General features: G+C 57.5%; 93 protein-coding genes and 3 pseudogenes (2 of these 96 only partly in view). 54 read left to right on the top strand and 42 right to left on the bottom strand.

Features of this window, described 5'->3' with window-relative positions:
- Together dxs and AB4N43_RS20405 are read left to right on the top strand one after the other, a co-directional pair.
- Positions 1 to 1,016: the 3' portion of a 1-deoxy-D-xylulose-5-phosphate synthase gene (gene dxs, locus AB4N43_RS20410; RefSeq protein ID WP_027924331.1), read on the top strand. Its footprint begins 883 nt before the window's first position; the window shows 1,016 of its 1,899 coding nt (coding positions 884-1,899); its start codon lies off the left edge, out of view; it ends in the stop codon at positions 1,014 to 1,016.
- 169 nt (positions 1,017 to 1,185) lie between these two features.
- Complete coding sequence (locus AB4N43_RS20405) at positions 1,186 to 3,069, top strand: TonB-dependent receptor domain-containing protein (RefSeq protein WP_460151892.1); 1,884 nt, start codon at positions 1,186 to 1,188, stop codon at positions 3,067 to 3,069.
- 49 nt (positions 3,070 to 3,118) lie between these two features.
- Here AB4N43_RS20405 and AB4N43_RS20400 read toward each other — a convergent pair whose 3' ends face one another.
- The 12 genes from AB4N43_RS20400 to nrdR all read right to left on the bottom strand — a co-directional run bounded on the left by AB4N43_RS20400 (position 3,119) and on the right by nrdR (position 11,822).
- On the bottom strand, positions 3,119 to 3,919 hold the full coding sequence (locus AB4N43_RS20400) for a cobalamin-binding protein (RefSeq protein WP_027924333.1): 801 nt from the start codon (positions 3,917 to 3,919) through the stop codon (positions 3,119 to 3,121).
- Positions 3,919 to 4,338 carry a hypothetical protein gene (locus AB4N43_RS20395; protein WP_027924334.1) on the bottom strand — a complete coding sequence of 140 codons (420 nt, stop codon included), beginning with the start codon at positions 4,336 to 4,338 and terminating at the stop codon, positions 3,919 to 3,921. The genes AB4N43_RS20400 and AB4N43_RS20395 overlap by 1 nt, the downstream gene beginning before the upstream one ends.
- A complete protein-coding gene (gene ribA, locus AB4N43_RS20390; RefSeq protein ID WP_027924335.1) occupies positions 4,335 to 4,952 on the bottom strand; it encodes a GTP cyclohydrolase II in 618 nt (205 codons plus the stop codon). Before ribA ends, AB4N43_RS20395 begins: the two co-directional genes overlap by 4 nt.
- Before the next feature lie 149 nt (positions 4,953 to 5,101).
- Entirely contained in the window at positions 5,102 to 5,836 is a 735-nt protein-coding gene (locus tag AB4N43_RS20385) for a substrate-binding periplasmic protein (protein ID WP_027924336.1), read from the bottom strand.
- 21 nt (positions 5,837 to 5,857) lie between these two features.
- Positions 5,858 to 6,361: a phosphatidylglycerophosphatase A family protein gene (locus tag AB4N43_RS20380; RefSeq protein WP_027924337.1), complete on the bottom strand. Its 504-nt coding sequence runs from the start codon at positions 6,359 to 6,361 to the stop codon at positions 5,858 to 5,860.
- Positions 6,358 to 7,323 (bottom strand): thiamine-phosphate kinase, encoded by a 966-nt coding sequence (gene thiL, locus AB4N43_RS20375; RefSeq protein ID WP_027924338.1) that lies wholly within the window; start codon positions 7,321 to 7,323, stop codon positions 6,358 to 6,360. The genes AB4N43_RS20380 and thiL overlap by 4 nt, the downstream gene beginning before the upstream one ends.
- Before the next feature lie 18 nt (positions 7,324 to 7,341).
- The gene (gene nusB, locus AB4N43_RS20370; RefSeq protein ID WP_027924339.1) at positions 7,342 to 7,842 is read right to left on the bottom strand and encodes a transcription antitermination factor NusB; all 501 of its coding nucleotides are present in this window, start codon (positions 7,840 to 7,842) and stop codon (positions 7,342 to 7,344) included.
- Positions 7,839 to 8,315 carry a 6,7-dimethyl-8-ribityllumazine synthase gene (gene ribH / locus AB4N43_RS20365; RefSeq protein ID WP_003185938.1) on the bottom strand — a complete coding sequence of 159 codons (477 nt, stop codon included), beginning with the start codon at positions 8,313 to 8,315 and terminating at the stop codon, positions 7,839 to 7,841. Before ribH ends, nusB begins: the two co-directional genes overlap by 4 nt.
- Before the next feature lie 91 nt (positions 8,316 to 8,406).
- Positions 8,407 to 9,498 carry a bifunctional 3,4-dihydroxy-2-butanone-4-phosphate synthase/GTP cyclohydrolase II gene (gene ribBA / locus AB4N43_RS20360; RefSeq protein ID WP_027924340.1) on the bottom strand — a complete coding sequence of 364 codons (1,092 nt, stop codon included), beginning with the start codon at positions 9,496 to 9,498 and terminating at the stop codon, positions 8,407 to 8,409.
- 16 nt (positions 9,499 to 9,514) lie between these two features.
- Positions 9,515 to 10,180 carry a riboflavin synthase gene (locus AB4N43_RS20355; protein WP_027924341.1) on the bottom strand — a complete coding sequence of 222 codons (666 nt, stop codon included), beginning with the start codon at positions 10,178 to 10,180 and terminating at the stop codon, positions 9,515 to 9,517.
- 47 nt (positions 10,181 to 10,227) lie between these two features.
- Positions 10,228 to 11,361, bottom strand: coding sequence for a bifunctional diaminohydroxyphosphoribosylaminopyrimidine deaminase/5-amino-6-(5-phosphoribosylamino)uracil reductase RibD (ribD, locus tag AB4N43_RS20350; RefSeq protein WP_027924342.1), 1,134 nt, complete (start codon positions 11,359 to 11,361; stop codon positions 10,228 to 10,230).
- A complete protein-coding gene (nrdR, locus tag AB4N43_RS20345) occupies positions 11,358 to 11,822 on the bottom strand; it encodes a transcriptional regulator NrdR (RefSeq protein ID WP_003228656.1) in 465 nt (154 codons plus the stop codon). The genes ribD and nrdR overlap by 4 nt, the downstream gene beginning before the upstream one ends.
- 127 nt (positions 11,823 to 11,949) lie before the next feature.
- Here nrdR and AB4N43_RS20340 point away from each other — a divergent pair, with 127 nt between their 5' ends.
- From AB4N43_RS20340 to trxA, 3 genes are all read left to right on the top strand, one after another.
- Positions 11,950 to 12,414 (top strand): YbaY family lipoprotein, encoded by a 465-nt coding sequence (locus tag AB4N43_RS20340; RefSeq protein WP_027924343.1) that lies wholly within the window; start codon positions 11,950 to 11,952, stop codon positions 12,412 to 12,414.
- A complete protein-coding gene (locus tag AB4N43_RS20335) occupies positions 12,411 to 13,067 on the top strand; it encodes a class I SAM-dependent methyltransferase (RefSeq protein WP_027924344.1) in 657 nt (218 codons plus the stop codon). Before AB4N43_RS20340 ends, AB4N43_RS20335 begins: the two co-directional genes overlap by 4 nt.
- A 100-nt stretch (positions 13,068 to 13,167) precedes the next feature.
- Positions 13,168 to 14,040 carry a thioredoxin gene (gene trxA / locus AB4N43_RS20330; RefSeq protein WP_460151891.1) on the top strand — a complete coding sequence of 291 codons (873 nt, stop codon included), beginning with the start codon at positions 13,168 to 13,170 and terminating at the stop codon, positions 14,038 to 14,040.
- Here trxA and AB4N43_RS20325 read toward each other — a convergent pair.
- Complete coding sequence (locus tag AB4N43_RS20325) at positions 14,037 to 14,384, bottom strand: hypothetical protein (protein ID WP_027924346.1); 348 nt, start codon at positions 14,382 to 14,384, stop codon at positions 14,037 to 14,039. The two genes, trxA and AB4N43_RS20325, sit on opposite strands and share 4 nt — an antisense overlap.
- A gap of 135 nt (positions 14,385 to 14,519) precedes the next feature.
- Between AB4N43_RS20325 and AB4N43_RS20320 the strand changes: the two genes are divergently transcribed.
- The 5 genes from AB4N43_RS20320 (at position 14,520) to AB4N43_RS20300 (ending at position 18,665) form a co-directional block, all read left to right on the top strand.
- On the top strand, positions 14,520 to 15,098 hold the full coding sequence (locus tag AB4N43_RS20320) for a DUF2796 domain-containing protein (RefSeq protein WP_027924347.1): 579 nt from the start codon (positions 14,520 to 14,522) through the stop codon (positions 15,096 to 15,098).
- A gap of 135 nt (positions 15,099 to 15,233) precedes the next feature.
- On the top strand, positions 15,234 to 15,944 hold the full coding sequence (locus AB4N43_RS20315) for an ABC transporter ATP-binding protein (protein ID WP_460151890.1): 711 nt from the start codon (positions 15,234 to 15,236) through the stop codon (positions 15,942 to 15,944).
- A 1-nt stretch (position 15,945) separates the two neighbouring features.
- Positions 15,946 to 17,211 (top strand): ABC transporter permease, encoded by a 1,266-nt coding sequence (locus AB4N43_RS20310; protein WP_027924349.1) that lies wholly within the window; start codon positions 15,946 to 15,948, stop codon positions 17,209 to 17,211.
- An 11-nt stretch (positions 17,212 to 17,222) separates the two neighbouring features.
- Positions 17,223 to 17,741 carry a DUF3299 domain-containing protein gene (locus tag AB4N43_RS20305; RefSeq protein ID WP_027924350.1) on the top strand — a complete coding sequence of 173 codons (519 nt, stop codon included), beginning with the start codon at positions 17,223 to 17,225 and terminating at the stop codon, positions 17,739 to 17,741.
- A 222-nt stretch (positions 17,742 to 17,963) separates the two neighbouring features.
- Positions 17,964 to 18,665 (top strand): OmpW/AlkL family protein, encoded by a 702-nt coding sequence (locus AB4N43_RS20300; RefSeq protein WP_059182092.1) that lies wholly within the window; start codon positions 17,964 to 17,966, stop codon positions 18,663 to 18,665.
- Positions 18,666 to 18,719: 54 nt separating this feature from the next.
- Here the strand turns inward: AB4N43_RS20300 and AB4N43_RS20295 are convergent, their stop codons facing one another.
- Both AB4N43_RS20295 and AB4N43_RS20290 read right to left on the bottom strand, forming a co-directional pair.
- Entirely contained in the window at positions 18,720 to 19,649 is a 930-nt protein-coding gene (locus AB4N43_RS20295) for an NAD-dependent epimerase/dehydratase family protein (RefSeq protein WP_027924352.1), read from the bottom strand.
- Positions 19,642 to 20,526 carry a sugar nucleotide-binding protein gene (locus AB4N43_RS20290; RefSeq protein WP_027924353.1) on the bottom strand — a complete coding sequence of 295 codons (885 nt, stop codon included), beginning with the start codon at positions 20,524 to 20,526 and terminating at the stop codon, positions 19,642 to 19,644. Before AB4N43_RS20290 ends, AB4N43_RS20295 begins: the two co-directional genes overlap by 8 nt.
- A 324-nt stretch (positions 20,527 to 20,850) precedes the next feature.
- Here AB4N43_RS20290 and AB4N43_RS20285 point away from each other — a divergent pair, with 324 nt between their 5' ends.
- Complete coding sequence (locus tag AB4N43_RS20285; RefSeq protein WP_460151889.1) at positions 20,851 to 25,167, top strand: Lhr family helicase; 4,317 nt, start codon at positions 20,851 to 20,853, stop codon at positions 25,165 to 25,167.
- Positions 25,168 to 25,282: 115 nt separating this feature from the next.
- On the opposite strand, the gene AB4N43_RS20280 is transcribed toward AB4N43_RS20285, so the two are convergent.
- A complete protein-coding gene (locus AB4N43_RS20280; RefSeq protein ID WP_460151888.1) occupies positions 25,283 to 27,406 on the bottom strand; it encodes a mechanosensitive ion channel family protein in 2,124 nt (707 codons plus the stop codon).
- 247 nt (positions 27,407 to 27,653) lie between these two features.
- On the opposite strand from AB4N43_RS20280, the gene AB4N43_RS20275 reads away from it, so the two are divergent.
- The 5 genes from AB4N43_RS20275 to AB4N43_RS20255 all read left to right on the top strand — a co-directional run bounded on the left by AB4N43_RS20275 (position 27,654) and on the right by AB4N43_RS20255 (position 33,043).
- Entirely contained in the window at positions 27,654 to 28,853 is a 1,200-nt protein-coding gene (locus AB4N43_RS20275) for an MFS transporter (protein WP_460151887.1), read from the top strand.
- Between the two features lie 204 nt (positions 28,854 to 29,057).
- Positions 29,058 to 29,984 (top strand): DUF72 domain-containing protein, encoded by a 927-nt coding sequence (locus tag AB4N43_RS20270; RefSeq protein ID WP_460151886.1) that lies wholly within the window; start codon positions 29,058 to 29,060, stop codon positions 29,982 to 29,984.
- The gene (locus AB4N43_RS20265) at positions 29,981 to 30,778 is read left to right on the top strand and encodes an endonuclease/exonuclease/phosphatase family protein (protein WP_027924358.1); all 798 of its coding nucleotides are present in this window, start codon (positions 29,981 to 29,983) and stop codon (positions 30,776 to 30,778) included. The genes AB4N43_RS20270 and AB4N43_RS20265 overlap by 4 nt, the downstream gene beginning before the upstream one ends.
- Positions 30,775 to 32,070 carry a cardiolipin synthase ClsB gene (clsB, locus tag AB4N43_RS20260; protein ID WP_460151885.1) on the top strand — a complete coding sequence of 432 codons (1,296 nt, stop codon included), beginning with the start codon at positions 30,775 to 30,777 and terminating at the stop codon, positions 32,068 to 32,070. The genes AB4N43_RS20265 and clsB overlap by 4 nt, the downstream gene beginning before the upstream one ends.
- Positions 32,057 to 33,043: a lysylphosphatidylglycerol synthase domain-containing protein gene (locus AB4N43_RS20255; protein WP_027924360.1), complete on the top strand. Its 987-nt coding sequence runs from the start codon at positions 32,057 to 32,059 to the stop codon at positions 33,041 to 33,043. The genes clsB and AB4N43_RS20255 overlap by 14 nt, the downstream gene beginning before the upstream one ends.
- Before the next feature lie 117 nt (positions 33,044 to 33,160).
- On the opposite strand, the gene AB4N43_RS20250 is transcribed toward AB4N43_RS20255, so the two are convergent.
- From AB4N43_RS20250 to AB4N43_RS20240, 3 genes are all read right to left on the bottom strand, one after another.
- Positions 33,161 to 33,919 carry an alpha/beta hydrolase family protein gene (locus tag AB4N43_RS20250; RefSeq protein ID WP_027924361.1) on the bottom strand — a complete coding sequence of 253 codons (759 nt, stop codon included), beginning with the start codon at positions 33,917 to 33,919 and terminating at the stop codon, positions 33,161 to 33,163.
- Positions 33,909 to 35,018 (bottom strand): DUF3182 family protein, encoded by a 1,110-nt coding sequence (locus AB4N43_RS20245; RefSeq protein WP_027924362.1) that lies wholly within the window; start codon positions 35,016 to 35,018, stop codon positions 33,909 to 33,911. The genes AB4N43_RS20250 and AB4N43_RS20245 overlap by 11 nt, the downstream gene beginning before the upstream one ends.
- A 285-nt stretch (positions 35,019 to 35,303) precedes the next feature.
- Positions 35,304 to 36,299, bottom strand: coding sequence for a GlxA family transcriptional regulator (locus AB4N43_RS20240; protein WP_027924363.1), 996 nt, complete (start codon positions 36,297 to 36,299; stop codon positions 35,304 to 35,306).
- 102 nt (positions 36,300 to 36,401) lie between these two features.
- Here AB4N43_RS20240 and AB4N43_RS20235 point away from each other — a divergent pair, with 102 nt between their 5' ends.
- The 11 genes and pseudogenes from AB4N43_RS20235 (at position 36,402) to AB4N43_RS20185 (ending at position 47,117) form a co-directional block, all read left to right on the top strand.
- Positions 36,402 to 36,950, top strand: coding sequence for a cysteine hydrolase family protein (locus AB4N43_RS20235; protein WP_027924364.1), 549 nt, complete (start codon positions 36,402 to 36,404; stop codon positions 36,948 to 36,950).
- A 234-nt stretch (positions 36,951 to 37,184) separates the two neighbouring features.
- The gene (locus tag AB4N43_RS20230; protein WP_027924365.1) at positions 37,185 to 37,766 is read left to right on the top strand and encodes a YjfI family protein; all 582 of its coding nucleotides are present in this window, start codon (positions 37,185 to 37,187) and stop codon (positions 37,764 to 37,766) included.
- Between the two features lie 21 nt (positions 37,767 to 37,787).
- The gene (locus AB4N43_RS20225) at positions 37,788 to 38,486 is read left to right on the top strand and encodes a PspA/IM30 family protein (protein ID WP_027924366.1); all 699 of its coding nucleotides are present in this window, start codon (positions 37,788 to 37,790) and stop codon (positions 38,484 to 38,486) included.
- Positions 38,487 to 38,663: 177 nt separating this feature from the next.
- Positions 38,664 to 39,227 (top strand): rhomboid family intramembrane serine protease, encoded by a 564-nt coding sequence (locus AB4N43_RS20220; protein ID WP_027924367.1) that lies wholly within the window; start codon positions 38,664 to 38,666, stop codon positions 39,225 to 39,227.
- Positions 39,228 to 39,301: 74 nt separating this feature from the next.
- On the top strand, positions 39,302 to 40,336 hold the full coding sequence (locus AB4N43_RS20215) for an ion channel (RefSeq protein WP_460151884.1): 1,035 nt from the start codon (positions 39,302 to 39,304) through the stop codon (positions 40,334 to 40,336).
- Positions 40,323 to 41,006: a DUF2491 family protein gene (locus tag AB4N43_RS20210; protein WP_460151883.1), complete on the top strand. Its 684-nt coding sequence runs from the start codon at positions 40,323 to 40,325 to the stop codon at positions 41,004 to 41,006. The genes AB4N43_RS20215 and AB4N43_RS20210 overlap by 14 nt, the downstream gene beginning before the upstream one ends.
- A gap of 14 nt (positions 41,007 to 41,020) precedes the next feature.
- Positions 41,021 to 41,449 carry a DUF350 domain-containing protein gene (locus AB4N43_RS20205; RefSeq protein ID WP_027924370.1) on the top strand — a complete coding sequence of 143 codons (429 nt, stop codon included), beginning with the start codon at positions 41,021 to 41,023 and terminating at the stop codon, positions 41,447 to 41,449.
- Between the two features lie 19 nt (positions 41,450 to 41,468).
- Positions 41,469 to 42,182 carry a DUF1190 domain-containing protein gene (locus AB4N43_RS20200; RefSeq protein WP_027924371.1) on the top strand — a complete coding sequence of 238 codons (714 nt, stop codon included), beginning with the start codon at positions 41,469 to 41,471 and terminating at the stop codon, positions 42,180 to 42,182.
- A gap of 12 nt (positions 42,183 to 42,194) precedes the next feature.
- A complete protein-coding gene (locus tag AB4N43_RS20195) occupies positions 42,195 to 43,352 on the top strand; it encodes a glutathionylspermidine synthase family protein (RefSeq protein ID WP_460151882.1) in 1,158 nt (385 codons plus the stop codon).
- Between the two features lie 156 nt (positions 43,353 to 43,508).
- Positions 43,509 to 45,713 (top strand): OsmC domain/YcaO domain-containing protein, encoded by a 2,205-nt coding sequence (locus tag AB4N43_RS20190; protein ID WP_059182083.1) that lies wholly within the window; start codon positions 43,509 to 43,511, stop codon positions 45,711 to 45,713.
- 280 nt (positions 45,714 to 45,993) lie between these two features.
- Positions 45,994 to 47,117 (top strand): annotated as a pseudogene (locus tag AB4N43_RS20185) (IS3 family transposase).
- Positions 47,118 to 47,161: 44 nt separating this feature from the next.
- On the opposite strand, the gene AB4N43_RS20180 reads toward AB4N43_RS20185, so the two are convergent.
- Positions 47,162 to 47,788 (bottom strand): response regulator, encoded by a 627-nt coding sequence (locus AB4N43_RS20180; protein ID WP_460151881.1) that lies wholly within the window; start codon positions 47,786 to 47,788, stop codon positions 47,162 to 47,164.
- A gap of 928 nt (positions 47,789 to 48,716) precedes the next feature.
- On the opposite strand from AB4N43_RS20180, the gene tnpB reads away from it, so the two are divergent.
- The 4 genes from tnpB to AB4N43_RS20160 all read left to right on the top strand — a co-directional run bounded on the left by tnpB (position 48,717) and on the right by AB4N43_RS20160 (position 54,220).
- Complete coding sequence (gene tnpB, locus AB4N43_RS20175; RefSeq protein ID WP_460154222.1) at positions 48,717 to 48,917, top strand: IS66 family insertion sequence element accessory protein TnpB; 201 nt, start codon at positions 48,717 to 48,719, stop codon at positions 48,915 to 48,917.
- Between the two features lie 217 nt (positions 48,918 to 49,134).
- Positions 49,135 to 49,761, top strand: a complete 627-nt coding sequence (locus AB4N43_RS20170; protein WP_150673779.1) for a response regulator transcription factor — start codon at positions 49,135 to 49,137, stop codon at positions 49,759 to 49,761.
- A gap of 23 nt (positions 49,762 to 49,784) precedes the next feature.
- Positions 49,785 to 53,360 (top strand): transporter substrate-binding domain-containing protein, encoded by a 3,576-nt coding sequence (locus AB4N43_RS20165; RefSeq protein WP_460154221.1) that lies wholly within the window; start codon positions 49,785 to 49,787, stop codon positions 53,358 to 53,360.
- Between the two features lie 272 nt (positions 53,361 to 53,632).
- On the top strand, positions 53,633 to 54,220 hold the full coding sequence (locus tag AB4N43_RS20160; protein ID WP_460151880.1) for a DUF6088 family protein: 588 nt from the start codon (positions 53,633 to 53,635) through the stop codon (positions 54,218 to 54,220).
- Between the two features lie 417 nt (positions 54,221 to 54,637).
- Here AB4N43_RS20160 and AB4N43_RS20155 read toward each other — a convergent pair whose 3' ends face one another.
- The 6 genes and pseudogenes from AB4N43_RS20155 to AB4N43_RS20130 all read right to left on the bottom strand — a co-directional run bounded on the left by AB4N43_RS20155 (position 54,638) and on the right by AB4N43_RS20130 (position 63,588).
- Entirely contained in the window at positions 54,638 to 55,690 is a 1,053-nt protein-coding gene (locus tag AB4N43_RS20155; RefSeq protein WP_460151879.1) for a hypothetical protein, read from the bottom strand.
- Between the two features lie 87 nt (positions 55,691 to 55,777).
- Positions 55,778 to 58,528: an AAA family ATPase gene (locus AB4N43_RS20150; RefSeq protein WP_460151878.1), complete on the bottom strand. Its 2,751-nt coding sequence runs from the start codon at positions 58,526 to 58,528 to the stop codon at positions 55,778 to 55,780.
- Between the two features lie 1,065 nt (positions 58,529 to 59,593).
- Positions 59,594 to 61,031 (bottom strand): annotated as a pseudogene (locus AB4N43_RS20145) (IS1182 family transposase).
- Positions 61,032 to 61,290: 259 nt separating this feature from the next.
- A complete protein-coding gene (locus tag AB4N43_RS20140) occupies positions 61,291 to 61,767 on the bottom strand; it encodes a nucleotide-binding domain-containing protein (protein WP_460151877.1) in 477 nt (158 codons plus the stop codon).
- 115 nt (positions 61,768 to 61,882) lie between these two features.
- Positions 61,883 to 62,722, bottom strand: a complete 840-nt coding sequence (locus AB4N43_RS20135; protein WP_460151876.1) for an SMODS domain-containing nucleotidyltransferase — start codon at positions 62,720 to 62,722, stop codon at positions 61,883 to 61,885.
- Positions 62,719 to 63,588 carry an S-4TM family putative pore-forming effector gene (locus tag AB4N43_RS20130; protein WP_460151875.1) on the bottom strand — a complete coding sequence of 290 codons (870 nt, stop codon included), beginning with the start codon at positions 63,586 to 63,588 and terminating at the stop codon, positions 62,719 to 62,721. Before AB4N43_RS20130 ends, AB4N43_RS20135 begins: the two co-directional genes overlap by 4 nt.
- A 328-nt stretch (positions 63,589 to 63,916) precedes the next feature.
- Here AB4N43_RS20130 and AB4N43_RS20125 point away from each other — a divergent pair, with 328 nt between their 5' ends.
- The 5 genes from AB4N43_RS20125 to AB4N43_RS20105 all read left to right on the top strand — a co-directional run bounded on the left by AB4N43_RS20125 (position 63,917) and on the right by AB4N43_RS20105 (position 66,886).
- Positions 63,917 to 64,657: a TIGR04255 family protein gene (locus AB4N43_RS20125; protein WP_460151874.1), complete on the top strand. Its 741-nt coding sequence runs from the start codon at positions 63,917 to 63,919 to the stop codon at positions 64,655 to 64,657.
- On the top strand, positions 64,654 to 65,112 hold the full coding sequence (locus AB4N43_RS20120) for a hypothetical protein (RefSeq protein WP_460151873.1): 459 nt from the start codon (positions 64,654 to 64,656) through the stop codon (positions 65,110 to 65,112). Before AB4N43_RS20125 ends, AB4N43_RS20120 begins: the two co-directional genes overlap by 4 nt.
- Positions 65,113 to 65,684: 572 nt before the next feature.
- Entirely contained in the window at positions 65,685 to 65,903 is a 219-nt protein-coding gene (locus AB4N43_RS20115; protein ID WP_460151872.1) for a hypothetical protein, read from the top strand.
- A gap of 253 nt (positions 65,904 to 66,156) precedes the next feature.
- Positions 66,157 to 66,438: a BPSL0761 family protein gene (locus AB4N43_RS20110; protein WP_460151871.1), complete on the top strand. Its 282-nt coding sequence runs from the start codon at positions 66,157 to 66,159 to the stop codon at positions 66,436 to 66,438.
- Between the two features lie 151 nt (positions 66,439 to 66,589).
- The gene (locus AB4N43_RS20105) at positions 66,590 to 66,886 is read left to right on the top strand and encodes a hypothetical protein (RefSeq protein ID WP_460151870.1); all 297 of its coding nucleotides are present in this window, start codon (positions 66,590 to 66,592) and stop codon (positions 66,884 to 66,886) included.
- 321 nt (positions 66,887 to 67,207) lie between these two features.
- On the opposite strand, the gene AB4N43_RS20100 is transcribed toward AB4N43_RS20105, so the two are convergent.
- Positions 67,208 to 67,684 carry an antitoxin Xre/MbcA/ParS toxin-binding domain-containing protein gene (locus AB4N43_RS20100; RefSeq protein WP_460151869.1) on the bottom strand — a complete coding sequence of 159 codons (477 nt, stop codon included), beginning with the start codon at positions 67,682 to 67,684 and terminating at the stop codon, positions 67,208 to 67,210.
- 279 nt (positions 67,685 to 67,963) lie between these two features.
- Positions 67,964 to 68,674 carry a hypothetical protein gene (locus tag AB4N43_RS20095; RefSeq protein WP_460151868.1) on the bottom strand — a complete coding sequence of 237 codons (711 nt, stop codon included), beginning with the start codon at positions 68,672 to 68,674 and terminating at the stop codon, positions 67,964 to 67,966.
- Between the two features lie 454 nt (positions 68,675 to 69,128).
- Here AB4N43_RS20095 and AB4N43_RS20090 point away from each other — a divergent pair, with 454 nt between their 5' ends.
- Positions 69,129 to 69,410, top strand: coding sequence for a helix-turn-helix domain-containing protein (locus tag AB4N43_RS20090; protein WP_460151867.1), 282 nt, complete (start codon positions 69,129 to 69,131; stop codon positions 69,408 to 69,410).
- Positions 69,411 to 70,015: 605 nt separating this feature from the next.
- On the opposite strand, the gene AB4N43_RS20085 is transcribed toward AB4N43_RS20090, so the two are convergent.
- From AB4N43_RS20085 to AB4N43_RS20075, 3 genes are all read right to left on the bottom strand, one after another.
- Positions 70,016 to 70,822: an OmpA family protein gene (locus tag AB4N43_RS20085; RefSeq protein ID WP_460151866.1), complete on the bottom strand. Its 807-nt coding sequence runs from the start codon at positions 70,820 to 70,822 to the stop codon at positions 70,016 to 70,018.
- A 70-nt stretch (positions 70,823 to 70,892) separates the two neighbouring features.
- Positions 70,893 to 76,205, bottom strand: coding sequence for a YadA-like family protein (locus tag AB4N43_RS20080; protein WP_460151865.1), 5,313 nt, complete (start codon positions 76,203 to 76,205; stop codon positions 70,893 to 70,895).
- Between the two features lie 47 nt (positions 76,206 to 76,252).
- The gene (locus tag AB4N43_RS20075) at positions 76,253 to 77,008 is read right to left on the bottom strand and encodes a hypothetical protein (RefSeq protein ID WP_150673773.1); all 756 of its coding nucleotides are present in this window, start codon (positions 77,006 to 77,008) and stop codon (positions 76,253 to 76,255) included.
- Between the two features lie 425 nt (positions 77,009 to 77,433).
- Between AB4N43_RS20075 and AB4N43_RS20070 the strand changes: the two genes are divergently transcribed.
- Together AB4N43_RS20070 and tnpC are read left to right on the top strand one after the other, a co-directional pair.
- Positions 77,434 to 77,556 carry a transposase gene (locus AB4N43_RS20070; protein WP_460151864.1) on the top strand — a complete coding sequence of 41 codons (123 nt, stop codon included), beginning with the start codon at positions 77,434 to 77,436 and terminating at the stop codon, positions 77,554 to 77,556.
- 266 nt (positions 77,557 to 77,822) lie between these two features.
- A pseudogene (gene tnpC / locus AB4N43_RS20065) lies at positions 77,823 to 79,463 on the top strand (IS66 family transposase).
- Between the two features lie 1,001 nt (positions 79,464 to 80,464).
- Here the strand turns inward: tnpC and AB4N43_RS20060 are convergent.
- From AB4N43_RS20060 to AB4N43_RS20050, 3 genes are all read right to left on the bottom strand, one after another.
- A complete protein-coding gene (locus AB4N43_RS20060) occupies positions 80,465 to 81,427 on the bottom strand; it encodes a hypothetical protein (RefSeq protein ID WP_460151863.1) in 963 nt (320 codons plus the stop codon).
- A 150-nt stretch (positions 81,428 to 81,577) separates the two neighbouring features.
- Positions 81,578 to 82,465, bottom strand: a complete 888-nt coding sequence (locus AB4N43_RS20055) for a hypothetical protein (protein WP_460151862.1) — start codon at positions 82,463 to 82,465, stop codon at positions 81,578 to 81,580.
- A gap of 945 nt (positions 82,466 to 83,410) precedes the next feature.
- Positions 83,411 to 84,586, bottom strand: coding sequence for an EAL domain-containing protein (locus AB4N43_RS20050; protein WP_460151861.1), 1,176 nt, complete (start codon positions 84,584 to 84,586; stop codon positions 83,411 to 83,413).
- 666 nt (positions 84,587 to 85,252) lie between these two features.
- On the opposite strand from AB4N43_RS20050, the gene AB4N43_RS20045 reads away from it, so the two are divergent.
- The 11 genes from AB4N43_RS20045 (at position 85,253) to AB4N43_RS19995 (ending at position 97,642) form a co-directional block, all read left to right on the top strand.
- The gene (locus tag AB4N43_RS20045) at positions 85,253 to 86,281 is read left to right on the top strand and encodes an AraC family transcriptional regulator (protein WP_460151860.1); all 1,029 of its coding nucleotides are present in this window, start codon (positions 85,253 to 85,255) and stop codon (positions 86,279 to 86,281) included.
- A 288-nt stretch (positions 86,282 to 86,569) separates the two neighbouring features.
- Positions 86,570 to 87,847 carry an OmpP1/FadL family transporter gene (locus AB4N43_RS20040; RefSeq protein WP_460151859.1) on the top strand — a complete coding sequence of 426 codons (1,278 nt, stop codon included), beginning with the start codon at positions 86,570 to 86,572 and terminating at the stop codon, positions 87,845 to 87,847.
- Between the two features lie 95 nt (positions 87,848 to 87,942).
- Complete coding sequence (locus AB4N43_RS20035) at positions 87,943 to 89,421, top strand: DUF1254 domain-containing protein (protein WP_460151858.1); 1,479 nt, start codon at positions 87,943 to 87,945, stop codon at positions 89,419 to 89,421.
- A gap of 150 nt (positions 89,422 to 89,571) precedes the next feature.
- Positions 89,572 to 90,249 carry a DUF3313 domain-containing protein gene (locus AB4N43_RS20030; protein ID WP_460151857.1) on the top strand — a complete coding sequence of 226 codons (678 nt, stop codon included), beginning with the start codon at positions 89,572 to 89,574 and terminating at the stop codon, positions 90,247 to 90,249.
- A 62-nt stretch (positions 90,250 to 90,311) separates the two neighbouring features.
- Positions 90,312 to 90,770 (top strand): glycine zipper 2TM domain-containing protein, encoded by a 459-nt coding sequence (locus tag AB4N43_RS20025; protein ID WP_460151856.1) that lies wholly within the window; start codon positions 90,312 to 90,314, stop codon positions 90,768 to 90,770.
- Between the two features lie 24 nt (positions 90,771 to 90,794).
- Positions 90,795 to 91,607 carry a transporter gene (locus tag AB4N43_RS20020; protein WP_460151855.1) on the top strand — a complete coding sequence of 271 codons (813 nt, stop codon included), beginning with the start codon at positions 90,795 to 90,797 and terminating at the stop codon, positions 91,605 to 91,607.
- 110 nt (positions 91,608 to 91,717) lie between these two features.
- On the top strand, positions 91,718 to 93,106 hold the full coding sequence (locus tag AB4N43_RS20015) for a DUF1254 domain-containing protein (protein ID WP_460154220.1): 1,389 nt from the start codon (positions 91,718 to 91,720) through the stop codon (positions 93,104 to 93,106).
- 290 nt (positions 93,107 to 93,396) lie between these two features.
- The gene (locus AB4N43_RS20010) at positions 93,397 to 93,873 is read left to right on the top strand and encodes a 2,4'-dihydroxyacetophenone dioxygenase family protein (RefSeq protein WP_339544504.1); all 477 of its coding nucleotides are present in this window, start codon (positions 93,397 to 93,399) and stop codon (positions 93,871 to 93,873) included.
- A 79-nt stretch (positions 93,874 to 93,952) separates the two neighbouring features.
- A complete protein-coding gene (locus AB4N43_RS20005) occupies positions 93,953 to 94,594 on the top strand; it encodes a sulfatase-like hydrolase/transferase (RefSeq protein WP_460151854.1) in 642 nt (213 codons plus the stop codon).
- Positions 94,546 to 96,315, top strand: coding sequence for a sulfatase-like hydrolase/transferase (locus AB4N43_RS20000; RefSeq protein WP_460154219.1), 1,770 nt, complete (start codon positions 94,546 to 94,548; stop codon positions 96,313 to 96,315). Before AB4N43_RS20005 ends, AB4N43_RS20000 begins: the two co-directional genes overlap by 49 nt.
- Positions 96,316 to 96,373: 58 nt before the next feature.
- Complete coding sequence (locus AB4N43_RS19995) at positions 96,374 to 97,642, top strand: anaerobic sulfatase maturase (protein WP_460151853.1); 1,269 nt, start codon at positions 96,374 to 96,376, stop codon at positions 97,640 to 97,642.
- A 4-nt stretch (positions 97,643 to 97,646) separates the two neighbouring features.
- On the opposite strand, the gene AB4N43_RS19990 is transcribed toward AB4N43_RS19995, so the two are convergent.
- The 8 genes from AB4N43_RS19990 to AB4N43_RS19955 form a co-directional block, all read right to left on the bottom strand.
- Entirely contained in the window at positions 97,647 to 99,281 is a 1,635-nt protein-coding gene (locus tag AB4N43_RS19990) for a 3-(methylthio)propionyl-CoA ligase (RefSeq protein WP_460151852.1), read from the bottom strand.
- A gap of 71 nt (positions 99,282 to 99,352) precedes the next feature.
- Positions 99,353 to 101,788, bottom strand: coding sequence for an efflux RND transporter permease subunit (locus tag AB4N43_RS19985; protein WP_104449471.1), 2,436 nt, complete (start codon positions 101,786 to 101,788; stop codon positions 99,353 to 99,355).
- Positions 101,789 to 101,826: 38 nt separating this feature from the next.
- Positions 101,827 to 102,888 carry a YCF48-related protein gene (locus AB4N43_RS19980; RefSeq protein ID WP_460151851.1) on the bottom strand — a complete coding sequence of 354 codons (1,062 nt, stop codon included), beginning with the start codon at positions 102,886 to 102,888 and terminating at the stop codon, positions 101,827 to 101,829.
- A gap of 76 nt (positions 102,889 to 102,964) precedes the next feature.
- A complete protein-coding gene (locus tag AB4N43_RS19975) occupies positions 102,965 to 104,326 on the bottom strand; it encodes a DUF1329 domain-containing protein (protein ID WP_460151850.1) in 1,362 nt (453 codons plus the stop codon).
- Positions 104,327 to 104,359: 33 nt separating this feature from the next.
- Positions 104,360 to 106,189, bottom strand: coding sequence for a DUF1302 domain-containing protein (locus AB4N43_RS19970; protein WP_460151849.1), 1,830 nt, complete (start codon positions 106,187 to 106,189; stop codon positions 104,360 to 104,362).
- Positions 106,190 to 106,257: 68 nt separating this feature from the next.
- A complete protein-coding gene (locus tag AB4N43_RS19965) occupies positions 106,258 to 107,421 on the bottom strand; it encodes a thiolase C-terminal domain-containing protein (RefSeq protein WP_460151848.1) in 1,164 nt (387 codons plus the stop codon).
- 162 nt (positions 107,422 to 107,583) lie between these two features.
- On the bottom strand, positions 107,584 to 110,250 hold the full coding sequence (locus tag AB4N43_RS19960; protein WP_460151847.1) for a LuxR C-terminal-related transcriptional regulator: 2,667 nt from the start codon (positions 110,248 to 110,250) through the stop codon (positions 107,584 to 107,586).
- Between the two features lie 181 nt (positions 110,251 to 110,431).
- Positions 110,432 to 111,286: a helix-turn-helix domain-containing protein gene (locus AB4N43_RS19955; RefSeq protein WP_460151846.1), complete on the bottom strand. Its 855-nt coding sequence runs from the start codon at positions 111,284 to 111,286 to the stop codon at positions 110,432 to 110,434.
- Between the two features lie 161 nt (positions 111,287 to 111,447).
- Between AB4N43_RS19955 and AB4N43_RS19950 the strand changes: the two genes are divergently transcribed.
- The 4 genes in view from AB4N43_RS19950 to AB4N43_RS19935 are tightly spaced (at most 60 nt apart) and all read left to right on the top strand, a layout consistent with a single transcriptional unit that may run on beyond the window.
- Positions 111,448 to 112,422 carry an NmrA family NAD(P)-binding protein gene (locus tag AB4N43_RS19950; protein WP_460151845.1) on the top strand — a complete coding sequence of 325 codons (975 nt, stop codon included), beginning with the start codon at positions 111,448 to 111,450 and terminating at the stop codon, positions 112,420 to 112,422.
- Between the two features lie 60 nt (positions 112,423 to 112,482).
- Positions 112,483 to 113,763 carry an acyl-CoA dehydrogenase family protein gene (locus AB4N43_RS19945; protein WP_460151844.1) on the top strand — a complete coding sequence of 427 codons (1,281 nt, stop codon included), beginning with the start codon at positions 112,483 to 112,485 and terminating at the stop codon, positions 113,761 to 113,763.
- A 40-nt stretch (positions 113,764 to 113,803) separates the two neighbouring features.
- Positions 113,804 to 114,934, top strand: coding sequence for a saccharopine dehydrogenase family protein (locus tag AB4N43_RS19940; protein WP_460151843.1), 1,131 nt, complete (start codon positions 113,804 to 113,806; stop codon positions 114,932 to 114,934).
- Positions 114,935 to 114,955: 21 nt separating this feature from the next.
- A protein-coding gene (locus tag AB4N43_RS19935) for a class I adenylate-forming enzyme family protein (RefSeq protein WP_460151842.1) crosses the window boundary here: on the top strand, positions 114,956 to 115,343 show its start. Its footprint extends 1,169 nt past the window's final position; the window shows 388 of its 1,557 coding nt (coding positions 1-388); its start codon is at positions 114,956 to 114,958; the stop codon falls past the right edge of the window.

Here is a 115,343-nt window from a genome sequence, read left to right as displayed (position 1 = left end):
TCGCTCCGGCGGAAGTCGATCCGATCGGCTACCACGCTATCACCAAGCTCGAACCGCTGGACGCTCCGGCCGCCGCCCCGAAAAAGGCCAGCGGACCGAAGTATTCCGGTGTGTTCGGTGAATGGCTGTGCGACATGGCCGCGTCTGATCCGCGTCTGGTAGGCATCACCCCGGCGATGAAAGAAGGCTCCGACCTGGTGGCGTTCAGCGAGCGTTTCCCGCTGCGCTATTTCGACGTGGCGATTGCCGAGCAACACGCGGTGACCTTCGCCGCCGGCATGGCCTGCGAAGGCGCGAAACCGGTGGTGGCGATTTATTCGACGTTCCTGCAACGCGGTTACGACCAACTGATTCATGACGTCGCGGTGCAGAACCTCGACGTGCTGTTCGCCATCGACCGCGCCGGCCTGGTGGGCGAAGACGGCCCGACTCACGCGGGTAGCTTCGACCTGTCGTTCCTGCGCTGCATCCCCGGCATGCTGGTGATGACCCCGAGCGATGAAAACGAACTGCGCAAAATGCTCACCACCGGTCACCTCTACAACGGCCCGGCGGCGGTGCGTTATCCGCGCGGCGCGGGTCCGAATGCGACCATCGAGAAAGACCTGCAACCGATCGAAATCGGCAAAGGCATTGTTCGTCGTCAGGGCAGCAAAGTCGCCTTCCTGGTGTTCGGCGTGCAATTGGCCGAGGCGCTGAAAGTCGCCGAGACGCTGGACGCGACGGTGGTCGACATGCGTTTTGTCAAACCGCTGGATGAAGCGCTGGTTCGCGACATCGCTGGCAGCCACGAGCTGCTGGTGACCGTCGAAGAAAACGCAATCATGGGCGGTGCTGGCGGCGCGGTCAGCGAATTCCTTGCCCGCGAGAACATCCTCAAGTCGATCCTGCACCTGGGCCTGCCGGACCTCTATGTCGAACACGCCAAGCCTGCACAGATGCTGGCCGAGTGCGGGCTGGACGAGGCAGGGATCGAAGCGGCGGTGCGCGAGCGCCTGCAACTGCTCAAGATTTAACCTGCTGGATACACGCAATCCCCTGTGGGAGCGAGCCTGCTCGCGATAACGGACTGACAGTCAACAATTCCCTGACTGACACACCGTCATCGCGAGCAGGCTCGCTCCCACATTGGTTTTTTGTGATCTTCACATTTTGTTCGCTACAACGCGCCACAACGGACTGCCGATGAAACTCTCCCCCCTCGCCCTGACGCTGACCCTGCTGCCGGCCGGCCAACTGCTGGCCGACTCCTTCGAACGCGATCAAGCGTTGAAACTGCCCGACGTACTGATCACCGCCAACCGTCAGGTCGAAGCGCGCAACGACAGCAGCGCCGCCAACACGGTGTTCACCCGAGAAGACATCGACCGCCTGCAACCGAACAGCATCACTGACCTGCTCAGCCGGGTGCCGGGCGTGCAAGTCGCGCAAACCGGTGGGCGCGGCAGTCTGCCAGGGGTTTACATCCGCGGCACCCAGTCAGCGCAAAGCCTGGTGCTGGTGGACGGTCAGCGCATCGGCAACTCGACCTCAGGCGACAGCAACCTGCAGCACATCAACATCGAACAGGTCGAGCGCGTGGAAGTGCTGCGCGGCTCCCGTTCGGTGATTTATGGCAGCGATGCGATTGGCGGGGTGATTCAGATTTTCACCCGCCGTGGCGACGAGCAAGGTCTGCAACCGCGGTTGCACGTGGGATTTGGCAGCAACCAGACCTGGGAGCGCAGCCTTGGGCTGTCCGGCGGCGATGACAAAACCCGCTTCAACCTCGGCGCCAGCCTCAATGAAACCGCCGGGATCAATCGCACGCACCAGTCGTACCCCAGCGACAGCGATCACGATGAATACCGCAACCAATCGGTCAGTTTCAGCATCAGTCACGCGCTCACCGATGACCTGGAAATCGGCGCCAACGTGCTGGATAACCGGGGTAAAAGCGAGTTCGACAACCCGTTTGGCCGCTTCGACTCCACCACCTTCGAGTCCGTGCAGCAACAGCCTTACAGCGATTTCGAGGTGAGCAGCGTCAGCAGTTACGTCGATGCGCGGGTTAACGACATCTGGAAAACTCGCGTCGAGTTCGGCCACAGCGAAAACCGCGAGAAGACCCTCGATAAGCTCAGCGATGAACGCAGCGTCTTCAACACCTACCGCGACTCAGTGAACTGGCAGAACGACCTGACGCTCAACGACCGCAATAGCCTGCTTCTGGGCGGCGACTGGTACGAAGACCGGATCAACAGCACTACAGCGTTCGATGAAGACAGTCGCTGGAACCGTGCGGCGTTTGTCCAGCATCACTATCGGGCGGACAGTTTTTCCACTGAGCTGGGCTTGCGCCACGACGAGAACCAACAGTTTGGCGGCCAGAACAGTTGGAGTGGCACCCTCACTGTGCCGGTGAATCCGGACAACGACGTGCTGCTGACCTACAGCGAAGGCTTTCGAGCGCCGACGTTCAACGACTTGTACTACCCGGACTTCAGCAACCCGGATTTGAAACCCGAAACGTCGAAAAGCTATGAACTGCAATGGCGCAGCCAGCTAACCGAAAACAGTCGCCTGGAAGCGTCGCTGTACCGCACTGACCTTGAAGACGCGATTATTTTTGGCAGCAACTCGCGGCCAGAGAACGTGGCGTCGGCGCGGATCAACGGTTTCGAAGCCGCACTGAAACAGGAACTGTTCGGCTGGCAAAGCAACCTTGGCGTGGCGATCATCGACCCGCGCGACCGCGATACCGGCCATACCCTGGCGCGTCGTGCACGGCGGACATTGAGCCTGGACCTGGATCGACAATTTGATCGCCTGGGCCTTGGTGCGAGCTGGCAAGCAGTCAGCAGCAGCTATGACGACCTGAACAATCAACAGCCGTTGGGTGGATACGCCTTGTTAGGGTTGCGCAGTAGCTGGGAGCTCGACCGTGAAATCAAGCTTGAGCTGAAGCTCGATAACCTGCTGGATAAAGGCTATAGCCGGGCGCTGTATAGCCATGACGGCAGTGAATATGGGTATCGCGAGGAAGGTCGGGCGTTGATGTTCGGGGTGACCTGGACACCGGAAATCTGATCTGAAGTCAGTGGTGTCAAGGCTTGCCCATGATGGCCGCGCCTCGGTCTCAGCGGTCCGGTGCGATAAGCTGGCAAAGCTTCGCAGTGGCCTCGACCATCTGCCCACTCGGCCGCTCCAGCCCCTTGTCCGACACCAGCAGCAATTGCCCCCGCGTCACCGCCGCCACCTGCGGCCACGCCTTCCACGCGTCGAGCTGGGCCTGATCACTGGCCAGAATCACCTCGGGATTGCGCTGCAACACCGCCTCGACACTGACCTGCGGCGCCGGCAATGTCTGGTCGGCAAACACATTGCGCGCCCCACACACTTCCAGCGCATCACTGATGATCTGCCCACCCCCCACGGTGTACAGCGGCCGATCCCAGACCTGATAAAACACCCGCAGAGGCTCGTCCCGCCGATAACGCTGGCGCAGGTTATCCAGTTTTTGCCGCAGGTCAGTCGCCAACGTCACGCCCCGTTCGGGCCGGCCGAGTTGCGTGGCGATGGCTTCGATTTGTGCAGCGAGTTGGTCGAGCGTGTGGGGTTCGGCGACGTAGGTGGGAATGTTCAAGTGCTTGAGCTGCTCACGCTGCGCGGGGCCAACACTGCCCGGCCAGAGCAGCAGCAAATCGGGTTTGAGACTGAGCAAACGCTCCATGTCCAACTGACCATAGCGGCCAACGGAAGGAAGGTCTTGCAGTTCGGCCGGGCGTTCACCAGCATCCAGCACCCCGACCAGCAGGTCGGCTGAGCCCAGTTCAACCACGATTTCAGAGAGGGACGGCGCCAGACTGACGACCCGTTCGACGGCAACCGCCGAGCCGCTGGCGGCCAATAGCAATACCGCCAGCCAGGCCCGGCGCATCAGCCGAGTTGACGCGGAATACGGTAGAGGTAGAACAGCACCGTGGTCGACAGCGCCAGCAACACCAACGGCACGGCTTCGAGGCCGACGAACACCGCCAGCGCGCCAATCCAGGCCGGCAATGCAGCCGCCAGGAACGCGGTACGTCGCTTGGCGGCCAGGACGATCCAGGCGGCGGGTTCTTCGGGCGTATCGAGGGCTTTTTGCGTCGCGATCAGGGCGTGCTTGTAGCCACCGAAAAACTTCAGGCTGACAAACATCGACGCCACACCTGCGATGAACAACGGCATCGCCAGCACCGGCAGGATCGCCTCGCCTTGGCCGAACACGCCATTGATCACGAACAACGGCAACAAGGCCAGCGCCAGGTATTGCCACCAACTGAACGACAACCGCCGCCGAACCTGACCGCGGGTCACGCCCGATCCGCCTCGCCCTGATGCTCGTTGCCCATCATGTGGTCGAGCTTGCTGGCCTTGGTCGCCAGGTAGAGTTTGTTGTGCGGGTTGTGACCGGTGTGCAGCGGCACGCGCTCGGCGACCACTATCCCCATGTCGGTCAAGGCTTTGACCTTACGCGGGTTGTTGGTCATCAGACGCAGGGATTTCACGCCCAGGTGCTCAAGCATCGGCAGGCACATGGCGTAATCACGCTGGTCGGCAGCAAAGCCCAGGCGCTCGTTGGCTTCAACGGTGTCGGCACCGCCGTCCTGTAACTCATAGGCGCGGATCTTGTTCAGCAGGCCAATGCCACGGCCCTCCTGACGCAAGTACAGCAACACGCCACGGCCTTCACGGGCGATGGCCTGCAACGCGGCTTCAAGTTGCGAGCCGCAGTCGCAACGCTGGCTGAACAAGGCATCACCCGTCAGGCATTCGGAGTGCAACCGGCCGAGTACCGGGGCACCGTCGGCGAACTCACCCAGACTCAGCACGACGTGCTCGCGCCCGTTTTCTTCATCGAGAAAGCCGTGCATGGTGAATTGCGCAAAAGGCGTTGGCAGCTTGGAAGCGGCGACGAAAACGACAGGCACCGGTGTGCTCCTGATCAATAAGTACTGGAGATTCGCAGACGCGGCATTGTAACAGCAGGTTCCTACAGACGCTTAGGCTGAATTATGGGGCATAACGATCAAAATGTTAGATCTCAGGCCACTGACGCCAGCGGCTACAGGGTCCGTGTTCAGTTCGCGTCGAACGGGTAAGGCTGCTTCCAGCGTTCGAAGATGGGTTTCAGTGAACCGTTTTTAACCAACAGGTCCATGCGCTGGTCGAACAAGGCCATCAACGTTCGGGCCTTGGGCGTATTGGCGAAGCACAAGTACAGCGGCAATTCAGCGATATGGGTGCGACGGAACTGGGCAGGATCCTTGGCCCGTTTGACGATGTAATCAATCTCGGTCAGCGCGTCGATGTAAAAGTCGGCGCGGTTGTGCATCAGCATCGACAAAATGCCAGTGCGTCGTACGACCTCGTTGTAACGCCGCACATTAGGCAGGTATTTCTGGTATTCGTAACCGCGAACCCAGGCCAGACGATAGTTGCCGAGGGTCTGCGGGTTCGGTGCCGGATTACTCGCCAGGCCCAAGGCATAGATGTGATCGGTGTCGTAATTCCAGCGTGGATAAAGCACATCGCTGGCCTCGTCACGGTAAGCACCGACACAGGCATCCACTTCACCGCGCTGGGCCAGGCCCACGGCGCGGGTGTACGGCTCGGTACGGAAGTCGAGTTTGACCCCGGCCGGTTCGAAGATGGCCCGCATCACGTCCCAGCCCAGGCCATGCCCGTCAGCGGCGGTGTAGTCTTCCCATTCTTCGCTGGCCAGATGGATCACGGACGGCGTCGGCGCGGCGTCCCCCGCCTGGGCGAGTGAGCAAAGCATTGCGAAAATCACCGCCAACCAGCGCCGAACCATCCAAGTCCCCTGCTTCGCCCGTCAGGCGAGAATCCTTACCAACCCTTGCATCGCCAACCACGCAAATACACCGGCCAGCACGTCGTCGAGCATGATCCCGACGCCGCCATGGACATGCCGGTCGATCCAGCGAATCGGCCACGGCTTGAGAATGTCAAAGAAGCGGAACATCAGGAAACCCGCCAGCAACCAGTACCAACCTTCCGGCACCAGCCACAGGGTGATCCACATCCCGACCATTTCATCCCAGACGATGCCCTCGTGGTCATGCACGCGCAAATCGTCGGCCACCTTGCCGCACAGCCAGAAGCCGAACAGCATGGTGATGCCCAGCATCAGCCAGTAGGCCCAATCGGGCATCATTTGCCACAACGGGATAAAGGGTAGCGCAACTAACGAACCCCAGGTGCCCGGTGCCTTCGGAAGGGTTCCCGAGCCGAAGCCGAACGCCAGGAAATGCCAGGGATTGCGCCAGACCGAAGGCGGTACGAACTCCGCCGGGACCTGTTTGGGATGATCTGTCACGGTGTCTCCCGAAAATGTTGATAGCCCCGGGTTTGCGGGGTGATGTCTTGTCCATCGGCATCCAGCAGCGCCACGCCCTGCCCCGTCACGACACACCCGACCACATGGATTGGCCAGCCTTCTGCCAGCAATGCCGGCAACTCGACGGACGGTAGGGTGAAGGCGAGCACATAATCATCGCCGCCGCTGAGGGCTGCGGTTTCGGCAGCGGATTGACCGAGAAAGGCCACTAACGCAGCCGACACGGGCAGCTTACTCCGCTCAAGCTGAATGCCGACCTTCGACGCCAGCGCGATGTGACCGCAGTCGGCGAGCAGGCCGTCGGAGATGTCCAGCGCCGAGGTGGCCTTACCACGCAGAGCCTGACCCAGCGCCAGTTGCGGCTGCGGTGACCAGTAATGCGCCAGCAGCGGCTCGGCAACGGCGGCGTCAGCCATTCGCTGCCCCAACACCAGTGGCAAAGCCCCGGCCGCATTGCCCAACTCGCCACCCACGCACAACAAATCGCCGGGCTGCGCGCCGCTACGGGTCAGCGCCTGAGCGGCCGGCACACGACCGAACACGGTCATGGTCAGGCTCAGCGGCCCTCGGGTGGTATCGCCGCCCACCAGCGCCACGCCGCAGCGTCGCGCCATCAGGTTCAAACCACGGGAGTACGCCTCCAGCCAATCGGCGGTCACCGTCGGCAAGGTCAGGGCAAGGGTAAAGGCAATGGGGGTGGCGCCCATGGCAGCCAGGTCACTGACGGCCACAGCCAGCGAGCGCTGACCGAGCAAAAACGGGTCGCAGGGGTCTGCGAAATGCACACCGGCCACCAGGGTGTCGGTGGAAATGGCCAACTGCTCCCCGGGGGGAACAGCCAGCAAGGCGCAGTCATCGCCGATCCCGAGGGCAACGCCTTCGCCGCCTTGCGCACAGGGCGCGGCGGCGAAAAAATTGCGGATCAGCTCAAACTCGCCCATCGCGATATCAAGCGCAAATCAGCGCTTGAACGCCTTCACTTCAGCTTCACGCAGACGTGGGGCCAGCTTGTCGAGTACACCGTTGACGAACTTGTGGCCGTCGGTGGAACCGAAGACTTTCGCCAGTTCGATACCTTCGTTGATCACAACGCGGTAAGGAACGTCGACACGCTCGAGCAGTTCCCAGGTGGACAGGCGCAGAACGGCCAGTTCAACCGGATCCAGCTCTTCGATGGTGATGTCCAGGCAAGGCGTCAGGGCTGCATCGATCTTGTCCTTCTTCGCCGGAACCCCGTGAAGGATTTCGCGGAAGTAGGCACCGTCGACATCACTGAAATCGTTATCGACCCGGAACTGCGCTTCGATCTCGCTCAAAGACTGCTTGGCCATGTGCCATTGGTACAGCGCCTGGGTCGCGAGCTGACGGGCTTCGCGACGCTTGACGCTTTTCGATGGCTTGCCGGCATCCGCAGGCTTTGGATCGCGCGGGTTGAAACGATCGCTATCGTCGCTAATCACTTGGCCTCCAACTGCGCCAGCAGGCTGACCATTTCCAGAGCGGACAGGGCTGCTTCGGCACCTTTGTTACCGGCCTTGGTGCCGGAACGTTCGATGGCTTGCTCGATGGAATCAACGGTCAGCACGCCGAAAGCGACCGGAACGCCGAACTCCATGGACACCTGGGCCAGGCCCTTGGTGCATTCGCCTGCCACGTATTCGAAGTGCGGAGTGCCGCCACGAATGACCGCGCCCAGGGCGATGATTGCCGCGTACTCGCCTTTTTGAGCGACTTTCTGCGCAACCAGCGGAATTTCGAAGGCGCCAGGTGCGCGGATGATGGTGATGTCGCTTTCGCTTACGCCGTGGCGAACCAGGGCATCCACTGCACCGCTGACCAGACTTTCAACGACGAAGCTGTTGAAACGGCCCACTACCAAAGCGTAGCGGCCTTTAGGGGCGATGAAGGTACCTTCGATGGTCTTCAGGGTCATTCGTTAGATCTCTTAAAGAGCCGGGACGCGCTTTCTACGCGTCCCTCAGTGATTTGTTAGCCGCGAATCAAAGACTGGAAACAACCGGTCATTATTCGGAGGGCACGTATTCTACAACTTCCAGATCGAAACCGGATATCGCATTAAATTTCATTGGCGCACTCATCAGGCGCATTTTGCGTACGCCCAGGTCCCGAAGGATCTGCGAACCGGCACCGACGATGCTGTAGGTGGTCGGTTTTTTCACGGCCGCCTGGTCGGCGGTTTCGCGAATGTGCGCCAGCAACACGTCGCCATCGAGCGGGTGACCGAGCAACAGCACCACACCGCTGCCAGCCTCGGCAACCGCAGCCATGGCGGCGCGCAGGCTCCAGCGGCCTGGTTGCTTGACCATCAGCAGGTCGCGCAGCGGGTCCATGTTGTGCACGCGAACCAGGGTCGGTTCTTCGGCACACACATTGCCCAGCGTCAGGGCCATGTGCACGTCGCCTTCCACGGAATCACGATAGGTCACCAGGTTGAATTGGCCCAGTTCGCTGTCCAGTGGCTGCTCGGCAATCCGCTGAACGGTACGTTCGTGGATCATCCGGTAGTGAATCAGGTCGGCGATGGTGCCGATCTTGATGCCGTGTTCAGCGGCGAAAGCTTCCAGTTCAGCGCGACGGGACATGGTGCCGTCGTCGTTCATCACTTCGCAGATCACACCGCTCGGCTCGAAACCGGCCATGCGTGCCAGGTCGCAAGCGGCTTCAGTATGGCCTGCGCGAGCCAGGGTGCCGCCGGCCTGGGCCATCAGCGGGAAGATGTGGCCGGGGCTGACGATGTCTTCAGCCTTGGCGTCTTTGGCTGCGGCCGCTTGCACGGTGCGTGCGCGGTCGGCGGCGGAGATGCCGGTGGTCACGCCTTCAGCCGCTTCGATCGACACGGTGAACTTGGTGCCGAAGCCGGAACCGTTGCGTGGCGCCATCAATGGCAGCTTCAGCAGTTCGCAGCGCTCGCGGCTCATCGGCATGCAGATCAGGCCACGGGCGTGCTTGGCCATGAAGTTGATGTGCTCGGGCTTGCAGCACTCGGCGGCCATGATCAGGTCGCCTTCGTTCTCGCGGTCTTCGTCATCCATGAGGATGACCATCTTGCCTTGGCGGATGTCTTCAACCAGTTCTTCGATGCTATTGAGCGCCACAAGGCACCCCCTTGAGTCAGGATTTGAGGTAGCCGTTGGCGGCCAGAAAGCTTTCGGTAATGGTGCTGCCGGCAGTCGACTCTGCGGCCTTGTCACCCAGCAACAGACGCTCCAGATAACGCGCCAGCAAGTCGACTTCCAGGTTTACCCGGCGACCTGGCTGGTACGACGCCATGATGGTTTCGCTCAGGGTGTGCGGAATGATCGTCAGCATGAACTCGGCGCCATCGACCGCGTTCACGGTCAGGCTGGTGCCGTCGACAGTAATCGAGCCTTTATGGGCGATGTACTTGGCCAGTTCTTTCGGCGCGCGGATGCGGAATTCCACGGCACGCGCGTTTTCGGTACGGGCAACCACTTCGCCCACGCCATCGACATGACCGCTGACCAGATGCCCGCCGAGGCGAGTGGTCGGGGTCAGGGCTTTTTCCAGGTTCACCGGACTGCCGCTCTTGAGGTCGTTCATGGCGGTGCAGTCGAGGGTTTCGCGGCTGACGTCGGCGGCAAAGCCGTTGCCCGGCAGTTCTACCGCGGTCAGGCACACGCCGTTGACCGCGATGCTGTCGCCCAGTTTGACGTCGCTCAGGTCGAGCTTGCCGGTTTCTACGTGGACCCGCACATCACCGCCCTTTGGGGTCAATGCACGAATACTGCCGATGGATTCGATGATGCCGGTAAACATGAGGTTCTCCTCGAGAACAAAGCCAGCGCTGTAGCGATGGCCGGGAATTATACGCTCGCTACTGGCGAAGGAATGGCAGTGACCCGCCAGTCATCGCCAACCGCGCGAATTTCGGTGATTTTAAGTTCGGGAGCATCCTTCATTTGCGCGAGCGGCCAGTCGAGCAGCGGCCGCGCCGAAGAACCGAGGAACTTGCCGGCGATGAAAATCTGGAATTCATCCACCAGGCCTTGCTGCGCGAAAGCACCGGCCAGACGCGGCCCGGCTTCGACCAGCACCTCGTTGACGTCACGGGCGGCGAGCACGACCAGCAGTTGGCGCAGATCAACCTGACCGTCAACGCCAGGCACGATCAGGCATTCAGGGCCATTGGCGTACTGCTCCTCTACCGCAACGCAAGTGGCGACCAACGCCGGGCCAGCCTTGAAAAACGGCGCATTCAGCGGCACCCGCAGGCGACCGTCGACCAACACGCGCAGCGGCGGACGGCTCATGGCCAAAGCGGTTTGCTCCGCATCCAGGCCTAATTCGTCAGCGCGCACGGTCAACCGGGCGTTGTCCGCCAGCACCGTGTCGGCGCCGGTCAGCACGACGCTGGCCTGGGCGCGCAGGCGTTGCACCGCCGAACGCGCGGCCGGACCGGTGATCCATTGGCTTTCGCCACTTTCCATCGCGGTGCGGCCGTCCAGGCTCATGGCCAACTTGACGCGCACGAACGGCAAGCCGTGTTCCATGCGTTTGAGGAAGCCCTGATTGAGCTTGCGCGCCTCGCCTTCCAGCACGCCGCTTTCGGTGGCAATTCCGGCCTGGGCCAGGCGTTGCAGACCGCGACCCGCGACTTCCGGGTTCGGGTCCTGCATCGCCGCGACCACCCGGGCGACCCCGGCATTCACCAGCGCATCGGCGCAGGGCGGCGTGCGGCCGTGGTGGCTGCAGGGCTCAAGGGTTACGTAGGCCGTAGCGCCACGGGCCTTGTCGCCAGCGGCGCGCAGGGCATGGACTTCGGCATGCGGCTCGCCGGCGCGCACGTGCCAGCCTTCGCCGACAATCTGCCCGTCCCGCACAATCACGCAGCCCACCCGAGGGTTGGGGTGCGTCGTGTAATGACCCTTGCGCGCCAGTTCCAGCGCGCGGGCCATGTAATGAGCGTCGAGGATGGCGTGTTCGGCGGGCGTATTCATTCTTTCACCGGCTCACGGGCCAGGCGATCGATCTCTTCGCGGAACTCGTTGAGGTCCTGGAAGCGGCGATACACCGAAGCGAAGCGGATATAGGCGACTTCGTCGAGCTTCTGCAGCTCGGCCATCACCAGTTCACCGACCACGAGGGATTTGACCTCGCGCTCGCCGGTGGCGCGCAGTTTGTGTTTGATGTGTACCAGCGACGATTCGAGGCGCTCGACACTCACCGGGCGCTTCTCCAGCGCTCGCTGCATGCCGGCACGCAGTTTTTCTTCGTCGAAGGGCTGACGGCTGCCGTCGGTTTTGATCAGGCGCGGCAACACCAGTTCGGCGGTCTCGAACGTCGTGAAACGCTCGCCGCAGGCCAGGCATTCACGCCGGCGGCGCACCTGTTCGCCCTCGGCGACCAGACGCGAGTCGATGACCTTGGTGTCGTTGGCACCGCAGAAGGGACAGTGCATGGTGGCAGGCAACAAAAAAAGGGAGGGCCATGGTAGCGCATCCCGGTGGCAAGACAAGCCATAGGGTTTACGGTATACAGACGCCTATAGAGCTTGATCCATGGATTTCACCTTGCTGGAGCCGTAAATGTCCTTAAGACCGCTCGTTTTGCTCAGTCTTTTCAGCCTGCTGGTGGCCTGCAGCAGCGATGCGCCCAAGCCCCAGCCACCGACGCCAGGGCCCGCCCCGCAGGCAGCGCAGAAAAAAGCCCAGGAGTCGGCCAATCTTGGGCCGCTGCCCGCGTACCAGCGTGAATTGAGCGGCACCTTGCAAGGCGTGCCGGCCGGCGCCGAAGTCGAACTGGCGCTGCTGGTGATCGATGAAAAGGATCGCCCACAGCAATTGCTTGCCAGTTCCACCTTGATCGGCACCAATCAAGCGCTGCCGTTTCACCTGCGCTTCAACCCGGACTCATTCCCGGTCGGTGCCCGCGTTGAACTGCGCGGCCGCGCCAGCCAGTCCGGTCAGCTGATTCTGCATCTGCCGTCGCAGTTCATTTCCCAGCCCACCACCCAGGCCCTGGGTCAGCTGCAATTCGTCAAAGCGCCATGATTGCACCGCTCGACCTGCAACAGGCCTTGGGTGAACTGCTCGGTGATGCGCAGCTTGTGCCTGTGGCATTGCCCGAGACCGACCTGAAACTCTGGCTGATCGACGGCGACAACATGGACCGCGCGTTCAGCCCCGAAGAAACCCGACGGATCCTGCATGAACCGCCCTACTGGAGTTTCTGCTGGGCCAGTGGTCTGGCGGTGGCGCGTTATCTGGCCGAATTCCCGCAGTGGGTCAAAGGCAAGAGAGTCCTGGATTTCGGTGCCGGTTCGGGGGTGGCGGGGATTGCCGCCGTGAAGGCCGGCGCGCTGGAAGTGGTGGCCTGTGACCTCGACCCGCTGGCGATTGCCGCGTGCCGGGCGAATGCCGAACTCAATGACGTACCGCTCACCTACTCGACCGACTTTTTCGCCGAGGCCGACCGGTTTGATCTGATTCTGGTCGCCGACGTGCTCTACGACCGGGCGAACCTGCCATTGCTCGATGAGTTTTTGACCCGTGGCAAGGAGGCACTGGTGGCGGATTCGCGGGTCCGGGATTTTCGTCACCCGTTGTATCAGCGCATTGAAATGCTGGAAGCGATGACCCTGCCGGATCTGGCTGAACCTGAAGAGTTTCGGCATGTGAGCCTTTACCACGCCACCCGGACATGATCGCTCCCACACTCTGCGTGGGAAGGATCAGTGCTCCGACTTCCGGCCACCCCCCGCCAAGCCGTATAGTTGCCCCATTCACGCTTCCAAGAGATCCCCCATGAGTCAGGAAACGCCGTACATCTTCGACGCCACGACTGCTGATTTCGACCAGTCGGTGATCGAGAACTCTTTCCACAAGCCGGTGCTGGTGGATTTCTGGGCCGAATGGTGTGCGCCCTGCAAAGTGCTGATGCCATTGCTGCAGACCATTGCCGAAAGCTATCAGGGCGAATTGCTGCTGGCCAAGGTCAACTGCGACCTGGAACAAGACATCGTCGCCCGTTTCGGCATTCGCAGCCTGCCCACCGTGGTGCTGTTCAAGGACGGTCAACCGGTCGACGGCTTTGCCGGTGCGCAACCGGAATCCGCCGTGCGGGCGATGCTTGAGCCCCACGTTCAGATGCCGCCACCGGCAGCGGCCGACCCGCTCGAACAGGCCCAGGTGTTGTTTGACGGAAGCCGTTTCGCCGACGCCGAAGCGATGCTCACAGTGCTGTTGGGCGAAGACAACACCAACGCCAAGGCACTGATCCTCTACGCCCGCTGTCTCACCGAGCGCGGTGAATTGGCTGAAGCGCAAACCGTGCTCGACGCGGTCAAGAGCGATGAACACAAAGCGGCGCTGGCCGGTGCCAAGGCGCAGATCCAGTTTCTCGGTCAGGCCAAGGATTTGCCGGATGCGGCAGACCTGAAAGCGCGCCTGGCGAAAGACCCGCAGGACGATGAAGCGGTGTATCAACTGGCGATTCAGCAACTGGCTCGCCAGCAATACGACGCGGCGCTGGATGCGTTGCTCAAGCTGTTCATCCGCAATCGCAGCTACAGCGAAGGTCTGCCACACAAGACCTTGCTGCAGGTGTTCGAACTGCTGGGCAATGACCATCCGCTGGTGACCACGTACCGCCGCAAGCTGTTTGCTGCGCTGTACTAAGCCGGTTCGATCCAGCGATAGAGCGGCGTATCCCCGCCGCTCGACACCTTCACATCGGCGCTATGGCGCAAGCGCACCAACAGGCGCTTGCCCGACACCGCGCTACCCGTCAGCCCTTCCAGCTGATCGAGCAAATCCGGCCCGCTCAATTGCCCGGCCTTGCGCAGCAGGTCCTTGGCGATCTGCCACAACGCCTCATCCTGAGTCACCGGTTTGGCCGGGGCGACACTGGCCTCGGGCTTGCTCACCTGCAACTGCGCGCCGAGCTTCGCCCAGTCACCGTCATCCATCTCCAGCGTCAAATCCACCGGCCAGTCGCCGATGCTCCCGCGAATTCGCAACATAGGTCTGCTCCTGCACATTTCTGACCGGCATGCTCCCATGGGACTTGTGCAACGCCAAGCAGGCGGTCAAACTCTTCGCACTTACGTTATAAGATTACATAACAAATTATTCATTTTACTTTTCGGAGACCCGCCATGCGCCGTCTGCTGCTCGCTTTGCCGTTTGCCTTGTTGCCGCTGGCCGTCGCCCACGCCGCCGATGAACATGATCATGAGCACGGCAGCCTTGGCGCCCATGAACATGGCGTCGGTCGCTTGAACGCAGCGCTGGACGGCCAGACCCTGGAGCTGGAACTGGAAAGCCCGGCGATGAACCTGGTGGGCTTCGAACACGCAGCCACCACGGATGCCGACAAAGCCAAGGTCGCCGCCGTCCGCGCCCAGCTGGAAAAACCGCTGGCGTTGTTTAATCTGCCGAAAGCCGCTGGCTGTGTGGTCGCCATGCAGGAACTGGAGAGCCCGCTGTTCGGTGACAAGCCGGACGCCGACGATGATCATGATGAAGATGCCAAGGACGAACATCACCACGATCACAGCGAAATCCACGCACACTATCAATTCACCTGTGCAGCGCCCGGCGCCCTGAAAACCCTGGACCTGGCGACTATTTTCAACACGTTCCCGGCCACCCAGAAAATTCAGGTACAACTGATCGGCCCGAGCGGGCAGCAAGGTGTTGAAGTGACCGCCAAGGCGCCCGCCCTGAAATTCTAAATCCACCGAAGATCCCTGTGGGAGCGAGCTTGCTCGCGATGAGGCCATAACATTCAACATCTGCATTGACTGTTACACCGCCCTCGCGAGCAAGCTCGCTCACACAGGTAAATCAACACCCATGAAATCGGCGCTATGACCCAAGCACTCATCGAACTGTCCGACCTGGGCTTCAGCTGGCCCGGTCACCCGCCGTTGCTGGATATCCCGGCGTTTCGCCTGGAGCCTGGCGAAACCCTGTTCCTCAAAGGCCCCAGCGGCAGTGGCAAAACCACCCTGCTCGGCCTGCTCGGTGGCGTGCAGAAACCTGATCGCGGCAGCATTCGCCTGCTTGGCCAGGAATTGACCGAACTCGGTGCCGGTGCCCGCGACCGCTTCCGCGTCGACCACACCGGCTACATCTTCCAGCAATTCAATTTGCTGCCGTTCCTGTCGGTGCGCGAGAACGTTGAACTGCCCTGCCACTTCTCCAAATTACGCGCCGAACGGGCGAAACAGCGCCACGGCAGTGTCGATCAGGCCGCGGCCACCCTCCTCGCCCATTTGGGCCTGAAGGATGAAAGCATCCTCAGCCGCCGCGCCGACTCGCTGTCCATCGGTCAACAACAACGCGTGGCCGCTGCACGAGCGCTGATTGGTCAGCCAGAACTGGTCATCGCCGATGAACCAACGTCGGCGCTGGACTACGACGCTCGGGAAAACTTCATTCGCCTGTTGTTCACCGAATGCCGTGAAGCCGGGTCGAGCCTGTTGTTTGTCAGCCATGACCAGAGCCTGGCGCCGCTGTTCGATCGCAACCTGACGCTGGCCGAACTCAATCGCGCCGCCACCCCGTCCGAGGTCTGAGATGTATTTGTTTCGTCTAGCCATGGCCAGTCTGGCTAACCGGCGCTTCACCGCGATTCTCACCGCGTTCGCCATCGCCCTGTCGGTGTGCCTGCTGTTGGCGGTGGAGCGCGTGCGCACCGAAGCCAAAGCCAGTTTCGCCAGCACCATCAGCGGCACCGACCTGATCGTCGGCGCGCGTTCGGGGTCGGTGAACCTGTTGCTGTACTCGGTGTTCCGGATTGGCAACGCCACCAACAACATCCGCTGGGACAGCTTCGAACACTTCGCCAACAACCCGAAAGTGAAGTGGGCGATTCCGATGTCCCTCGGCGATTCCCATCGCGGCTATCGGGTGATGGGCACCACCGAGGCCTACTTCGAGCATTACCAGTACGGCCATCAGCAACACCTGGAACTGGCCGACGGCCGCGCCTTCGCCACCGATCCTTTCGAAGTGGTACTCGGTGCCGAAGTCGCCGACGCGCTGCACTACAAACTCGGCGACAAACTGGTGCTGTCCCACGGCGTGGCGGTGATCAGCCTGGTCAAGCACGACGACAAACCGTTCACCGTGGTCGGCATCCTCAAGCGCACCGGCACCCCGGTGGACCGCACGTTGCACATCAGCCTCGGCGGCATGGAGGCGATTCACATCGACTGGCACAACGGCGTGCCGGCCCGAGGCGAAGGCCGGATCAGTGCCGATCAGGCGCGCAACATGGACCTCACGCCGCAAGCGATCACCGCATTCATGCTCGGCCTCAACAGCAAGATTTCGACGTTCGCGGTGCAACGCGAGATCAACGAATTCCGCGGTGAACCGATGCTGGCGATCCTCCCCGGCGTGGCACTGCAAGAGTTGTGGAGCCTGATGAGCACGGCGGAAAAAGCCTTGTTCGTGGTCTCGCTGTTCGTGGTGCTGACCGGGTTGATCGGCATGCTCACGGCGATTCTCACCAGCCTGAATGAACGTCGGCGGGAGATGGCGATTCTGCGTTCGGTGGGGGCCCGACCGTGGCACATCGCAACGTTGCTGGTGCTGGAGGCATTTGCGTTGGCGTTGGCCGGCGTGATTGCCGGCGTGGCGTTGCTGTATGTGTGTATCGCCGCCGCCCAGGGCTACGTGCAAGCCAATTACGGCTTGTACCTGCCGCTGGCGTGGCCGAGCGAGTATGAATGGACGCTGCTCGGTGGCATCCTGATCGCCGCTTTGCTGATGGGCAGCGTGCCGGCCTGGCGCGCGTATCGCCAATCGTTGGCCGATGGCCTGTCGATCCGACTATGAGGACGTTGAACATGCCCCGCGCCGTACTAGCGCTGCTAATGCTGGTCGCCTTGCCCCTGTGGGCGGCCGAGCCGAAAGACCTGACCTGGTCAGAAATGATCCCGCCGGACGCCGCGCCGGAAGTGCCGAATATGACGCCGCTGCACGACTTGTCGCAGATGAGCAGCACCCTGGCGGCCGAGTCGGCACCCGCCGCCAAGCAGGACATGCCGAATGCGCCGGTGGTGAAGAGCCTGGATGGCCAGAACATTCGCCTGCCGGGCTACATCGTGCCGCTGGAAGTCAGTGAAGACGGGCGGACCACGGACTTTCTGTTAGTGCCGTATTTCGGCGCCTGCATCCACGTGCCGCCACCGCCGTCGAACCAGATCGTGCATGTGAAAAGCGAAGTCGGCGTGAAGCTGGATGAGCTGTATCAGCCGTACTGGATCGAGGGGGCGATGCAGGTCAAGGCGTCCACCAGCGAGCTGGCGGATGCCGGGTATCAGATGGAGGCGGACAAGATTTATGTGTATGAACTGCCGGAGTGAATCCGGTGGTCATGTGTGATCTGACAGATCGCTATCGCGAGCAGGCTCACTCCTACAGGGATCACCTAAATCCTGTAAGAGTGAGCCTGCTCGCGAGGGGGCCCTCAGAGCCAACACAAAAACCAACCCCATCACCGTTTCATTGAGCTGAATCAAAAGACCGTATTAGAGCGCTTTGTACCATTGGACATCGAAAATTTTTAACGTCCTTTGGAGCCCTCCATGCACAAGTCCTTGCTCAGCGCTTCGCTGTTTGCCTTAGCGCTCACAGCCCCGCTCGCCCATGCCTTCGAGGCTGGCGACATCCTCATTCGTGCCGGTGCCATCACCGTCAACCCGAAAGCCGACAGCTCCAGCGTCAAGGTCGACCAAGGCCCGCTGGCCGGTACCAACCTGGGTGGCAAAGCCACCATGGACAGCGACACGCAGCTGGGCCTGAACTTCGCGTACATGATTGACGCCCACTGGGGTATCGAGCTGCTGGCGGCTACCCCGTTCGAGCATGAGGTGAAACTCAAAGGCACTTCTTTGGGTTCCGCGGCCAACGGTAAACTCGGCACCCTGAAACACCTGCCGCCAACCTTGAGCGTCGTGTACTACCCGCTCGACTCGAAGTCGGATTTCCAGCCGTACCTCGGCGCCGGTATCAACTACACCGTGATCTATGACGAACACGTCGGCAGCGAAGCCCAGGCCAAGGGCTTCAGCAATTTCGAGGCTGAAAACTCATGGGGCCTGGCGTTTCAGGTTGGTGCTGACTACATGATCACCGACAAAATCCTGCTCAACGCCCAAATGCGCTACATCGACATCGACACCCGCGCGACCGTCGAAAACGACTCGCTGGCGCCTGGCACACGTGCCAAGGTCAATGTTGACGTAGACCCATTCGTTTACATGGTTGGCCTGGGTTACAAGTTCTAAGCCCCCATAAAAAAAGGCGCCTCAACCGGCGCCTTTTTTGTGGCTGTAAAAAACTCAGCGTCCCAGCAGCCGTGCCAAACCAACACTCATCGGAGTCTGCCCGCAAAAGCTGAAGCGCTGCAGCAAACGCTGGTTGTTCGCCCGGGAATGGCGGATGTCGCCAGAACGCGCCGGGCCGTAGCTGATCGGCGGCAACTCGCCCACCACCGCTTCCAGCGCCTGGAGCATTTGCTTGAGGCTGGTCGCCTGGTTCCAGCCGACATTCACCGCGCCGACTTCAACCTGTGGTTTTTCGATGGCTTGCACCAGCAGGTCCACCAGATCCTCGACGTAGACGAAGTCGCGCGTTTGTTCGCCATCGCCGAACACGGTGATCGGCAGGCCTTTCTGTGCCCGCTCGCTGAAAATGCTGATCACCCCGGAATACGGCGAGGACGGGTCCTGTCGGGGGCCGAAGATGTTGAAGAAGCGGAAGATCACCGGTTCCAGTGCATGCTGGCGCCGGTAGAAATCGAAGTAGTACTCGCTCGCCAGTTTGTCCGACGCGTACGGCGTCAACGGCGCTTTGGCGGTGTCTTCATCAATCGACTCACCTTCGCCATTGTTGCCGTACACCGCCGCACTGGAGGCGAACAGCACGCGCTTGACGCCAGCCTGGCGCATGGCTTCGCAGACATTCAGCGAACTGATGAAGTTGCTCTGGTGCGTCTTCACCGGATCATCCACCGAGGCCTGTACCGACGCCACCGCGGCCAGGTGCGCCACCGCGCTGCAACCGAGCATCGCCTGAGCCACCAGCGCAGCATCGGCGACGTCGCCGACGATCAATTCAAGGTGGGGGTTATCCAGTGGCAGGTTGCTGCGTTTGCCAGTGGACAGGTCATCGAGAATACGCACCGAATGGCCCTTGGCGAGCAAGGCGTCGGTCAGGTGCGAGCCGATGAAACCGGCGCCGCCGGTGATTAAAACGGGTCCGTCAGCCATGGCGATAAAACCTGTCCAGTAAGCCCGGGAGCGCGGCGCGCCAGGCGCGAGGCTTGATCCCGAACGTGTGCAAAATTTTCTTGCAGGCCAGCACTGCGTGCTGCGGCTCTTCGGCGGCATCCGGACGCGCGGCGTGAGCCTGGGCGGTCGGTGCTTCGATGGCCAGCGGATGCAGACTGCGTGCTTCGGTCAGGATGGCCTGCCCCAGTGCCAGCGGCGTGGTCGCCTCATGCCCGGCGTAATGATAGGTGCCCCACAGCGGCGCTGCACAATCGAGTTGCTTGAGCACCGAGATGATCACCCGGGCCGCGTCGTCGACCGGGGTCGGGTTGCCCCGGCGGTCATCGGCCAGCAGCAGTTCGTCGGGGGTTTCGGCCCGCGCAAGGAAACGCCCGAGCGTGCCTTCAGGGCTGTCATCGAGCAGCCAGCCGAAACGCAGCAAGACGTGCTGCGGGCAGGTCGCGCGAACGCTTTGTTCGATGCGCCACAGCGCCTGACCGCGTAGCCCCAGCGGCACCGGTTCGTCTTTTTCGCTGTAGGCGGTGGCGCGGGAGCCATCGAACACTCGATAGCTCGAAGGTTGCAGCAGCACGATGTTGTGATGCTGGCACAGTTCGGCCAGACGCTCGACCGCGCGCTCCTGCCCGGCCAGACGCCCTTCGCTGACCGTCTCCGCCTGAAACCAGTCGAAGTAGTAGGCGAGGTTGATCAGCGCGTCCGGGCGGGTGTCGTCGAGCAGTTGCGTCAGGCTCGCGGCATCCCAGCCGTCTTGCGGGGGGCGGGGGGCGAGGAAACCGATGTCTTCCTCCGCACCGAGGCGAATCAGCGCCTGCCCAAGGGCATTTCCGCCGCCCAGTAACATAAGGCGCATTCGCATAGAGTCAGCAGGCCCAGTCTGATTGGAACGATGGCTTTATCGACACGGCCCGCGGGCAATGCCGTTGATAGTTGCCGGAATCGTTGCATTTTGCGGGTTTAGTGCGCAACCGTCATCCGTAAAGTGTAGATCCTCCGGATTTGTGGTGCGGCTACTGGCCCTATCGCGGGCAAGCCCGCTCCCACAGGTTTATCGGATGGTCACAGAATATTGGCTCACACATAACCTTGTGGGAGCGGGCTTGCCCGCGATAGGGCCCTGAAGTACAGCGCAGATCCCGAGCGGTACTTGCAACTTCATTTCCCCACCCGCATAACTGACTTCATGAATCTGCCAATCCCCATGGACAGCGCCCTGGCAGGCTTCCACCCTGCCGTCAGCGCCTGGTTCAGCAGCACCTTCCCGACGGTCACCGCCGCCCAGGCCCGGGCGTGGCCGTTGATTCGTCAGCGCCGCTCGACCCTGATCGCTGCGCCCACCGGCTCCGGTAAAACCCTTACCGCCTTCCTCGCCGTCATCGACGACCTGGTTCACCGCGGCCTGGAAACCGACGACGGGCTGCCAGACGAAACCCTGGTGGTCTATGTCTCGCCGCTCAAGGCCTTGTCCAACGACATCCAGATCAACCTGCAAAACCCGTTGGCTGGAATCACCACGCAATTACGGGCGATGGGCTTGCCCGAACTGCAGATCAACACCGCTGTGCGCACCGGCGACACCCCGCAAAAAGACCGCTCGGCCATGCGCAAGACCGCGCCGCACATTCTGGTGACCACCCCGGAATCCCTTTACGTGCTGCTCGGCTCCGATTCTGGCCGGCAGATGCTCGGCACCACGCGCACCGTGATCGTCGATGAAATTCACGCCATCGCCGCGAGCAAACGTGGCAGCCATTTGGCCCTGAGCCTTGAACGGTTACAGGCGCTGTGTGCAGAACCGCTGATGCGCATCGGCCTGTCCGCCACGCAAAAACCCATCGAAGCAGTGTCGCGTTTTCTGGTGGGCCGCGACCGTCCCTGCGCCATCGTCGACATCGGCCACGCCCGCCCACGGGACCTGGACATCGAAGTACCGCCCGTGCCGTTATCGGCGGTCATGGCCAATGACGTCTGGGAACAGGTCTACGACCGCCTCGCCGCCCTCGCCCGCGAACACCGGACCACGCTGATTTTCGTCAATACCCGGCGCCTCGCCGAGCGTCTGAGCCGGCACCTGAGCGAACGCCTCGGCAAAGACGCGGTGGCCGCGCACCACGGCAGTCTGGCCAAAGAGTTTCGCCTGGACGCCGAACAACGGCTCAAGCGCGGCGACCTGCAAGTGCTGATCGCCACCGCTTCGCTGGAGTTGGGCATCGACATCGGCGACGTCGATCTGGTGTGCCAAATTGCCTCGCCGCGCTCGATTTCCGGGTTCCTGCAAAGAGTGGGTCGCTCCGGACACCAGGTCGGCGGTACGCCCAAGGGCCGCTTGTTCGCCACCACCCGCGACGACCTGATCGAATGCGCCGCGCTGCTCGATTGCGTGCGGCGCGGCGAACTCGACACGCTGCAGATTCCTACCGCGCCGCTGGACGTACTCGCACAGCAAATCATCGCCGAAGTCAGTTGCCAGGAATGGTCGGAACAGGCATTGCTGGAGACATTCCGCAACGCCTCGCCGTATGCCGGACTCGACGAAAAACATTATCAGGCGCTGCTGCACATGCTCGCCGAGGGTTACAACGGGCGTCAGGGCATCCGCAGCGCTTACCTGCACCGTGATGCAGTCACCCGCACCCTGCGCGGCCGCCGGGGCGCCAAACTGACGGCGGTGACCAGCGGAGGCACCATTCCGGACAACGCCGACTACAGTGTGTTGCTGGAACCCCAAGGACTGAACATCGGCAGCGTCAACGAAGACTTTGCGGTGGAAAGCATCGCCGGGGATGTGTTCCAGCTGGGCAATACCTCCTACCGGATCCTGCGGGTCGAAACCGGCAAGGTCCGGGTCGAAGACGCTCAGGGCCAGCCGCCGACCATTCCTTTCTGGCTCGGCGAAGCGCCGGGGCGCAGCGCGGAACTGTCATTTGCCGTTGCGCGCTTGCAAGCGCACCTCGACGACCTGCTCGGCGCCACACCGGGCAACCTGCAACCGGCCCTCGACTGGCTGACCGACACCCTCGGCCTGAACCTCGCCAGCGCCGGGCAACTGGTGGATTACCTCGCCCGCGCACGCCTGACGCTCGGCGCCCTGCCGTCACAAGACACACTGCTGATGGAGCGGTTTTTCGACGAGTCCGGCGGCACGCAACTGATCATCCACACCCCGTTCGGCAGCCGCATCAACCGTGCCTGGGGCCTGGCCCTGCGCAAGCGTTTCTGCCGCACGTTCAACTTCGAATTGCAGGCTGCCGCCAGCGAAGACGCGATCGTGCTGTCGCTGTCCACCAGCCACAGTTTTGAACTCGACGACGTCTGGCGTTACCTGCACAGCAACAGCGCCGAGCACATCCTGATTCAAGCGGTCCTCGACGCGCCGTTGTTCGGCGTGCGCTGGCGCTGGAATACCGGTGTCGCCCTGGCCCTGCCGCGCTACAGCGGCGGACGCAAAGTGCCGCCGCAGATCCAGCGAATAAAAAGCGAAGACCTGATCGCCAGCGTCTTCCCCGATCAGATTGCCTGTGTGGAAAACCTCGCCGGCGAGCGCGAAATTCCCGACCATCCGTTGGTGGAACAGACCCTCGACGATTGCCTGCACGAGGCGATGGACAGCGAAGGCTGGCTGACTCTGTTGCGGCGCATGGAACGGGGTGACGTGCGGCTGATCAGTCGCGACTTGCCGGCGCCCTCCCCACTGGCAGCGGAAATCCTCAGCGCCCGGCCCTACACCTTTCTCGACGATGCGCCATTGGAAGAGCGCCGCACGCAAGCCGTGCTCAACCGGCGCTGGACCGACCCACAGTCAACCGATGACCTCGGCGCGCTGGATACCGAAGCGATTCAAGCGGTACGCGATGAGGCCTGGCCGACACCCACCGGCGTCGATGAAATGCACGAGGCGTTGATGAGCCTTGCGTGCATCACCGACACAGAAGCGCAGGCCAATGCGCACTGGCTCGATTGGCTGAACGCCCTGGCCGACAGCGGGCGCGCCAGCCGCTTGCAGATCAACGCCAGGCAATCGTTGTGGCTGGCCCTGGAGCGGTTGACTTGCTGGCAGGCGATTTATCCACAGGCGATTTTGTTGCCTGAACTGCAAGCGTTGCCCGGTTTCGATGAGGTTTGGGCGCCAGAAGAAGCCATCGTTGAAGTGATCCGCGCTCGGCTCAGCGCATTCGGGCCGTTGCCACTGGGCGCGATTGCCGAACCGCTTGGAGTGGCGGCCAATCATGTCACTCAGGCCTTGGCGCAACTGGAACGCGAAGGCTATGTGTTGCGCGGCCGGTTCACGCCCGGCGCGGGTCATGAGGAATGGTGCGAGCGGCATCTACTGGCGCGCATTCACCGCTACACCGTCAAGCGTTTGCGCCGGGAAATCGAGCCGGTGGCGTTACAGGACTTCATGCGTTTTCTGTTCGACTGGCAGCACCTGTCGGTCTCGACTCAGGGCCAAGGCAGCGCGGTTTTGCCGGCGATTATCAGTCAGTTCGAAGGCTACCCCGCCGCTGCATCGGCCTGGGACAGCGACATCCTGCCGGCGCGGATCAAAGATTATTCGCCAGGCTGGCTGGACGATCTTTGCCGCAGCGGAAAACTGGTCTGGACACGCCTGACCGCTCCCAACAAAAGCGCCAGCACGGCGCTGCGCAGCACGCCGATTCTGTTGCTGCCGCGCAGCCAGGTCGGCTTGTGGAGTAGCTTGACCGAGCAGACAGCGGTCAGCGAACTGTCGCCCAAAACACAAAAGGTTCACGAAGCGCTCAGCCAGCACGGCGCGCTGTTTTTCGATGAGCTGATTCACGAAGCCCATCTGCTGCGCTCGGAACTGGAAATCGCCTTGCAGGAACTGGTCGGCGCCGGACTGGTGAATGCCGACAGCTTCGCTGGCTTGCGGGCGCTGATCACCCCGGCCAGCAAACGCCAGAATCGCAGCAGCCGACGCGGGCGCGGGGCATTTGTCGGCGGCATGGACGATGCCGGGCGCTGGGCGCTGTTACGCCGCGGGCCTGCCACGCCGGTTGTGGAGAACCAGCGCCCAGCGCCCACGCCTGTCGAGACACTGGAACACATCGCCATGACCTTGCTGCGACGCTATGGCGTGGTGTTCTGGCGTTTGCTGGAACGAGAGGCGGATTGGCTGCCGAGCTGGCGCGAATTGCTGCGTACCTTTCATCGGCTGGAGGCACGGGGCGAGATACGCGGCGGGCGGTTTGTCAGTGGTTTGGCCGGCGAACAATTTGCGTTGCCCGAAGCTATTCCCCTATTGCGCGAAGTACGTCGTCGGCCGCATGACGGAAGCTTGATTGCAGTGTGCGGGGTTGATCCGCTGAACCTGGCCGGGACGCTGTTACCGGGAGCGAAGGTGCCGGCGTTGGCGAGTAATCGGTTGGTGTACCGCGATGGGTTGCCGGCGGCGGCGGAGATTGCCGGCACGCAGCATTATTGGCTGGAGCTGGATCAGGTATCGAGTGCTGAGTTACACAACAAACTGATCCGGCATTGATGGTGTCCGGGCGGTCCTCATCGCGAGCAAGCTCGCTCCCACATTGGATGTGCGTCGTTCATACAACCTGTGGGAGCGAGCTTGCTCGCGATAGGGCCATCAGCGTCAACACAAATCACTGAGTTCTAGGCTGATCCGGCAGCAACACCGCCGAATGCTCCTGCGCCAATTCGTCATCCCCATCCATCTGCCGCTGCGGCATAAAAACCTGCTGTGGATAAGTCTGCGCGAAATGCACCCAAGGACTGTTATCCACAAGCTTTTTCAATCGCTGGTTAAACGCCCGGCTCACCGCATATTGCCCCCCCGACACGGTACGGAACTGCGCCGTCAGCACCACGCCATTGAGGTCCATTTTGTCGACCCCGAAGACGTCGAGCGGCCCTTGCAGGTTGTACTTGAGAAACGGGTCGTCGCTGATCGAATGCCCGGCCTCACGGATCAACTCGATCGCCTTGTCGACGTCGGTGTCATAGGTGAACTGCACCGAGAAGAACGCGTAAGCAAATTGCCGGGATTGATTGGTCACTGCCTTGATCTGGCCGAACGGCACCGAGTGCACAAAACCCTTGCCGTCACGCAGGCGCAAGGTGCGGATGGTCAGGCCTTCGACCGTGCCCGCATGCCCGGAATCGAGCACCACCCAATCACCGATCGACAAGGTGTCTTCGATGATGATGAACAGCCCGGTGATGACGTCCTGCACCAGTTGCTGGGAACCGAAACCGATGGCCAGCCCCACCACCCCGGCACCGGCCAGGAACGGCGCGACGTTGATCCCCAGGTTGGCCATGGTGGTGATCGCACAGACCACCACCAGCAGGATTTTCATCGCATTGCGCAGCAGCGGCAGGATGGTTTTCACCCGCGTGCTTGGCTGGCGTGCGGAGCGTTTGTTGACCGGTGGTTTCAGGGCTTCCTGAATCGCCGTGTCGAGCACCACCCAGACCATCCAGGTCACGAGGAAGATCAGGCCGATGCGGCTCAGCGAATCACTGATCGCGCGTCCGACCGTGTTGCTCATCGCGAATTCCAGGAGTGACACCCCCCAGATACGCCCCAGGATGTCGATGAACACAATCGCCATGCTGATCCGCAGCAAGGCGTGTGAAAGGCTCAGAAATCGCTCTTTGTAGGCATTGCTGCGGCGCGCCGCTTGCTCGCTGCGGGACTTGAACAAGTGATGCAACGTCGTGCTGAGAAACACCGTGGCGATCAACAACACGGTGGTGAACAGCGCGCTGCGCAGCACCTGCTGATTGTCATCGCTGATGCTGATCAGGTTCATGACCGAGACCATCACCATCAACAGAATCGGCCAATACCACAGCCCCGAAAAAATCCGCAGCGTCTCGCGCAATGCCGGCTGTTTGAGGCGTTGCGCCAACGGCAGAATGCGGATCAGGTGCGCGACCGGGCGGCGCATCTTGATCACCAGCAGACCAAAGGAAATCGAGGCCCCAAGCCCGGTCAATACCGCGATGCTGCTGGTCAGGTTGCTGCCCAATTGGTGGGCGATCTGCGGGCTGGTCAAGGCATCGCTGAGCGCGACCAGAAAACCGATGCCAAACAGCGGGCGCGGGGTGTAATCGCGGAGAATCTGCACCGCCCGGCGCTTGTTCCCGGTGTTGAACAAGACCACCAATGTGAGCACCAGCGAGGCGGCGAAAATGCCGCTGCTGGTGGCGTAGGCGAAACACAGCGCCAGCGCCCGACCGGCAGACACCGGCAGGTAGTGGCTGACGACAATCGTCAACGGCAGGCTGATCAGCGCCGGCAGGCTGAATGGCAACAGATAACCGAGCACGGCCTGGCCGCGTTCACGGGTGAGCAGCAAGCGGTGCTCGCTCAGTCGCGTGGCGAGCATTCCACCGAGCAGCCAAAGCATCGCAAAAACGCTCATCCATACACCGGACAAAATCAGGAAATCCCCCATCACGCTCCAACTGGAACGCGCCGAGGGATGATTGACCAGTTGATCCACTTCGTCCGCCGCTCGGTCTGCGCGCAATCGCCAGGCGTCAACCAGGTCTTCGTTGAGATCAAGTTTGCTCTCGACCTCATCGATGCTCGAACTGATCGCCCCGAGCAAACCGCCCTGGACCAGTGGCTCCGGCTGAGCCGGTGGCGTCGCGGCGGTGCTGGTCGCCGGCAGGCCCGGCAGCGTTGCCGCTTGCAGCCCGAGGCTGCATGTGAACAGAAGTAGCGCCAGCGATATCGCAGTTTTGAACTTGAGCAAAACGGGGAGCTCCGTCGAAAAAGTCTGTAAGAACCTGATCGGAAAATAGCGGGTAAGTTCGGTTTTGGCCGCGGGATAAAGGACGGGGCCATTCCCTGTGGGAGCAAGCTCACTCCCGCGAATAACTGTAGAGCACTGTCGATATTTGACCTTAACGCAAATATCAAATGCTCCCTCCTGTATTTTTCCGCACAACCGGAACCCCGACACTGCGCTCCATTCACTCAAACCCACCGGAGTTGCAGTCATGCCCATTGCCTTGCTCGCGCTGACCCTCAGCGCCTTCGCCATCGGGACGACCGAGTTCGTCATCGTTGGCCTGTTACCCACCATCGGCGCCGACCTTGGCGTCAACCTGCCGTCCGCCGGCCTGCTGGTCAGCCTCTATGCCCTGGGCGTGGCCATCGGCGCCCCGGTACTGACGGCCCTGACCGGCAAAGTCCCGCGCAAAATGCTGCTGCTGTCGCTGATGGTGCTGTTTACCCTCGGCAACTTGCTGGCCTGGCAAGCGCCGAGCTACGAGTCGTTGATCATTGCGCGGATCGTCACTGGCCTGGCCCACGGGGTGTTTTTCTCGATTGGCTCGACCATCGCCACCAGCCTGGTGCCCAAGGAAAAAGCCGCCAGTGCGATTGCCATCATGTTCACCGGCCTGACCGTGGCGCTGGTCACCGGTGTGCCGCTGGGGACGTTCATCGGTCAGCATTTCGGCTGGCGTGAAACCTTCCTCGCGGTGTCGGCCTTGGGCGTAATCGCCTTCATTGGCAGCCTGATCTACGTGCCGAAAAACATCGCCCACAGCAAACCCGCTTCACTGTTGCAGCAATTGCAGGTGCTCAAGCAACCGCGCCTGCTGCTGGTGTACGCCATGACGGCGGTGGGTTATGGCGGTTCGTTCATCGCGTTCACCTTCCTGGCGCCGATTCTCCAGGACATTTCCGGCTTTAGTGCCGGCACAGTGAGCCTGGTGCTGCTGGTCTACGGCGTTTCGGTGGCGGTGGGGAACATCTGGGGCGGCAAACTGGCGGACACGCGTGGCCCGATCAGCGCGCTGAAAATCATCTTCGCCTTGCTCGCGGCGGTGCTGTTCATGTTGACGTTTACTGCCGGCAACCCATGGCTGGCGCTGGTCACGGTGCTGGTGTGGGGCGCCGTCGCGTTCGGCAACGTGCCGGGCCTGCAAGTGTATGTGGTGCGTCAGGCCGAACATCACACGCCGCAGGCGGTGGATGTCGCCTCGGGGTTGAACATTGCGGCGTTCAACCTCGGTATTGCAGGAGGTGCGTGGGGTGGTGGTTTGATTGTTGCGCACCTGGGGTTAATTCATACCGCGTGGATCGGTGGCCTGGTGGTGTTGGTGGCATTGGCGCTGACGGCGTGGAGCGGTCGACTTGATCGGTTGGGGCCGGTGTATCAAGGTTCAACCCGAATCGTCGCCGGGCACTGATTTAACCTGAAGGAGTGAGCCTGCTCGCGATAGCGGTGAATCAGTCGCTGTGAATGTTGACTGACACTCCGTCATCGCGAGCAGGCTCACTCCTACATTGGATATGTGTGTGCCGTACCGTCCGTAGTCCCGTCGAAACTTTCTCTCCCGCCCGGCAGTCATCCAAAGACAGGGCTGTCCGAGGACCATCAGACGGGAGGCGACATGGCGGCGATTCATATCGGCATTTCAGGCTGGCGTTATGCGCCTTGGCGGGGGAGTTTCTACCCAAAGGGGCTGACCCAGAAACGCGAATTGCAATTCGCGTCGCGGGCAGTCAACAGTATTGAAATCAATGGATCGTTTTACGCCTTGCAACGGCCGGAACGTTACGCCGAGTGGTACGCCGACACCCCGCCGGGTTTCGTCTTCAGCGTCAAAGGCCCGCGTTTCATTACCCACATCAAACGCCTGCGGGATGTCCATCATCCACTGGCAAACTTTTTCGCCTCCGGGGTGCTGGAGCTCAAGGAAAAGCTTGGGCCGATCCTCTGGCAATTCCCGCCCAACTTCAAATTCGACGCCGATGTGTTCGAAAGCTTCCTCGAACAATTACCCCACGACACCCAGCAGGCGGCCGCCCTCGCCCGCCAGCACGATTCGCACCTGAACGGCCACGCCAGCCTCACGGCGCACAAGAAAAAACCTGTACGGCATGCCGTGGAAATCAGGAACGAAAGCTTTGTCGACCCGGCGTTCATCCGTCTGCTCAAACGCTACAACGCCGCGCTGGTGATTGCCGATACGGTGGGTAAATGGCCGTACCGCGAAGACCTCACCAGCGATTTCGTCTACCTGCGCCTGCACGGTGCCGAAGAGCTCTACGCCAGCGGCTACCCCCCGCAGGCGCTGAAACGCTGGGCCGACCGGATCGACGCCTGGGTGCATGGCCAGCAACCGTCGGACGCGCAATTGATCGCACCTCGGCAGAAACCCAAGGCCCGCAAATCCCGCGAGGTGTTCTGTTATTTCGATAACGACATCAAGGTCCGTGCGCCCTTCGATGCGCGGCGCCTGCTCGAGCGCTTCCACCTCGACAACGAACTCGCCACCGCCCCCGGTGAGCCGGCAGCGGAAGGCGTGCTGCCATGAACATTCCCGAGCCGCTCGACGCAGCGGATGAGCCGTCCGCCCTCCTGACCGCCGTGCGCCGCTTCACGGTGCTGACGGTCAATACGCACAAAGGTTTTACCGCGCTGAACCGGCGTTTCATCCTGCCGGAGTTGCGTGAAGCGGTGCGCAGCGTGTCCGCCGACGTGGTGTTTTTGCAGGAAGTCCATGGCGCCCATGAGCAGCATCCCATGCGCTACAGCAACTGGCCGGCGATGCCGCAGTACGAATTCCTCGCCGACACGTTGTGGCCGCAGTTCGCCTATGGCCGCAACGCGGTCTACCCGGCGGGCGATCACGGCAATGCGCTGCTGTCGAAATTCCAGATCATTCGCCATGACAACCTGGACGTGTCGATCAGCGGCCATGAAAACCGCGGCCTTCTGCATTGCGTGCTACGCCTGCCCGGTGACGGTCAGGAAATCCACGCCATCTGCGTGCACCTGGGGCTGCGCGAAGCCCATCGCACTGAACAGCTAAAACTGTTGAGCCGACGCCTCGCAGAGTTGCCCGACGATGCGCCGGTGATCGTGGCCGGGGACTTCAATGACTGGCGTCAGCGCGCCGATGTGCTGCTCAAGCCGTGTGGCCTGCGTGAAGTGTTCGCCGAACATCACGGCAAACCGGCGCGCAGTTTTCCGGCGCGAATGCCGGCGCTTCGACTGGACCGCATCTACGTGCGCAACCTCAAGGCCAGTCGTCCGCAGGTGTTGGCGGCGCGCCCCTGGTCACACCTTTCCGACCACGCACCGCTGTCGGTGGAGATCGAACTATGAGCATCCCGTCGATGGAAGAAACCCGCGCGGAACGCCTGTCCACAAACCCGACCACCCGTGAGCCTGGCGTGGTCAATGTCGACTACGGCTGGCAAGGCAACAACCGGGTCGAGTTGCTGGAAAACGGTGAAGCGTATTTCCCGAGGGTGTTCGAGGCCATGCGTCAGGCCACCACGGAAATCCTCCTGGAAACCTTCATCGTGTTCGAGGACAAGGTCGGCAACGAGCTGCAGCAAGTGCTGATCGACGCGGCCCGGCGCGGCGTGCGGGTCACCGCCAGTCTCGACGGCTTTGGCTGCGGCGAATTGAGCACCGGGTTCCTGGCGGCGTTGAGCCAGGCCGGCGTACACATCCAGATATTCGATCCGGCGCCAAAGCATCTGGGCATTCGCACCAACTGGTTCCGTCGGCTGCACCGCAAGATCGTGGTGGTCGACGGCACGATTGCCTTCATCGGCGGGATCAATTTTTCCGCCGACCATCTGGGCGACTTCGGCCCCGAGGCCAAACAGGATTACTCGGTTGAAGTGCAAGGCCCGGCGGTGGCCGACATTCATCACTTTGCGCTGCTGCAATGCGGGCGCCCGGCCCGTGCCAAATACTGGTGGCAACGACGCCGGCAGCGGCGCTCGGAATTGGCCTTCAACGATCACGACGGTCAGGTTCGGCTGGTGTACCGCGACAATGGCGACCATCGCTCCGACATCGAGGAGGTTTACCGGCTGGTGTTGCGCAGCGCCAAGCGTCGGGTGGTGATCGCCAACGCCTACTTCTTTCCCGGTTATCGCTTGCTGCGCGAGATCCGCAACGCGGCGCGCCGTGGTGTCGATGTGCGGCTGATCCTGCAAGGGCAGCCGGACATGCTGGTGGCCAAGCTCGCGGCGCGCATGACCTATGACTATCTGCTCAAGTCAGGCGTGCAGATTCACGAGTATTGCGAGCGGCCGCTGCATGGCAAAGTCGCATTGGTGGATGAGGACTGGAGCACCGTCGGTTCGAGCAACCTCGACCCGTTGAGCCTGTCCATGAACCTGGAAGCCAATGTGTTGATCCGCGACCGTGCGTTCAATCGCACGCTGTTCGAACGCCTTGAACACCTGAGCGACAACCACTGCAAAGCCATGTCCGTCGACAACGCCCCGCGCGGACGCATCTGGCACATGACGGTCGGCTTCCTGGTGTTTCACTTCCTGCGGCATTTCCCCGCGTGGGCAGGTTGGCTGCCGGCCCACAAGCCGCGCCTGAAGCCCTTCAGCCAGCCGACCGGGAGCGATCACCATGTCCCGCGCTGAAGCTCATTCGACCCCACACATCGGGCACCCGGCGAAATCGCGCTGGAGCCGCTGGAAACGGCCATTGACCCTGCTGTTTTTCCTGGCGCTGATTGTCCTGCTGACGATGCTCGCCCAGCGTCTCGAATGGAACGAAGTCTTCGACACCCTGGCCGATTTCAAGGTACGTACGCTGGTCATCGCCTCGGGGCTGACGCTGTTGAGCTTTCTGGTGTACGCCTGTTTCGACCTGATCGGCCGCACCTACATTCGCCAGGACCTGACGTGGAAACAGATCCTGCCGGTGGGGATCATCAGCTATGCGTTCAACCTTAATCTGAGTGCATGGGTGGGTGGCATCGCCATGCGCTATCGGCTGTATTCACGGTTGGGTGTGAGCAAGGGGAACATCGCGAAAATCCTCGGCTTGAGCCTCGCGACCAACTGGTTTGGCTACATGGTGATTGCTGGCGTCGTGTTCAGCAGCGGCCTGGTGCGCATGCCGCCCGGCTGGAAACTCAGCAGCGATGCATTGCAAGGCGTCGGTGTGGTGCTGCTGTTGGTGAGTGCCGGTTACCTGGTCGCCTGCCGGTTTTCCAAGCGTCGGGAATGGGCGATTCGCGGGGTGGAAATCAACCTGCCATCGCTGCGCATGGCGGTGCTGCAACTGGCACTGGGGGCGCTGAACTGGTCGTTGATGGCGGCGGTGATTTTTACTTTGTTGCCGAGCAAGCTGGACTATCCGCTGGTGCTGGGTGTGCTGCTGATCAGCGCCATCGCCGGGGTCATCACGCATATCCCGGCAGGGCTTGGGGTGCTGGAGGCGGTGTTTGTGGCGCTGCTGCAACATGAGGTTTCGCGGGGGAGCCTGGTGGCGGGGTTGCTGGCGTATCGGGCGATTTATTTCATCTTGCCGTTATTGATTACATTGGTGATGTATCTGGTGGTGGAGGCCAAGGCCAAGTCGTTGCGGATCTCGAAGAAACCTTCTTGAGTATGGGGGGAGTCGGATGCCGCCATCGCGAGCAGACTCACTCTTACATTTTGGATCGCGGTCTACCTGTAGGGTGGGCCTGCTCGCGATGACGGACTCGAAAACAGCGAAGATTTCTCAGCGGGATTGAATAATGCTCAACCGCTCACCCACCACCATCTCGGTAATCCAGTCCACCAGAATCGAGGTATACGCCTGCTGCGAAACCGGGTCGCTCAAGGCGTGATCGGCGCCGTCGATAATCCGGTGGGTCAGCGAGTGGGTCTGCTGACACGCCGCGCGGTAACTCATGATGGCTGCGTGGGGCACATAGTCGTCAGTCTCGGATTCAACCAGCAGCACATCACCGGTGAATTGCGAGCAGGCATGCAGGGCCCGGTTGCTGTCGGCGCGGATCAACGTGCTGCGGTAATCGCGCAGATCGGTCTTGTCCAGCTCACGCTTGGGTGTGTGCCACTGATCGTCGCGATACAGCGCCGGCACCCGCAGCGCCAGCCAACGCACCGGACGTAATGACGTCAGTATCGCGGCCAGGTAACCGCCATAACTGGTGCCGACCACGGCGATGGCCGAGGTGTCGAGCGCCGGGTGCGCGAGCAGCCGGTCATACGCCGCCAGCAGGTCGCGCAAATTGTCTTCACGGGTGACGCGCGTCAGCGGGATTCCGGTGCCGCCGGTGTGACCGCGCAAGTCGAACGTCAGGCACACGCACCCCAGACCGGCGATGCCTTTGGCCCGCTCCAGATCCCGCTCCTGACTACCGCCCCAACCGTGCACGAACAGCACGCCGGGAACCTTGGATTTGGGGCTGAGAAAAGTCCCGCTCATCTGTTCATCGTCGATGTCGATCTGAATGGTTTCACTTCTAGCCGTCATAGGATTTGACCGTTACGTACTTGAGAAGAAAGTCACTGTTTTCTGCGGGGCCGCGGTACACCTCGATGGCGTCCGCCGGCAGCGGTTGATCGATGTAGGTTTCGACGGATGACACACGAATCGCGCGCATCCGCGGATCATTGACGAAGCTCTGCAACGCGGCCACTTCCGCGCTGCTGGCACCGCCCATGCGCCAGGACTGCTCCAGCACACCGCTACGTGGCTTGCCGTTACTGTCCAGCCCCTGAGCAATGTCGTAGTTGCGCCGTGACGCATAGAAACCGGGATAGGCCTCATCGGCGGCGCTGTCAAACACTTGCGCTTGGCGGATCGCCAATCGCACGTCATCCGGCAACGGCAGCTTGAGCAGGTCCTCGTAATAACCCGGCACCACCAGCAGGTTGGAGCCGCCGTACACCCGCTCGCCCTGCCCGTCTTCGATCAAGTATTGATCACCGCAGTAACTCAGCACGGTGTCGCCGATAAAACTCTGGCCGACACTGTGGGTAATCACGTCACTCAGGTCCTGCTCCAACACTACGCCTTCGGCGAACAGCTTGCTGGCATCAGGTCTGGCGAGAATGGCGTCGAACTGGTCGAGGCTTTCAATCACTTCCTGTCCCCGTCCGGCGCAGGCATGCACCGGCTTGAGCCGGATCGGGCCGTTGTAGAGCAACTGTTCGGCGGCGGGCCGCGCATCGTCGAGGGAGAACACGCTGAGGCCATCCAGCACCACGTTGCGCACGCGTTCGGAAAACAGCGGTGACCAGCCTGGTGGGGCATAAGCATTCTTGTTGAGCAAACCATGGCTGATGGCTTTGGTGCAGATGAAATCGTGGTCGACGTAGCCGCCCCACAAATCTTCCGGCCCTTTGACGCCCATTTGCCGGGCGGCAGCGGCGCCTACCAGGGTCTGGGTCGGCAGCAGGTAGAGATCCCGGCCGTCATGCAATTTCTGATCAAAACTGCCGCCGTACTTAAGGCCCAGAATCTGCGCCAGCCAACGGGCCAGGGCGCGATTGGTTTCGACTTCATGCTGTGGCGCATCGGGGCCCACGGAATGGGCGACCACCAGTTTTTTGCGGCTTGTTGGGGTCATGCGTCCCCCTTCAAATGGCGATTGATGAGTGTTGAGGGAACGGTGCAGAGATCAGGCCAAGCGGTGGGCGCCGCAAACAACTGTTAAATCAGATAGTTGTGAAAAGGGTAATGGCATCAGGCCTGTTTTATTCTGCACGACAGTCGATTCACCTCCTGCATTTTGCACGATAGCCCTGTGGGAGCCGAGCTTGCTCGCGATGGCGATGTATCAGACACATCAGTGTTGAATGTTATGGCGCAATCGCGAGCAAACTCGGCTCCCACAGGCTATGCAGTGATCTGGCTACCGTGGAGTTGCGGCCATCGGCGACACACCAAACCGCGTTCGATAATCACTCGGCGCCAGCCCGGTAATTTTCTTGAACGTCGCCCGAAACGCACTCGGGTCCTGATACCCCACGGTCCAGGCAATGTGATCAATGGTGCCGTTGGTAAACTCGAGCATTTCCCGGGCCTTGCCGACCCGCAGGTGCTGGCAGTATTCGGTCGGTTTGAGCCCGGTCGCCGCGCGGAAGCGACGCAGGAACGTGCGCTCCTCCAGCCCGGCCCGCTCGGCCATGGCGGTCAGCGACACATCGGTCGCCCCGGTACTTTGCAGCCAATGCTGGACCTTGAGAATCGAGGCGTCGCCATGACTGAGAATCGGTGCAAAGTTGCTGCCGCACTCGCTCGCGCTGTCACTGTGTTCCACCACCAGAAAGCGTGCGGTGCCGGTCGCAATGCTCGGCCCCAGCAAACGGTCCACCAGGCGCAGCCCCAACTCGGACCAGGCCATCAGTCCGGCCGTGGTGATCAAGTCGCCGTCGTCGACAATCGGCGTATCAGCCTTGAGCTTGATCGCCGGGTAACGCTCGGCGAAGGCTTTGGCCGAGGTCCAGTGCGCGGTGGCGCTGCGGCCATCGAGCAGGCCGCTTTCAGCCAAAAGAATCGAGCCCACGCAGACGCCACCGAGGGTCGCGCCGTTCGCGTGCTGCTGACGAACCCACTGGAGCAATGCCTGCGGCACCTGACCGGCGTAAAAACTGGCGATCGACGGCGGGATCAACACCGCCACCAAGGCTGAGTCCGGCGCCGGATGGCTGTCGTAGACCCGAACCGGGGCCTGATCGCCCTCAACCTGCCAATGGCTGACCCGCAACAGCGGCAACCGCGCCGACTGATGCTCGGCGGCGATTCTGTTAGCCACGTCGAACAGGTCCGTCAGCCCATGCACCGCCGCCATCTGCGCGCCGGGATAAATCAGCACGCCCAGTTCGGCGATTGCCCTTTCTGCGTCCATTGTCAGTTTTCCCCCTTCTATTGTCGGTGCGGCCAATCCTCGGACGGCCCGCCAGGCCCAATACTTCGTTCCACACCCAACAAGCATTTCAAGGAAACACTTATGGCCAAGCAAGCGCTCATCGTAGTTGATATCCAAAACGACTACTTCCCACAAGGCAAGTGGCCGCTGGTCGGCGCTGACGCCGCGGCAGATAACGCCGTTCGTGTACTCAAGGCCTTTCGTGAGGCTGGTGATTCAGTGGTGCACATTCGCCATGAATTCACCTCCGAAGAGGCTCCGTTCTTTACCCCCGGTTCCGAAGGCGCAAAGCTGCACCCCAACGTGCTCAACCTCGCCAATGAGCCCGTGGTCCTCAAGCACTTCGTCAACTCGTTCCGCGAAACCGAGCTGAAATCGATCCTCGATGAACAAGGGATCAAGGAATTGGTGGTGGTCGGTAGCATGAGCCACATGTGCATCGATGGCATCACCCGCGCGGCGGCGGATTTTGGCTACAACGTCACAGTGATTCATGACGCCTGTGCCACCCGTGACCTGGAATTCAACGGCCTGACCGTGCCGGCCGCCCATGTTCACGCGGCGTTCATGTCGGCTTTGGGCTTTGCCTACGCCAACGTGGTGTCCACCGATGAGTTCCTGCGTGATTAAACGCGGTAAATGTGATCATCCCAACCTTCATTAACGGTCGGGAAACACTTTGAAATACCACAGGGCCCGCCATGCAGCGGGCCTTTTGGCGCATGGCAGAAAAAACTCACGCGTGAGTCATTGATGACGTTTAGGATTGGGCGTAGGGTTTCTCACGCGTGAGATTTTCACAACGGAGTCACTGCCATGCAAAGCCGCTCGAAACCGTCCGCGAAAAAACCATCGAGCTTCTACATGAAGCAGATGCGCGCAGGCCTGGCAGCCGCCGGTTATGTGAAACACGAATCTTGGGTGCTTCCCGAAAACCGAAGCTTGCTCAAGCAGATGGAGCAACAGCTACGCCAACCGATTCTGGCTGGCTCATTCATGTCGGAGAATTACATGAGCGCAGGCAACAACTGGAACATCGATAGCCTCTACAACGCCCTCAAGGCCCTTGATGAGGTGGCTTCGCAAGAGATCACGCTCTCCCTGATCCAGAGCGCCGAACCCAGCCTGAAGCTGGAGATGAACGAGTTTGGCGGACTGCCGATTCACATCGCCGTGGCAGGTGAGCAAATCATCGTCGACACCGTTCTGGTCGACGTCGAGTCCATCCGCGACGTGCCAGCCTTCAACGATGCCGTGCTGCGCAGCCGGGAAATGTTCCCGCTGTCCTCGATCGGTATCGAGTCCATGCCCAACGGCCAGGTCGTTTACAACATGTTTGGCGCGCTGAGTTCCGACTCCAGCCTGACCAACGTGGTGACCGAGGTGAAAACCCTCGTCGACAACGTTCAGCGTGCCATCGAAGCCTTCGAACGCTTCTTCAAGTAATTATCAGGAAAGGAAGATCCAATGACTCAGTCCATCTGGAGCAAGTTGTTCACCGCACTGCGCGGCGGCGCCACTGAAGTGGGCGAAGCCATCGTCGACCAGCAGGCCCTGCGCATCCTCGACCAGGAAATTCGCGATGCTGACAGCGCGCTGGCCAACGCCAAGCGTGAACTGGTCACCATCATGGCCAAGCACAAACTGTCGGCCGACCGCGTCAGCGAGTACAACGCCAAAATCAAGGACCTGGAATCCAAGGCTGTTGCCGCCCTGAACGCCGGCCGTGAAGACTTGGCGATGGAAGTCGCCGAAGCGATTTCGACCCTGACCAATGAGCTCGATGTCGAGCAAAAGCAGGCCACCGAATTCGGCGGTTACGCGGAAAACATGCGCAAAGACATCACCAAGGCCGAAAACCGCATCAAGAGCCTGCGCCAGCAAGTGGACATGGCCAAGGCCCGCGAAAGCGTGCAGAAAGCCCAGGTCAGCGCCTCTATCGCCAGCGGCGGCGCCAACGGCAAGCTGGAAACTGCCGTCGGCACCCTGAACCGTTTGCAGGCCAAGCAGCAACAACGTGCCGCTGAACTGCAAGCTCAGGACGAACTGGCCGACGCATCGACCGGTACCGACCTGGAACGCAAACTGCGCGAAGCCGGCATCACGCCGAACGAAGGCAGCGCCAACGCGATCCTGGAACGCCTGAAGCAAAAATCGGCCGAGTAAAGCGGTCGGGGCAACACCAAACACCTTGTGGGAGCGAGCTTGCTCGCGATGGCGGTATGTCATTCAACATCAATGTTGGCTGACCCACCGCCATCGCGAACAAGCTCGCTCCCACAGGTGGGTTACCTTAACTGACTGAACTCATCGCCCTTATTTTTTGTAGAACCGAGGTCAAGGATGGATGCCCTGAAGGGTTTCAAGCTAATCGCCAGCCTGGCCATCTTCATGGTCGCGCTGCAAGTGATCAACGCGGCGACCGGCTACAGCCTTATGGCATTCGGCCTGATCCCGCGAACCGTGCATGGACTGCTCGGCATCGTCACTTCACCTTTTTTACATGCGTCCTTCTCGCACCTGAGCGCCAACCTTGTGGCCTTTTTGGTTCTGGGAACGCTGGTGATGGTCGAAGGGCTCAATCGGTTCATGGCGGTCAGCGCCATCATTATTCTGCTGGGCGGCTCGCTGGTCTGGCTGTTCGGTTTTGCAGGTGTACACATTGGTGCCAGCGGCTGGGTGTTCGGGCTGTGGGCGTACATTCTGTCGCGCGCCTGGTTCCAGAAGAGCTGGGGCAATGTACTCACGGCGGGCGTCGTGGCGCTGTTGTATGGCGGCCTGGTCTTTGGCTTCCTGCCTCGCCGGGGCATTTCCTTCGAAGGGCATCTGTTCGGGGCCTTCGCCGGATTTATCGCAGCCAAAGTACTGTTATCTGCACCGCGCAGCAGGTTTAATGCCGCCCGGTAAGCGCACTTGAGCACTCGAATGCCAACGCGACTCTATCGCCAGGAACGAGTACCCCCCACGGAGCCAGGGACCCCATGTCGATTTTTTTGTTAGTGCGCATGTATGCTTCGTCCCTCTTCCACCGATTCGGCTGGGCGGGCCTATTGATTGCATTGGGCGTACACCTGAGCACAGCCTGGCTGGGCCTGGTGTTTCTGGGCGAACACCACCTCACCGCCCCCGCCACGTTCACCTACTTCTATCTCACCACCACGCTGACCGTGGGCTATGGCGATCTCGCGCCACAGACATCGGCCGGGCGAATTTTCGTGGCGACCTGGGTCATGCTCGGCGGCATTGCGCTGCTGACGGCAGCCATCGGCAAAACCACCAGCAGTGTTATCGATGCATGGAGAAAAGGCATGAAGGGTAAAGGCGATTTCACCGGCAAGGTCGGCCATACCGTGCTCATCGGCTGGGAAGGCGCGTCCAGCGAACGGGTCATTGAACTGTTGCTGGCGGACGAAACCTCGAACGACAACCTGATCGTCATTTGCGATTGCACCCTCGAAGAAAACCCCCTGCCGGGCAAGGCGGACTTCATCAAAGGTGAAAGCCTGTCTTCCGCGGCATTGTTACTGCGTGCCGGTGTTCCCGGCGCCGAACGCGTGCTGGTGCGTACCTCGTCAGACGATTTGACCCTGGCCACCGTGCTGGCGATCAATCAACTGAACCCGGTCGGGCATGTGGTCGCACACTTCAATGAAAGTGAAATCGCCGCGCTCGCCAGCGCCTACGCCCCCAGCCTGGAATGCACTTCAAGTATGGCCATCGAGATGTTGGTGCGCGCCTCCCAGGACCCCAGCTCGTCAGTGGTCATCAACGAATTGCTGTGCGTGGGTGAAGGCGCCACTCAATACCTGATGAAACTGCCCGACACCTATGAGGCGACTTTTGGCGATCTGTACGCGCAAATGAAACAGCGCCACAACGCCACGCTCATTGGCTATCGCGCCCAAGGCGCGCAGCAACCGTCAATCAACCCGCCCTGTGCCACGCGCGTTCAGGGCGGCGAACTCTTTTACATTGCCTCCACTCGCCTGAAGGAGATCTCCAATGGGATGGTTTAAACAGTTGATGGGGCTTGAGGCTCCGAACACGAACACAAACACCCCGTCGAAATGGACTGCCAACGCAACGCCGTCAGCCGTCACTGGCCCATTGGGCCTGGCCTTGGGCAAAGAGGTGATGTTCGACACGACGCTGAAGTTGTTGCTCGACGGCAACTCCACGGTGACGATCCCGGGCTCCCAGCAAATCTGGAGCAACGGCACCATTGATCTCGGGCAGTCGACCTGGCTGTCGCGTTATTACATGAACGAGGAAGAGTATTGGCTGCAAGTGCACACCACCGGCGATATCGCCGGCCAGGTCGAGTCGGTGATCCTGTTCAATTACCTCAGTTACATCACCATCAGCAGCGAAGCAGAGCTGCGACGGCTGGCCGGCCCGCAAAGCCTGATCGGGTTGCCGACCTACACCCATAACGGCGTCGAATACACCCGCGAATGGGGCACCGAGAACGGTCAGACGGAATTGGTCGAACTGAGCGAACAGCTGAAAAACCCGGAAGACAGCTACAGCATCGAGCACCGTTCGATGCTGTACGCCCGCGAAACCGGCTTGACCGATCGCCGGGAATTCCTGCTGTTTTCCGTCGAAGAAGACGCCGAAGGCACCATCAGCTTGAGCACGTCGCTGGGCGTCTCGCTGTACACCACCGACCTGAATACTTTTTAACAAGGAAGCCGTCCATGCTAGAAGCACTCTCCATCTCGCTGAACCCGGCAGCCGTGCTCGGGTTTGTGTCTTACATCCTCGGCGCCGCCGTGTTGTTCGCACTGTTCCAGTTCATCTACACCCGCATCACACCGCACAAAGAGTTCGAACTGATCCGTTCGGGCAACGTGGCGGCTGCGATTGCACTGGGTGGCGCGATCATTGGCTTCGCCATTCCAGCGAGCAATGTGATTGCCTACTCGATCAGCCTGCTCGACTTCGTCGTCTGGGCAGTCATTGCCGCATTCGTGCAACTGCTGGCGTTCCTGATGACCAGCCTGGTGCTCAAAGGCACCTCGGAACGCATCAAGAAAGGTGAAATCGCGGCGGGCATTTATGTCGCGGCAGTGGCCATCAGCGTGGGCATGTTGAACGCCGCGTGCATGACCCCTTCCCAGAACTGATTGCGCAGCGGAGATCCTGATGAAACGAAGCAAGTACGTTCAGCTCTCGCTGGCCGCATCGGTCGCCATGGCGATATCCGGTTGCGGGCCAACGGAAAAAACCTACGCGGTGCAGAAGAAGTACAACTTCCAGTCCGTCCAGCAATGCGCCGATGAAAAGCTCCCGGTAGACGTCTGCTCGGACGCCTACATGACCGCCATGGCCGAACATCGCCGCATTGCGCCGGTGTACGACAACCAGGCCGATTGCGATGCCGACTTCGTCGCCGACTGGTGCCAGCAGGAGTCGACCGGCAAGTTCATTCCCCGGCTCGGCGGCTTCGAGCTGACTGCCGATGGCCAGGTGACGCAGTCCCAGGTCGACGCCGCCAAGGCGCAATTGCCGGCTTCGGAAGCCAACACCGGCGGTTCGGGCTTCTCCACCAGCAGCCTGCTGACCGGGCTGTTGATCGGCAACATGCTGAGCAACAACCGCAACAGCTATTACTCGCAGCCGGTGTACCGCTACCGCGACGATCGCGGTAACTACGGCAATTCAACACTCAGTCAGCGCGTCGCCAACGGTTCAACGTTTGGCCGCTCCAACCAGGCGCGATCCGGCAGCAGTTACAGCTCCACCATCAGCAAATCGGCCAGCAAGCCGGTTTCTTCCGTTGCCTCGTCGACGTCGCGTGGCGGCTTTGGCAGCAAGGCCAGTGCGCGCAGCGGCTGGGGCGGCGGGTCGAGCAGTTAAGGAAACCGGGCCATGAAGAAAATCCATTGCGCAGAGCGCCATGACTGGAAACAGACCGCCGAAGGTCTCGGCTTTCTGTTTCACACCATCGACGACGAACCCTACTGGGACGAGCGCGCGTATTACCAGTTCACGCTCAAGCAGATCGAAAAGGATCTGGAAGACCCGACCACCGAGATCCATGAGATGTGCATGGACATGGTCGCCCGGGTGGTGCAAAACGATGAATTGCTCGAGCGCCTGAGTATTCCTCCGGCGTTCTACGACATGATTCGCACGTCATGGCTCGAAGGCCACCCGCACCTGTATGGGCGCATGGATTTTTCCTACAACGGCACCGGGCCGGCCAAGTTGCTGGAACTCAACTACGACACGCCGACCAGCCTGTATGAGGCCGCTGCGTTTCAATGGGGCTGGCTGGAACAATGCATCGAGCGTGGTCTGGTGCCCAAGCAGGCCGACCAGTTCAACAGCATCGACACCAAACTGCATCAGGCTTTTGCCCAGTTGCAGTTGAAGCAGCCGTTCTATTTCGCCTCGATGAAACACTCGGTCGAAGACAAGGGCACCACCGATTACCTGCGGCTGGTCGCGGAAAAGGTCGGCATCGAATCACGGCACATCGACATCGAAGACATCGGCCTGACCAGTGACGGACGCTTCGTCGACCTTGAGGATCGCTGGATTCCTCATCTGTTCAAGTTGCACGCCTGGGAATTCATCTTCCACGAGCCCTTCGGTGCCGCAATTGCCCAGTGTGATACGCAGTTTTTTGAGCCCGCGTGGAAATCCATTATTTCCAACAAGGGCATCCTGCCGTTGCTGTGGGAATTCAATAAAGGTCACCCGAACCTGCTCGCGGCGCATCTGGACACGGATCCGAACAAAGCCGTGTCCAAGGGCTGGGTGCGCAAACCGTTCTTCTCCCGCGAAGGCGCCAACATCGAGCTGCAAACGGCCGACGGTCTGATCGTGAAAGAGGACGGCCCCTACACCGACGCGCCGTTTATCCTTCAGGAATTTGCGCCGCTGCCTAAATTTGGCGACAGCTACACGCTGATCGGTTCTTGGGTGATTGGCGATCAGGCGGCCGGGATTGGCGTGCGGGAAGACAACAGCTTGATCACCAAGGATTCGAGCCGCTTTTTGCCACACCTGATCCTCGACTGAGCATCAAATCGCTCATCAAACGCCCGATACCGTGTATCGGGCGCCAGGTTGAAACAGGCGTAAACCAGACTCCGGATCCGACAACGACAAGACATACGCCTGAAAAGCCGGATAATGGCGGCCAATTCGTCTAGCCCGTTATTCTGGTAATCCCCCATGGAAATCAAGGTCAACTTTCTCGACAACCTTCGGCTTGAAGCAAAGTTCGATGACTTCACCGTGGTCGCCGATCAACCGATTCGCTACAAGGGCGATGGTTCGGCACCGGGTCCGTTCGATTACTTTCTGGCTTCATCGGCGTTGTGTGCGGCCTATTTCGTGAAGTTGTACTGCGACACTCGCAGTATTCCCACCGAAAACATCCGCCTGTCGCAGAACAACATTGTTGACCCGGAAAACCGCTACAACCAGATTTTCAAGATTCAGGTCGAGTTGCCGGCGGACATCTCCGACAAGGACCGCCAGGGCATCCTGCGCTCCATCGACCGTTGCACCGTTAAAAAAGTGGTGCAAGCCGGGCCTGAGTTTGTGATCGAAGAAGTGGACAACCTCGACGCCGATGCCCAGGCATTGTTGATGCCTGCCTCCAATTCCGAGGCGCACACCTATATCGCGGGCAAGGATCTGCCGCTGGAACAAACCATCGCCAACATGTCGGCCATTCTGGCGGACCTGGGCATGAAGATTGAAATCGCTTCGTGGCGCAATATCGTGCCCAACGTGTGGTCGCTGCACATCCGCGATGCACACTCGCCGATGTGTTTCACCAACGGCAAAGGCGCCACCAAAGAAAGCGCGTTGGCGTCGGCTCTGGGCGAGTTTATCGAACGTCTGAACTGCAACTTCTTCTACAACGACCAGTTCTGGGGCGAAGACATCGCCAACGCGCCGTTTGTGCATTACCCGGACGAGCGCTGGTTCAAGCCTGGCCGCAAGGACGCGCTGCCCACGGAAATTCTCGACGAATACTGCCTGAAGATTTACAACCGCGACGGCGAACTGCGCGGCTCCCATCTGATCGACACCAACTCGGGCAATGAAGAGCGCGGCATCTGTTCGCTGCCGTATGTTCGTCAGTCGGACGGCGAGGTGGTGTATTTCCCGTCCAACCTGATTGAAAACCTGTTCCTGAGCAACGGCATGAGCGCCGGCAACACGCTGGCCGAAGCCCAGGTACAGTGCCTGTCGGAGATCTTCGAGCGCGCGGTCAAACGCGAAATCATCGAAGGCGAATTTGCCCTGCCGGATGTGCCGGCCGAGGTGCTGGCGAAGTACCCCGGCATACTGGCTGGTATTCAGGCGCTGGAAGAGCAAGGCTTCCCGGTGCTGGTGAAAGATGCGTCCCTGGGCGGTGAATTCCCGGTGATGTGCGTCACGCTGATGAACCCACGCACCGGCGGCGTGTTCGCCTCGTTCGGCGCGCACCCGAGCCTGGAAGTGGCACTGGAACGCAGCCTCACCGAATTGTTGCAGGGCCGCAGTTTCGAAGGCCTCAACGACCTGCCGCAGCCGACGTTTGAAGGGCATGCGGTGACCGAGCCGAACAACTTCGTCGAGCACTTTATCGACTCCAGCGGTGTGGTGTCGTGGCGCTTCTTCAGCTCCAAGTCGGATTACGAATTCGTCGAGTGGGACTTCTCCGGCCAGGGTGAAAACTCGAATGCCGAGGAAGCCGCGACCTTGTTCGGCATCCTCAAAGGCATGGGCAAAGAAGTGTACATGGCGGTCTACGAGCATATCGGCGCAACGGCATGCCGCATCCTGGTGCCGGACTATTCGGAAATCTATCCGGCGGATGATCTGATCTGGGATAACACCAACAAAGCCTTATTCTTCCGCGCCGATATCCTCAACCTGCATCAACTGGACGAAGAAGAATTGCAATCGCTGGTTGAGCGTCTGGTGGAAAGTGAACTGGACGACTACACCGACATTACCTCCTTGATCGGCATCGAGTTCGACGACAACACGGCGTGGGGTCAGCTGACGATCCTGGAGTTGAAACTGCTGATCTATCTCGCCTTGGAGCAATATGAAGAGGCGAAAGAGGCGGTAGAAATGTTCCTGCAGTACAACGACAACACGGTTGAACGTGGTTTGTTCTACCAGGCCGTCAATGTGGTGCTGGAAATGAAGCTGGACGAAGACCTGGAACTGGAAGACTACGAGGCCAATTTCCGCCGGATGTTTGGCAACGAGCGTACCGACGCAGCCATCGGTTCGGTGGACGGCAGCGTGCGCTTCCATGGCTTGACGCCGACCAACATGAAACTGGAGGGGCTCGACAGGCACCTGCGGTTGATCGAAAGCTACAAGAAACTGCACTCGGCACGGGCCAACGTCACCACGTTATCCCGTTAATAGCGCCCATAAAAAAAGCGAAGCCAGATGGCTTCGCTTTTTTTGTTACTGACTGGATCGCCGCTTTTTAAAAATCTTCATAACACCTGAGGTGTAAATTTTGTCGATATTCTTTTTATATTACAGACAGTTAATGTAATTTTTCGAGAAAGTGTAAAAAAAAATGTGGGATTTTAAGCGGTTTACGGCGAGTTCGTTACATTTTCCATAACGACCTATGAATCGCCCCGGGTTTCGTAGACATCTCAAAGCGTTAAACTGAGGCCAATTAAGAGGTGCCATGAGCAACCAGCGCTATCCCGAAGAAATTAAAATCCAGGCGGTCAACCAAGTGACCGAAAAGCAGTTTCGTGTCTCAGAGATAGCTGCGCGATTGGGCGTGTCCGTGCATAGCCTTTATGCCTGGATTAAGCGCAACACCAAGCCCGAGGAGCAGCGCGTCCAGGAGGAAAATCAGAGCGCTGAGCTTCGTCGTCTACGTGCTGAGCTAAAGCGGGTGACGGAGAAGCGAGACATCTTAAAAAAGGCCGCAGCGTACTTTGCCAAGGAGTGCAGCTGAAGTACGCCTTTATTAAGCATCTAGCGGACGACTACTCCATTCGACGACTTTGCCTGACGCTGAAGGTTCATCCCAGCGGCTGTTACGCGTGGCTATCCGAACCAAAATCTGCGCGCGCCAAGGAGGATCAACGACTGCTCGGTTTGATCAAGCATTCCTGGTTGGAAAGCGATGGTGTTTATGGCTATCGCAAGATCCATGATGACCTGCGCGAAGTTGGTGAGAGCTGTGGCCGCCACCGGGTGGCTAGGTTAATGCGCTTTGAAGGTTTGCGTTCTCAGACCGGGTATCGGCGGCGACCAGGAAAATCTGGCGGTAAACCAGCGGTTGCCTCACAAACTTACTGAAGCGACAGTTCGATGTCAGAGAACCCAACAAAGTCTGGGTCACCGACATCACCTACATCCGAACCTATGAAGGCTGGCCGTACTTGGCAGTGGTGCTCGATCTGTTTTCACGCCAAGTCGTTGGCTGGTCAATAAAGTCACAAATGACCAGAGACTTGGCCACTCATGCGCTGCTGAGGGCGCTTTGGAGGCGCAAACCGAAGCAGGAGATGATGATCACTCTGATCAGGGCAGCCAGTACAGCAGCTCTGATTGGCGCAGTTTTTTAAAGGCCAACAACCTAATCGCCAACATGAGCCGTCGAGGAAACTACCACGACAATGCCGTAGCTGAGGGCTTCTTCCAGCTGCTGAAACGGGAACGGATCAAGCGGAAATTTACATCACACGACAGGATGCTCGTGGTGATGTGTTCGATTACATCGAGATGTTTTACAACTCGAAGCGTCGTCATGGTTTCAACAATCAGCTGTCACCGGTAGAATTTGAAAAGCGTTAAACAGCGAGTTTGGAGAGTGTCTAGAAAACCCGGGGCGATTCAAGTTATAGCATACCGTTACGATACGCCATACTCTTCATAGCCGCTAACGACCCCACTCCCAACTTCGAGAAAATTCGAGATTTGTAAGTACCGATCGTCTTACAGTTGAGTTTTGCAGCCTCGCTGATCTCCTTATAAGTAAGACCGTTGATCAATTGCTGAAAAACCATCTGCTCTTGAGCAGAAAGCGATGCAATTCGCCGAACCTCACTGACATCCACGTCAGCTCCTACGGTAGGGCTGAAGGCAATACATGGAAAATAAGTATATCCATTCATCACAGCTAAAACAGCATTAGTTAGATCACTGAGGCCACCACTTTTGGCGACAAAACCCAAAGCGCCAGCGCTCATACACCGATTTGCAAAACGATCGGCAGACATTTCAGTCACTACCAGTACCTTGCACCCTGAAGCGGAGACATTCAGCTGTTCAAGCACCTCCAAACCATCTAGCTCTGGGATCAAGAGGTCTAATATAATCAGATCAGGTAACAACTCATGAGCCATTTCGACCGCAGCTAATCCATTTTCTGCCTCTCCTACAACGTCAAATCCTTCCTGATTCAGTATTATCCTAATACCAGCCCGCATGACGGGATGGTCATCCACCACCAGAACTTTTGGCATGTTCATCTCCGTACCATCTACAGCGTTTACGCCAACGCTCCTTGCGCAGATTGCCTGCGAAGGTGCATCCAGCGGTTAAGCCCCCCCCCCTTCCGCACAAGAAACGAACTGCAAAGGGACTGTCCTCAAAAATCACTTGAATTGTGCGAGTATCAACTCAAACAGTCAGGAGGAAACTTCTCTAAAATCTGTAAGGATATTCCGAACGCCACAGGTGAAACGTATACCGTATACGCCAGACGAAGCCATTACCCGACCAGCAGGATCAGGACAGGAGGGGCACTTGAAACACGAAAGCACCGATTCCTGCCGTTCAAATGGGCTTTGCATTCCCCATAGCATCCCTACCCCTAAGACGTTCAGTTCCCAGCGCTTTCAACTCTGCGTCCACCAACTTTTCGATTACCAACATCACCTATCGCCATAACCTCAACACATTTCCCACTAATGGATCTATGGGGACTCATAGAGAAGCACGAGCTACGTAAGCGTCCGCCCAACATACCTACCTATCCCAGTTGTAAGGGCGATGGCGCCCACCAAAATACTCGGACACCATCGCCAAAATTGTCATGCACCAACGCACTTCTTATCTCAAACATTTCAAAGTCCCGATTCTGCAGGAATGTCTACAACCCGGCTTGTGGATGGCCAGCGTAATTTTTCGCTACGGAATCTACGCCAACCTCGAGCGTAAATGGATACCTGCTTATGGTAATTGTCTGTCGCCGGCGTTGCCCACTATCGCTCCGATGAACCTAGGGCCCCGAACCTAGCCCTCGGGCCATGTCTTTCAGCGTCGAGCCCCCTTTTCGGCAGCAAAATCTCACCGTGAAACGGTCATCTTCAGATCCTAAAGGATGCGCACTTTATCCGTGAGCTTGCCCCTGTGATTCGCATCGGCGTCATCTGGCTCGCCACCGAGTTCATGGATATGCGCGCCGGTACCGAGACCACACTGAACAGAATCATCGTGGTGTTCGGTGCGGCAAAGCCTCACTGTGCTTATCTCTGTGAAAATCACCACGCAAACCGGATGAAAGTCCTGATGCATAATGGCGTGCGTATCTGGCTTGCCGCGCGAAGACTCAACCAATGCAGGTTTCATTGGCCAGGGTCCGTTACGTAGCGTCTTGCAGGGTTAGCGACTAGACTCCCTAGGAAATTTCCTACAAATTATAGAGAAAAAGACTATAGGGACTTCAGCGTTATCCACTGAAAATGCAACGCTTTATGTGTCAACAGGTCTGTAAGGCGGTCACCCAAGGAGACTTTGGCTGATAATTTTTTTATGATGGTATCTTTGTAAGCTCGTCGTCGCTATCTGCATACGGAGCAGAAGTATAATGCCAAGAGTTCTGATCGTAGATGACCACCCTTTCATACGTGCCGGGGTCAAGTTGGTTCTGAGCCAAGAGGGCTTCGAGGTGGTGGGCGAGGCGGAAGATGGTACCTCTGCCGTGCGGATGGCTCGAGAGTTGTTACCGGACCTTATCATTTTGGACATTTCTATTCCGCGCCTGGATGGTTTGGAGGTAATTGGCCGCCTTAACGGTGTTACTTCTGGCATCAAAGTGCTGGCGCTGACTTCTCAGTCTGCCGAGTGTTTCGCTCCACGCTGCTTGAAAGCCGGCGCATCGGGTTTCATCTCGAAATCCGGTGATCTTAGTGAGTTAGTTAGAGCAGCCAAGTCAGTTTTGGCTGGATATACCTATTTCCCAGCGGTTGCCGTCAATTCGGTACGCCGTACCGATATGGACTCCAGCGAGGCTGACCGCATTGCCTCACTCTCTGATCGAGAGCTATTGATCCTTCAGTATTTGACTCGAGGCCTTAGTAATAAGGAAATTGGCGATTCAATATTGTTGAGTAATAAAACCATAAGCACCTATAAGGCTCGAGTAATTGAGAAACTCAATGTCAAAACTCTAGTAGATTTGGTGGACTTAGCAAGACGCAACGGTTTGTCTTAAACAAGCAAATGGAGTCGCTCTTGGTGCTCTCTCTGATTCAGCGCATTTGCAGCCCGTTGTGGTTCGGTTGCATTTTGGCTCTTACATTTGCCAGCGCACATGGTGAAGATCTGCGCTTGTTTGGTCGTTCCTCAGTCGATGGCTATCGCGCAGAGCTCAGTAGCGAAGACTGGAGTTGGTTGCGCGAACGCCAAGTATTGCGCCTTGGTATCACGACACCAGACTATCCACCATTGGATATACTGAACAACCAGAATGATTACGAAGGTATAACGGCCGACTACGCGGGGCTGCTTGGCGAGTTGCTACATGTACGTATAGAGTTGAGGGTTTTTGGAGGACGCAAGGAGGCACTTCAAGCCCTGAAAGAGCAAAGCATAGATCTACTGTCGACTGCCAATGAATACGATACCTCTGAAGGTGTTGCACTTTCGCAGCCCTATGCAATAGATCAGCCAGTACTGGCTGAGAGGTCGGGCGATGAATCCGCACAGATTCCAGAATTAAGCGGTGTACGCTTGGCAATGGCTTATCACTATCTATCCGAAGAGTCTGTGCGGACCAACTACCCTAAGGCTCATCTGCAACTTTACCCATCAACGCTAGCTGCGATGGGAGCGGTAGCGTTCGGCCAGGCAGATGTCTACTTGGGAGACGCCATCGCTACAGATTACCTGATAAACCGCAGCTACCTAAACAATATTCGCTTGGTAAATTTTGCGAGCATCAATGCCGCGTCCTTTGCTTTCGCTCTGAATAAAGACAACTCGCGATTATTACGTGTAGTGAATAAGGCGTTAGAAGCTATTCCTGAGCGTGAGCGGACACTTATCTTGCGACGTTGGGATGCTGACCGATCTAGCATTCCGGGCAACCGGATACAATTGACTCGTATCGAGCAAGATTGGATTGACCAGCATCCGGTTGTGACGATGGCAATTAACGAAACTTCTCTGCCTTTCACATTTTTTGACGAAAACGGTAAATTACGTGGCATCAGCGCGGATGTATTAGAACGGATTGGCCAACGCACAGGGATTCATTTCGAAGTCAACCGAATTGGCAAGCTGCAGGAGTTAGCCTCCTATGTTGCTAAGGGAGAGTCAGATTTGCTTACTGCCTTTACCGCCAGTATAGAAAACGAGGGAAAACTAAGCATTACTCGCCCCTACTTTACTTCCGCAATCGTATTGGTCTGCCGCACTTCGTCCGGTCAAGTATCACTTAATGATCTGGCGGGGAAGACTTTGACGCTAGTTCGTGGAATCTACCCACATGAATATATACGCAAACACTTTCCAAATATAAAAATTATTGAAGCTTCCGATGTTGCCGAAGCCATGGAGATGGTTGCAAGTAATCGTGCCGATGCGACGATTAACACATTAATTGGTGCTCGCTATTTAATCTCCCAGCGTTACTCAGGAAAATTACGCATCACCGCCACCATAGGAACCACTCCTGGCCAAGCTGCATTTGCTACTGCACGTGGCTCTATAGAGTTAATTACAATTCTAGATAAAGCGTTATTGAGTATTTCTCCTTCTGAAATGGCCGATCTGACCCGACGCTGGAATGGTGAAGTAGTGATTTCTGAGAGCTACTGGTCGCGTCATGGTGCCCTTATTTTCAAAGGACTAGTCGCTGGTGGCATAGCACTAGGAACAGTACTTATGTGGGTGTATTGGCTGCGTCGTCAAATTCGTAGCCGTATCCAAGCCGAGCAGGCCTTAAGTGACCAAATGGAATTTATGCGTGTTTTAGTGGATGGCACGCCCCACCCCATTTACGTGCGTGATCGCAAAGGACGGCTAGTTTCTTGCAATACCAGCTATCTGGAGCGACTCAATGTATCTAGGGAAGATGTGATAGGTCAGAATGTAGGTGACGGCGTATTAGTATCTCCTGAGGAGGCGAGAAACTACGAGTCTATCTATCAAAGGGTGATGTCTAGTGGTGATCCAGATGTAGGGGATCGTCAATTGACTCTGCCCGGAGGTGAAGTCTTGACCATCTACCAGTGGATATTGCCTTATCGTAGTTCCGACGGCGTGATGGAAGGCATCATTTGTGGCTGGATAGATATTAGTGAACGAAAATCTCTGCTCGAGGCTGAGCAGGAAGCGCGCGACGCGGCGGAGAGCGCCAATCGGGCCAAAACGACGTTCCTCGCGACGATGAGCCACGAAATTCGCACACCGATGAACGCTATTCTCGGAATGCTTGAATTGGCACAAAAGAAGTCAGATCAGGGCATTATCGATCGAAAAGCGCTGGAGGTGGCGTCGAGCTCAGCACATAGTTTGCTAGATCTCATTGGTGACATTCTTGATATTGCCAGGATCGAGTCAGGCAAGCTAAGCCTCGATCCAGAGCGCGCGAATCTTCGCACGATTATCGAATCCACATTGTGGGTATTCGAAGGGCTGGCCCGTCAGAAGCGGCTTAATCTACTTTTCGATTACATTGGCGACACCACAACAGATGTCAAAATCGATCCCATACGCTTCCGGCAAGTGCTGTCGAACCTCATTAGCAATGCCATCAAATTTACCGATCAGGGCGAAGTTCGGGTGGAGTATCAGGCTGAGGCAGACGGAGATGTCTTGGCAGTACGGGTAGAAGTGATTGATAGCGGCCAAGGTATTTCTTCTGAAGACTTGCAGCACTTGTTCGCACCGTTCTCGCAGGTTGGTGAGAGCCAGACGCTTCCGCGTAATGGTGCCGGCCTAGGACTGGTGATTAGCCGAACGCTGTGTGAAATGATGGGCGGAAGTTTGGATCTATCCAGCGAGTTGGGGCAAGGTACGCGCGTGGTGATCCAATTGCGCCTGCCACAACTCGCCGACTTAGAACCCAGTGCGAATCTTGTGCAGAATGAAGTGACCGAGAATAATCCGTCGCTCAATGTTTTAGTGGTGGATGACTATCCTCCCAATCGCCTGCTGCTGGCTCAGCAGTTAGAATATCTCGGGCACCAGGTGCAAGATGCTGACGACGGGGTTCAAGGTCTGCACGCATGGCGGTATGGTGAATTCGATGTGGTAATCACGGATTGTAATATGCCAAACCTTAACGGCTACGACCTAACTAAGGCTATCCGCCAGCAAGAGCGTGAGGAGCGACGCTTTCCATGCGTTATCTTCGGCTTCACTGCCAATGCGCTGCCTGAGGAGAGACAACGTTGTCTTGATGCTGGAATGGATGACTGCCTTTTCAAACCCATCACCCTTGATGATGTGCGCTGCCATCTAACTGGTATAGCCCCCCGCATAAACAGCAAGAGCGTCACATCGACATTTGATTTTGTCTATCTGCAACAACTTACGCTCGGCAATAGAGAGGCCCTTGACTCATTACTGAAAGAGTTGATGCGCTCTGTTGTTGAGGACCGCAATCGGCTTGCCCAGTACTCCCCTGAAACAAACAATCATGAACTCGCTGACCTTGCCCATCGAATTAAAGGGGGGCACGGTTGGCCCGAGCAGTCTCGCTGTTGGAAGCATGTGAGCACTTGGAAAGTTTATGTCAAATCGATGCCACTCATGACGAAAGGCTATCTGCCCTCGCCGCCTTGGGCAACGCGCTGGATAACTTAGTTCGAGAATTGGAAATGCATTTAGATTAAACCATGGTTGCCGAGCCCAACAAGTCCGCAGCCTTCCGTCAGGAGATCGAGGAATTGAGGCTAAAGTCGCCAGTCTCGCATCTATCAACAAAGTGCTATTGGACGAGAGCCGTGTGCTAAAGGCTAAGATTAACGACCGTAAGGTGGTAGATCTGGCTTCAAGGAAGCCGAATGGATAGGTCAATTTTGCAAGGTTCGCACTTTCCAGGAAGCCCCCACCATTTCATAGATCTGGATCCCTTAATGTCTGTCGCTAAGTCAATCGCCAAACGAATCCAACACATGCCTTTGGGGCGTCCATTTCTCGGAAGGCTTCTCGCGCAATATGGTAGTCGCGCTTCGGCAAACAAAGCGCTCTCTAGACTTGTTCACGCCGGCGCCCTTGAGCGCGTGGTTCGTGGTATCTACATGCGGCCTAAGGCGAGCAGGTACTTTGGCAAGGTACATGCTAGCCCTCTGGCTGTGATGAGATTGATGACTAAGGCAAACGGAGAGACGGTTCAAATACACGGAGCTCAAGCTGTTCGTTTGATGGGATTGAGTACACAGATGCAGATGTCGCCCATTTTTTACACCACCGGGACTACGCGCAAAATCCGCATTGGGAGTGCCATCTTTCGATTACAACACGCACCAAAGGATCGCTTTCAGCACGTAAATACCAAGGTAGGAGTAGCTCTTACGGCTCTGCACTACATCGGCAAAAAAGATTTGTCTTTCGAGGTAGCGTCACATTTTCAAAAAACGCTTAGCAAAGACGAATTCAAAATGCTCCAGGCTTGCCATATGCCAAACTGGATGAGAGCCGTGTTGACTCTTGTGAATATTTGAAGTGCGGCATATGGCTCACGTCATTGCTTGAGGTACCTCTCTGGTGTTTATTGGATCGACCGATTGATCTCCAACCCAAAGCCGTCGATTGTCAGAGGGTGCTGCGCCGAGAGACAAAAGGTGAGCGCAGAACGCGCGTTCACCTCTCACTGGCCGGGTCTATATCTACAGACGTGGCTCCGGATCTCGCGCCCGATTAATTAACGGCGCCTACCCGAGCCACCGGCCTACCAGCTCATCAACCACGGGCCTCAAGATCTGCCGTGACGCTAGTCAAAATGAAGTGCTGGTCTAGAGCATCAAAATCGCAGGTGTTTTCAAACAGTTGGGGTCGATTGCAGCCCATCGCAACAGGCAGAGATCGGCCAGAAGCAGCCGCCTGATGAAGACAGCTTTCCACCCGAAGCGGAATATCACCTAGGGCTTACTGAAGTTTTTACCGAAATAATCTATGACCTCATTGGCCTGCGTATCCTGGCGGAAACGTTTCTGCCCTTCGAAGTCAGTCGAAGGCAGCATGTGGATTATCTGATGATCCGCATAGAGGGACATAACATCATGAGGATTCAACCCTCCGGCGCGCTGTCCCGTAAGCGTGTTAGTCGCCTCAATGGCAGCACCAATCATAACGTCCGCCAGCTGTACTGCAGGACTGGTCCTCGAGTCGACTTGTGTCACTGACTGGAGCTTGAGTGGAAAGGTAAGGCTCGCGATCTCCGATTGGCGAAATGTGACCTCGTCCTTGTGATTAATAAAGCGCAGCAGCAAGTCATGGTAAGTGAGCAGGTTCTTGGACTGATCATGCTCAACCAAGTAGGGGCCATCAGCCATGACTTCCATCCGGCTTATCAGCGATTGCAACACCACAAAAGCGGCGTCAGTGGTGACACCTGATGTGGCGATCGCTTGAAGGCATTCCGGCGCGGCATACTGCGCCAAAGGCCCCAAAGCTTCCGGTAGTTCCTGCCAGCGTGTGGCGCGAGCAGCAGCCACGAGGTCGGTAAGTGCTGCAGGGCTTTTTTCCTTTACTGCGCGCTGAAAACAAACGAGCAACTGCTCAAAGGCTGCCTCTCCAAGAAGAGTGGGGCCCGCCACATAAAGCAGCGACCCGAGCGCGTAGTTCTGCCCATCCTTATAAAAGTCGCATCCGCGCTCGTAGTAGTACGGTTCAACTGCGTAATCCAGAAACATCAGCAGCAGCAGAAAGCGCTTATCACAGACGTAGGTAACGCACTTGTGATGGGTCAGGACATCGCGCATTAACGCCAGAAGCCGTGGGTGATTGGCTGGCCGGCGTGACAGAGCCCGGTACTTGAGCTCTTCCGCTTGTAGCTTAGGAAAATGCTGTTGGATCAAGCGTCTGGCCTGATCATCATCAATGGCAATGGCTGCGGCCCCTTGAAACCTCTGCTCGAGATTTAGCAGGTCAAATCCGGTATAGCCACTTTCGTCGACTCTGAAGCACTCCATATGCAACTCCCCGAGGTCGTAGACAGCACTGGAAGAGCCTGGCTATTCCTCTGTATGTGTCGCCGGGTTACCGATGACGGAAAACAGTTATAGCGGATTAGCCACGTCAGCGACCGCTTGCATAACTGCCGCTTGGGCGGCTCCAGCAATAGCAACAGGCATTGAGCCAAGCCGAAGCTGATTCATCCTTTCAAGGTTCTCCACGATGGTGCGGACGAGGTTCGGATCGTAGTCATCTCTGTCAGCCTCTTCATGGACGCCTTTGTTTAGATACGTCCATACGTTCGATTGCACCGGAACACCTATGACGTCACCAAGCCCCTGAACGACGGCGGGCTTGTCCTGGTGCACAAATGTTCTCGAGTCATCGAGCCGTCTTTTCAAAGCCTCGCAGAGATTTCTCAGATTCGGCTCCGCCCCGCGGCCAGCTAACGGCAGGGTTATTACTCCGAGGTCGTTCTTGCCGAGCCACTTCCAAATCTTGTCCGTAAGCATCTCCAGGGCCTGCCTCGATGCGCCCAGTGCGTTGCGCCAGTCACCAATGTCCAAGGCGGCACGGGCCTGCTCCAAGTAGTTGAAGGTGATCTCGTTACCTTTTACCCGCGGCCGGTGATCCCCGATATGAGGCATGAAGTAGTAGGCCGTCCATTGGCCTTTCTCGACATGGTTCTGCAGATCCTTGATGAATTCGCTGCTATGGCACGTGACGATAATTTGAGTTGCTGCGAAGCGATCACTCTGGAAGATCGCCTCTCTGATGCCTTCACGGTGCTCGGTGTCAATCGCGTTGATCGCATCGTCAAAGATGATCGTCGGAGCCTGAATATGCAGTGCCTTTGCAAGAAGGATTGCAACGCCCAAGCAACGAACATGTCCCTCGCTGAGGACGTGCAACGCATCTACCCTCGTATCTGGGGCAGCGCGAAACGCCAGCCCGATACGCTCTTCTTCGTTGGTCGGCAGATAAAGTGCCGCTAGCTTGTCGCCGTCATGATCGCGTCTGTTGAACTCGTTATAGATCTCCAGAGCGACAGTGTTAATCCCAGCTATGAGCGTACCGGGCAGCTCTGATCTGAACTGCCTGAGCAGCCTCAAGAATTCGTCATAGGCCGCTTTAATGCGTCGACTGAGTACGAGGTGCACTGCCTCTTGCTGCACAGCATCGATGAGCGCTGCATTCGCTTGGTCAAAGTTGGCAATTGTCTGTCTAGCTATGCCGACTTGCCGGGCTACCTCAGCGCGACGTGTTTGAAAACCAGCTACATCTTGCGCTGCCTGAACAAGCCGAGTGCGCTCTTGTGCCAGTGCCGCGCGATCTGCCAGTGCCTGGTTTGTCTGGGTATCGATCCTTTCGCATTCGACTGCTAAGTCGACGATCCTCTGCGCCATCGAAGGCGCATCGCCTTGTTTTACATAGCTCGCTTTCCACCAGGCAGCACGGTGGTCAGCACCCGGAGATGCGAGATATCGCACCCTGTCATCGGCATGATCAGGCTGAGCGCTAACGCGCTGACCGAAGGCAGTTAACAGCCCCCCCAAGCCTCGGGACGCACGTTCCCATTCGCCTCGTACTGCGTTTTTTTCAGCCTGCAGGTTAGCGAGCTCTTGAAGCTGAGCCAGACCGTCACGCGCCTGCACGTATGGGTCACGTACAACGTGATAATCACCATTGATTGGCGTCCCGCAAGCGGGGCAGTTATCGGGCGACAAGGCTTGTAAGCCAAGAACCGCGTTGTACAGATTTTGGAAGGAGGTCTCACCAGTCTTGGCAGTTAGCCTTTTGTCCACATCCTCGAGCAGCTCCTGCTCACGATCCGCAGCCTGATATGCCGCAACCAACGCCTCGCTGCTGACGCCATAGAGACCTGGCGTTGGCCCATCCAGTTGCGCATTGAGGTAATGCAGACGACCTGGAGCGGCATCGCTGCCTATGAGTTCAAGAAGCTGCTGGTACGAGAGGCCGGCAGCATACGCTCCAGCATAGGCAGTCTCCTCTTGCGCGATTGTCTGAACTGCCTGGAGCTCGCCATTTATTGTTGCTTGATCGCGCTGCAGCGCTGCACGCTGCGTTTCGAGCTCCTGCTGTTGGATCGCAACTAGATTGAGCTGCTGGTCCATCGACTCGTTGAAGTTAGTGACGAAGTCATGGAACTGCTCCATACCAAACAGAGCCGCTATCAGATCCTTCTTTTCACCTGCGCTCTTAGATGCGATTCGCGAAAAGTTATCTATGCGGTTTTTCTCAACGAAGCAGAATCGATAGGCCTCTGAGTCCGCTTGCACTGCCGACACCTGACCTTCCGCGCCTCGTGCCGCGAGGGTGGGGGCTTCATACCTATTTTCGTGAAGGTTCGCGAAATAGCGTTGAGCAGGGATTCGCTTAGCCGACGCCTCATCTACGGCCCCCAAGAGTGCCAGCTCTAACGCTTCGCAGAGGCTCGTTTTGCCGCTGCCATTAGGGCCGTAGAACATGGTAATTCGCTGAGGAAAATTGAACGTCTCAGCCACTCGGAAGCCACGAAAAGGGCCGACGGTAAGACTATGCAGTGCGCTCCATGCCCACTCACCAACAGTAACCGCTCCCGCAACTGCGGGAGGTGTGAAGTCGGTTTGGAGCAGAGACTCTTTAGCCTTGGCAGCCAATAGCACCGATCGGCGGCTCATAGCGCGCGAGTGTGCGGCCACGGTGTCGAAATCTTGGTCGACCAGATTTGCAAACCGTCGAGTGTCTTCGGTAGCACCGCGTTCTGGAAGATGAAGCCAAGTTAGGAATTGCTGGTAGTCATGCCGAGCCGAACTCATATTGTTTACCTCCTGTAAACGTACCGTGGTCAACATCCAGTCGCTGCGAAAATTCCACCTCCATCTTCTGATGCCGAAATCGAATTGGCAACAGCGTCGGACTCAATAAACCCAAGCGCCTTCAGGGGCTAAGTGCTTGATGTCGAGGTAGCGCGATCGAAATCAAAGCCCCCGCAGGCTGGCTTCGGTGATAGCAACATTGAATTGATCCGCAGAGGCGCCATGCATGATCACAATCCGAATGCATCGCTGCCAAACTGTTTGCCTATGAGGTTGACGATAACTGCGAGGAAACCTGAGCCGAAGGCATAAATATGTTCCATAACCCCAATGCCTTGCACCTGTGCCAGAGGAGCTAATTCCCTCAGAGGAATGGGAGCTTAAGAACAGCAGTGACCTACCAGACCGCTTTCCTAGGGCCCATACCATCTTGCACAAGCCCGGTGGGCATGCTCTTAGCCTGGAATGGAATCCAAGCTACATCAGAGTTATAGCTGCATGTCGTGAAGGGCTACTTCTGGCCGTTTTCTGCCTGTCACCACAACCAGCTGTTGGTCAGCTCTATCTGGAGCCTCAGGATCGCAACGATCCTAAAGAGTGGGCTTGGCCTGACATCAACCGCACCATCTCAAGCGATCTTTAATCATCTATGCTTGGATGACCCATTACCGCCGAGCGCTGTCAGATGAACGAGCCTACTGAATTTATTTATTACACCACGGCATTTGGTCAATGCCGGCGTGATCTTCAAGAGAAGCCTATGAATTTCAATCATATGGAGTGTCTTATGTGCGGAGACATACCCTTGGCAAAAGCATCGGTAGAATTATGTACTCTCGCCGACGAAGTAAAAAAACAAAATCAGAAAAGTCTTGACTGAATATTTCTGGCCGACTGCCGCCCGCAGCGAAGGGCTGCTATGGGTCCAGGCTGTGTGAAAACGCACTGAATACATCGAAAACTGAGAATTACGGGTGTTGGCTGCGAAACCAGCAGACGGAAGCGCGAATTGCCCTAGTCAGCTACAAAGGTGTTCGTAAATGCCGTTTGGGCCGCGTCAGCGGTCCAAACGGCTACTTACGGGCGAGCAAGCGGCTGGATTTATGCCCTGATCGCCTCAAGCAGTCCTGCGATACCGAAGATGCTCATCATTCGTTTGAGGTTGTAAGCCAGCACATGAAGGCTCATCTCAATGCTCACCCTCGGCAGGGTTTTGGTCAGGAAATGGGTACTTCCCATCCAGTATTTGAGCTTTCCAAACGGATGTTCAACAGTCTGTCGGCGACGCCTCATCATCGTTGGATCACTTTCCAGTCGTGCCTGCATCGCATCGACTACGGCTTCATGTTCCCAGCGCTTTACCCGGCGCTCCTTACCCGTCGTACACTGCTTCTGCATTGCGCAGGACTGGCAACCCGAGAACCAATAACAGTGCAGTAGCATGCCGTCTTCCACCGAAGAATGCCGCCGGGTCAGTAACTGTCCCGCAGGGCATCGATACTCGTCCGATGCAGCAACGTAGATGAAGTCCTGCTTACCAAATCGGCCTTCGGCTTTGCTGCCTGATGTCAGGGGTTTCGGTACGAAGGTGGTGATGCCCGCCTGTTCGCAGGCAAGGATTTCCAGCCCTTTGCAATAGCCTCGGTCGGCTACCACCGTCAGCGACTCAGCGCCGATCTCTTCACGCGCTTGGTTCGCCATATTGCTGAGTTGCGCCCGGTCATTACCAACGTTGGTCACCTCATGAGCAATGATCAGATGGTGTTTGTCGTCAACAGCTGTTTGTACGTTGTAGCCAACCGTTCCGGTGCCTCGGCCGCTCGTGGCCATTGAGCGTGCATCCGGATCGGTGAGAGAGATTTGCTGGTCTGGACTTTCGTGAAGCTGCGCCTCGATTTCCTTGAGTTTCTGCATCTGCTTTTTTCAGCGTTTCTATCTTTTCTTTAAGCCGCTCTGCTTTGGCCTCGGCCACTTCGGGCGTTGCCCGATCCGCCGAATCCATCGCCGCCAGATATCGATCAATGCTCTGTTCGATCTGCTGCATGCGTGCCTTCACTTTACCTTGGGTGAAGTTGCGATCGCGATTATTGACGGCTTTGAATTTGCTGCCGTCGATGGCGATGATCGATTGGGAGAAGAGATTGAGGTTGCGACAAAGCACCACAAATTGCCGGCAGACACTGCGAATAGCCTTGCCGTTGTCCTTGCGAAAGTCGGCGATGGTTTTGAAATCTGGAACCAAACGGCCCGTCAGCCACATCAACTCGACGTTACGCTGGGCCTCACGCTCAAGCCGGCGAGTGGACTGAATCCGATTGAGATAGCCGTAGATATAGATCTTCAGCAAGATCGCTGGGTGGTAGGCCGGACGACCCGTTGCAGCAGGATCGACACCCTCAAACCCAAGTGCACCCAGGTCGAGTTCATCGACGAAAACGTCGACCACTCGCACTGGATTTTCTTCAGCTACGTAATCGTCCAGGCACTCAGGCAGCAACGTGACTTGCGTCCGAGCCTCACCTTCAATGAATCGCTTCATGATCGCCCCCGATACGATCTAGACGATCAGAAGGTTAGACAATCACTGGCGTTTTCACACAGCCTGGGTCGGTTTCAGCCGGTCGTGGCAGTCAGACATCGGCAAAGTGCGGCGATTCGAAGCTCGCTGCTGAACTCACGTTCGCCGGCACATTCTGATCCTTAATACCGCCGCCAACGCACCTGGCCGAACCAATGGAACAAGCGAAGGCGACGCTGGCGATGCGACATCTGGCGGAACAGATCAAGTGTTGCTTGTGTCACTCGATCACGACATAGAACGGCTCCGACTTCCCGTACAGACGGTTATCGCTCTTGCCTATCAGGAATGCCTCCACGAAGTGCACCCCGCGATAGGCTAAATCCTCTTCACGCGAAAAGCCCGAGTCACTGGCATAGAAATCACCGCGTAGTGAGTTGGCGTCATATGCCGCCAGGTCGGTGTTCGTCACGCGCCACTGCACTTTGAACGATGAGGTGAACGGCAGGCCGACGGAGTTGGATGCCGTGAAGCGGATCGAGTTGCCCTTCGGCAGCGGTTGCAGGGTCGTCACTGAGCCCAGACGCCTGCCTTTTTGCTCGGTCAAGAGCTCGGCGGACACCTTGACGTGGTACGACTGCGACGCGGTGCGCCACTTGGGGCGCTGGACATATGGTAGCCGGGTGATGCGCTCTGGCAGTGCTGCGCGGCCACGCTCGATGACACGCTGGACCAAATCCTTGTACTGGCCTGCCAAAACCAGTGCATCGCTCCTCGACACGTTCTCGCTGAGCCGCGCAGATTCCTTGGCCTCGCTGGCTGCGAAGCTGTCGCCGAAGACGCGCTGCCACTTGCCTATAGACTCGTCGCGGTCAGCCTCGCCGAAGGCTTCGTCGATCCACGTGCGGTAAAGGTTGATCTTCTCGCGGAAGTTGCCGTATTTCGTTTGATCCCAGGCGCGGCTCTGGATGTGACCACAGCACTGGATTTCGGATGACAGGAACAGTGGGGTGCGCCTGCAGGTAGTCATCCAGCCGGCCCATCAAGGTCTTCAGGCAGGTTGGTGTGTCCGCGAAGGCCGCCGTGTCCTTGTCCGAATCGTAGATGTGCATACCCACCAGCGTCGTGAACAGGAACGACGGGCAGGTGAAGTTAGTCTTGATGTCGCGAAGGTACTTCAGCAGTCGCGTGACCTTCTTGAGGTCATTACCGCCCGCTAAGCCGTTCCTGCCAACCACCCAGTCCGTGTACTCCAGCGCGGCGGTCGTCTCGAACTCGTTGGTGGTCCGGTTGCAGACCTCGTATGTGTTCGACCACAGGCGGCCTTTGACGCACGGCGCGATGTCGATGCGGCGTTCGCCCACGTACTCGATGGTCACGCAGTGCGAATACCGGTGCACCTTGTCCTTGTAGGTGCTATGGCCGTCAAAGATGGCGCCCAGCTTGTTGACGTAGTCCTTGGCTTCCCAGCCCTCGACGGGTTCCACGATAACCAACAGGTCGGCATCAAACTCGCCGCCCACGCGCGGCTTGATGATGGTGCCGTGGGCCCATGAACCGTGAGCGTCGAAATCGAGAATCTTCGGCCCCCAACTGGAGGTCTCGATCGCTTTTTGAACCGCTTCGACGCTGGCGCCCAGCTGGCTCACCCGCGTGTCGTTGAGGTTGACCTCGCTACTGAGGAAGGTCTTGAACTGATCGACCAGCTTCATTCCTTAGCCTCCCCTACGAGCGCCTTCTCGGCCTTGCGCACGAGATCCTCTGCCGCGTGGTGGGCCTCGTCCTCGTTCGCAGACCGAAAGATGGAGTAGACCCAGTCGAAGACCAGCGGGCTGCGCTCGCGATGCTGGTAGATGGAGTCCTGCAAGGCGCGCGATTCGGCCGTGAGGGCCGCCGCATCGGCACCACCAAGGGCCTTAGTCCAGATTTTGTCCCACTCGCCGTTGAGGTTTGTCAGCGAAATCGCGGCGCTGGCCTGTTGCATGCGCTCCCGCAGTGCCCACGTCAGCATAGGCAGGAACGGCACCACCAAGGTCATGATGAGATCGGGAAACTGCAGCCCCTTATACAAGCCTACGTACAGCAGCGCCACACCGAACAGGAGGGTGAGCGTCAGCAGCCAGCCTTCGTACCGGCGTCTGAGCCGCGCGTCGTAGTTAATGTTTGTGCGCTGGCCAATCAGCCGGGCCAAGTGCAGGGGCAAACGGCCGACACACACCTCGTACCAGGCCTGGAAGTGCGCCTCGCGCTTCTTGGACAGTGGCTTGGCCGACAGCCTACGCACGTCTTCATGTTCCACCTGCACGCCCGTCACGAAGCGGTTCCAAGGTAGACCGAAGACGTCTGTATCGAACTGCTCCTGCAGCTTGGCGCCGCGCTTGAGCCGATCCTTTTGGATACGGTCGAACAACGCCGTCTCCATCACCAGTAAGATCAAGTTGGCCAAGGCCAGGTAGGGCCGGATCTCGGGGATCTGGGGCCCAACCCAAACACCAATTACCGGTAAGATGATCGATACCAGTACCAACAGACCCTGGGTTACCTTGGCTGCACGGTAGTTGCGGTGGCGGGCCCGCAATAGGCCCCGATTTACGTCCGACGCCTGCTGCGTCGGGATATCGTTCGAAGGCTGCTCATTGATCCCCCAGAGTGTGTTTTTTGTTCTGCAACGCCTATGTTGCAGCCATCTCGCGTATTTTGTGGCGCCTGCTGAAATTACAACTGAAAAGCGCCTTCCTTTCTAGTCCTCCCATCGTGTTGCTATAGGCTATAGTTGTGCCCGACGGTGGTCGCCTTGCTCATCGCAGATTGAAGGGAAGACTTCATGACAGTTAATTGGAGTGGGATAGGCTCAAAACACCGACTGTCCGTAACTGCCACTTCTCGACGGCTTGCGTCACCACATCATGGCTAAGCCTAGGCACCTCTCACGAGCGCCCATCCGCGAAGCGCTCATCGACATCCAGTTTTCGCCAGCAGCGGATCTGGAGAGTGTTGCCGCATTTGCGCATGAAGCTGCGGGTCTTTTGGGTAGCATCTCCGATCTTTGGGAAACGACACTTGAACTGACGATAGGGGTCGATGGGGCACAGCAATCCAACACGGGCACCTGCGTCGGAAAACGAATTGACTTCCCAGGCTTGAACCATGTATTGCAGCTTCGCACAACCGGCTTCACCTTTAGCCGCCTACCCCCATACGAGACATGGGAGGCGATGAGCGAGCATGCCCTTAAAATAGGGTTTCGCTATCTCGCCGCTGTCCGTCCTGAACACGTTGTACGCTTGGCTGTGCGGTACATAAATACCTTACAAATTCCGCTCCCTGTGGCGACGTTCAAAGACTATCTAACTTGCCCGCCACAAATCCCCTCTGAACTTCCCCAGGGGTTGGCCAGTTTCCTGAGTCGGGTGGGGATCGCCGTCCCAGAATACGGCGACGTTGGGGTCGTCACCCAAGTGCTGGAAGGCATGACCCCAGAAGGCAACGCGTTAAGCATCTTGCTTGATATTGATGTTTCACATCTGTGCAAGCTAGACGGGCCCGAAACCGACAAGATCAGGGAAGTACTTGATCGGCTCAGAACTTTCAAGAACGATGCATTTTTCGGTTTTCTCGAAGAGAAGACTCTGGAGCAGTACACATGAGTGTGGCAATCGCTTATCAAGACACACTGTCTTTGGCTGAAACGCCTGGTGCTAGTAATGAGGCCAGAAAAGTCGAGCAAAACCATGCCGTAGCATTCTACAAAGTGAAGGCAACTACTGCCGGCGTATCTGCCATCTATAGTGAGCTAATGTCGCTCGTCGCTGAGAGAGTTGAGGAGGTGTCTGGTGCTACGTTAGTGAAAGCACTGGAGTTCGCTGCCACCCTGCCTTCTGATGTGGCGCTGCCTGAGGTGTCCATCGATCCAGATGGAGAGCTGGCGTTTGACTGGGTCAAAGAAGACGGCCTGCTCTCGGTCAGCATTGGAAGCACAGGGAGATTGACTTATGCTGCGCGGCTGGAAAATCTTCCTACCTCTGACACGGTTCCGCTGGCTGGTTGGCCGTCTTCTTCGCTTGGTGAAGCGCTCGGGAGCTTCCGGCACTCTCCTGCCTGACCCACCGCCTCGAATTGTTCCACCTTCTTCTGTATCTCGATTCATTTACGATTCGAGTCAGATACATAAGACCACAGGCAAACCAAAACCAGGGGCATTCTTGCCTGAATACTTCCAAGAGCGACACGAAACATCAGTGTGTCATCTGGACGGATGCGCGGACAACCGGGTGTGGGAATTGGCTGCGACGCGGCGGGCAGACAAAACACTGAAAGCCCGTGCGGACTTTCTTGTGGCGTATGCCATCGACCAATCACTCTCGTGCGTCTCGGCGCCAGAGGATGGGTTCTACGAACATGCGGTTCTTATCGACTGGCCGACCGATAAGGAAGGGCAAAAACGAATAGCCGTCGACCTTGCATTCAAAAATGGGTCGTGCAAGTTCCCATCCTAATGGTGCCGATACTTCTGCTAATTCGGGGTCGCTCTACATCTAGGGCGCGACAAACATCGATGAAAATGGAAGGATCAGAATCGTCCGCCGCCAGTTGGCGATTCGCGCCTTGTGACGGCCTTTCCTGTGAAATTAACCTCAGCTAGTCTTCCCACTCCATTATTCAAGGACGATAGCCATGTCTTCAGAGACGCACATCACCACGGCTGACGCTCTCACACTGCTGCTGCACAACCAGCACGCCCTAGGTGCAGCGATAGAAGAGATAACCAAGTGGCTCGCTGAAAATGGAGTGGTGAGTGTGGCCGCTAACGCAATTGGGGCAATGGAAACGTTGGACGCAAACGCTCAAGCCATCACAGATGCAATTATGCTGTTGGCGCCGACGTCGAATTGACCCACTTGCCGAGATATCATTGACCCGGTCAGACTCCTCGCCAACCACTATCTTAACTGGGGTTGTGCCGATTTAAAGGTGGTGTAGTCTTGCGTCATCACGCGGGCCAATTCGGCATTGGCGTCAACAGGTTGAGATTAGCAAGTCAACTTAGCGAGCTAAGTCAATGAGCTACAGTTCTAGCCGGCGCCTCTCTTTCACGACGGTCCGTTTATAATTTCTCTGATCGGTACCAAAGGGAGCGATTTGTAACATGACAATGGTCCACGAACGTACCCGCAGCGTTATCCAAACAGAAGCATTTCTGCGCGATATTGCCCGAGACTTCACCTTGCCTGAGAAGGTGCGGCTTCGGGCCGAGGGTCTTCTGCGGCACTACCCCGCGCGCGGTGACATATGGCTTGCTGGCAAGCTAGAGGAGCATCGGAGGGCCGAGTTATCTCGGCTTGACGAAAAATTCGGACCGCTACCGCCCGTATTAGGAAATTGGTTGGCTGTAGAGCCTTTGTTCTGTGACGACTCAAACTCAGATTGATGATGCTCTGCAAACGGTGGAACTGACGAAAGTCTAACTACCCACCACGACGGTCATTTCCGATCAATCGGGAAAGGCATGAGTTCGGCTCTGCCTCGCCTCGCGCTATGCTCTATTTGTATACGGCCCAACTTGAACAGGAAGCGCCCATATGCAGCGCGTAAACGAATTATCCCCCATAGACTCGATTGACCCACTCTCTGTGGGTTTGCCGACGGAGTCGCTGCAATGCGCTTGGGAGACGTCGCTGGAAAACATCATTCAGGCCCGCACGGAACTGGCCATTCTAGAGCACGTTTCAATCGCCCGGGGTTTTGCATGGGGCGTCTATGCAGGTGCGCTGGTTGACCATACGGATTTCACTTCGATGGGCGCGAAAATCATCTTGGCTCACCAAAAGGCCTTAGATAAACGCAAAAACACCATCATCGAGAGCAGTGGACTGTAGTTCAGTAGAATCCATGCATGGTTGTGAATGAGAAGAGAATCTAGAGCTTTAGGATTAAAGTAAAAAAATTTTGTCATTGCGGGTGTTTTATGCGTTTAGAGGAAAGATTACTTTCCTTTAACGCTGATACTTAAGTGCAGCGTGGAGAAGCGATGCATCAGCAAGCGCGCGATGAGCCGCGTCGTCATTAGGTTTCTCACTATAACGAGCAGTCGGAGTCGCCCCATAGCTGACTGTGGCAACAGGCAAAATCGGCAATTTCCGGCCGGTAGTGAAAAACATCCGCTTGCCTCTGTAAAAATGTGCCATGTCATATCCTCATCAGACCGGACCTCCCCACCTGAGGGCAAAAAGGACGCGACGAACTTGATTAGCCCCCGCTTCAATTTCGCAGAGCATGATCGGCGCAGTCCCACCGAGCGCTTTATTCGGTGTCGACATCCAAACTGTGGCAATCATTTGTGTCTCAAATATCTCCTCGGCCAAGTGACTGACCGTAGCAATTCTGTCCAAACGCTCGGAGGCGATAGGGTCAAGGTTCTTTCGCTCTCGCCGCCGTCTTTCAAGCGTCGATACTGAGGCATTGAACAGCGTTTCGAGTTGGCGTTTTTGAAGATCAAAGGCCAAGCGAAATGCAGGGATGAGCTCAGCAGGAAAACCTACTTTTATGTTGTGTAGCCTCTCCGAATCCTTCAGCGACGCTTGATGGGCAGTGAATCGCCAAAAGAGAGCGATCCCAGCCTCTCGGGATAATTGTTTCTTTTTTGCCGGCTGTCTAGCCTCCCCTGAAGTGTCCATCAACACGCCCTCCAAATGATTTCTTCCCTCAATATAATATGACTTTCTCGTCTCAACGAGGAACTGACATTGAGCAATAAAAAAGTCCGAAGTGAGGTTAGGAGATCAGACGCTCAGCCCCCATACGTATCAATGACCCAGAGTCGGATTGGCCATTAGCGAGCCCCTTGATACCGATACTGTTAATTGATAAATGATCACTGGAGCGGCTCTGTCTGTTTGTTGACTCTTCGTTCTGCGAATGAGCTAACGAGCACACATCAACAGGCGCAGCGAAACTCAGCTTATGGTCTCAGAACACTCGTTTTCGTCACCATAATAGCCCTCTCCTTTGGCACGCTCATTCTTCCAGTACTGAATAAGCTCCTCGACGCTTTCACAGTCATGGGATTCGAGTTCCCAAAAATCGGATCGCCGCCAATCATCGAACGCCTGCTCTTGGAGAGTGGTCGCAACATCCGGATAGGCCATGTGAGGGTCAATCAATTCCTCGTGACCCTCGCCGCCATTCAGCCACTCGTAACTGTACTCATTGGGCAGATTGCAAAAACGCCACCATCCGCGGTATGTCTCGGCAGATCGACGAACGCAATCAGAGCGAAAATCCATCTCGTCCTTTTCTGACCAGGTGCCCTTTTCAATTTCGGAGTTGCGTTCTGCATCGCGATCCAGGAAAAATATTTCGTGCATTTGAGGATCATGTGTCGCCCAATCATAAAACTCACAGCCGATGCCTGACTGCCCCCATCGCAAAACCGTGCTTACCACCCCAGCCTTCGTCAAGCCAAACACCCATTCATATTCGCGTAAAAAGTTCGGATTATTAGAGGTCTTTCCCTCACAGGCGAAGGCAAATTTGTCCCGATGTTTACGCCAAAACTCATCTAGCTGGTCGAGTGTTCGCAAGCGGACAAAAAACGTTCCGCCTTCAAGCAACGTACACTCCGGTAATTCAATGTAGACGGGCAATTGTGATGACTTCGTTTTCATAGACGTATCAATCTCGCAAATGCCACACGCCCGCTGCCGTTTGGCTTGCCCCTTTTAACAGTCTTTCAAAGCCCCTAGCGTCCCCAGCAGCAGTAGGTATTGCGTCGAAACTTTGTAGTAGAGAAGTAATGTGCTGTGAACAAGGCTGGTCGTGAGTAAAGCGGGTTTTCATCTGGTGGATCCTCAGCTTCCCATAATGAATCGAGGTGTTATCGAAACTCATCATGCTCCTTCGAATGAGGACCGAAATGTCCGGCAAACGTAATCTTCGCGGGCGTGGACTGATCATGTGTACAACGAAAGTTCAAGAACACGGATGACACCAGCCGAATCTCATCGGTAAAAGATGCCACTCACTCAGTAAAAATCAGCATGAAATGACGAATTATACTGTATGCAGTATAGAACAAAACAGCTTTGACCGGCCTTATCGTTCCTTTTGCGAGCAGCACTCATGCGATTGGAATTCAAGCGGGCCATTGGCACCTCCATCAAGTCATATCGACTAAAGAGGGATATTCCCCAAGAAAGCTTAGGTCCAAGCCAGCCATACATAAGCAACCTCGAAGCAGGAAGAGGCAGTGCGTCGATCGACAAAATCGAGCAGATGGCAGATGTTCTCGGGGTTCATCCCATGAGTATAATTTTCGCGGGTTACCTCACATCACACGAGGATGCCAACAAGGAGCAGTTGTTTGAAAGGATTCGAATTGAGCTAGCTGAGATCGGGCTCTAACTGATCTTATGGGCCGCAGTACACGCCAGCCGGCGGCTGACTGAATTCTATGGAGATAGCCTTTTATACAGATCTTTAGCAACGCCGCCAGATAATAGGCCGGATGATCAGCAGCAGCAGCAGCGGGTCAACGCCTTCAACCCCACGTACAACCAACTCGAGTAAATGGACGAAAAATTCGACCACTCAGACCGGATTTTCTTCAGTTACTTAATCGCTTCTGAATGAAATCGCGTGCCCTCTGACCGTCATGGACTAACCTCCACCTCTGAAGAATGCTCAAATGAGGGGTTGCCATGGGATTGCAGTGAGGCAGATTGGCACTCACTCACTCGTTCATGAGTAAGAAAATACCGGTACGTAAAAAAAGCTAGATTAGGTAAGTGACTGATTTATGGAAGATAAAGCTCATGTAACTGTTAGCAAGGCTCCGAAAATCATCGGTTTGGGTACGTATCCTAGCTGCGCACCGAATCCAAGGGCGTTCAATTGCGTAACGTCTGGCTGAGAGTTCTGAGAGCCCTCGGGACTTGCATCCACTACCGGGGACCAACAAATCGGAGCTGAGGGATACTTATCCCTCAGCTCCAGTGTTGGACGAAGAATTACTCGACGTGAATTATAATTTGGGTTCGGCGATTAGGCGCAAGACACGCAACTACCTGCGGCGACTTCGCTCCAGGGCAAAACACCAGAGGTTCAGCGGAACCACGGCCATCTACCTCTATTTGGGAGCCTTTCACGCCATGCTCCATCAGATAGCTGCGCACAGAGTTAGCGCGCTGCAACGACAGTTTGTTGTTGGAGGCTGTGCTACCGAAGCGATCGGTGTAGCCAATGATGCTGATGCTAATCAATTTCGCCTCATTCAGTTCGCTGATCAGTTGATCCAACTTAACGCGGCCCTCCGAGCGCAGCAGCGCACTATCGAAGCTGAAGGTGGCGTCAGCAGCCAGGTCAATTTTTTTGACGTTGGTCGCTGCGGTAGTCATTTGCTGAGCCGGAGCTGGCGGCTGCAAGCAATCTGCCGGCAGGTAGAAGAATGACTGCGCAACCATGTTTTTGTCGAACAACACCTTATATTGGCAAATCTTGTCAGGCTGACCATTTGGCTGACGGAACTTGAAGATATAGTCCCACTCGCGAACACCGAACATACCCTCGTTGAACTGCGGATGGCCAACCAACTCCATCACCTGCTTCTTGCTCATTCCAGGTCCCATCTTGCCCAAGTTCTCTAGGTTGACGTAGTAGCCTTCGGGCATGGACGCATCCTTCATTGCCGGGTAAATCGGCTGTTCGCTCTTTCCGGCATCATCGACCTTGCTAACTGAACTGCACGCTGTCAACGCCGCCATGGTAACTACTGCTATAGCGAAACGCAGGCCACCCACGGAAAACTGCTTGTACATATTAAATACCTCGAAACTTTTGGTTAGGGAGCCGGTTCGATCCGGCCCCCGTCTCTAAATTAGATTCTGATTACCACTGGTAACCCACACCTACCGACACACCGAATTCACCTTGGGAATCCGTAGTACCAGCCAGCTTGGTGACCCATTTGCCGTTGTCGGAAATTCGCGACACGCCGACCGCCAAGGCTTGCTGACCGCGATAGTTGCCCATGCCCACGGAGGCCATGCTGGCACCCGGGCTGTAGGGTTGCGGCAGAGCTGCCGCAGCCATGGCACCGGCTATACCAGCACTGAGGATGTCATCCTGTTTGTTCAGATCGCGCTTCAGGTCCGAGTAAACATTGTTGATGCTGTTGCTGATGTCACCTGTAGCCTTGTTCAGCTGACGGAGGTTTACTGCATCGGTGTCAGCCGTGCCGTCCGCCACATTAGTAACCTGACGCTCGGCGCCGGCACTGCCCATCGAGACACTATTGACGCGGTCAGCCACCGAGTTGTTACCCAGCGCCACCGAGTTTTTAGCGGTCGCCCGAGCATTGCTGCCGAGGGCGGTGCTGTTATCAGCCGAGGCCACCGCTCCGGCGCCGCCAGCGGTAGAGTCCTTACCGGTGGGCTTAGGCTTTGGAAGGTTACTGGTATTGTTCGTCTGGAACATGCCGTCGGTGCCATTCTGAATCTTTGTTACATCGCCCTCGACTTTGGTGACGCGGTTGTCAACGTTCGTAACCGTGTCATTGATCTGCTTGACCGTGTTATCGGTGTAGTTCTTCGACTCTGCGACCGCGCCATCAAGCTGACGAAGGTTCACCGCGTCAGTCGCTTCCTTACCGTCAGCGACATTGCTAATCGTGCGAGTCTCGCCCGTGGCGGCATTGCCAACAGAGACCGTGCCGACGCTGTTGTTGGTCACGTTGGAGTACTTTCCTTCGTAGGTTTCCGCGCCGCGGCCGTTGTCGCTGGAGCCTTGGCCCAATGCCACGCTACCGTCAGCTCTGGCAGTCGCACCGTCTCCCATGGCCACAGAACCCTTACCGCTGGCTTTTGCATCCGGACCTACCGCTACCGAATTCTCGCCGCTGGCTACCGAGTCGGCCTTGGTGGAATTAGAGTGGAAGTACTTGATGCCACCACCATTGCTGATGTTGGTGAAGCCGCCTTCGATAGTAGTGACGCGATTATCGATATTGGTAACCTTCTCGTTGGTCTCATTGAGCTGCGACATGTTCACCGCATCGCTGTCAGCCTCACCGCGGGCTACGTTGGTGATCTTGGTGCCGCCGGTTTTGGTCACACTGTTGTAGGTGTTACCACCCAGGGTGATGTTGTTGTAGTCGATGCTACCGTCGATATTGGTGTTGTACTTTACCGAGCCCTTGTCCAGGTTATCGACACTGTTGTTCAGACCATCGATCGCCGAGTTCGTAGCGAACAGCTGCGAGCCATTCACAGCGTCGGTGCTGCCTGCACTCAGACGACCAGCCGCAACGTTGGTGAGGGTCCGCTCGTTGCCGACGGAACCGACGCTCACGGTGCTCAGCGGGTTGGTGCCGGCGAAGGCGTAGTCGGTACCTGCGATCTTCACGCCCGAAGTGCCAACGGCAGCTGCAGTTTCCGAACCCGCGCCCAGAGCGATATCGTTGGCATTGTTCGCTTTGGCCTCACGACCCAGTGCCAGGCTGCTCTCTCCCTTGGACAGCGCGTTGTAACCCACTGCCGTGCTGCCCTGGCCTTCGGCCGAGGAGTCGCTCACGGCCAGACCGGCTTCGTTGGTACGGGCATAACGGATGCCCACGCCATGGATATCGGTGTAGCTTTTACTGGTATCGCCAGCAATGTTCTTGATCGTATTGTCGATGTTATTGACGCTGGTGTTGGTCTCATTGAGCTGCGACATGTTCACCGCATCGCTGTCATCCACACCACGGGCTACGTTGGTGATCTTGGTGCCGCCGGTTTTGGTCACACTGTTGTAGGTGTTACCACCCAGGGTGATGTTGTTGTAATCGATGCTACCGTCGATATTGGTGTCGTACTTTACCGAGCCCTTGTCCAGGTTATCGACACTGTTGTTCAGACCATCGATCGCCGAGTTCGTAGCGAACAGCTGCGAGCCATTCACAGCGTCGGTGCTGCCTGCACTCAGACGACCAGCCGCAACGTTGGTGAGGGTCCGCTCGTTGCCGACGGAACCGACGCTCACGGTGCTCAGCGGGTTGGTGCCGGCGAAGGCGTAGTCGGTACCTGCGATCTTCACGCCCGAAGTGCCAACGGCAGCTGCAGTTTCCGAACCCGCGCCCAGAGCGATATCGTTGGCATTGTTCGCTTTGGCCTCACGACCCAGTGCCAGGCTGCTCTCTCCCTTGGACAGCGCGTTGTAACCCACTGCCGTGCTGCCCTGGCCTTCGGCCGAGGAGTCGCTCACGGCCAGACCGGCTTCGTTGGTACGGGCATAACGGATGCCCACGCCATGGATATCGGTGTAGCTTTTACTGGTATCGCCAGCAATGTTCTTGATCGTATTGTCGATGTTATTGACGCTGGTGTTGGTCTCATTGAGCTGCGACATGTTCACCGCATCGCTGTCATCCACACCACGGGCTACGTTGGTGATCTTGGTGCCGCCGGTTTTGGTCACACTGTTGTAGGTGTTACCACCCAGGGTGATGTTGTTGTAATCGATGCTACCGTCGATATTGGTGTCGTACTTTACCGAGCCCTTGTCCAGGTTATCGACACTGTTGTTCAGACCATCGATCGCCGAGTTCGTAGCGAACAGCTGCGAGCCATTCACAGCGTCGGTGCTGCCTGCACTCAGACGACCAGCCGCAACGTTGGTGAGGGTCCGCTCGTTGCCGACGGAACCGACGCTCACGGTGCTCAGCGGGTTGGTGCCGGCGAAGGCGTAGTCGGTACCTGCGATCTTCACGCCCGAAGTGCCAACGGCAGCTGCAGTTTCCGAACCCGCGCCCAGAGCGATATCGTTGGCATTGTTCGCTTTGGCCTCACGACCCAGTGCCAGGCTGCTCTCTCCCTTGGACAGCGCGTTGTAACCCACTGCCGTGCTGCCCTGGCCTTCGGCCGAGGAGTCGCTCACGGCCAGACCGGCTTCGTTGGTACGGGCATAACGGATGCCCACGCCATGGATATCGGTGTAGCTTTTACTGGTATCGCCAGCAATGTTCTTGATCGTATTGTCGATGTTATTGACGCTGGTGTTGGTCTCATTGAGCTGCGACATGTTCACCGCATCGCTGTCATCCACACCACGGGCTACGTTGGTGATCTTGGTGCCGCCGGTTTTGGTCACACTGTTGTAGGTGTTACCACCCAGGGTGATGTTGTTGTAATCGATGCTACCGTCGATATTGGTGTCGTACTTTACCGAGCCCTTGTCCAGGTTATCGACACTGTTGTTCAGACCATCGATCGCCGAGTTCGTAGCGAACAGCTGCGAGCCATTCACAGCGTCGGTGCTGCCTGCACTCAGACGACCAGCCGCAACGTTGGTGAGGGTCCGCTCGTTGCCGACGGAACCGACGCTCACGGTGCTCAGCGGGTTGGTGCCGGCGAAGGCGTAGTCGGTACCTGCGATCTTCACGCCCGAAGTGCCAACGGCAGCTGCAGTTTCCGAACCCGCGCCCAGAGCGATATCGTTGGCATTGTTCGCTTTGGCCTCACGACCCAGTGCCAGGCTGCTCTCTCCCTTGGACAGCGCGTTGTAACCCACTGCCGTGCTGCCCTGGCCTTCGGCCGAGGAGTCGCTCACGGCCAGACCGGCTTCGTTGGTACGGGCATAACGGATGCCCACGCCATGGATATCGGTGTAGCTTTTACTGGTATCGCCAGCAATGTTCTTGATCGTATTGTCGATGTTATTGACGCTGGTGTTGGTCTCATTGAGCTGCGACATGTTCACCGCATCGCTGTCATCCACACCACGGGCTACGTTGGTGATCTTGGTGCCGCCGGTTTTGGTCACACTGTTGTAGGTGTTACCACCCAGGGTGATGTTGTTGTAGTTGACGCTACCGTCGATATTGGTGTCGTACTTCACCGAGATATCGGCCACCTTATTCAGCTGGCTGACATTCACCGCATCAGTGTCGGTGGTGCCTGCGGTCAGACCGGTGATCTTGCCCGAGTCGTTATCGTTGATGGTGACGTTGCCAAACTTTGGTGCATCAGCCATCTGAAGCTTAATCTCGCCTGTCACCGGATCAGCCTCGGTCTTCAGGTTGTTACCTGAATAGGTACCAGCAGTGACAGCCTTTCCAACGATGCCGAGGGTCTCACCCAGATTCTTGGCGACGCTACCAGCGTTGCCCAAAAAGGTAAGGGAAGTATCAGCTAACGACTTCAGCTGGGCGACGTTTACGGCGTCTGTATCATCCAAGCCGGCAGCCAAGTGGGTGATTTGCCGTGTATCAGTGGTATTACCGATGCTGACTGCCGCTTGGGTGGATTTCCACACATTGCTAGCGCTAGTAGAGGCCATTCCGGTTTTCGGGTCCAGCCCAGCGCGCGCAGCAATATCCGATATTGCATTCACACCGAGCGCAACACCACCTACCTGGTTGGCCTTTGCACCCACACCGATGGCGATACCGGAATTAGCGGTAGCCGAGGCATTGACCCCTATGGCCATTGCTTTCTGAGCGCTAGCCAAAGAATTAGAACCAATAGCAGCAGCTTGTGTAGCACTTGCGGTCGCCCCTGGGGTACCCACCGCGCCCGAGCCCCCAATAGAAATAGCTTGATCAGCCGTTGCTCTGGTATCCAGACCAATCGCAGTACTACCAAAACCAGAAGCCAAGCTACCGGTGCCGAAGGCGATGGCCCCACGGGCGGTTGCCGTAGCAGCCACACCAGCCGATAACGCATCTTGGCCGGTAGTAATCGCACCAGTCCCAATCGCAATACCACCCATGGAAGTGCTTTTCGCATAGGAACCAATTGCGATGCTCATCGGAGAAGTATTAGCTGCCGCGCGGTCGCCTAGTGCAACGCTACCAAAGCTTGCTGAGGCTCCATTGCCAACAGCAGTTGAATAGATGGTTTGGCCGTAGATAGCGGTATTGCCAAGTCCCGTTGGCCAGATATTGTTTGTAACTCCATAACCTCCCCCTGTGCTGGCGTTCTGGCCTACAACCGTGTTCGTTGACAAATTCGAATCTGCCACACTGGTCGCTGTACCAGTTGCTGTCCAAGCATGCGCCTGCCCAGTTGCACTCAACACAGCGATGCTCGCAAGCACTTGGGCGCTAAGACTCTTGGAGAGACGCGAGCCGCTCTTGCCCTTTCCTTTGGAAGTAGCGAACTCACATGCAACTACCCAAGTCCCCATGGTGGCATTCCAAACTAATTGATAAATCTTGTTCACAAGTAACTCCTTGCCGGTAAATGGCCGGCAAAATTAAATAAGAAAATTCAGAGGCGCTGATCGCGACGCGCTGCTGTTTTGATGGCGCGCTCTATCAGAGGGCGCTCGATGGAAACGCTAGAGTTGGGGTATTCGCGCTGATACAACTGCAAGGCTGCGGCCTTGTCGGCAGCGACGTACTGGGCAAATCCACCAGCGAAAAAGGCCGACTCAGCGCGCAGGTCGCGGCGCGCCACATCGGTGACGGGCATGGATTCGATGGCAGCGAATACCTTCTCGGTGCTGCCCTTTCCCGCGTACAGGTCAATCAGTGCCTGGTGCACTGCATCTTTGCCCTGCATGCCACGCGCCTGTTGCTTCAGGTGCTTGCGCAGCTCGTTCGGCTTCCCCTGCCAAGTACGTGCTGACAGCCACAACTGCCAAACCTGGGCGTAGGCAGCATCACGCGGAGTAGCGGAGCTAGCGATGCCGTCGAAGGCCTTGCGAGCATCTGCATAGCGCTCTAACAGCACCAGATTCACTGCCGACGGCACTGCAGTGTCAGTCTTCAGTTCGGTGCTGGAGAGAGCATCAAACAACTTGCGTGCTTGCTCGTGACGACCGCCGGCATCGTCAGCGAGGGCCTGGGTGTAAGAAATTTGCGGAGTAATCTGAACCGAAGACTGCGCTTGGCTAAATGCATTAGTAGCGCCCATGCACAGCGGACCGATCAGCATGAGCGAAAGGCATAGACGGGAGCGCATATGCCCAATACCGGAGGCTTGAGCAAACTGCTTGAAACGGGATTTGTGAGTGTTTTTCATGGCCAAAACTGTTTGATTGGGACAGCAGCCATGTTAGGGAGGCTCCCTCGGAAGGAACCGAAGCGATTTCCGACCGATATGTAGGAAACGTCTGATTCGGGAGAGGTGTCGTACGCAACGAAGGCACTAGCCGCCCTGCTCGGCCGCGAGCGACGTAGCTCAAGGGCCTACATCAAATAGCTGAGCGCACCTAAAGCTCACAATGGCTGTAAACAGCCACGATTTCTGAGGTCAATCGAAAGGAATCTAGAATGGGAGAAATGCAATGCAGATAAGCGCTACGAGTGCGCAGTTGAGGTATAGAAGATGGCGCAGCAGTCGAGAAGTAACCGCCCGGCGAAGTCACTTACCGGATCCCAGCGATAAGGGCGATGTTGTCCACTTAAAAACACGTGGACAACATCGTCCTTATTTTCAGGATTGCCATGCGCCAAAGAACCTCTTATCCCAAACCCCTTAAAGCCCAAATTGTCCAGAAATGCCTGCAACCGGGCGTGTCGATGGCCTGCGTAGCCCGACGCCACGGCGTCAACGCCAAACTGGTTTGAAAGTGGATACCTGCTTATCGTGATCGTCAGGCGCCAGCGTTGCCCGCTTTCGTTCCGATGAAACTAGCACCCGCAACCCAGCCCGAGCAGCCAATAGCTGTCAGCATCGAGGTGCCTTTCGGGCAGAAAAAACTCACCATAAAGTGGCCATCCTCGGACCCTGATGGGTGTGCCCGCTTCCGCCGGTGCGATCTCACTGCTTTAGCGGTTGCCATTAGCCTATCGGTCTATCGCCGCGAACTGTCTGTTCTGACAACATCCGCAGCATGACTTCGATCCCCAACCTCGATCACCTTCCCCCTGAACAACTGCGCGCGTTAGCGACGCAGTTGATGTTGCGTGTCCAGACACTCGACCATCAAGTCGACACCCTGGGTAAGACCGTTGAGACGATGGGGCAGAAGATCACACGCGACCAAACGGTGATCGAGAAACTGACCCACGAGATCGCGCAGCTCAAGCGCTTCAAGTTTGCCAAACGCAGCGAACAGTTAATCAGCCCGGATCAAGCCAGCCAGCTTGATGACCTAATCGACACGGACATCGCGGCCCTTGAGGCTGAGCTAGAAGCGCTACAAGCCACTCCCGTGACGACCGAGAACAAGCGAAAACCTAAGCGTACCGCTTTGCCACCGCAGTTCCCCCTCACCCTAATTCACCACGAGCCGGACAATACCCAGTGCACCTGCGGCTGCGCGCTCAAACGGATCGGGGAGGATGTCAGTGAAAAACTCGATTACACGCCGGGCGTGTTCACCGTCGAGCGCCATATCCGTGGCAAGCGGGTCTGCGAGGACTGCGAAACGCTGATCCAAGCACCGATACCGGCACAGATAATCGACAAAGGCATCCCTACCGCCGGCCTGCTGGCTCAAGTGATGATCGCCAAGTACGGTGATCATTTGCCTCTGTATCGGCAGGAACAGATCTTTGGCCGGGCCGGCTTAGCCATTCCCCGCTCAACCCTGGCGCAATGGGTGGCTCCAGCGGTGTGCAGTTGCAACCGCTGGTCGATGCCTTGCGTGAGGTGGTACTCGGTCACAACGTGGTACACGCGGACGAAACCCCGGTGCAGATGCTCATGCCGGGCGCTAAGAAAATCCATCGCGCCTATATCTGGGCTTATGCCAGCAGCGCGTTTGCCGACATCAAGGCGGTGGTTTACGACTTCACCCCAAGCCGTGCGGGCGAACACGCTCGCCGCTTCTTGGAGGGCTGGAAGGGCAAGCTGGTATGCGACGACTTCGGAGGTTACAAAGCCTCATTTTCACTCGGGGTGACTGAAATCGGCTGTATGGCTCATGCCCGGCGCAAGTTCTTTGAACTGCACGCGACCCACAAAAGCCAACTGGCTGAACAGGCTCTGCGCTACATCCAGGTGCTCTACGAAATAGAGCGAGAGGTTCGCGACCTGGAGCCGGATTTACGCCGCCGAATACGGCAAGAAAAATCGGCGCCCGCGATGGATGCGTTACATGCCTGGATGATCACCCAGCGCGAACGCGTGCACGACGGAATGGCTATCGCCAAGGCCTTCGATTACAGCCTGAAACGCTGGGCAGCGCTTTCACGCTACCTTGATGACGGTGCCGTCCCCATCGATAACAACCACGCCGAGCAACAGATCAGACCATGGGCTCTCGGCCGCAAGAAATTGGCTCCACGCCGGATCTCTGCGCAGCGGCCAACGGGCGGCGGCGCTGATGAGTCTGATCCAATCGGCCAAGCTCAACGGACATGATCCGTACGCCTATTTGAAGGACGTACTCCAGCGACTGCCAACGCAACGGACCAGCGAGATCGATCAGCTACTGCCGTATAATTGTAACCGTCCGGCGAAGTCACCTACACACGCTGAACTATCGCTCACCACGGGAGTTCTGGCCATTGGCAGCGGCATCAGTTAAACGGGGTACATGTGTCCGGTTAAGTCGTGCAGACCCATTTCAGTCTCCCCCACCTCCGCAGCCTCCACCCCCGCAGTCAGAGCCAGAACTACTGTCTCCAGAATCAGAGCTACTATCTCCAGAGTCAGAGTTACTGTCAGAGCTACCATTGCCAAGATCGCTGCCGCAGTGGGTTCGTGTGTTCTCCCTACCGTCGGAATTCAATTTACGCACCGAGTCGCAATCGGCCAAGTAACGAAAACCTTCGACGATCATGAATTTAGAATCTAGAGCAAAGAGTAGAGGCAGATGGGTGGGGGACTGAGGATCAACCTCCTCTAACTTGCAGGTATACCGCCAGCAACGCTGCAGTCCAGCTGCGCTCTGTTGGCGGTCGTTACCTAAAGCTGTCGCTGGGGTGTGGTGCAGGTAGGAACCAAAAGCTTGGGCGCAGAAATTATGGTAGTCGCGAGTATGTAAAATAAACTCATGCCAAAGATCGTCCGCGACTTGAGACGGCATGGCTACATAGCGGTGACCACTGTGCAAATAGGCCATAAAAAACTGTTGTAGTCCTATGGCTACTGACTGGCAGTCCTGTGGACTCAGCTGGGGATGCTTAGTCCTGAGTGGTTTGAGCAGTAGTGGCGACAGGTTAAAGCCGCGGATGTATGAATCTCGTCGTAAGAACTTTCTACGTGACCAATGTGCCCGGACTATGACAAAAATGAAGATAGGGACGAAGATTAACAGCACGATCATTGAAGCACCCATGGGCTGAGTGTCTGAGTTTCCAATTTCGCTCCCCAAAGACATCGCCATCGTAAATTAGGCAAGCACTCTCCAATCCGGCCACAGATTGGCCAATCTCACTTCCGCGATGCGGCTGCCGACGCAGCTTGCGAGTAAGGTTACGGGTTTTCTGCCGCATGAATGGTCGTCGATCTAACTACGCAAGGCGTGTTCGCCGGACGCTTACGTCGAGAAAAATGGCCTCCTTGAAGATAGGAGGCCGTAGGGCATCACTCATCAATTTCTGTAGGAATGGTCTTTTCGATAGCACTCAAAGCCCCACGGACCAATCGTAAATTTTTCTCGCTGTAGCTTCTGACAATAATGCCTAAGCGGTTCTTGGCATCAACAAGGCGAGCAGATTTTGCGGCAAGATTGTCACTCAGGCGCTGAAGAGCAATCTGCCGCTCGTCCAGTTCGGAAGTACGCAAAAGGAGGTGCCTCTGCTGCTCCACTCGCAACTCTTCCCCGGAGAGCAGTTCGACCCGGCTTGCAATTTCACGCTCACGCCTGGCGATGGCCTCCTCCTGGACCTGAAGAGCCATGCGGCGCTCGTTCAGACTCGTCGCTTGCGTTTGGATATCACGCTCAAGAGAGTGCCTGCCAATATGCAGGCTCTGCTCCAGCTGCTGCAAACGCTCGGCCTGCTCAGCAAGCTTCAGCTCACTTTCTTTAACCTGCAGGGAGCGATGATCAAGAGCTTTCTGTGTTTTCAGTGCATTCAGCTTCTGTTGTGATAGCTCATGAGCCAAACCGGCAAGGAAGTCGAGCGAGGGCTGGACGCCTCGAATCCCATTGTCGGAGTCGCTAATACTTAAAGGTATCGAGCTCTCTGGCTGAGGAGCGACCTCTGCCAACTCAGGCTGACCGGACCGGGTAGATCGCATGATCTGCGGTTTGATCTCCGCAGGCTCCTGAAGCGGCATTGACAACAAATCTTTAATAGCAGCCAAGTCGCCAAACTCGGAAGAGTCGTCCAAGTCCAAAGCTACCTCAACACAGTTGTTTTCCGATGAAGAATCAGAGACATGAGTGCGTTGAGTGGTGAACCGCCCCTGCTCAGCTCGCGTCATTTTCGGCAGTTGGCCGAAGTAGCTCTGCGATGGCTGATCAAATTTGAGATTGAAGGAGGGGACCCTAATGTTTTTCGGCAACAGCTTTGGATGGTTTGGATTGCTGAGGGAACCTTTCATTATCATGATTCGCATGTTTGAAGAAGGGGGAGCCTGCCGTGGAGGCGATTTACTATCGAAGAATCAATATCAGCCTGAAGTGGCTAGCCTGACGTCTGCAGCCTTTGTCTTCAGCGCAACTCCAGTTCGAACTTCCGAGCTGAACTTGAATCAAGCACCGGGCCTCAAGTCAACTAAAGTTTTATCTGGAATGGCCAACAAAGAGTTCACCGACTGAGGAAAATAAGCCACTGGTACGCTGTACTCACGCCCGAGCAACTTGCCCTCGCCATACCAGAGAACTCCATTTTGCCGCATTGTCAGGCCCATGCCTGGGGATACATTGAGCCGAGCTCCATTAGAGGAACTGAAAGCAAGAGCGGTGGCCTCAAGGCGATCCACACGGTAGCTAACATCAGGCGGTGGCAACTGCTGTTTTACCCGTTCAAGGAAGACTGGTGCCAAGCGAACAAACAGCTGATTAGCTTGCTCCTGATACTGTGCGATGCTCTTCCCTGGATTCTTGCTCAACTCTGCCCCGATCAGCGCAAAGACATCCGCAGTGGCGTGAGCCGAAGCCAACTTAACTCGTAATGCTTGAGCCAAACGAGCGTCGTCGATTTGAGTGCTTGGCAAACTGTCGCTCTTGTCTGATGCGGAAGTAGTAGCTGCTACATCTTTTAAGTCGACAGGAGATTGTGCATCAAAGGCAATGTAAGCCGCACAGGCTGCGGCCTGTCCTGCACGGTCTCCGGTTAGTAGCAGCAATGTAGAGCGACTGATAGGCACCTTAGACGGGTCAATGCCTATGCTTAGCAAGCTGCCGCTAATCTGTTCCAGCGTTGCTTCACCACGTGCCAAGGCACACATGTGTCCAACCATTTGCTTGGCATTAGGTTCATCAAACTGCGGGCGCAAACGAAAAACCGACTCTTGGATGATAGGAAGAACGGGCATTTCTACCAAGTTCCGGTTTGGGACACCGTCCTGAGGAAGGCATCCATAAAGCGCACCGATACTACTAATAAGCGAGATGCTGAAAAGAGTCTTGTATTTCATTAGTTCATTCCTCCGAGAGCTTGTTTTATGTGCCGGATCCTTACACCGAACCTGAGAATCCATCAGTGCAACCACCGTAGGTCGCCTGGTAAGAAATATTATTGAGTACAAGCCAAGAGCGGAGTAGGACGCGTCTTGCTATTTCGTAGGAAATGTCTGGCGGAAGCGATTGATAAAAACAACCACATTGCCCCTCACTCAATAATCAGCTGTTAGGTGTGGGGCAAAAAGTCAGGGCGGTCGCAGGTCCGCACTTGGTATCGGCCTCAGCTAAGGTGCGCCGTAACCGTCCGGGCAACACACCCGCCAGATGCCATCGCTTAAGGCGATGGTGTCCACCTAATTTAAGTGGACCATTTTTAGCCTTTTTAAGCGTACGCCCATGGCACAAGACCATCGCTCCTATTCCAAATCCTACAAGGCTTAAGTCATTGCCGAATGTGCGCAGCCTGACACCTCGATTGCCAATGTCACCTTGACCCACAACCTCAATGCCAACGTCGTCGATAAATGGATTCGGGTGCATGCGTAGAAAAAACTGGCACTGAAACTGCCTTTGTTCCGGTCAAGGCCGCGCTGTCGATAGCGACGCATCAAGCTCTTCCCGCTACGATCCGAATCGAAGTGCCTCATTCAAAAGACGTACTTATGGTTAGTTGGCCGACAGAAAATTCAGCGACGTGTTCCGCTTTCCTACGAGACCTGCTGCGATGATCCGTTGATTCCATCTGCTCGCCACCGCGCCCATGGATACGAGCAGCTATCGGTGGAATAGCGTAGGTGACTTCGCCAAACGCTTACGGTGCGCCGAGCGCGCAGCCGATAAACCACCTCAAAGAGTAAGGATGGATGCAGCTCTTCCATGAGAGAAGCTGTAGCTACGCCCGATGAAAGACAGGGGACGTGTGGCAAATTCCTTTCGGAAGCCCCGTGTCGTTGTGCCTTCTAGTATTGGGAGCGCAGCAGACATTCCAATGCGTCCCCCATCACCGCTTTGCTGAAGTAGTAGCCTTGCGCATAATCACATCCCAGATCTTCCAGCTGCCGAAATTGACTTTCCGTTTCAACTCCTTCAGCGACAACTGGTAATTCCAGGGCACGCCCGAGCGATACAGCGCTACTCAACACCGTTCTGCGACGGGGGTCACAGTGCAGCTCCCGGACGAAGCAAGCATCCAATTTCAATTCGGTAAACGGCAGCTCCACCAATCGCTGTAACGTAGACTGACCGCTACCGAAGTCGTCTAGGGCTAAACCGCAACCGAGCATGCGCAGGCGTAACAGATTTTCCAAGCTGGCCTCAGGATCTTCGAGAAGGCCGAGCTCTGTTAGCTCGAATGAGATGCGTCGAGGATCAACCCCCAGCCGTCGCAGCCATTGTTCAACCCTAACAGCGAAACCCGGCAGGGAAATCTGCGACGGTTCTAGATTGAATGCTAACTTTATGGTTGTATGCCCTTGAGCAGACAGCTCGCTGAATGCTTGGTCCAATAGGGTAAAAAGCAAGGTATCGAGAAGTCCGGCATCACGCAATGCTGGAAGAAATTGGTCAGGAGCAAGAAGATCGCCGTCCGGTCGCTGCCAGCGTGCCAGTACTTCAAACTCGCAAATTCGCCCAGTTTTCACTGAGACCTTCGGCTGAAATGCGGGACGAATTTCTCCCAGCCAAAGCGCCGCTACGACGGCCTCGTCCGCGGGGACGTCCTGGAGAGTTGGCAACTCCGGCGTGATTGCGACCCGAAGCTTTGCGGCTGCTAGTACGTCTGCGAGGCCATCGGGAATAGCTCCCGCCCCTTCAGCTCGCAGCACATGGAGGCCGTGCAGGCGCAGCAATCGCTTCAGTGCTGGCCAAGCTCCCTTCGCGGGCTCTCCGATAATGACAAGAGTGCGTGCGAGATGCTCCCGTGCCACCGATAAAATGAAGTCCAGGCAAACAGCCGGGCAAGTACGCAAATCCCAGAGAAGTAGCTGAACGCCACCAGACTTGCGCAAAGCTTCGAGTGCCACTGTATTGTTGGTCATTTCCAAGACGGGACCAAAGTCAAGGCGATGCAGCAAGGCCGAGACAGAAGATCGGTGGACACCCGGATTTTGCAGAATCAGCGCTGATAGCGGCAACATTGTCAGTTCCTCGAACGATGGAGATAGCGATATTCTCCCCTAGGGACTCTAAGATGTTATGAGGCATGTTCTCAGCAAGCTGTAGGAAAGTTCTGAAGAACTCCACCTATGCATCGAACAATAAGACAATCGTTGACACGCAAGACGGCTGAAGTTTATTGCCTTCTATGCAATCTACGAAGGCAATTGCCAAGCTACACAACGCCGTTTTCTAGATCCGGCTTGGGCATGTGTGAACCGACCTAATCATTTGGATACTTCAATCTGGCGCTATGATGGCGCCCAAAATCTGAGGAGTTCGGCTATGCGTAAATCTTACTCGAGTGAGTTCAACATCAGGCCGCCAGAACGGTGCTGGACGAACGCAGTCAGTACCTCCTCGGTCTATGGAAGCAGCTATTAGGGCGGAGCATAATCTCTATGGACCACTTGAAAAAACGCGCATACGTGCTAAACCAATGCATTAAGCATTATGTATTTTTAAATGCAATTAATGCGCGCGTCTCCTGTATTCGATGATTCAGCTCAAGGGCAGAGGCGCCCACACAGAACAGCCGCGAGGTGTGAGGCGCTGGCTCATGGGCGCGAGGCTTTTTTTGCTCGCAATGTGTCACATGATTGCTAACGTGGCCAATGCGCCCATTTCAGGAATGATAGCGAGCTAACATGCCCTCCAAAAAATCATCTTTAAGAATGGGCGGGCCTGGAGAAATTAGTACAAGCCCATTCCGTAGGTTCCCGGAAGTAGTTGACGCGATAGGGGGTTCCTCGCGAGGCGTTTTCAAAGACGCTGGTATCAGCCTTGAGCAATTTGCATATGAAGACAACCATCTCCCCTACATGGACGTTGCTCGTCTGTTCAACGCGGCATTCGAACACACTCAGTGCCTCCATATTGGCCTGTTGATCGGTGAGCGCTTTTCGCTGGATAATTTGGGTCCGGTGGGTCAGCTTATGCGTCTTGCGACTACAGCAGGCGATGCATTGAACGATCTGGTCGGGCATGCCAATCTCTATGATCGTGGCGCGACCCCACTCCTTCTTCCTTTGGCGGGCCAACACAGTTTGTTGGGATATGTCATTTATCGCCACGACCTGCCCAATCAATCATTGCTTGTTGACACTGCCGTTATGGTTGGTTTCCAAATGCTGCGTGCCTTATTAGGCGCTAACTGGACGCCCGTTCGTGTGCAGTTTTCATATCGCAAGCCATCAGATATCAACCCGTACGTCAGAAAATTTCGCTGTAAGGTTCAGTTCAATGCAAGCATTTCCGGGCTTGTAATGAACAATCAGCAACTCCGACAAATTCAATGTACGGCGAATCCACGCTTACATCATCTGCTTAAAATGGCTATTTCGACCGCCACGTCACCTTTGACAATTTCAGAACAAATAAAGAGCCAGACATACGCTCTATTATTGCAAGGTCAGGCAAATTCCAAGCACATCGCCGGTCAATTCTCTTTGAATGAAAGAACGCTGCGACGCCGGCTGGATGCGGAAGGTTCTCACCTTAAAGAACTGATCACCGACTCCAGAAGTAACTTCGCGCGGCAGCTCTTGAAAAATACGGATTTACCGATATCCACAATCTCTCAGACCCTTCAGTACCAGGACCCAAACGCCTTCTCCCGCGCATTCAAAACATGGACAAATACATCACCACAGCATTGGAGAGATGGGCTGGGGTAGCCTCCGTTGAGGGTGATTCAACCATTTCCATACACCCCTGATACCGCGCGTCGGTGTCCGAAAATGCAAGATGCCTTTCTGATGATTGCCGTAAAGTGAACGCGACAACAGGCTGACTGCAATGCTGATCTTCGTTTTTTTGCGCTGTTCATGAGGCTGGTGATTAGTTGCACCTGCGGTTGGAGCTCCGTACAGACATTCAAAAAAGCCGCACGAGTAAAAGACGATGCCTTGGCCTTTGGGCGATCTAAGCGATATCGACTGAGTGATCTGATAGAGAGGGATTTCATGCCATTAAATAAAAGTGTGTTGTCGATTACCGTTCTTGGTGCGCTGACACTCTTTACCAGTGGCCGCAGTGTCGCCGGTGGCCTAATGCTGTACGAAATCGGCACCGACAACGTCGGATTGGCCAACGCCGGTGCAGCGGCCCGGGCACAAGGCCCTTCGACCATCGCCAGCAACCCCGCAGGCTTGAGCTACCTCAGCGGAACACAGATCTCCGCTGGCGCTCAGGTTCTTTTTGGTGACTTATCGTTCGATAGAGACAGTGAAACCACTACACCGGGCACCGGCAGTGGTAACGCGCTGAATCCCATACCGGGTGGCAGTTTCTTCCTCAGCCATCAACTGGATGATCGGTGGTCCATCGGCTTCGGCTCCTATGGCGATTTCGGCCTCGCAGAAAACTACGACAACGACTGGTCCGGCCGTTATTTCGTGCAGAACGCAAGCATTGCGGGACTGTCACTGGTACCCAGTGTCGCCTATCGCTTCAACGATCAATGGTCCGTCGGCGTCGGACTCAAAGCCATGTACGGGATGCTGAAGAGCGAAGCCGCCATCGATCAGGCGCCGCTCGGACTGACACAACGGGGTGACGGCCAATACAAATACCGGGACAGCACCTGGGGTTACGGAGCCAACGCAGGCGTGATTTATGCCCCAAAGCCCGGTACCCGGATTGGCCTGGCTTACACCAGTCAGGTTGACCTCGACTTCGAGGATCGCCTGGATGTGAAGAGCAGTGCTCCGTTGGTGAGTCGCCTAAACAACCTCAACACCAAAATCGACCTGAAAGTACCGCAAACGGCGACCCTCAGCCTGTACCAGCAACTGGATACGCAATGGGCCGTTCTGGCCTCGGTCAATTGGCAGGACTGGTCGAAATTCGGTGACATCGGCATTGACGTAGACACGTCCAGAACCGGTTCCCGGGCCGCTTCAATCGATGCGCATTACAAAGACACGTATCAATTGGCGCTTGGCGCTCAATACCAGATGAACCAGGACTGGGTCTGGGATTTCGGTGTCGCCTATGACACGTCCGCCGTGTCCGACGGTAATCGTACACTCACCGTGCCCATGGGCGCCGCCTGGCGCTTCGCCACAGGCTTTACTTATTCACTGAATAAAGAGACAGACGTGAATTTCAGTTGGGTCACGGTGTGGATGGGGGACATGTCCGTCGATCAGCAAAAAACGCTGTCAGGCAATCGTGTCTCAGGCGAGTTCGACAACGCCTGGATTCAAGCCCTGACTGCCAACATGACTTGGCGCTACTGAGAAAAATCCAAGAGCGTTTCAGGTGTCATGCCTAGTATCTAACCGTGGGCATGAACGCTCACGACGCCGGTTTGTACCAAACTAACGAGGTGAAAATGAACAGGAAGTCTCACAGCGGCTGGACATTGGCTGCGGCGGTCGTCGTAGCTTCAACGCTTTTCACCGGGTGCACGAGCAAGCTCGATCCGATCACACATGCCGACAAGGCGGATGTGGCCAAGGGCGTTCCCGCGCCGAGCCTGGAGCAAACCAAGGCGATCGCCGAGGAAGGCTTTATCTACGGCTTGCCGCTGGTCATGAACTACGCCGTAATGAACGAATTCGCGGTGGACTCCAAGTCCAGCCAGTTCAAGGCCCCCTTCAACCAACTGCACCACGATCATCGGGTCGCGACACCGGCTGACACCGCCGTCATTACCCCCAACAGCGACACGCCTTACTCGATACTCTGGGCCGACCTGCGTGCAGAGCCGCTCGTGATTACCGTGCCCGCCGTCTCCAAAAAGCGCTACTACTCGGTGCAATTGATCGACGGCAACACTTATAACTACGGCTACATCGGCAGTCGGGCCACGGCCAGCGCACCCGGGAGCTATCTGATTGCAGGCCCCGACTGGAAGGGTGCGCCACCTCCAGGCATCGACAAGGTGTTCAGCTCCACAACCCCTTTCGCACTGACGCTGATCCGCACCCAGCTGTTCAATCCGGCCGACATGCCGAATGTCGAGAAGGTGCAGACGGGTTACAAGGTCCAGCCGCTGTCCGCGTTCCTCCATCAACCCGCGCCGCCCGCTGCGCCGAAGATCGCTTTCGTGCCGGCCACCACGGAGGGCATCAAGGCCAACTTCTTCGAGTACCTGTCGGCGGCGCTGCAGTATGTGCCGCCATCGGCTGAGGACAAGGCGATCCGTGCGAAGTTGGCCAGCATCGGCGTAGGCCCCGGTCGCAGCTTCGAATTCAAGGACCTCTCGCTCGAGCACAAGGCCGTGGTCCTGCTCGGTATGAAGGCCGGCGACGAACAGGTCGACAAGTTCCTCTCGAGCGGAATGAAGAATATCAACGGCTGGAGCGTCGGTGCGTTCTTCGGCGACCAGGCGTTCTACAAAGGCGACTGGCTGATGCGGGCTGGCGCCGCGAAGGCGGGTCTGTACGGCAATGACGCCGCCGAGGCGATGTACCCCATTACGCGTACCGATGGCAATGGCCAGACGTTGAATACCGGCAAGCACAACTACACACTGACCTTCCCTGCCGGCAAACTGCCGCCCGTCAATGCCTTCTGGTCGGTGACCATGTACGACGGTAAGAGCCAACTGCTGATCAAGAATCCGATCAACCGCTACCTGATCAATTCGCCGATGCTGTCGGCCATGAAAAAGAACGCGGACGGTTCACTGACGCTGTATATCCAGAAGGATTCGCCGGGCAAGACCAAGGAGTCCAACTGGTTGCCCGCGCCTGACGACACGGCCTATCTAGTGATGCGCCTCTATTGGCCGAAGGCCACGCCGCCTTCAATTCTTCCCGCTGGCGCAGGCAGCTGGCAGCCGCCGGCAGTGGTGGCATCGAAGTAACGCGAAGCTTGCGACTGCTTGCAGTTGGCAAGCAGTCGTTTGATTGCTCAGGCTGTGATCCAGCGGGTCTTATAGCCGAAAGGGCTGAGGCCACAGGGTCTGGCCTTGAATAAAAGACATTCAGGAACACATCCCTCAAGGAGTACCGCTATGAACTTCTCGCACAAATGGATAACGGGTGCCGCACTGAGCAGCTTGTTATTGACCGGCTGCGTATCGAAAGTCACTGAAGTCGAGCAATACTCGGGCTACCTGTCCAACTACAACAACTTGCAGGAAGTCAAAACGGCAAGCGGCGGCACAACAATGCGTTGGGTCAGTCCGTCGTGGAATCCGAATGCCTATGACACAGTGGTGTTCAACAAGCTGGAGCTCTATCCCGCGCCCAAGCCCGATGAGCGGGTCAACCAGCAAACGCTGACCGATATCCAGAACTACATGACCAGTAAGGTCAAAGGCACCCTGGGTCAGAAATACCGTGTGGTTTCCAATACCAGCGCCCCGCCGGCGGGTTCAAAAACCCTGCTAATGCGTGCGGCGATCACCGGGGTGAATGCCGAAAACGAAGGGATGAAATGGTACGAAGTGGTACCGATCGCCGCCGTGGTCGGAGCAACACAGGCCGCCACCGGCCACCGTGATCAGGACAGCACTTTGTTCATCGAGGCCGAGATTATCGATGCGAGTACCAACCAGACGGTGGCCAAGATAGTACGCAAGGTATTTGGTACAACGCTGGAAAACGAAAGCCAGAAGATCACCGCCCAAGACTTCAAAGCGGCGATCGACAAGTTGAATGTCGATCTCTGGGCGTTCATTCGCAGTTAAACCTTGATTGAACTGCCAACAGACGTTGGCTCAATACATTACCAATTACGAGGTGCACCGCAATGAAAGTAATCCGGTCCTGGCTGTCAGTCGTGTTGATAGCGGTGCTGATAAGCGCCTGTTCCGCCGTCGGGTCAACCGATGGCGGCGCTGGTGAAATCGAGATTCGCTCAGGGAAGATCGAGCAGATATCGCTGACGCAGATGCAGACCAACCACGACAGTGGTGTCGGCGCCGTACTCGGTGGCCTTGGTGGCCTGGCGCTTGGCAGCTTGATCGGGGGGGGCACCGGGCGTGACGTCGCCATGGTTGCCGGTGCGCTCGCCGGTGCTGCTGGCGGTAACTACGCCGAGAAGAAGAAGTATGACCAACCGGTCGAGGCACAACAGATCATCGTGCGGGTCAGCAGTGGCGTGCTCGTATCGGTGACCCAACCGATCAATCCATCACTGGCTAAAGGCTCGAAGGTGTATATCCAAGGCTCAGGCAATGATGCCCGCGTTGTGCCGCAAGGCAGTTAAGGCTGACTGTAAACGGAATTCGCCATGACCAAGTACATTGAACGACTCTTGCTATCACCTTTGTTTTTAGGTATTTCCGTTTCCAGCCTGGCTGACGATCAGGCCGAACTGGCTAAGCAGTCATTAAATCCAGTCGCGGCACTGTACAGCTTGCCCATTCAATACAACTGGAATCAAAAAATGGGACCCTCCGGTAATGGAATCCAGAGCGTAACAAATATCCAGCCGGTATTGCCCTTCACACTCAATGAAGATTGGAATCTGATTTCTCGCACGATCCTCCCGGTCATTAATCAGCACGGGTTGGCACCGAGGGGTATCGCCGATAAAAGCGGAGTGGGCGATACCTCGCAAAGCTTCTTTTTCTCGCCCAAAAAGCCCACCGAGAACGGCTGGATCTGGGGCGCAGGCCCCGCGTTGTTGTTACCGACCGGCAGTGATGAGCTTCTGAGTAGCGAACAATGGGGAATTGGACCGACAGCGGTGGCATTGAAACAAGCCAACGGTTGGACGACCGGCATTCTGGCGAACCATATCTGGTCACTGGACAACGACCCGGCCGATGACAAGGAGAAGATCAACCAGACGTATCTACAACCCTTCCTGGTTTATACGACAACGTCGTACACCAGTTTTGGAATTAATACCGAATCCACTTACGACTGGGAAGCCAAGGAGTGGAATGTGCCGATCAACTTGTTCGTGACGCAATTGTTCAAAGTCGGCAAGCAGCCCATGAGCCTTCAGGTGGGACCGCGATACTGGGCGGACAGTCCTGAAGAGGGTGCACACGGCTGGGGGTTTCGAGTGGCGTACACCCTACTTTTTCCTAAGTGAAAATAGAGTATCACCGGACCGGCAGTTGACTGCCCGACTCACTCATCCAATACGAAAAATGGAGTTTCAAGTTCATGATAACCCCACTCCCGAGAACATTTGGCTGTGCGATGGTATTGCTCGCGTCCTTTGAATTTACGCACGCCCTGGCAGCGGACATCACTCCTGCCGAAACGAAAGCCATCGCCGAGGAAGGCTTTATCTACGGTCTGCCCATCGTGATGAACTACGCGATCATGTACGACTATGCCGTGGACAAGAACTCCGGCCAGTACAAGGCGCCGTTCAACCACATTCACAGCATGCACAATGTCTTTACCTATAAGGACACGGCCATCGTCTCGCCGAACAGCGACACACCGTACTCCTTGATGTTCATGGACCTGCGTAGCGAGCCGATCGTGCTATCGGTACCGGCGGTAGAGAAACCGCGGTACTACTCGGTGCAGCTCATCGATAACAGCACCAACAACTTCGGTTACATCGGCAGCCGTACCACCGGCAGCGAAGCCGGCGATTACATGCTGGTCGGCCCAGACTGGAAGGGCGTGACCCCGCCAGGCATCAAGAAGGTATTTCGTTCCAGTACACAACTGCCCTTCGTGATCTTTCGCACTCAGCTCTACAACCCGGTGGACATGCCAAACGTCGAGAAGATTCAGTCCGGTTATGCGGCCCGGCCGCTATCGGCTTATCTCAAGCAGCCTGCGCCGCCTGCTGCGCCAGCGATCGACTTCCCGAAGATCGACAAAGACTTAGTGAAAACCGATTTCTTCAAATATCTGGGCGTTGTGATGCAGCTTGCCCCTGCTACACCGGAAGAAACGGCGATCCGCGCGAAGCTGGCCCGTCTGGGCATTGGCGCCGGCAAGGACTTCAACTTCCAGGATCTGTCCGCCGAGCAAAAGGCAGCAGTGGTTGAGGGCATGCAGGCTGGGCATGCGAAGGTCCAGGACGCGGTCAATCATCTCGGCACGCAGGTCAATGGCTGGAACATCGTGAGTTCCGGCGGTGATGCGGCGTTCTACAAGGATGATTGGCTAAAGCGTGCCGCCATCGCGCAAGCGGGCATCTACGCCAACGACGCCGAAGAGGCCACGTATCCGATGGCCAAGGTCCTGTCCGATGGTACGCCGCTTGACGGTAGCAAGCACAACTACACCATCACCTTTCCTGCGGGACAGCTTCCGCCGGTCAATGCCTTCTGGTCAGTGACCATGTACGACGGCAAGTCGCAACTGCTGATTAAAAACCCGATCAATCGCTACCTCATCAACTCGCCAATGCTGCCTGACATGAAGAAAAATGCAGACGGCTCGCTGACGCTCTACATCCAGAAGGACTCGCCCGGCGCGGACAAGGAAAGCAACTGGCTGCCTGCACCGAATGATCTGATCTACATGGTGATGCGCCTGTATTGGCCGAAGACGGAAAACCCTTCCGTATTGCCTCCAGGCAAAGGCACGTGGAGTCCGCCGGCGATCGTTAAAATCAATTGAACACCTAACGACCGGTTGCAGCGGACGGCCCTGGCGTGCCGCCGCTGAACCGGGGCGTCAGGGTTTCGCAGAGGCCCTGACGTCCGCTTTGATTAGCCAAAGGCCGGCGGTGGCCGCAAACCGTAGATGTTGTTGTTTTGGCGTTATTTGCACGGCACTGCGCATGCCGCGATTCAACGCCATTGGATGGATCCCCCTCCTCAAGAGGGGGGCGGTGTGAGCACGGTCTGTTCACGATGCTCTTGACGCACCGTGTATATCCTTCCACCGTCCAACAGAGAACAACAAGCATGTTTTATGAAAACATCGACACCTCCTCCATCAACGACGAGGACCTGCCGTGGGTTCCGTTCGCACCTTACAGCGATGAAATCTTCATCAAATACATCAAGTGCGACCCGGTTCGCGGGGAAACCATCACCCTGCTCAAAGCCCCGGCTGGGTCTTCTCTGCCCAAACACCATCACTCCGGCACCGTCATCGTTTACACCATCAAGGGTGGCTGGAAATACCTGGAGCACGACTGGATCTCAAAACCGGGCGGCGTGGTGTTCGAAACCGCAGGTTCCAGCCATACGCCGATCGTGCTGAGTGAATATGGCGATGAACTGATCACCTTGAATATCACCCAGGGCGACCTGCTGTATTACGACGATAACAACAACGTCGTGGCCATCGAGAACTGGAAATCCAGCGTGGATCGTTACCTGGCGTTCTGCAAAGCCAATGATATCGAGCCCAAAGACATCACCAGCTTTGCGGTCTGACCAGCCCTCCAATCTCTCGGCCGTCCGGTGTTCGACCGGGCGGCTGCGCCGTTGCAATGAATAAAAAACGGAGACATCCATGTCCCAGAAGCTGCAACCCGCCGGACGTTTCACCCTGAAACTCTGCGCATTGTTGGCCAGCTCGGTCGCATCCGCACAAGACTCGCTGCCCTTCCCGCCGACGCCTTCGGCCAGTGTCGCCAAACCGACACTGCAAGAATCGAAGCACCAGAAACGTCAGGATCAATCTCACCTTCCTGCCGAGGCCCCCAATATTCTGGTAATCATGCTCGATGACGCCGGCTTCGCGCAGTCAGATACCGTCGGCGGTGCAGTCCATACGCCCACCCTGAGTCGAGTCGCCGACAGCGGTGTGCGCTATAACGCTTTTCATACCGCGGCCATCAGCTCCGCTACTCGCGCCGCATTGCTTACCGGACGAAACCATCACCGAGTTGGCAACGGCGTTATCGCAGAACTGGCCACCGACTGGGATGGCTACACCGGCAAGATACCCAAAAGCTCAGCGACCATGGCCGAGGTGCTCAAGCAATATGGCTACAGCACCGCCGCGTTCGGCAAATGGCATAACACCCCCCTCTGGACACCACGGCGGTCGGTCCTTTCGATACATGGCCGACGGCCTACGGTTTTGAATATTTCTACGGTTTCCTGGCCGGCGAAACTTCTCAGTACGAACCGCGCCTGTACCGCAACATAACGCCAATCGAACCGGCGCGAGATTCGAAATATCACCTCAGCGAAGATCTCGCCAATCAGGCCGTAAACTGGCTGAAAGACCATCAGACCTACGCGCCGGCAAAACCATTTTTCATGTATTGGACACCGGGTGCCGTGCATGGCCCGCACCAAGTGAATGCGCAGTGGGCCGATAAATACAAAGGCAAGTTCGACGGTGGTTGGGACGCCTATCGTGAACAGACGTTCGCTCGCCAGAAAGCTCTGGGCTTTATCCCGCAGGACGCCGTCCTCACCCCTCGCCCGGCGGAACTCCCAGCCTGGAACAGCTTGTCTTCCGAACAGAAACAGTATCAGGCGCGGTTGATGGAGGTGTATGCCGGCTTCCTGGAACATGCCGACACGCAGGCTGGCAAGATCCTCGACGAACTGGAGCGTGAAGGTAAGCGCGACAACACGCTGATCTTTTATGTCTTCAGCGACAACGGCGCTTCTTCCGAAGGGATGGAAGGCACTATTAATGAGTTGCTGGCCCAAAATGGGATTCCAGTCCCCAAAGAGCAGCAGTTGAAAGTCCTCAACGAGATGTATGGCGGCTTGTCCGCACTCGGTGGTCCTAAACTTGAAAGCATGTACAACGCCGCGTGGGCCTGGGCAGGTTCAGGGCCATTTGTAGGCACTAAACTTGTCGCCGGCTACTTCGGCGGTACGCGCACGCCGCTGGCTGTTTCCTGGCCGAAACAGATCAAGGCCGACGCCAGCGTTCGCGCACAATTCCACCATGTCAACGACATTGCCCCGACTGTCTACGACGTGCTTTCGATCACGCCACCCAAAGAGGTCAACGGTATCGCTCAGGACCCAATGGATGGCGTCAGCCTGCGCTACACCTTCAACGACGCTCAGGTGAAGTCGAAAAAACCGGCGCAATACTTCGAAGTCTTCGGCAGTCGCGGCGTCTACAAGGATGGCTGGATGGCCTCGGTTTTTGGCCCGCGCAAACCTTGGGTGCAAGGCTTCGCGCAGTTCATGGGCTGGAATCCGGCGAACGATCAATGGTCGCTCTACAACCTGCAAGACGACTACTCCCAGGCCAAGGATGTCGCCGCGAGCAATCCGCAAAAGCTTGCAGAGCTGAAGGCGGAGTTTGACGTGCAGGCCAAGGCTAACCATGTCTATCCGATTGGTGCCGGTCTCTACCCCTTCCTCGATCCGACTGCACGAATCTCCAGCAGCCAACGCGAATGGCATTTCAGTGATCGCGTCCAGCGCTTTCCGGAATTTGCTGCCCCGAACCTGCGTAATCAGAACAGCAAAGTTGTCGTCGACGCCGACGTTCCGGCTAACGCCACCGGCGTGTTGTATGCCTTGGGCGGTATCGGTGGCGGGGTCAGCCTGTACATGGATGACGGTTTCCTGAACTACGAGTACAACGCGCTGGCTATCTCTCGAGTCAAACTGCGTTCGGCCGAACGAGTACCCGCAGGCAAAGTCAGTATCGAAGTGCTGACGACCCTGTCGTCAGCCAAGTCCGGAGCGCCGGCCAATCTGAGCCTGCGACTTGACGGGCAGGAAGTCGCCCAAGGGGTGACGCCGTTCACTCCGGCACTGACGTTCACTGCCAGCGAAACCTTCGACGTGGCTGAAGACCTCGGTTCCCCCGTCACCCTGGACTATTTCGAGCGTGCGCCCTTCGCATTCAATGGCAAGGTCAAGGATGTACACGTGACGTATTTGCCTTGACCCTCAATGCCGCCCGGATAACCGGGCGGCAGACTGACGACTCCCGGACCCTGCCCCCATGCCTACCCACGAAACCCCGCCCCAGGGCTTGCATCTGATGGCCAAACCCGTCGGGCCAATCTGCAACCTCGATTGCAGCTACTGTTTCTACCTCGAAAAAGAACAGCTTTACCCCCCTCGGGAACGCTTCAGCATGACCGACGAGGTGCTGCGTTTGTATGTGCAGCGCTACATCGAGGCCCAGCCCACGCCTGAGGTCGAATTTACCTGGCAAGGCGGCGAACCGACGTTACTGGGGTTGGATTTTTTTCAACGCGCGGTCCTGTATCAACGCCAGTTCGCAGGGAACAAAGTCATTCGCAACACGCTGCAGACCAATGGCACGTTACTCAATGACGACTGGTGCGCGTTCCTCGCCCGTGAACGTTTCATGGTGGGGATCAGCCTCGATGGCCCCCGATTCGTTCACGACCTCTATCGCCCGGACAAGCGCGGACGCTCCAGTTTCGATGACGTGATGCACGGTCTCGAACTGCTCAGGCAGCATGGCGTCGACTTCAATGTGTTGGTGACCGTGGCGCGCGATGTCGCTAGATTCCCCTTGGAAATCTATCGATTCCTCAAGTCTGAAGGCGTTCGTCATATTCAGTTCAATCCCGTGGTGGAACGCGTGCCAAGCGCCTCACAGGTCAGTCTGGGTCTGCATTTCGCTATCCCGCCGGAATTGCGCTTGCACGTGTTGCCGGAACCCGCGATGGTGACGGAACAAACGGTTGCCCCCGAAGCCTATGGCGATTTTCTCATCACGATTTTCGACGAGTGGGTGCGCCATGATGTCGGGGAGGTTCATGTCTTGAACTTCGAATGGGCACTGGCCTCATGGTGTCAGCTGCCGGCCTCGGTGTGCCTGTTCAGCCCCCGCTGCGGCAAAGCGGCGATCGTGGAGCACGACGGCAACGTCTACTCCTGCGATCACTACATGTATCCCGAGTATTTGCTGGGCAACCTGAAGACCGATGATCCTGCCGTGCTACTCGCCTCTGCTGCGCAACAAGCCTTTGGCGCCGCCAAGGAAGAGACACTGCCGACGTATTGCCAGCAGTGCGATTACCGCTTCGCCTGCCATGGCGAATGCCCGAAAAACCGCTTCATGAACGCGCCCAACGGCGAGCCGGGTCTGAACTATCTGTGTCCGAGCTACAAGAAATACTTTCGTCACCTGACGCCCTACATGAACGCCATGGCCCAACTGGTCAGCCACAACCAACCCGTGGCGTTGATCATGCAGGCCTTCGCCGGCCCGCTGATCGTGCCCCTGGATAAATAGCCTTTCAGCTCTGAAATCTGAAGTCGCGAAACTGTTCGCGAAGCTTCATCTTTTGCAATTTGCCGGTGGCGGTATGCGGCAGCGCTTCGACGAAGGCCACATCGTCCGGCAGCCACCATTTCGCCACGCGGCTTTGCAACACCGTCAGCAGATCGTCTTTGCTCGCGGTTCTACCAGGTTTGAGCACCACCACCAAAAACGGCCGTTCCTGCCATTTGGGATGAGGGATGCCAATCACCGCCGCTTCAGCGACGGCCGGGTGACTGACGGCAGCGTTTTCCAGATCAATCGAGGAAATCCACTCGCCACCCGACTTGATAACGTCCTTGGCGCGGTCGGTGATCTGCATGTAGCCGTCAGTGTCGATCGTTGCGATGTCACCGGTATCGAGCCAGCCCTCGCTATCAAGAATCTGCCCTCCCTCGCCGCCGTAATACTGGCTGGCGATCCACGGTCCCTTGACCAGTAGAAAACCGCTTGCCTTGCCGTCTCGCGGTAATTCAGCGCCTTGCTCATCGACAATCTTCATCGACACCCCAAACAACGCCCGCCCTTGTTTGGCCTGCAAGTCGAGCACTGCTTCCAGCGGAGCATCACGGTGTTTGGGCAGCGGATTGCAGATGGTGCCCAGCGGGGACATCTCGGTCATCCCCCAGGCATGCAAAACACGCGCATTGAAACGGGTTTCAAACGTATCGACCTGGATGCGCGGCGCGGCGGCTCCGCCGATCACCACCCGATTCAGGCACAGCTCTTTCGCCGGTTGCAAAGCCTGTGTCTCGACATGCTGTTGCAACATCATCCACACCGTCGGCACACCCAGCGCCAGGGTCACCTGTTCATCCCGCATCAGCGTGTAGAGGCTCTCGCCGTCAAGTGCAGCGCCCGGTAACACCAATTTGGCGCCACACATTGCGGCGGCATACGGCATACCCCAGGCATTGACGTGGAACATCGGCACGACCAACAACGCTGAATCCGCCGCCGATAGACCGAAGCCATCCGAGGTACACAGCGCCAGCGAATGCAGGATCGAAGAACGGTGCGAATACAGCACACCCTTTGGATTGCCAGTGGTGCCCGAGGTGTAGCACATGGACGACGCCGTGCGCTCATCGAACTCAGGCCAGATGAAGTCATTGCTGTGCCTGGCGATCAGGTCTTCGTAGCACATCAAGCCAGGCACATCGATTGCCGGCATTTGCTCCCGCTCACACAGAGCGATAAACGCTTTGACTGACTTCAGGCGCGGCGCGATCTGCTCGACCAGCTCAGCGAACGACAGGTCGAAAAGCAGGTACTGATCCTCGGCGTGGTTGGCGATGAATTCGATCTGCTCGGGGAACAGCCGCGGGTTGATCGTATGCAGTACCGCGCCCATGCCCGACACACCGAAATACAGTTCCATGTGCCGGTAACCGTTCCAGGCCAGGGTGCCGATTCGCTCGCCAGGTTGTACACCCAACGCAACCAGCGCATTGGCCACTTGTTTAGCGCGTTCGCCGATGTCGGCGTAAGTGCAGTGATGCACCGCTCCATCTGCCTTGCGTGAGGCAAGTTCGGTGTGCGGATGCGCCTTCAGCGCATGTTCCAGAACGGAAGAAATCAACAGCGGTTGATCTTGCATCAAGCCCAGCATGGTTTTGTGTTCCTTTTACTCTTGTTTGATGTCGATGTTTCAGAAATGGCAGAGACTCACAGGTAGCCGTTTCAAGGGGCACGACGGAGCAAGAAATGCGACAGCGCCGGGATCAGCACCAAGGCGCCGACCATGTTCCAGATGAACATGAAGGTGAGCAGAATGCCCATGTCGGCCTGGAACTTGATCGGCGACCAGGCCCAGGTGATCACGCCCGCCGCCAAGGTGATGCCAACCAGCGCCACCACTTTGCCGGTGAACGCAACGGAGTTTTTGTAGGCTTCGGTCAACGACAGACCGGCACGCTGCTGAGCCAACTGAACACTGAGCAGGTACAGCGCGTAATCGACACCGATGCCGACACCCAAGGCAATCACCGGCAAGGTCGCGACCTTCACACCCATGCCCAGCCAGACCATCAATGCCTCGCAGAGAATCGACGTCAGCATCAACGGCACGACCGCCACCACCACCGCTCGCCAGCTGCGGAAGGTGATGAAGCACAGCACGATCACCGCGCCATACACGTAGAACAACATGGTGCGATTGGCGTCGCGCACGACAATATTGGTCGCCGCTTCGATCCCGGCGCTACCGGCGGCGAGCATGAACTGCCGATCATCATTGCTGTGTTCACGGGCGAACTGATCGGCCACTTTGACCACGTGATCGAGGGTTTCGGCCTTGTGGTCGGAGAGATAAGCGATCACCGGCATCATCGAACAGTCACTGTCGAACAGTTCCGGGTTGTTCACCGAGGCCTGCTGCGCGCCGTAGTTGAGCACGTTCTGGTTACGCGCGACGGTCAGCATTTTCGGGTTGCCTTCATAGGAACCCGCCGTGATCTGGCGCACAGCGTTGACCAGCGACACGGTAGTCTGCACGCCCGGTTGCTGTTGCAGCAGCCAGCCGAGACGATCGGCTTCCACCAGGGTTTCGTACTTCAGGCAACCTTCGCTGGCGGTTTTGACCATGACCGCAAACTGGTCGCTGGACAGCGAATAGTTGGCAGTGATGTAGGCGTTGTCGCGGTTGTAACGTGAGTCGGCGCGCAGCTCGGGTGCGCCCGGATCGAGATCACCAATCTTCAACTGCGTACTGACCATGAAGCCACCTGCCGCCAGCAACCCGGCCACCACCACCGCCACCGTCGCCCAGCGACGCTCGGTAAAGCGGTCAAGCAGGCTCCACAAATTACCCAGCCCTTTTCCATTCACCTCCTGCCTTTCCTGACGCAGGCTGCGCGCCGCCGCTTTGGGACTGACACCCCAATAAGACAGCAGCACTGGCAGCAGCACCAGGTTGGTGAAGATCAGCACCGCCACGCCAATGCTGGCGGTGACGGCCAGGTCCTGGATCACCGGAATGTCGATCAGCATCAGTACTGCAAAACCCACGGCATCAGCCAGCAATGCGGTCAGTCCGGCCAGGAACAGACGGCGGAAGGTGTAACGCGCGGCGACCAACTGATGGGTACCGCGTCCGACGTCCTGCATGATCCCGTTCATTTTCTGCGCACCGTGGGATACCCCGATGGCGAATACCAGAAACGGCACCAGAATCGAAAACGGGTCGAGTGCATAACCGAACAAGGTGATCAGGCCCAGTTGCCAGACCACCGCAACCACCGAGCAAAGAATCACCAGCGCGGTGCTGCGCACGCAACGGGTAAAGCCAAAGATGATGGCAGTAGCGATCAGCGCTGCGGCGCCGAAGTACATCATAATCAGCATCAGGCCATCGATCAGATCGCCCACCAGTTTGGCGAAACCGATCACGCGAATCTTGATCGGGCCTTTGCCCTCTTCACCGGCAACGTGTACCGCGTTGCTGCCGGCAAACTCAAACTTGTTGCGTAGCTGCTCTTCAAGCATCCGCGAAAAATGGTGATAGTCGATGGCGGCGCCCGTGACCGGATCCTTCTCCAGCAGCGGCACCACAATCATGCTCGATTTGAAATTATTGCCGACAAGACTGCCGATGATGCCGGAACGGGCGATGTTCAGGCGCAGTTGCTCGACCCCACTGGCCGAGCCGTCGTAGGAGTCCGGCATGACCGGGCCACCACGGAAGCCCTCCTCCGTCACCTCGGTCCAGCGTACGGCAGGCGTCCACAATGACTTTATCCAGGCCCGGTCCACGCCCGGGGTCAGGAACAAGGTGTCATTAACCTGCTTGAGCACCTCCAGGTATTTCGGGTCGTAGATATCACCGTCGGTGTTTTCCACCACCACCCGAACCGTATTGCCCAGCCCGCGCAACGCCTGACGATTCTCAAGGTAATTTTTGATGTATGGCTGACTCTGCGGAATCATCTTTTCGAAGCTGGCATTGAGCGTCAGCCCAGTGGCCGCGAAATAGCTCAGCAATACCGTGACGATCAGGCAGGTCAGCACCACCAGCAGGCGGTTGTTGAAAATCAGGCGTTCAAGGACATTGCCGGAGCGTGCATCGAAGCCCTTCAGCTCTCGGATCACCGGCATCGTATCGAGGTTGTAGTTACCCATGAAGTGGCTCGTCTCTTTTTATTATGTGGGATGTGGGCTCATTCGAAGGGCAACTGGCGCAAGCCCCGTGCGCCCGCGACCACCATGACTGATGCGATGGCCTGCGCCGCAGCGGCGGGCCCCAGGCGGTCTTGTGGCTTTAGCGTGAAACTGGCGCCGTCGTCGGTGCTGACAAGCACATGCCCGGCCTGGCTGACCAGGATGATTCGGCCGTCGGCGGTGATCGTGCTCGCGGTGATGCTTGAGGACAGCCCCAGTTCAACCTTGTTCCAGTTCACGCCGTGATCGACGCTGCGATAAACATTGCCCCGCAGGCCATAAACGAGCACCGAGCCCGGCTTGCCGGTGATGCCGAAATAGCTGCCGCTGTAGGGCGTCGGGATGTTGATGAAGCGTTGCGTTGCCGGGTCCAGTTTCAATACCAGGCCTTGCTCGCCGACAATGAACAGATCATCGCCGATTGCTCGTATCCCGTAGAAATTCAGTGCGCCCGGATTGTCGGTGCGATCCATCAACGGAACCCAGCTCCGGCCGCCGTCTTCAGTGCGGAAAATCAGATTGAACGCGCCGACGATATAGCCGGTTTTATCATTGGCGAACCAAACGTCCAGAAAAGGTTTGTCAGCCCCTTCATCGACCATTCGTTGAGCCTCAGCCAATAACGCATCATCGGGCTGTTGCCCTTCTTGCCTCTGAAAATGTTCGAGCATGATCTGCCCCACCTGACGGCCATCGAGCTGACGCGTCCAGGTTTCACCCCTGTTGTCGCTGTGCAACACAATGCCGTCGTGCCCGACCGCCCACCCCTGCGTCGGGCTCGGAAAATGCACGGCCACCAGATCGGAACTCACCGGCACTTCTGCCTGGTGCCAGCGGACGCCGTTGTCATCGGAATAAAAAATATGGCCGCGTTGGCCCACGGCGACCAGGCGCTGACCTGCACGGGTCAACCCGGTGAACACCCCGCCAATCGCCTTGTCACTCTGAATCGCGGGGCTCGACAGTACGTCGACAAAGTCAGCGGCGACGACGGATCTGGTGAATGGGGCAGCCAGCGCCAAAATTAGCGCAGTGAGCGCAATCCATCTGAATGTATTCATAAGGTCTACTCGGCAAAAAAAGCCGCCGAACAGTGCGGTACACACTGTCGGCGACAAAAAACACCTGCGTTATGGCTCAGCGAATACCCGTGCCGGCCAATGACTCAGGTGCCCACTGCGCTTTCGAAAGCGGGTCGATGTACTTGACGCCGCCGTACGGCCCGTAGATGCCGGTGATGTTGTAGCTGCCAGAGACCAGGTCATAAATCATGTGGTTATCGGAATTCGGCGCCTGCACGTCGTAGCTGTATGCCATGTGTGCAAAGGACCCGCGGTACAGCTTGCCGCTGGCGTCATATTCATCCGAAGCCAGGGCGATCCAGCTGTCTTCGTCGAGGTAGAAGGTGCGCTTGCTGTAGATGTGGCGTTTGCCCGGTTTCAGCGTGGCTTCGACCACCCACACGCGGTGCAACTCCCAGCGCATCAGGTCCGGATTGACGTGATGCGGCGTGGTGATATCCGCAGCGACCTTGTGATAGTTCAACTTGTACGTGTTGTAAGGAACGATCATTTCCTTCTTGCCGACGAGTTTGAAGTCGTAACGGTCCATTGCGCCGTTGAATACCCAGGCATCGTCATAGGTCGAAGCACCGGCCGAGCCAGGGTTTGGCGTGTCGTAGGCGATATCCGGTGCGAGTTTCACGCGGCGCTGACCTGGCAGGTATTGCCAGCCACGACGCTCCATTTTCAGAGGGTTGACGGCATCCTGCACCAGGATGGCTTCGCCTGCGCGACGGGCCGGGGCCTGGTAGTAGAGTTTGGTCTTGAAGAACAGGTCCGTCTCTTTCGCCGGCTCCATACGCTTGGGATCGTACAGCGGGTATTCCAGATAGGCATTACCGGACGTGGCCAGAATTGCCCTCCCGGAACTGTCGACGTTCCAGGAGTCATATTTCAAATTGGTGGCGTAACCCTGATAACGCAGCAAGTGGTTCCACATGGCCTCATAGCCATCTTTCGGGATCGGGAACGGAACGCCCGGCAACGCGTTTTCCAGCGCTACCCCGCCTTCGAGTGTTTTGGTGCCGACGGCATTTTTTACGGTGTTGTCCAGCAACCGTTGAGGCAGCGCAACGCTGCGATGAGTCGGAAACACATCGACCCGGAACGTCGGATAACGCTTGAGCAGTTCTTGCGTGGTTGCGGTCAGTTTGTCGGTGTATTGACTGACGTTTTTGCCATCGACAACCACGCGTGGCTTGTCGGCCTCATAAGGGTCCGGACGGAACGAACTACCCGGTTGAAAACTGGCTGGCGCCGTGGTGAGACCGCCGGTGTAGGGCGGAATGGTGTTGTCGGCATTGCCGGTTTTTTCAGCGCCGACGCCTGTCAGGCTGTTGCCGAGTCTGGCTGCTTCATCGGGGGACACGGCTGCGTGTGCCGCACCCGCGATGGCAACGGTCAAGGCAGTGAACAAAAGCGTATAGACGAACTTCATGGAGTGACTCCTGCTATCAAGCAAAGACTTCGATCAAATGGTCGTTTTGAAGGTAAAAGTGACCATGCCCCGATCCTTGAGCTGAGGCTGAGTACCGCCGAAAGCAGTGGTCTGCCCCGGTACGCAGTTGTATTGGCCGTTGGCCCCTGGTGCGGCACCCTGGCCCTGTGCACCTGCACCACCGGCTGAGCCGCAGGTGTCGAACGGACCAAAGTTGTCCACGTACTTCAGGTCAAACCGGTACTGGTTGTGCACATCCATGCCAACGCCCACCGAGTAACTGCCGGAGTCCTTGTTACCCCCGAGCTGAACCGACGAGTTGCCCGCAAGGCCGACGCTGTAGTTGGCCGGCAGGTACATATCGATGCCGGGAAACACCTGATACCAGGTCGGGTTGAAGTTGACGCCCAGGACGTAGTTGTCCTTGGTGACCTTGTCGACACCGCGATACCAGTCTTCGCCTTTGAACAGCTGCTCGTTCTCGGTGACGTCCAGCCAGCGGCTGTAGGCGAGTTCAACCAGCAAGGTCGAACTGTCCCAGACCGGTGTCGCACCGAACGTGGTCAAGCCGTTGAGCACCGCGTGCACGGTGTTGCCTCGGGCCACACCGTTATCACCATCAAAGCTGCTGATGAAGCCAGGCAAACCGGCAGCACCGGCTACCGGATTGACCGTTGCCGGCACGCTGGCCAGCGGCATGTTGTGGCGATAGTTCAGGTCGAGACCGACGCTGACACCTTCGATGCTTTTCGACAGGCTGATGCCGTAGATATCGATGTCGTCAACATAGAACTGGTTGTAGCTGCCGGCATTGCCGGAGATCAGTTGCGCAGGGCCGACCGCCGTTGGCTGCAACACCAGGTTGGGCAGAATGTCGGAGGTTTTGCGGTAGTAGAAACCCAGCGTACCCTGCAGCCATTCCGGGCTCCACTTGGCCATCAGGCCAAAGTCACCCTGGTTGTCCGGGGTAAATGTATGCCCGTTGGACAGCCGTAAAAACTGGTTGGCACCCAGTGGGCCAGGTGTGCCGAACAGCGGGTTTCGGCCGCCGATCAACGACAGGTTGTGCCCGCCATTTTGAATGCCGTCGTTGAACCCCAGATAAGTACCCGACTCCGGCAACCGCGCGGCGTCCCAGTCCAGGAAGTACTGCGCGGCGAGGGTCAGTTCCGGGTTGACCGTGAGGCTGGTGGACAACTGATTACGCGGAATGAACAGTTCTTTGGCTTCTGTTCCCGGGACGGCCAGCGACTTGGAAATATCCAGACCGGACTGGCCATAACTGTTGCCATGGGCAAAGGCGAGGATGCTTTCGCCCCAGTAAACGGTGTGCTTGCCGAGCTTGCCGCTGAGCAGCGATTCATCGCCGACTTCAGTGCTGCCAAACACGAAGGCATCAAGGATTTCCGAAGAAGGACCGTTGTAATAGCGATCGGCGTAACCGCTTTGATGACGAGAGTCCGGCTTACCGTTGTTGAGCTGATTGGTCGAGGCGTTATCGCTGCCAATATCGTCGTAGGCGTGGTCGTACCAAGTGTTGGCGCTGACACGGAAACCGACTTTTTCTTTGTAAACCACGTCCAGTTCGGTCAGCACATCCAGTCGTTGAGAAACGGGACTGCCGGAGGAGAAGTTGCGATCCCCGTCATTGTTGTTCCACGAATTGGCCAACTTGCTGTTGGGGGCTTCCACGCGCTGGGCGTAGTTGAACTTCAGCGTGTTGTCGAAGCGAACCGCAAAGTCTTCATTCCCCGTGTTGATCTCCACAGCCCCTACGGGCGCGATGCCCAGGCCGGTGAGAATGGCGGAGGCCAACAACCCTTTGCGAAGGTTTGCATGGCAGATCTTATTATTTTTGTTCATCTAGCTTGCCACCTGCTCTATGGTTTACGAAAAGTCATGGGTTGAATCACGGCGTAGTGAGCCTCCTCTCAGGTGCGCTGCAAAAGGGTGACCGACACCGCCCTGCCCAGGGCGTTGCTATGTTGTAAAGCCGTGCGGGCACCAGCAATCTGCCTGCCGTCGGCCATGTCGCGCAGTTGCCAGACCAATTCGACCAGTTGTGCCAACCCGGTGGCACCCGGCGCGTGACCTCGTCCCAGCAAGCCACCCGATGGGCACACCGCATTCATCTGTCCTTTCAAGCGGTATCCTTGCTGCACGAATCGGTCGATTTCGTCTTCCCGGCAAAAGCCCAGCGCGGCGCTATTGATCATGAAGTCACCGACGCTTTGGTCGTGCAGTTCAGCCACGTCGATGTCTTCCGCACCGAGGCCCGCTTGCTGATAGGCCAGTTGCGCGACTCGCCGGGTGGTCGCCTGTCCGAGCACATCCAGCACGCAACCCGATTCCTGCTCTGAAGCACAGTCACTGCCCCTGACACTGGCCAGCACGGTGACGTCCGCCCGAGCGCCGAAGCGCAGGGCGAAGGCCGGGGTACAAAGCAGGATGGCCGCCGCACCGCAGGCGGCCGGACACAGATAAGGCGGGAGCCCGCCGTCGCGATCCGGCATGCGGTTCAATACGGCATAGGGATTGCGCCCAGCCTGAGCCCGTGCCCGCTCAAGCACTTGATCGAAGCTGCTTTGAGCAATGCCCATGCGTGTCAATAACCAGCGGGTCTGGGCCGCGAACAGCAGCGCCGGTTGTTGTCGACGCTCGATAAAGCCGATGGGGTTTTCATCCAGCCTGAGCATTGCCGACTCATCGTGAGCGTGATCTTTCAAACCGAAAAACTCACGATTGGAAACGCATGCCGGCATGCACTCGACACCCACCAACAGGACACATTCAGCCTGGCCGCACAGCAGACTATTGCGGGCCAGATGGAAAGCACTACTAGCCGATGTACAGCCATCGCCGAGGCTGAAAATCGGCACGCCCGAGTAGCCAATCTGCGACAACATCTGCTCGGCGATACCGACTTCACCGTGTACGCAGGAAGTAAACACTTGGTCGACCAGGTCAAAGTCGATCCGTGCGTCGGCCAGCGCCGCATGAATGGCTTGCCCCGCCAATGCCGCATGACTCTCAGAGCCACCCAGCGGTAGAAACGGCACCATTGCTGCACCGGCGATCAGCACTTTTACAGACATAGACCTGCTCCCACTCACCGATACGTTGGCGCTTTTGTGGGGTCAGACTATTGCGAAGTCGAAAAGCGTACCCCCCCATTGACTGGGGGGGCGATTGGAAATCGGATATGAGGGGGAATTGAAGGATGATCCGAACGGATCATCTCGGGTGGTGGCTTGGCATTAGCCCCCAGTCTCGAGAATTCCCAGCATGTATGCACGCGCTACTACATGCTGCCTGGTGCCGGCCTGGAATTTTCCAAACAGGTTTTTCAAGTGCCACTTCACGGTTTCCTCGCCGACATTCAGCGCCAAAGCGATTTGCTTGTTGGACAGGTTGCGAGCCAATAGCTGCAACACCTCGCGTTCCTTGGGCGTCAAGAGACGGCTTGGGGACACGCTCGATGGGGTGGATTCCGGTCGCGGAACAGGTGCGGGCGTGGAGGTCGTAGCAAGCAATGGGACCGTTTCACCCTGGAGCGTCCGCTCCCATTTGATGAGGTCCGGATGGGTGTCCTGCACCACACGCAACATACCGTTTTCTTGCGCGAGGCTGACAGCCTCCAGCAAATAGTCAGTACCGCCTTGTCCGGTCGCCCTGAGCGCCAGTGCCCTGAGCAGCTTGATCTGTACGATGTCTCGCCCACGACGCAGGTATTCGGCTGTTTCACTAACCTTGTCCAGCACCGCCAGCATCGCCTCCCAATCACGTTGGGCCAGTAAGGCATAAGCGTTGGCTACCCCTGCCAGCAAGTCCAGCTCCGGACCCAACAACCCTGCTCGCTCACGGGTAATAACTGGCGTGAAACAGTCCAGTCGTCGCCATAATGCCTGACAGGTATCACTGCGTCCCTGCAAGGCATGCAGGCGTATTTGTTCTCCCAGGGAGGCAATACAGAATCGTGGAATATTTCGCTCTTCTCCAAGGGCGAATAACGCCTCGAGCAGATCCTGCCCGCGATGCCCCTGCCCCTGGATTGAAGCCAGTCGAGCGGCGGCGAGAAAACCCTGCACAATGGCATCGGGGGACGCCAATCGCTCAACGATATCTAGCCTGTTCGCCAGTACCGTAGCGGACTCCTGAATTTCCCCCTGTTCCAGCAACACCGTCGCCAGAACGCTCGCTAACATGACCGCCACCGGACTTCGCCGACCGATGTCCCGTTCGGCATGCAACAGGCTGTCGTGCAACGCAGTGCGCGCCGACACCATTCGACCTTCGTATAAATAAGCTAGACCGACCACCCACTCGCCGTATCCGCGTATGGCATCAAGGCCAGGACTACCCGCATAAATCGCTGCTCTCTGAAAGATTCTCCGGGCTTTCTCCGGTTGTCCCTGCAACAGCGTCAGCCGGGCGATCTGGGTCGCGAAAATGGCTTGCACCTTGATTGAGAATGAAGGCAATCGATCGACCCAAGGAGTGATGAGTTCATGCGATTGATCCGGATGGTCCGCAAAGTAGGCGGCGGCGGCGGCGATGGCGGCCGCTTCACAACGTGTCGCCTCGTCGGCGGACGGATGCTGTTCAATAGCCGCAATCAATCGCGCCGCTTCTGCCTGACGCTCTCCCATTGCCAATGTCCAGGCCGCCGCCAGACAGATGCGCGGATGCGACAACACGTCAGCGGGGCCAAGCTCCTCGACCCACTCCAGCACCCGGCTGAACTGCCCTTGCAACATGACTTCGTACAGGCATTCGCCGATCAACATATAGGCCGGTTGGGGCATGCCGGCCAACAGATATTGCCGGGCGGCCTGCTCCAGGAATCCGTGTTGTTCCAGCCACACGGCGCCGCGCCGGTGATAACCCTGACGTTCCTCTAACGGCAAGTCGGCAAAACGGCCGAGCAGAAATTCCCGCGCCAATGGATGGATGCGCACCCAGTCACTGTCGATACTTTCAACAAAAATCGGTGTCGAGGCACACAACTCCTTCAGCAACTCACTCGAGCGAGCGTTGCCCGTCAGCGCCTCGCATAACAAGGGCTGGACCATTTCCAACAAGGCAATGCCGGTCAGAAAGCGCACCTGCTCCTCCCGAAGATGTGCGAGCAAACTGTCGACGAAATAACGCTCGATATCACCCAGACAAGTCGACAGCTCTTCGACTGCCGCACTTCGATTCGAGCTCTTCTCCAACGCCGAAATCGCTAATTGCAGGCCGAGCGGCCAGCCTTCGGTTATCTCGTGCAGCCGCACGCAGAGGTTGGCATCAACCCTTGCGCCGAAACGGTCATTGAGGATGGCGATCGCCTCTTCCACATTCAGACGTAGAGCCGCAGTCATGATCGTCGTGAAAAGCCCTCTTGCCGCGAGGTCCGTCACTTGCAGATTCAACCGTGTGCGAGAGGCCATGATAATGCGCAAATTGGCTGGCGCGTTGTGCAACAGGTACGTCAGGGAGTAACGGATCGTCAGCTCGGGCAGGGTATCCACTTCATCCAGAATCAATACGGTTTCGCTACCCAGATCGGCCACTTCCGCCAACCATTGCGTCAGCCCTTCCTGTTCGTCACGCCCCAGTCCCGCAATAGGCTCGAATACGCGGGCAAAGGACGGCCGACCGCTGCCAATGGCCATGGCAACTCCCAGCCCCTGGACAAAACGCGCACCATCATCCTGTGCATCCAGCGTCATCCAGGCCACCACGGCGCCGTGAGACAAACATTCACGGCGCCATTGGGTCAGCAGAAAGGTCTTGCCGAAGCCTGCCGGCGCTTGAACGGCGATCACCACTTTATCTGTCAGTTCCTGGGTATGAATACCCAGACGGCCTCGCATCCGTGCTGATTTCTGACTACGCGGCGGCGTCGTTTTGAGGATCAGTTGGGGCTCTATGCAGTCCATTGTTTCAGACCTGAGTGGTTGAGAGACGCTTAACCAAGGTACGTCTGAAGGTCCCTGGATACAGTTCCAAACGGTCGAACACTACCATGGAATAATCCGAGGGCTTGAACCCCGGTGCAATCCAACGCAGCCGCTTGCGTACTTTCGGTGCAGTGACCTGCTCGCCACGCCAAAGTATCCGTTACCTTCCAGCCAGGGCTCTGTATTCAGCCGGTGTACTGGCGTGCGCAACCTTAAACGCTGCAGTCAGGTGGCTCTGAGAGCTGAAACCACACTCCAGTGCCACATGCAAAATAGGTAGATCGGTCTGCATGAGCAGATCACGCGCATGTTCCAGTCGTACATTCATTACATAGCGATGGGGCGGCATACCCATGGCGCGCTGGAACAGCCGTCGAAAATGAGCCGGGCTGACACCCGCCTGGGCAGCCAGCGTGCTGATCGACAGTTCCTGCCCCAGATGCTCGCGAATGAAGACCAGTACCGTATGCAGGCGCGCCAGATGAATATGCGGCGGATAAATACCTCGGCTCGCGTCAACTCGTAGCGCACGATACACCTGCTCAAGCATGACCATGGCCAATCTTGCCATGAAGCCCTGATCAGCCCCTTTCCCAAGACTTAGCTCATCCATCAATTGCCGGGCCGCTGCACTCACCAAACCATCACTGACGGGCAATGGCGCCTGCGCGCCAGCGCATAGCTCACGCAATTGTCGAAACACTCCATCAATGCGATCGGGCAGATAAAAAACCGCGAAATCAATGCTGCCGGAATAGTGCCATTGAGTGGCACAACCTGCAGGCAACAGCATTGACAAGCGGGGCATTGAGGTTGAGCGCAATTCGCCCCCTGCCCCCTCATCCGCCCGCGAGCCACCGAACTGGGTCAACAGGGCCATAAAGTCAACGGGCGGGACGGATAGATCAGTCGTATGCAGGAAGTAGCGCTCCGCATACAAGGGGATTTCTCTGCACACCAAGCCGCCCAGCAAGGGTAATCCCAGCGTTTCATGGACCTGTTGTTGCGGATTCATGGGCATCTCGGGATGAGCATATTTTGACAAATATGACCGCTTTTCAGGTGAGTTGTCGATGTCTGGAAGAACAATAATCGGCCAAATATTGCGTCACTCGCCTTGATGCGAGGCAGGCACAACCGCTCCCCCGCATGACTGATCACAGCCTGGAGAACAGCATGAACAAGAAGACCGTCACTGTATTCGGCGCCACCGGGACTGCCGGCGTCGCTTGCGTCAATGAGTTCATTCGCCAGGGCCTGGTCAATATCAATGTACTGGCGCGCCGCTCCGGCCAGGTGGAACGATCATCGTCGGGCATCAACAAGAATGAGGCGCAAAAACAGCTGCAGTACGCCGAATGGGCGCGTCAGGGCGTGACCATCAAAGAGGTCGACGTCACCGTTACCGAAGCGCTGGTCCCGGCGCTGCGCGGCACCGACTACCTGGTGTCCTGCGTGCCGCTCTATGCCACCGAATCGCAGATGCCGCTGATCTTTGCCGCCAAGGAAGCGGGGGTCGAACGCTTCGTGCCATCCGAATACGGCGCGATATACGAGTTCGAGCAATTCTGGCAGACCGACACCACGCACCGCTTGATGGCCCGGCAGAAGGCGTTCATCCGCCGCATGATCGAACTGGCCGGCATGGACTACACCATCATTCCGGCCGGTGCCTGGATCGAGTACTACATGCTCGAGCCGGTGATGGTGATGGGTGATCCCGACGCCAAACTGGCCTGGTCGACCGGCGTGGATGTCGGCCGCATCATCCCGCATGTGCTGGCCCACCCGGCCTCGCGCAATGCGATTTGTCCGGTCGCGGCCACTGCCTGGTGTTCGTGGAACGAGCTGCTGGCCGCGCGCGAACAGGCAGTAGGTCGTCCGATCGAGCGTAATGAGTTGACGCCCGAGCAGTGGCGCGCAGCCTACGCGGCTTCCCGTCCCGGTGCCATCCAGACCCTGCTGGCGATCGGCGTCGCCATGGTCGATACCCCAGCGGGCATGTCGCTGTGCGGCCACTGGAACAAGACCTTCCTCCCCGAGTTCAAGGGTACGCCGCTGCAAGAGCTGTTCGTCGACACCGTAGAGCCTTTCGTCGAGGCCACGCGCACCACGTTGATCGCCGCCGGCGAATTGCCGGCCGACGCCTGATGCGTCTCGACGCCTAGAGCGCAAGCCATAAAAAAACCGAGTGATATGACGAGGCCCATCATGAAACTAAGTAACCGGATCAACCTGCCTGACATTTCAATAACCGGCTTTGAAACACCCCTGAACGAGGTCGAGCGCGGCATCCAGGACAGCGTGCATCGCTTTGCCAAGGACTTCATGCGTCCCCTCGGCCAGGAACTCGACAAAATGACCGCAGAGCAGGCGGTCGCCCCCGGCTCGCCGTACTACAGCATCTTCAGCGAAGCCGCCAAGTTGGGCCTGGATTCCGATCTGCTGGCCGAACTGCCGCCGGAAACGGCTGTACGCGTCGAGTCTATGATCGGCGAGGAAATGGGCTGGGGCGATGCCGGTCTGGCGGTTTCCTTGGGCGTCAGCACCTTCCCGAACGAGATGGCCAAAGCCGTAGGGAAGCAGGAGCTGATCGATCTGAGTGCCGGGAAAATCGGCTGCTGGATGATTACCCATCCGGACAAGGGCACTGACGTCAGCGCCTTCGACTTGCAGCGCGACTGGGTGCCGGGACAGTTAGGCAACAAGGGCAATCTCTTCGCCAAGGTCGGCGAGCACGAGATCGTCATTAACGGCCAGTGCTCGGCCTGGGTGTCCAACGGCGCAGTGGCCCAGGTGGCTCTGGCCTACATGACCGCCGACTATGGCAACGGCTTCTACGATGCCAATGGCTTGCCCTATGGCATCTCTGTAATCGTACCCCTGGACTTGCCCGGTGTCAGCAGGGGCAAGCCGCTGGAGAAGATCGGTCAGCGCGCCCTGCCCCAGGGCGAAGTGTATTTCGACAACGTGCGGATTCCCAAGCGCTTCGCCGTTGCCCTGCAGGACGAGTACTACGGCAACGTCGTTTCGACCTGGTCGTTCGCTGGCACCCACATGGCGCAATGGTTCACCGGCGTGGCACGTTCCGCCTTCGAACTGGCCCTGGCCTACTGCCATGAGCGCAAGCAGGGTGGCCAACTGCTGATCAACCACCAGCTTACCCGCTACCGCATCGGCGACATGATGCGTCGTGTTGAGCTTTGTCGGGCTGTCGCCCGCCGCTCCTTGGCCTATGCGCGCCTGTCCCCGCAGGGGCACCCCTGTGCCACGGCTTCCAGCAAGGTCACCGTGACCGAAGAGGCCATGCGCGTGGTAAGCGATGCCATGCAACTGTTCGGCGGCAACGGCCTGACCCGCGAGTACCCCATGGAGAAATTGTTCCGTGATGCCCGCGCCGCTCTGATCGAGGATGGCGAAAACATGATGCTCACCACCCGCCTTGGCTTCCTTGTACAGGAGCTCTACGAAGACGGCTGGCCCCAGTACTGATCCCAAATCCAACTAACAATAAACTTTGGAGACAATAGAAATGGCTAAGTATCCCGTAGTTGTCTATGGCGCCAGTGGCTACACCGGCATGCTGACCATGGACTGGCTGATCGACCAGAACATCCCCTTCACCGCTGTTGCGCGCAATGCCCAGCGCGCGCAGGAAATGATGGCGCAACGTGTGGTACGCCTGGAGTCCGCGACCTATGAAATCATCGAGTCCGAGCACAACGTTGAATCGCTGAGCGCCGCCTTCAAGGGGGCCAAAGTGGTCTGCAACACCGTTGGCCCCTTCGTCAACTTCGGTCTGACCACCGTCGAGGCCGCGCTCAATGCTGGCTGCCACCACATAGATACCACCGGCGAGCAAAGCTACGTCCGTCAGGTTCGCGAGCAATTTGGCGAGCTCTATCGTCAGGCTGGCCTGCTGGTTTCGCCATCGCTGTCCTACATGTTCAGCTTCTCCGAGATCGCCGCCGAACTGGCGCTGGAAACCCCCGGCATCGACGTGCTGGAAACCGCCGCCCTGTGCCGCGGCCCGCGTGATGTCGCCGGGGTCAGCCTGGGCTCGGCGGCCTCGATTTTCGAATTGTTTCACCGGGAGCAGTTCTACCTGTGGGAAAACAAGCTGGTACAACACCCCGCCACCGCTTCGTTCAACATTGTCGACCCCAACTTCATGCAGCCGGTTTTCTGCCTGCCTTGGGGAGGAACCTCGCTGCCGATTTACTTCGAGCATGATCCGCGCGTGCGCGCCTGCACCTCCGCGGTCGGTTTCTACGACAACAATGTGATGCCGATGGTGCATGGCCTGAGCCAGAAGTGGGAAGCGGAATACAAGCACTTGTCCAAGGAGCAGCAGGACGCGGTGGTGAAGAGCCTGGTAGAGGCCACCACGCCAAGCATGCCGCCCCGCGAACGCACCACCTTGCAACGCAGCGTCGACATCGCCATCGGCCGCGGTCACCTGGCCGCCGTGCGCGCTACCGTGCATGGCGTCACCCCCTATATTTCCACCGGTGCCCTACAGGCCGCGGCGGCGATCAGGCTGCTCGACAACGACACCAACAAGGTCGGCTTCGCTTCCGGTTCCAAGGCTTTTGGACACCGCTATCTGCTCGGTTTCCTGGAAGAGCGCGGCCTGGCCCGTGCCACCGTTACCAAACTCTGATTACCGGCACAGGAACCACTTATGGCCATCATCGACTTTTACGATCGCGGCTGGGGCATCAACCCAGCCGGGGTTGCCTACATCCAGGGCGAGCGCGCTTACACCTTCAACGAAATCGGCGAGCTCTCGTGTCGCATCGCCAACAAGTTGCTCGCACTGGGCTTGCCGAAGGAAACCAAGGGTGCCGTCTGGTCAGGTAACGACGTCATCGCCTGGGCCTGCACACTGGGTCTATGGCGCGCCAACATGACCTGGATTCCAGTCAATGCGCGCAACTCGAGCGAAGAGAATCACTACATCCTCGACGCATTCGACTGCGAGGTAATGTTCTACCAGAACGATTTCGCGCAAATCATCACCGAGCTACGGTCCAGGCTGCCTAAGATCAAGCACTGGATCTGTATCGATG

Source organism: Pseudomonas sp. S2_B07, assembly GCF_054668435.1.
The sequence above is the reverse complement of the archived record's forward strand: the minus strand, read 5'-3'. Positions and strand labels throughout refer to the sequence as shown.

Excerpts from the sequence above, each read along its gene's own strand:
- AB4N43_RS20270 (WP_460151886.1), top strand. The coding sequence starts at position 29,058 with ATGGCGGCGATTCATATCGGCATTTCAGGCTGGCGTTATGCGCCTTGG.
- AB4N43_RS20015 (WP_460154220.1), top strand. The coding sequence starts at position 91,718 with ATGGTATTGCTCGCGTCCTTTGAATTTACGCACGCCCTGGCAGCGGAC.
- AB4N43_RS20030 (WP_460151857.1), top strand. The coding sequence starts at position 89,572 with ATGAACTTCTCGCACAAATGGATAACGGGTGCCGCACTGAGCAGCTTG.
- AB4N43_RS20020 (WP_460151855.1), top strand. The coding sequence starts at position 90,795 with ATGACCAAGTACATTGAACGACTCTTGCTATCACCTTTGTTTTTAGGT.
- AB4N43_RS20055 (WP_460151862.1), bottom strand. The coding sequence starts at position 82,465 with ATGAAATACAAGACTCTTTTCAGCATCTCGCTTATTAGTAGTATCGGT.
- AB4N43_RS20040 (WP_460151859.1), top strand. The coding sequence starts at position 86,570 with ATGCCATTAAATAAAAGTGTGTTGTCGATTACCGTTCTTGGTGCGCTG.
- AB4N43_RS19950 (WP_460151845.1), top strand. The coding sequence starts at position 111,448 with ATGAACAAGAAGACCGTCACTGTATTCGGCGCCACCGGGACTGCCGGC.
- AB4N43_RS20095 (WP_460151868.1), bottom strand. The coding sequence starts at position 68,674 with ATGAAAACGAAGTCATCACAATTGCCCGTCTACATTGAATTACCGGAG.
- AB4N43_RS20090 (WP_460151867.1), top strand. The coding sequence starts at position 69,129 with ATGCGATTGGAATTCAAGCGGGCCATTGGCACCTCCATCAAGTCATAT.
- AB4N43_RS20235 (WP_027924364.1), top strand. The coding sequence starts at position 36,402 with ATGGCCAAGCAAGCGCTCATCGTAGTTGATATCCAAAACGACTACTTC.
- AB4N43_RS20160 (WP_460151880.1), top strand. The coding sequence starts at position 53,633 with ATGTCTGTCGCTAAGTCAATCGCCAAACGAATCCAACACATGCCTTTG.
- AB4N43_RS20085 (WP_460151866.1), bottom strand. The coding sequence starts at position 70,822 with ATGTACAAGCAGTTTTCCGTGGGTGGCCTGCGTTTCGCTATAGCAGTA.
- tnpB (WP_460154222.1), top strand. The coding sequence starts at position 48,717 with ATGGATATGCGCGCCGGTACCGAGACCACACTGAACAGAATCATCGTG.
- nrdR (WP_003228656.1), bottom strand. The coding sequence starts at position 11,822 with ATGCACTGTCCCTTCTGCGGTGCCAACGACACCAAGGTCATCGACTCG.
- trxA (WP_460151891.1), top strand. The coding sequence starts at position 13,168 with ATGAGTCAGGAAACGCCGTACATCTTCGACGCCACGACTGCTGATTTC.
- AB4N43_RS20250 (WP_027924361.1), bottom strand. The coding sequence starts at position 33,919 with ATGACGGCTAGAAGTGAAACCATTCAGATCGACATCGACGATGAACAG.
- AB4N43_RS20255 (WP_027924360.1), top strand. The coding sequence starts at position 32,057 with ATGTCCCGCGCTGAAGCTCATTCGACCCCACACATCGGGCACCCGGCG.
- AB4N43_RS20295 (WP_027924352.1), bottom strand. The coding sequence starts at position 19,649 with ATGGCTGACGGACCCGTTTTAATCACCGGCGGCGCCGGTTTCATCGGC.
- clsB (WP_460151885.1), top strand. The coding sequence starts at position 30,775 with ATGAGCATCCCGTCGATGGAAGAAACCCGCGCGGAACGCCTGTCCACA.
- AB4N43_RS20120 (WP_460151873.1), top strand. The coding sequence starts at position 64,654 with ATGAGTGTGGCAATCGCTTATCAAGACACACTGTCTTTGGCTGAAACG.
- AB4N43_RS20075 (WP_150673773.1), bottom strand. The coding sequence starts at position 77,008 with ATGAAAAACACTCACAAATCCCGTTTCAAGCAGTTTGCTCAAGCCTCC.
- AB4N43_RS20035 (WP_460151858.1), top strand. The coding sequence starts at position 87,943 with ATGAACAGGAAGTCTCACAGCGGCTGGACATTGGCTGCGGCGGTCGTC.
- AB4N43_RS20050 (WP_460151861.1), bottom strand. The coding sequence starts at position 84,586 with ATGTTGCCGCTATCAGCGCTGATTCTGCAAAATCCGGGTGTCCACCGA.
- AB4N43_RS19990 (WP_460151852.1), bottom strand. The coding sequence starts at position 99,281 with ATGCTGGGCTTGATGCAAGATCAACCGCTGTTGATTTCTTCCGTTCTG.
- AB4N43_RS19975 (WP_460151850.1), bottom strand. The coding sequence starts at position 104,326 with ATGAAGTTCGTCTATACGCTTTTGTTCACTGCCTTGACCGTTGCCATC.
- AB4N43_RS20335 (WP_027924344.1), top strand. The coding sequence starts at position 12,411 with ATGATTGCACCGCTCGACCTGCAACAGGCCTTGGGTGAACTGCTCGGT.
- AB4N43_RS20125 (WP_460151874.1), top strand. The coding sequence starts at position 63,917 with ATGGCTAAGCCTAGGCACCTCTCACGAGCGCCCATCCGCGAAGCGCTC.
- AB4N43_RS19970 (WP_460151849.1), bottom strand. The coding sequence starts at position 106,189 with ATGAACAAAAATAATAAGATCTGCCATGCAAACCTTCGCAAAGGGTTG.
- AB4N43_RS19965 (WP_460151848.1), bottom strand. The coding sequence starts at position 107,421 with ATGTCTGTAAAAGTGCTGATCGCCGGTGCAGCAATGGTGCCGTTTCTA.
- AB4N43_RS19995 (WP_460151853.1), top strand. The coding sequence starts at position 96,374 with ATGCCTACCCACGAAACCCCGCCCCAGGGCTTGCATCTGATGGCCAAA.
- AB4N43_RS20190 (WP_059182083.1), top strand. The coding sequence starts at position 43,509 with ATGGAAATCAAGGTCAACTTTCTCGACAACCTTCGGCTTGAAGCAAAG.
- AB4N43_RS19980 (WP_460151851.1), bottom strand. The coding sequence starts at position 102,888 with ATGAATACATTCAGATGGATTGCGCTCACTGCGCTAATTTTGGCGCTG.
- AB4N43_RS20290 (WP_027924353.1), bottom strand. The coding sequence starts at position 20,526 with ATGCGAATGCGCCTTATGTTACTGGGCGGCGGAAATGCCCTTGGGCAG.
- AB4N43_RS20170 (WP_150673779.1), top strand. The coding sequence starts at position 49,135 with ATGCCAAGAGTTCTGATCGTAGATGACCACCCTTTCATACGTGCCGGG.
- AB4N43_RS20305 (WP_027924350.1), top strand. The coding sequence starts at position 17,223 with ATGCCCCGCGCCGTACTAGCGCTGCTAATGCTGGTCGCCTTGCCCCTG.
- AB4N43_RS20025 (WP_460151856.1), top strand. The coding sequence starts at position 90,312 with ATGAAAGTAATCCGGTCCTGGCTGTCAGTCGTGTTGATAGCGGTGCTG.
- AB4N43_RS20060 (WP_460151863.1), bottom strand. The coding sequence starts at position 81,427 with ATGAAAGGTTCCCTCAGCAATCCAAACCATCCAAAGCTGTTGCCGAAA.
- AB4N43_RS20010 (WP_339544504.1), top strand. The coding sequence starts at position 93,397 with ATGTTTTATGAAAACATCGACACCTCCTCCATCAACGACGAGGACCTG.
- AB4N43_RS20340 (WP_027924343.1), top strand. The coding sequence starts at position 11,950 with ATGTCCTTAAGACCGCTCGTTTTGCTCAGTCTTTTCAGCCTGCTGGTG.
- thiL (WP_027924338.1), bottom strand. The coding sequence starts at position 7,323 with ATGGGCGAGTTTGAGCTGATCCGCAATTTTTTCGCCGCCGCGCCCTGT.
- AB4N43_RS20275 (WP_460151887.1), top strand. The coding sequence starts at position 27,654 with ATGCCCATTGCCTTGCTCGCGCTGACCCTCAGCGCCTTCGCCATCGGG.
- AB4N43_RS20230 (WP_027924365.1), top strand. The coding sequence starts at position 37,185 with ATGAAGCAGATGCGCGCAGGCCTGGCAGCCGCCGGTTATGTGAAACAC.
- AB4N43_RS20400 (WP_027924333.1), bottom strand. The coding sequence starts at position 3,919 with ATGCGCCGGGCCTGGCTGGCGGTATTGCTATTGGCCGCCAGCGGCTCG.
- AB4N43_RS20200 (WP_027924371.1), top strand. The coding sequence starts at position 41,469 with ATGAAACGAAGCAAGTACGTTCAGCTCTCGCTGGCCGCATCGGTCGCC.
- AB4N43_RS20385 (WP_027924336.1), bottom strand. The coding sequence starts at position 5,836 with ATGGTTCGGCGCTGGTTGGCGGTGATTTTCGCAATGCTTTGCTCACTC.
- AB4N43_RS20155 (WP_460151879.1), bottom strand. The coding sequence starts at position 55,690 with ATGGAGTGCTTCAGAGTCGACGAAAGTGGCTATACCGGATTTGACCTG.
- AB4N43_RS20110 (WP_460151871.1), top strand. The coding sequence starts at position 66,157 with ATGACAATGGTCCACGAACGTACCCGCAGCGTTATCCAAACAGAAGCA.
- AB4N43_RS19985 (WP_104449471.1), bottom strand. The coding sequence starts at position 101,788 with ATGGGTAACTACAACCTCGATACGATGCCGGTGATCCGAGAGCTGAAG.
- AB4N43_RS20005 (WP_460151854.1), top strand. The coding sequence starts at position 93,953 with ATGTCCCAGAAGCTGCAACCCGCCGGACGTTTCACCCTGAAACTCTGC.
- AB4N43_RS20100 (WP_460151869.1), bottom strand. The coding sequence starts at position 67,684 with ATGGACACTTCAGGGGAGGCTAGACAGCCGGCAAAAAAGAAACAATTA.
- AB4N43_RS20355 (WP_027924341.1), bottom strand. The coding sequence starts at position 10,180 with ATGTTTACCGGCATCATCGAATCCATCGGCAGTATTCGTGCATTGACC.
- AB4N43_RS20215 (WP_460151884.1), top strand. The coding sequence starts at position 39,302 with ATGTCGATTTTTTTGTTAGTGCGCATGTATGCTTCGTCCCTCTTCCAC.
- AB4N43_RS20225 (WP_027924366.1), top strand. The coding sequence starts at position 37,788 with ATGACTCAGTCCATCTGGAGCAAGTTGTTCACCGCACTGCGCGGCGGC.
- AB4N43_RS20195 (WP_460151882.1), top strand. The coding sequence starts at position 42,195 with ATGAAGAAAATCCATTGCGCAGAGCGCCATGACTGGAAACAGACCGCC.
- AB4N43_RS20315 (WP_460151890.1), top strand. The coding sequence starts at position 15,234 with ATGACCCAAGCACTCATCGAACTGTCCGACCTGGGCTTCAGCTGGCCC.
- AB4N43_RS19960 (WP_460151847.1), bottom strand. The coding sequence starts at position 110,250 with ATGGACTGCATAGAGCCCCAACTGATCCTCAAAACGACGCCGCCGCGT.
- AB4N43_RS20285 (WP_460151889.1), top strand. The coding sequence starts at position 20,851 with ATGAATCTGCCAATCCCCATGGACAGCGCCCTGGCAGGCTTCCACCCT.
- AB4N43_RS20240 (WP_027924363.1), bottom strand. The coding sequence starts at position 36,299 with ATGGACGCAGAAAGGGCAATCGCCGAACTGGGCGTGCTGATTTATCCC.
- AB4N43_RS20045 (WP_460151860.1), top strand. The coding sequence starts at position 85,253 with ATGCCCTCCAAAAAATCATCTTTAAGAATGGGCGGGCCTGGAGAAATT.
- AB4N43_RS19955 (WP_460151846.1), bottom strand. The coding sequence starts at position 111,286 with ATGAATCCGCAACAACAGGTCCATGAAACGCTGGGATTACCCTTGCTG.
- AB4N43_RS20150 (WP_460151878.1), bottom strand. The coding sequence starts at position 58,528 with ATGTTGACCACGGTACGTTTACAGGAGGTAAACAATATGAGTTCGGCT.
- AB4N43_RS19940 (WP_460151843.1), top strand. The coding sequence starts at position 113,804 with ATGGCTAAGTATCCCGTAGTTGTCTATGGCGCCAGTGGCTACACCGGC.
- ribH (WP_003185938.1), bottom strand. The coding sequence starts at position 8,315 with ATGACCCTGAAGACCATCGAAGGTACCTTCATCGCCCCTAAAGGCCGC.
- AB4N43_RS20405 (WP_460151892.1), top strand. The coding sequence starts at position 1,186 with ATGAAACTCTCCCCCCTCGCCCTGACGCTGACCCTGCTGCCGGCCGGC.
- AB4N43_RS20245 (WP_027924362.1), bottom strand. The coding sequence starts at position 35,018 with ATGACCCCAACAAGCCGCAAAAAACTGGTGGTCGCCCATTCCGTGGGC.
- AB4N43_RS20210 (WP_460151883.1), top strand. The coding sequence starts at position 40,323 with ATGGGATGGTTTAAACAGTTGATGGGGCTTGAGGCTCCGAACACGAAC.
- AB4N43_RS20180 (WP_460151881.1), bottom strand. The coding sequence starts at position 47,788 with ATGCCAAAAGTTCTGGTGGTGGATGACCATCCCGTCATGCGGGCTGGT.
- AB4N43_RS20300 (WP_059182092.1), top strand. The coding sequence starts at position 17,964 with ATGCACAAGTCCTTGCTCAGCGCTTCGCTGTTTGCCTTAGCGCTCACA.
- AB4N43_RS20135 (WP_460151876.1), bottom strand. The coding sequence starts at position 62,722 with ATGAAGCTGGTCGATCAGTTCAAGACCTTCCTCAGTAGCGAGGTCAAC.
- AB4N43_RS19945 (WP_460151844.1), top strand. The coding sequence starts at position 112,483 with ATGAAACTAAGTAACCGGATCAACCTGCCTGACATTTCAATAACCGGC.
- AB4N43_RS20325 (WP_027924346.1), bottom strand. The coding sequence starts at position 14,384 with ATGTTGCGAATTCGCGGGAGCATCGGCGACTGGCCGGTGGATTTGACG.
- AB4N43_RS20105 (WP_460151870.1), top strand. The coding sequence starts at position 66,590 with ATGCAGCGCGTAAACGAATTATCCCCCATAGACTCGATTGACCCACTC.
- AB4N43_RS20220 (WP_027924367.1), top strand. The coding sequence starts at position 38,664 with ATGGATGCCCTGAAGGGTTTCAAGCTAATCGCCAGCCTGGCCATCTTC.
- AB4N43_RS20310 (WP_027924349.1), top strand. The coding sequence starts at position 15,946 with ATGTATTTGTTTCGTCTAGCCATGGCCAGTCTGGCTAACCGGCGCTTC.
- AB4N43_RS20070 (WP_460151864.1), top strand. The coding sequence starts at position 77,434 with ATGCGCCAAAGAACCTCTTATCCCAAACCCCTTAAAGCCCAAATTGTC.
- AB4N43_RS20115 (WP_460151872.1), top strand. The coding sequence starts at position 65,685 with ATGTCTTCAGAGACGCACATCACCACGGCTGACGCTCTCACACTGCTG.
- ribD (WP_027924342.1), bottom strand. The coding sequence starts at position 11,361 with ATGAATACGCCCGCCGAACACGCCATCCTCGACGCTCATTACATGGCC.
- AB4N43_RS20265 (WP_027924358.1), top strand. The coding sequence starts at position 29,981 with ATGAACATTCCCGAGCCGCTCGACGCAGCGGATGAGCCGTCCGCCCTC.
- AB4N43_RS20320 (WP_027924347.1), top strand. The coding sequence starts at position 14,520 with ATGCGCCGTCTGCTGCTCGCTTTGCCGTTTGCCTTGTTGCCGCTGGCC.
- AB4N43_RS20205 (WP_027924370.1), top strand. The coding sequence starts at position 41,021 with ATGCTAGAAGCACTCTCCATCTCGCTGAACCCGGCAGCCGTGCTCGGG.